This window comes from Dietzia sp. NPDC055340, assembly GCF_053645335.1.
The window spans coordinates 54,688-167,654 of the sequence record NZ_JBSHML010000007.1 but is presented as its reverse complement, the minus strand read 5'-3'; the positions used below and the strand labels follow the sequence as shown (position 1 = coordinate 167,654).

At 70.6% G+C, this 112,967-nt stretch carries 101 protein-coding genes, 4 pseudogenes and 1 riboswitch (2 of these 106 only partly in view); of the genes and pseudogenes, 56 read left to right on the top strand and 49 right to left on the bottom strand.

All coding sequences use genetic code 11. The features are described 5' to 3' along the window. On the bottom strand, window positions 1-509 hold the beginning of the coding sequence (locus ACWIFB_RS07360; RefSeq protein ID WP_454057813.1) for a penicillin-binding transpeptidase domain-containing protein. Its footprint begins 1,411 nt before the window's first position; the window shows 509 of its 1,920 coding nt (coding positions 1-509); it begins with the start codon at window positions 507-509; the stop codon falls past the left edge of the window. 138 nt (window positions 510-647) lie between these two features. Here ACWIFB_RS07360 and ACWIFB_RS07355 point away from each other — a divergent pair, with 138 nt between their 5' ends. The 4 genes from ACWIFB_RS07355 to ACWIFB_RS07340 are packed head-to-tail and all read left to right on the top strand — an operon-like array spanning window position 648 to window position 4,533. Beyond that, entirely contained in the window at window positions 648-1,673 is a 1,026-nt protein-coding gene (locus ACWIFB_RS07355) for a dioxygenase family protein (RefSeq protein WP_454057812.1), read from the top strand. A 32-nt stretch (window positions 1,674-1,705) separates the two neighbouring features. Beyond that, complete coding sequence (locus ACWIFB_RS07350) at window positions 1,706-2,425, top strand: response regulator transcription factor (RefSeq protein WP_344991690.1); 720 nt, start codon at window positions 1,706-1,708, stop codon at window positions 2,423-2,425. Next, window positions 2,422-3,909, top strand: a complete 1,488-nt coding sequence (locus ACWIFB_RS07345; RefSeq protein WP_454057811.1) for a sensor histidine kinase — start codon at window positions 2,422-2,424, stop codon at window positions 3,907-3,909. Before ACWIFB_RS07350 ends, ACWIFB_RS07345 begins: the two co-directional genes overlap by 4 nt. A 60-nt stretch (window positions 3,910-3,969) precedes the next feature. Then, complete coding sequence (locus ACWIFB_RS07340) at window positions 3,970-4,533, top strand: DUF4112 domain-containing protein (protein ID WP_452100793.1); 564 nt, start codon at window positions 3,970-3,972, stop codon at window positions 4,531-4,533. Window positions 4,534-4,543: 10 nt separating this feature from the next. On the opposite strand, the gene ACWIFB_RS07335 is transcribed toward ACWIFB_RS07340, so the two are convergent. Together ACWIFB_RS07335 and ACWIFB_RS07330 are read right to left on the bottom strand one after the other, a co-directional pair. Next, window positions 4,544-5,599, bottom strand: coding sequence for a CNNM domain-containing protein (locus ACWIFB_RS07335; protein WP_454057834.1), 1,056 nt, complete (start codon window positions 5,597-5,599; stop codon window positions 4,544-4,546). 47 nt (window positions 5,600-5,646) lie between these two features. Further along, complete coding sequence (locus ACWIFB_RS07330) at window positions 5,647-7,005, bottom strand: hemolysin family protein (RefSeq protein ID WP_454057810.1); 1,359 nt, start codon at window positions 7,003-7,005, stop codon at window positions 5,647-5,649. A gap of 227 nt (window positions 7,006-7,232) precedes the next feature. Between ACWIFB_RS07330 and ACWIFB_RS07325 the strand changes: the two genes are divergently transcribed. Next, window positions 7,233-8,708 carry a peptide MFS transporter gene (locus tag ACWIFB_RS07325; protein WP_454057809.1) on the top strand — a complete coding sequence of 492 codons (1,476 nt, stop codon included), beginning with the start codon at window positions 7,233-7,235 and terminating at the stop codon, window positions 8,706-8,708. 91 nt (window positions 8,709-8,799) lie between these two features. On the opposite strand, the gene ACWIFB_RS07320 is transcribed toward ACWIFB_RS07325, so the two are convergent. Continuing rightward, on the bottom strand, window positions 8,800-10,059 hold the full coding sequence (locus ACWIFB_RS07320) for an Ig-like domain-containing protein (RefSeq protein ID WP_454057808.1): 1,260 nt from the start codon (window positions 10,057-10,059) through the stop codon (window positions 8,800-8,802). A 219-nt stretch (window positions 10,060-10,278) separates the two neighbouring features. Here ACWIFB_RS07320 and ACWIFB_RS07315 point away from each other — a divergent pair, with 219 nt between their 5' ends. The 5 genes from ACWIFB_RS07315 (at window position 10,279) to ACWIFB_RS07295 (ending at window position 14,433) form a co-directional block, all read left to right on the top strand. Beyond that, window positions 10,279-10,941, top strand: a complete 663-nt coding sequence (locus ACWIFB_RS07315; protein ID WP_452100797.1) for an SDR family oxidoreductase — start codon at window positions 10,279-10,281, stop codon at window positions 10,939-10,941. A gap of 127 nt (window positions 10,942-11,068) precedes the next feature. Continuing rightward, window positions 11,069-12,058 (top strand): ATP-binding cassette domain-containing protein, encoded by a 990-nt coding sequence (locus ACWIFB_RS07310; RefSeq protein ID WP_452100798.1) that lies wholly within the window; start codon window positions 11,069-11,071, stop codon window positions 12,056-12,058. A gap of 38 nt (window positions 12,059-12,096) precedes the next feature. Continuing rightward, window positions 12,097-12,852, top strand: a complete 756-nt coding sequence (locus ACWIFB_RS07305; RefSeq protein WP_230929124.1) for an ABC transporter permease — start codon at window positions 12,097-12,099, stop codon at window positions 12,850-12,852. A gap of 102 nt (window positions 12,853-12,954) precedes the next feature. Continuing rightward, on the top strand, window positions 12,955-13,392 hold the full coding sequence (locus tag ACWIFB_RS07300; RefSeq protein ID WP_452100799.1) for a hypothetical protein: 438 nt from the start codon (window positions 12,955-12,957) through the stop codon (window positions 13,390-13,392). Window positions 13,393-13,461: 69 nt separating this feature from the next. Continuing rightward, window positions 13,462-14,433 (top strand): NADPH:quinone oxidoreductase family protein, encoded by a 972-nt coding sequence (locus tag ACWIFB_RS07295; protein ID WP_452100800.1) that lies wholly within the window; start codon window positions 13,462-13,464, stop codon window positions 14,431-14,433. Window positions 14,434-14,547: 114 nt separating this feature from the next. Here ACWIFB_RS07295 and ACWIFB_RS07290 read toward each other — a convergent pair whose 3' ends face one another. Next, a complete protein-coding gene (locus ACWIFB_RS07290; protein ID WP_454057807.1) occupies window positions 14,548-15,708 on the bottom strand; it encodes a pyridoxal phosphate-dependent aminotransferase in 1,161 nt (386 codons plus the stop codon). A 61-nt stretch (window positions 15,709-15,769) separates the two neighbouring features. On the opposite strand from ACWIFB_RS07290, the gene ACWIFB_RS07285 reads away from it, so the two are divergent. Then, on the top strand, window positions 15,770-16,234 hold the full coding sequence (locus ACWIFB_RS07285) for a Rieske (2Fe-2S) protein (protein ID WP_454057806.1): 465 nt from the start codon (window positions 15,770-15,772) through the stop codon (window positions 16,232-16,234). Between the two features lie 215 nt (window positions 16,235-16,449). Then, a riboswitch (FMN riboswitch) is annotated at window positions 16,450-16,605 on the top strand. A 99-nt stretch (window positions 16,606-16,704) separates the two neighbouring features. Next, the gene (locus ACWIFB_RS07280) at window positions 16,705-17,442 is read left to right on the top strand and encodes a nicotinamide mononucleotide transporter family protein (protein ID WP_454057805.1); all 738 of its coding nucleotides are present in this window, start codon (window positions 16,705-16,707) and stop codon (window positions 17,440-17,442) included. A gap of 171 nt (window positions 17,443-17,613) precedes the next feature. Here the strand turns inward: ACWIFB_RS07280 and ACWIFB_RS07275 are convergent, their stop codons facing one another. After that, complete coding sequence (locus ACWIFB_RS07275; protein ID WP_454057804.1) at window positions 17,614-19,104, bottom strand: MFS transporter; 1,491 nt, start codon at window positions 19,102-19,104, stop codon at window positions 17,614-17,616. Further along, window positions 19,101-19,712 (bottom strand): class I SAM-dependent methyltransferase, encoded by a 612-nt coding sequence (locus ACWIFB_RS07270; RefSeq protein WP_452100598.1) that lies wholly within the window; start codon window positions 19,710-19,712, stop codon window positions 19,101-19,103. Before ACWIFB_RS07270 ends, ACWIFB_RS07275 begins: the two co-directional genes overlap by 4 nt. Window positions 19,713-19,944: 232 nt before the next feature. Between ACWIFB_RS07270 and ACWIFB_RS07265 the strand changes: the two genes are divergently transcribed. Continuing rightward, window positions 19,945-20,661: a class I SAM-dependent methyltransferase gene (locus ACWIFB_RS07265; RefSeq protein WP_454057803.1), complete on the top strand. Its 717-nt coding sequence runs from the start codon at window positions 19,945-19,947 to the stop codon at window positions 20,659-20,661. Window positions 20,662-20,812: 151 nt separating this feature from the next. Here ACWIFB_RS07265 and ACWIFB_RS07260 read toward each other — a convergent pair whose 3' ends face one another. Further along, window positions 20,813-21,877 (bottom strand): glucosyl-3-phosphoglycerate synthase, encoded by a 1,065-nt coding sequence (locus tag ACWIFB_RS07260; RefSeq protein WP_454057802.1) that lies wholly within the window; start codon window positions 21,875-21,877, stop codon window positions 20,813-20,815. Between the two features lie 79 nt (window positions 21,878-21,956). Here ACWIFB_RS07260 and ACWIFB_RS07255 point away from each other — a divergent pair, with 79 nt between their 5' ends. The 7 genes from ACWIFB_RS07255 to ACWIFB_RS07225 all read left to right on the top strand — a co-directional run bounded on the left by ACWIFB_RS07255 (window position 21,957) and on the right by ACWIFB_RS07225 (window position 30,743). Then, entirely contained in the window at window positions 21,957-23,240 is a 1,284-nt protein-coding gene (locus tag ACWIFB_RS07255; RefSeq protein WP_454057801.1) for an acyl-CoA dehydrogenase family protein, read from the top strand. Then, a complete protein-coding gene (locus ACWIFB_RS07250) occupies window positions 23,237-24,559 on the top strand; it encodes a phosphotransferase family protein (protein WP_454057800.1) in 1,323 nt (440 codons plus the stop codon). The genes ACWIFB_RS07255 and ACWIFB_RS07250 overlap by 4 nt, the downstream gene beginning before the upstream one ends. After that, window positions 24,559-25,269, top strand: coding sequence for a histidine phosphatase family protein (locus tag ACWIFB_RS07245; protein ID WP_454057799.1), 711 nt, complete (start codon window positions 24,559-24,561; stop codon window positions 25,267-25,269). The genes ACWIFB_RS07250 and ACWIFB_RS07245 overlap by 1 nt, the downstream gene beginning before the upstream one ends. Before the next feature lie 128 nt (window positions 25,270-25,397). Continuing rightward, complete coding sequence (locus ACWIFB_RS07240; protein ID WP_454057798.1) at window positions 25,398-26,207, top strand: alpha/beta fold hydrolase; 810 nt, start codon at window positions 25,398-25,400, stop codon at window positions 26,205-26,207. 171 nt (window positions 26,208-26,378) lie between these two features. After that, a complete protein-coding gene (locus tag ACWIFB_RS07235; RefSeq protein WP_454057833.1) occupies window positions 26,379-28,571 on the top strand; it encodes an MMPL family transporter in 2,193 nt (730 codons plus the stop codon). After that, window positions 28,568-29,263, top strand: a complete 696-nt coding sequence (locus ACWIFB_RS07230; RefSeq protein ID WP_454057797.1) for a lipocalin family protein — start codon at window positions 28,568-28,570, stop codon at window positions 29,261-29,263. Before ACWIFB_RS07235 ends, ACWIFB_RS07230 begins: the two co-directional genes overlap by 4 nt. A 22-nt stretch (window positions 29,264-29,285) precedes the next feature. After that, on the top strand, window positions 29,286-30,743 hold the full coding sequence (locus tag ACWIFB_RS07225) for a TIGR01777 family oxidoreductase (protein ID WP_454057796.1): 1,458 nt from the start codon (window positions 29,286-29,288) through the stop codon (window positions 30,741-30,743). A 48-nt stretch (window positions 30,744-30,791) separates the two neighbouring features. Here the strand turns inward: ACWIFB_RS07225 and ACWIFB_RS07220 are convergent, their stop codons facing one another. The 3 genes from ACWIFB_RS07220 to ACWIFB_RS07210 all read right to left on the bottom strand — a co-directional run bounded on the left by ACWIFB_RS07220 (window position 30,792) and on the right by ACWIFB_RS07210 (window position 33,396). Continuing rightward, window positions 30,792-31,526, bottom strand: a complete 735-nt coding sequence (locus ACWIFB_RS07220; protein ID WP_454057795.1) for a helix-turn-helix domain-containing protein — start codon at window positions 31,524-31,526, stop codon at window positions 30,792-30,794. 65 nt (window positions 31,527-31,591) lie between these two features. Continuing rightward, a complete protein-coding gene (locus ACWIFB_RS07215; RefSeq protein ID WP_454057794.1) occupies window positions 31,592-32,893 on the bottom strand; it encodes an SPFH domain-containing protein in 1,302 nt (433 codons plus the stop codon). Between the two features lie 68 nt (window positions 32,894-32,961). Continuing rightward, a complete protein-coding gene (locus ACWIFB_RS07210; RefSeq protein ID WP_452100590.1) occupies window positions 32,962-33,396 on the bottom strand; it encodes an NfeD family protein in 435 nt (144 codons plus the stop codon). 109 nt (window positions 33,397-33,505) lie between these two features. On the opposite strand from ACWIFB_RS07210, the gene ACWIFB_RS07205 reads away from it, so the two are divergent. Together ACWIFB_RS07205 and ACWIFB_RS07200 are read left to right on the top strand one after the other, a co-directional pair. After that, entirely contained in the window at window positions 33,506-34,396 is an 891-nt protein-coding gene (locus ACWIFB_RS07205; protein WP_452100589.1) for a cation diffusion facilitator family transporter, read from the top strand. A 246-nt stretch (window positions 34,397-34,642) separates the two neighbouring features. After that, window positions 34,643-35,041: an MmcQ/YjbR family DNA-binding protein gene (locus ACWIFB_RS07200; RefSeq protein WP_344991776.1), complete on the top strand. Its 399-nt coding sequence runs from the start codon at window positions 34,643-34,645 to the stop codon at window positions 35,039-35,041. A 72-nt stretch (window positions 35,042-35,113) separates the two neighbouring features. Here the strand turns inward: ACWIFB_RS07200 and ACWIFB_RS07195 are convergent, their stop codons facing one another. The 3 genes and pseudogenes from ACWIFB_RS07195 to ACWIFB_RS07185 all read right to left on the bottom strand — a co-directional run bounded on the left by ACWIFB_RS07195 (window position 35,114) and on the right by ACWIFB_RS07185 (window position 38,755). Next, the gene (locus tag ACWIFB_RS07195; protein ID WP_454057793.1) at window positions 35,114-36,730 is read right to left on the bottom strand and encodes an MFS transporter; all 1,617 of its coding nucleotides are present in this window, start codon (window positions 36,728-36,730) and stop codon (window positions 35,114-35,116) included. Then, window positions 36,727-37,760: pseudogene (glsA, locus tag ACWIFB_RS07190) on the bottom strand (glutaminase A). Before glsA ends, ACWIFB_RS07195 begins: the two are co-directional and overlap by 4 nt. Continuing rightward, window positions 37,760-38,755: a carbon-nitrogen hydrolase family protein gene (locus tag ACWIFB_RS07185; protein WP_454057792.1), complete on the bottom strand. Its 996-nt coding sequence runs from the start codon at window positions 38,753-38,755 to the stop codon at window positions 37,760-37,762. Before ACWIFB_RS07185 ends, glsA begins: the two are co-directional and overlap by 1 nt. Window positions 38,756-38,889: 134 nt before the next feature. Here ACWIFB_RS07185 and ACWIFB_RS07180 point away from each other — a divergent pair, with 134 nt between their 5' ends. Next, window positions 38,890-39,318, top strand: coding sequence for a hypothetical protein (locus ACWIFB_RS07180; RefSeq protein ID WP_344991782.1), 429 nt, complete (start codon window positions 38,890-38,892; stop codon window positions 39,316-39,318). Here ACWIFB_RS07180 and ACWIFB_RS07175 read toward each other — a convergent pair. Next, window positions 39,315-39,869 (bottom strand): AAA family ATPase, encoded by a 555-nt coding sequence (locus ACWIFB_RS07175; protein WP_454057791.1) that lies wholly within the window; start codon window positions 39,867-39,869, stop codon window positions 39,315-39,317. The genes ACWIFB_RS07180 and ACWIFB_RS07175 overlap by 4 nt on opposite strands. 167 nt (window positions 39,870-40,036) lie before the next feature. Between ACWIFB_RS07175 and ACWIFB_RS07170 the strand changes: the two genes are divergently transcribed. After that, window positions 40,037-40,345: a hypothetical protein gene (locus ACWIFB_RS07170; RefSeq protein WP_454057790.1), complete on the top strand. Its 309-nt coding sequence runs from the start codon at window positions 40,037-40,039 to the stop codon at window positions 40,343-40,345. A gap of 120 nt (window positions 40,346-40,465) precedes the next feature. Here the strand turns inward: ACWIFB_RS07170 and ACWIFB_RS07165 are convergent, their stop codons facing one another. From ACWIFB_RS07165 to ACWIFB_RS07145, 5 genes are all read right to left on the bottom strand, one after another. After that, window positions 40,466-41,338: an alpha/beta fold hydrolase gene (locus tag ACWIFB_RS07165; RefSeq protein WP_452100584.1), complete on the bottom strand. Its 873-nt coding sequence runs from the start codon at window positions 41,336-41,338 to the stop codon at window positions 40,466-40,468. 86 nt (window positions 41,339-41,424) lie between these two features. After that, entirely contained in the window at window positions 41,425-42,411 is a 987-nt protein-coding gene (locus ACWIFB_RS07160; RefSeq protein WP_454057789.1) for a glycine betaine ABC transporter substrate-binding protein, read from the bottom strand. After that, on the bottom strand, window positions 42,408-43,169 hold the full coding sequence (locus ACWIFB_RS07155) for an ABC transporter permease (protein ID WP_454057788.1): 762 nt from the start codon (window positions 43,167-43,169) through the stop codon (window positions 42,408-42,410). The genes ACWIFB_RS07160 and ACWIFB_RS07155 overlap by 4 nt, the downstream gene beginning before the upstream one ends. Then, window positions 43,166-44,344 carry an ABC transporter ATP-binding protein gene (locus ACWIFB_RS07150; RefSeq protein ID WP_454057832.1) on the bottom strand — a complete coding sequence of 393 codons (1,179 nt, stop codon included), beginning with the start codon at window positions 44,342-44,344 and terminating at the stop codon, window positions 43,166-43,168. Before ACWIFB_RS07150 ends, ACWIFB_RS07155 begins: the two co-directional genes overlap by 4 nt. Window positions 44,345-44,430: 86 nt before the next feature. Further along, complete coding sequence (locus ACWIFB_RS07145) at window positions 44,431-45,075, bottom strand: ABC transporter permease (protein WP_230930502.1); 645 nt, start codon at window positions 45,073-45,075, stop codon at window positions 44,431-44,433. Window positions 45,076-45,194: 119 nt separating this feature from the next. On the opposite strand from ACWIFB_RS07145, the gene ACWIFB_RS07140 reads away from it, so the two are divergent. Continuing rightward, window positions 45,195-46,124 carry an inositol monophosphatase family protein gene (locus tag ACWIFB_RS07140; RefSeq protein ID WP_454057787.1) on the top strand — a complete coding sequence of 310 codons (930 nt, stop codon included), beginning with the start codon at window positions 45,195-45,197 and terminating at the stop codon, window positions 46,122-46,124. A 222-nt stretch (window positions 46,125-46,346) separates the two neighbouring features. On the opposite strand, the gene ACWIFB_RS07135 is transcribed toward ACWIFB_RS07140, so the two are convergent. After that, complete coding sequence (locus ACWIFB_RS07135; RefSeq protein ID WP_452100580.1) at window positions 46,347-46,961, bottom strand: GNAT family N-acetyltransferase; 615 nt, start codon at window positions 46,959-46,961, stop codon at window positions 46,347-46,349. A 186-nt stretch (window positions 46,962-47,147) separates the two neighbouring features. Here ACWIFB_RS07135 and ACWIFB_RS07130 point away from each other — a divergent pair, with 186 nt between their 5' ends. From ACWIFB_RS07130 to ACWIFB_RS07120, 3 genes are read left to right on the top strand one after another with little or no spacing between them, the layout of a single operon-like run. Next, complete coding sequence (locus ACWIFB_RS07130) at window positions 47,148-48,641, top strand: MFS transporter (RefSeq protein ID WP_454057831.1); 1,494 nt, start codon at window positions 47,148-47,150, stop codon at window positions 48,639-48,641. A 6-nt stretch (window positions 48,642-48,647) separates the two neighbouring features. After that, window positions 48,648-49,319 carry an alpha-ketoglutarate-dependent dioxygenase AlkB family protein gene (locus ACWIFB_RS07125; RefSeq protein WP_344991809.1) on the top strand — a complete coding sequence of 224 codons (672 nt, stop codon included), beginning with the start codon at window positions 48,648-48,650 and terminating at the stop codon, window positions 49,317-49,319. A gap of 43 nt (window positions 49,320-49,362) precedes the next feature. Then, window positions 49,363-50,040, top strand: coding sequence for a hypothetical protein (locus ACWIFB_RS07120; RefSeq protein WP_454057786.1), 678 nt, complete (start codon window positions 49,363-49,365; stop codon window positions 50,038-50,040). 124 nt (window positions 50,041-50,164) lie between these two features. Here ACWIFB_RS07120 and ACWIFB_RS07115 read toward each other — a convergent pair whose 3' ends face one another. Together ACWIFB_RS07115 and ACWIFB_RS07110 are read right to left on the bottom strand one after the other, a co-directional pair. Continuing rightward, complete coding sequence (locus ACWIFB_RS07115; protein ID WP_454057785.1) at window positions 50,165-50,779, bottom strand: malonic semialdehyde reductase; 615 nt, start codon at window positions 50,777-50,779, stop codon at window positions 50,165-50,167. A gap of 71 nt (window positions 50,780-50,850) precedes the next feature. Next, window positions 50,851-51,606: a PIG-L deacetylase family protein gene (locus ACWIFB_RS07110; RefSeq protein ID WP_454057784.1), complete on the bottom strand. Its 756-nt coding sequence runs from the start codon at window positions 51,604-51,606 to the stop codon at window positions 50,851-50,853. Between the two features lie 122 nt (window positions 51,607-51,728). Between ACWIFB_RS07110 and ACWIFB_RS07105 the strand changes: the two genes are divergently transcribed. Next, window positions 51,729-52,886, top strand: coding sequence for an acyl-CoA dehydrogenase family protein (locus tag ACWIFB_RS07105; protein WP_454057783.1), 1,158 nt, complete (start codon window positions 51,729-51,731; stop codon window positions 52,884-52,886). A 296-nt stretch (window positions 52,887-53,182) separates the two neighbouring features. Here ACWIFB_RS07105 and ACWIFB_RS07100 read toward each other — a convergent pair whose 3' ends face one another. Beyond that, window positions 53,183-53,590 carry a MerR family transcriptional regulator gene (locus tag ACWIFB_RS07100; RefSeq protein WP_454057830.1) on the bottom strand — a complete coding sequence of 136 codons (408 nt, stop codon included), beginning with the start codon at window positions 53,588-53,590 and terminating at the stop codon, window positions 53,183-53,185. A 100-nt stretch (window positions 53,591-53,690) separates the two neighbouring features. Here ACWIFB_RS07100 and ACWIFB_RS07095 point away from each other — a divergent pair, with 100 nt between their 5' ends. The 4 genes from ACWIFB_RS07095 (at window position 53,691) to ACWIFB_RS07080 (ending at window position 57,736) form a co-directional block, all read left to right on the top strand. Beyond that, the gene (locus ACWIFB_RS07095) at window positions 53,691-55,241 is read left to right on the top strand and encodes a SulP family inorganic anion transporter (protein ID WP_454057782.1); all 1,551 of its coding nucleotides are present in this window, start codon (window positions 53,691-53,693) and stop codon (window positions 55,239-55,241) included. Window positions 55,242-55,395: 154 nt separating this feature from the next. Further along, a complete protein-coding gene (ectA, locus tag ACWIFB_RS07090) occupies window positions 55,396-55,911 on the top strand; it encodes a diaminobutyrate acetyltransferase (protein WP_454057781.1) in 516 nt (171 codons plus the stop codon). A 69-nt stretch (window positions 55,912-55,980) separates the two neighbouring features. Further along, a complete protein-coding gene (gene ectB, locus ACWIFB_RS07085) occupies window positions 55,981-57,276 on the top strand; it encodes a diaminobutyrate--2-oxoglutarate transaminase (protein ID WP_454057780.1) in 1,296 nt (431 codons plus the stop codon). Window positions 57,277-57,313: 37 nt separating this feature from the next. After that, entirely contained in the window at window positions 57,314-57,736 is a 423-nt protein-coding gene (locus ACWIFB_RS07080; RefSeq protein ID WP_230930513.1) for an ectoine synthase, read from the top strand. A 45-nt stretch (window positions 57,737-57,781) separates the two neighbouring features. Here the strand turns inward: ACWIFB_RS07080 and ACWIFB_RS07075 are convergent, their stop codons facing one another. Together ACWIFB_RS07075 and ACWIFB_RS07070 are read right to left on the bottom strand one after the other, a co-directional pair. Next, entirely contained in the window at window positions 57,782-58,609 is an 828-nt protein-coding gene (locus tag ACWIFB_RS07075) for a PIG-L family deacetylase (RefSeq protein ID WP_454057779.1), read from the bottom strand. Between the two features lie 60 nt (window positions 58,610-58,669). Further along, window positions 58,670-59,704: a DUF2332 domain-containing protein gene (locus ACWIFB_RS07070; RefSeq protein WP_454057778.1), complete on the bottom strand. Its 1,035-nt coding sequence runs from the start codon at window positions 59,702-59,704 to the stop codon at window positions 58,670-58,672. 169 nt (window positions 59,705-59,873) lie between these two features. Between ACWIFB_RS07070 and ACWIFB_RS07065 the strand changes: the two genes are divergently transcribed. The 5 genes from ACWIFB_RS07065 to ACWIFB_RS07045 all read left to right on the top strand — a co-directional run bounded on the left by ACWIFB_RS07065 (window position 59,874) and on the right by ACWIFB_RS07045 (window position 63,803). After that, window positions 59,874-60,944: a glutathione S-transferase family protein gene (locus ACWIFB_RS07065; protein ID WP_454057777.1), complete on the top strand. Its 1,071-nt coding sequence runs from the start codon at window positions 59,874-59,876 to the stop codon at window positions 60,942-60,944. Between the two features lie 74 nt (window positions 60,945-61,018). Then, complete coding sequence (locus ACWIFB_RS07060; protein WP_454057829.1) at window positions 61,019-61,546, top strand: GtrA family protein; 528 nt, start codon at window positions 61,019-61,021, stop codon at window positions 61,544-61,546. 10 nt (window positions 61,547-61,556) lie between these two features. Next, on the top strand, window positions 61,557-62,372 hold the full coding sequence (locus ACWIFB_RS07055) for a trimeric intracellular cation channel family protein (RefSeq protein WP_454057776.1): 816 nt from the start codon (window positions 61,557-61,559) through the stop codon (window positions 62,370-62,372). Window positions 62,373-62,381: 9 nt separating this feature from the next. Beyond that, window positions 62,382-63,077 (top strand): hypothetical protein, encoded by a 696-nt coding sequence (locus ACWIFB_RS07050; RefSeq protein WP_454057775.1) that lies wholly within the window; start codon window positions 62,382-62,384, stop codon window positions 63,075-63,077. Window positions 63,078-63,137: 60 nt separating this feature from the next. Beyond that, window positions 63,138-63,803: a DNA-3-methyladenine glycosylase I gene (locus ACWIFB_RS07045; RefSeq protein ID WP_454057774.1), complete on the top strand. Its 666-nt coding sequence runs from the start codon at window positions 63,138-63,140 to the stop codon at window positions 63,801-63,803. Here the strand turns inward: ACWIFB_RS07045 and ACWIFB_RS07040 are convergent. Continuing rightward, window positions 63,792-65,084, bottom strand: coding sequence for a glycoside hydrolase family 3 N-terminal domain-containing protein (locus ACWIFB_RS07040; protein ID WP_454057773.1), 1,293 nt, complete (start codon window positions 65,082-65,084; stop codon window positions 63,792-63,794). The genes ACWIFB_RS07045 and ACWIFB_RS07040 overlap by 12 nt on opposite strands. A 138-nt stretch (window positions 65,085-65,222) precedes the next feature. Here ACWIFB_RS07040 and ACWIFB_RS07035 point away from each other — a divergent pair, with 138 nt between their 5' ends. Both ACWIFB_RS07035 and ACWIFB_RS07030 read left to right on the top strand, forming a co-directional pair. Next, entirely contained in the window at window positions 65,223-66,551 is a 1,329-nt protein-coding gene (locus ACWIFB_RS07035) for an APC family permease (RefSeq protein ID WP_454057828.1), read from the top strand. A gap of 10 nt (window positions 66,552-66,561) precedes the next feature. Further along, on the top strand, window positions 66,562-67,662 hold the full coding sequence (locus tag ACWIFB_RS07030) for an NAD(P)H-dependent flavin oxidoreductase (RefSeq protein WP_454057772.1): 1,101 nt from the start codon (window positions 66,562-66,564) through the stop codon (window positions 67,660-67,662). Between the two features lie 67 nt (window positions 67,663-67,729). Here ACWIFB_RS07030 and ACWIFB_RS07025 read toward each other — a convergent pair whose 3' ends face one another. The 6 genes from ACWIFB_RS07025 to ACWIFB_RS07000 all read right to left on the bottom strand — a co-directional run bounded on the left by ACWIFB_RS07025 (window position 67,730) and on the right by ACWIFB_RS07000 (window position 70,695). Further along, a complete protein-coding gene (locus ACWIFB_RS07025) occupies window positions 67,730-67,912 on the bottom strand; it encodes a hypothetical protein (RefSeq protein WP_454057771.1) in 183 nt (60 codons plus the stop codon). Window positions 67,913-67,979: 67 nt separating this feature from the next. Then, entirely contained in the window at window positions 67,980-68,120 is a 141-nt protein-coding gene (locus tag ACWIFB_RS07020) for a hypothetical protein (protein ID WP_454057770.1), read from the bottom strand. 449 nt (window positions 68,121-68,569) lie between these two features. Beyond that, entirely contained in the window at window positions 68,570-69,031 is a 462-nt protein-coding gene (locus ACWIFB_RS07015; RefSeq protein ID WP_454057769.1) for an SRPBCC family protein, read from the bottom strand. 152 nt (window positions 69,032-69,183) lie between these two features. Next, window positions 69,184-69,324 carry a hypothetical protein gene (locus ACWIFB_RS07010; protein ID WP_182633267.1) on the bottom strand — a complete coding sequence of 47 codons (141 nt, stop codon included), beginning with the start codon at window positions 69,322-69,324 and terminating at the stop codon, window positions 69,184-69,186. Window positions 69,325-70,021: 697 nt separating this feature from the next. Continuing rightward, the gene (locus tag ACWIFB_RS07005; protein WP_454057768.1) at window positions 70,022-70,177 is read right to left on the bottom strand and encodes a hypothetical protein; all 156 of its coding nucleotides are present in this window, start codon (window positions 70,175-70,177) and stop codon (window positions 70,022-70,024) included. A gap of 365 nt (window positions 70,178-70,542) precedes the next feature. Beyond that, window positions 70,543-70,695: a hypothetical protein gene (locus tag ACWIFB_RS07000; RefSeq protein ID WP_454057767.1), complete on the bottom strand. Its 153-nt coding sequence runs from the start codon at window positions 70,693-70,695 to the stop codon at window positions 70,543-70,545. A gap of 300 nt (window positions 70,696-70,995) precedes the next feature. Here ACWIFB_RS07000 and argJ point away from each other — a divergent pair, with 300 nt between their 5' ends. Then, entirely contained in the window at window positions 70,996-72,249 is a 1,254-nt protein-coding gene (gene argJ, locus ACWIFB_RS06995; protein ID WP_454057766.1) for a bifunctional glutamate N-acetyltransferase/amino-acid acetyltransferase ArgJ, read from the top strand. Between the two features lie 23 nt (window positions 72,250-72,272). Continuing rightward, window positions 72,273-72,764, top strand: a complete 492-nt coding sequence (locus ACWIFB_RS06990; RefSeq protein WP_454057827.1) for a nuclear transport factor 2 family protein — start codon at window positions 72,273-72,275, stop codon at window positions 72,762-72,764. A 244-nt stretch (window positions 72,765-73,008) separates the two neighbouring features. Here ACWIFB_RS06990 and ACWIFB_RS06985 read toward each other — a convergent pair whose 3' ends face one another. Together ACWIFB_RS06985 and ACWIFB_RS06980 are read right to left on the bottom strand one after the other, a co-directional pair. After that, window positions 73,009-74,826: a long-chain-acyl-CoA synthetase gene (locus tag ACWIFB_RS06985; RefSeq protein WP_454057826.1), complete on the bottom strand. Its 1,818-nt coding sequence runs from the start codon at window positions 74,824-74,826 to the stop codon at window positions 73,009-73,011. A 167-nt stretch (window positions 74,827-74,993) separates the two neighbouring features. Beyond that, window positions 74,994-75,593: pseudogene (locus ACWIFB_RS06980) on the bottom strand (TetR/AcrR family transcriptional regulator); the annotation flags it as partial. A gap of 180 nt (window positions 75,594-75,773) precedes the next feature. On the opposite strand from ACWIFB_RS06980, the gene ACWIFB_RS06975 reads away from it, so the two are divergent. Both ACWIFB_RS06975 and ACWIFB_RS06970 read left to right on the top strand, forming a co-directional pair. Further along, window positions 75,774-75,941 (top strand): DUF2613 domain-containing protein, encoded by a 168-nt coding sequence (locus ACWIFB_RS06975; RefSeq protein WP_230930530.1) that lies wholly within the window; start codon window positions 75,774-75,776, stop codon window positions 75,939-75,941. Between the two features lie 35 nt (window positions 75,942-75,976). Beyond that, window positions 75,977-79,474 (top strand): annotated as a pseudogene (locus ACWIFB_RS06970) (DUF3367 domain-containing protein); the annotation flags it as partial. Window positions 79,475-80,496: 1,022 nt separating this feature from the next. On the opposite strand, the gene ACWIFB_RS06965 reads toward ACWIFB_RS06970, so the two are convergent. Beyond that, the gene (locus ACWIFB_RS06965; protein WP_452100557.1) at window positions 80,497-81,828 is read right to left on the bottom strand and encodes an acyltransferase family protein; all 1,332 of its coding nucleotides are present in this window, start codon (window positions 81,826-81,828) and stop codon (window positions 80,497-80,499) included. Window positions 81,829-81,928: 100 nt separating this feature from the next. Here ACWIFB_RS06965 and ACWIFB_RS06960 point away from each other — a divergent pair, with 100 nt between their 5' ends. Then, window positions 81,929-83,428: a DUF3068 domain-containing protein gene (locus ACWIFB_RS06960; protein ID WP_454057765.1), complete on the top strand. Its 1,500-nt coding sequence runs from the start codon at window positions 81,929-81,931 to the stop codon at window positions 83,426-83,428. A gap of 314 nt (window positions 83,429-83,742) precedes the next feature. On the opposite strand, the gene ACWIFB_RS06955 is transcribed toward ACWIFB_RS06960, so the two are convergent. Then, a complete protein-coding gene (locus ACWIFB_RS06955; protein WP_454057764.1) occupies window positions 83,743-85,023 on the bottom strand; it encodes a lipopolysaccharide biosynthesis protein in 1,281 nt (426 codons plus the stop codon). Between the two features lie 104 nt (window positions 85,024-85,127). On the opposite strand from ACWIFB_RS06955, the gene ACWIFB_RS06950 reads away from it, so the two are divergent. Further along, on the top strand, window positions 85,128-87,263 hold the full coding sequence (locus tag ACWIFB_RS06950) for a hypothetical protein (RefSeq protein ID WP_454057763.1): 2,136 nt from the start codon (window positions 85,128-85,130) through the stop codon (window positions 87,261-87,263). A gap of 511 nt (window positions 87,264-87,774) precedes the next feature. On the opposite strand, the gene ACWIFB_RS06945 is transcribed toward ACWIFB_RS06950, so the two are convergent. Next, a complete protein-coding gene (locus ACWIFB_RS06945) occupies window positions 87,775-88,716 on the bottom strand; it encodes a GlxA family transcriptional regulator (RefSeq protein WP_454057762.1) in 942 nt (313 codons plus the stop codon). 107 nt (window positions 88,717-88,823) lie between these two features. Here ACWIFB_RS06945 and ACWIFB_RS06940 point away from each other — a divergent pair, with 107 nt between their 5' ends. Continuing rightward, on the top strand, window positions 88,824-89,135 hold the full coding sequence (locus ACWIFB_RS06940) for a putative quinol monooxygenase (RefSeq protein WP_454057761.1): 312 nt from the start codon (window positions 88,824-88,826) through the stop codon (window positions 89,133-89,135). A gap of 562 nt (window positions 89,136-89,697) precedes the next feature. Then, window positions 89,698-90,420: pseudogene (locus ACWIFB_RS06935) on the top strand (ISL3-like element ISPfr2 family transposase); the annotation flags it as partial. Window positions 90,421-90,436: 16 nt separating this feature from the next. On the opposite strand, the gene ACWIFB_RS06930 reads toward ACWIFB_RS06935, so the two are convergent. After that, window positions 90,437-91,681, bottom strand: coding sequence for a glycosyltransferase family 4 protein (locus ACWIFB_RS06930; protein ID WP_454057760.1), 1,245 nt, complete (start codon window positions 91,679-91,681; stop codon window positions 90,437-90,439). Window positions 91,682-91,906: 225 nt separating this feature from the next. Here ACWIFB_RS06930 and ACWIFB_RS06925 point away from each other — a divergent pair, with 225 nt between their 5' ends. The 3 genes from ACWIFB_RS06925 to ACWIFB_RS06915 all read left to right on the top strand — a co-directional run bounded on the left by ACWIFB_RS06925 (window position 91,907) and on the right by ACWIFB_RS06915 (window position 95,257). After that, on the top strand, window positions 91,907-92,758 hold the full coding sequence (locus tag ACWIFB_RS06925) for a methyltransferase domain-containing protein (protein ID WP_454057759.1): 852 nt from the start codon (window positions 91,907-91,909) through the stop codon (window positions 92,756-92,758). 143 nt (window positions 92,759-92,901) lie between these two features. Continuing rightward, window positions 92,902-94,374 carry an aldehyde dehydrogenase gene (locus tag ACWIFB_RS06920; protein ID WP_454057758.1) on the top strand — a complete coding sequence of 491 codons (1,473 nt, stop codon included), beginning with the start codon at window positions 92,902-92,904 and terminating at the stop codon, window positions 94,372-94,374. A gap of 28 nt (window positions 94,375-94,402) precedes the next feature. Beyond that, the gene (locus tag ACWIFB_RS06915; RefSeq protein WP_454057825.1) at window positions 94,403-95,257 is read left to right on the top strand and encodes an MFS transporter; all 855 of its coding nucleotides are present in this window, start codon (window positions 94,403-94,405) and stop codon (window positions 95,255-95,257) included. 54 nt (window positions 95,258-95,311) lie between these two features. On the opposite strand, the gene ACWIFB_RS06910 is transcribed toward ACWIFB_RS06915, so the two are convergent. The 9 genes from ACWIFB_RS06910 to ACWIFB_RS06870 form a co-directional block, all read right to left on the bottom strand. Next, complete coding sequence (locus tag ACWIFB_RS06910) at window positions 95,312-97,129, bottom strand: glycoside hydrolase family 15 protein (protein WP_454057757.1); 1,818 nt, start codon at window positions 97,127-97,129, stop codon at window positions 95,312-95,314. Beyond that, window positions 97,126-98,187 carry a glucose 1-dehydrogenase gene (locus ACWIFB_RS06905; protein ID WP_454057756.1) on the bottom strand — a complete coding sequence of 354 codons (1,062 nt, stop codon included), beginning with the start codon at window positions 98,185-98,187 and terminating at the stop codon, window positions 97,126-97,128. The genes ACWIFB_RS06910 and ACWIFB_RS06905 overlap by 4 nt, the downstream gene beginning before the upstream one ends. 54 nt (window positions 98,188-98,241) lie before the next feature. After that, window positions 98,242-98,904 carry a winged helix-turn-helix domain-containing protein gene (locus tag ACWIFB_RS06900; RefSeq protein ID WP_452100420.1) on the bottom strand — a complete coding sequence of 221 codons (663 nt, stop codon included), beginning with the start codon at window positions 98,902-98,904 and terminating at the stop codon, window positions 98,242-98,244. A 108-nt stretch (window positions 98,905-99,012) separates the two neighbouring features. Beyond that, complete coding sequence (locus ACWIFB_RS06895) at window positions 99,013-100,578, bottom strand: sensor histidine kinase (protein WP_452100421.1); 1,566 nt, start codon at window positions 100,576-100,578, stop codon at window positions 99,013-99,015. After that, on the bottom strand, window positions 100,575-101,375 hold the full coding sequence (locus ACWIFB_RS06890) for a hypothetical protein (RefSeq protein ID WP_454057755.1): 801 nt from the start codon (window positions 101,373-101,375) through the stop codon (window positions 100,575-100,577). Before ACWIFB_RS06890 ends, ACWIFB_RS06895 begins: the two co-directional genes overlap by 4 nt. Before the next feature lie 268 nt (window positions 101,376-101,643). Further along, window positions 101,644-103,470, bottom strand: coding sequence for a phosphoenolpyruvate carboxykinase (GTP) (locus ACWIFB_RS06885; protein ID WP_454057754.1), 1,827 nt, complete (start codon window positions 103,468-103,470; stop codon window positions 101,644-101,646). A 112-nt stretch (window positions 103,471-103,582) separates the two neighbouring features. Then, window positions 103,583-103,996, bottom strand: a complete 414-nt coding sequence (locus ACWIFB_RS06880; RefSeq protein WP_454057753.1) for a DUF6802 family protein — start codon at window positions 103,994-103,996, stop codon at window positions 103,583-103,585. Next, window positions 103,993-105,366, bottom strand: a complete 1,374-nt coding sequence (locus tag ACWIFB_RS06875; protein ID WP_454057752.1) for a hypothetical protein — start codon at window positions 105,364-105,366, stop codon at window positions 103,993-103,995. The genes ACWIFB_RS06880 and ACWIFB_RS06875 overlap by 4 nt, the downstream gene beginning before the upstream one ends. Beyond that, on the bottom strand, window positions 105,348-106,058 hold the full coding sequence (locus ACWIFB_RS06870; RefSeq protein ID WP_454057751.1) for a hypothetical protein: 711 nt from the start codon (window positions 106,056-106,058) through the stop codon (window positions 105,348-105,350). Before ACWIFB_RS06870 ends, ACWIFB_RS06875 begins: the two co-directional genes overlap by 19 nt. 146 nt (window positions 106,059-106,204) lie before the next feature. Between ACWIFB_RS06870 and trmB the strand changes: the two genes are divergently transcribed. The 5 genes from trmB (at window position 106,205) to ACWIFB_RS06845 (ending at window position 112,041) form a co-directional block, all read left to right on the top strand. Beyond that, window positions 106,205-106,963, top strand: a complete 759-nt coding sequence (gene trmB, locus ACWIFB_RS06865; protein ID WP_295654052.1) for a tRNA (guanosine(46)-N7)-methyltransferase TrmB — start codon at window positions 106,205-106,207, stop codon at window positions 106,961-106,963. A 59-nt stretch (window positions 106,964-107,022) separates the two neighbouring features. Then, window positions 107,023-107,697, top strand: coding sequence for an NYN domain-containing protein (locus ACWIFB_RS06860; protein ID WP_230930549.1), 675 nt, complete (start codon window positions 107,023-107,025; stop codon window positions 107,695-107,697). Between the two features lie 12 nt (window positions 107,698-107,709). Then, the gene (locus ACWIFB_RS06855) at window positions 107,710-110,247 is read left to right on the top strand and encodes an MMPL family transporter (RefSeq protein WP_454057750.1); all 2,538 of its coding nucleotides are present in this window, start codon (window positions 107,710-107,712) and stop codon (window positions 110,245-110,247) included. A 64-nt stretch (window positions 110,248-110,311) separates the two neighbouring features. Beyond that, entirely contained in the window at window positions 110,312-111,649 is a 1,338-nt protein-coding gene (locus tag ACWIFB_RS06850) for a lysylphosphatidylglycerol synthase transmembrane domain-containing protein (RefSeq protein ID WP_452100431.1), read from the top strand. Further along, window positions 111,646-112,041 (top strand): DUF3054 domain-containing protein, encoded by a 396-nt coding sequence (locus ACWIFB_RS06845; protein ID WP_454057749.1) that lies wholly within the window; start codon window positions 111,646-111,648, stop codon window positions 112,039-112,041. The genes ACWIFB_RS06850 and ACWIFB_RS06845 overlap by 4 nt, the downstream gene beginning before the upstream one ends. A gap of 48 nt (window positions 112,042-112,089) precedes the next feature. Here the strand turns inward: ACWIFB_RS06845 and ACWIFB_RS06840 are convergent, their stop codons facing one another. Next, window positions 112,090-112,967, bottom strand: partial view of a glycoside hydrolase family 25 protein gene (locus ACWIFB_RS06840; RefSeq protein ID WP_454057748.1) — the 3' portion only. It continues 103 nt past the right edge of the window; only the last 878 of its 981 coding nucleotides appear in the window; the start codon falls outside the window, past its right edge — the gene reads right to left on this strand; the stop codon is at window positions 112,090-112,092.

Sequence of the window (112,967 nt, the reverse complement as noted above, 5' to 3'; positions counted from 1 at the left end):
AGACGGGAATCCAGGATCGTGGGCTCCCACTGCACCTTCCACTGGTCGTCCACCTTGACGGTGCCCGCCTGTCCTGAGGTGGTCACCGAGCGAGATCCGGCCTCGCCGCCGGTGTCCGTGGGGCCGGGGGTGGCCTCGTCGTCGTCACCCTCGGCGCCGTCGTCGTCACCGTCCCCCAGGTCCCACGTGAAATCCACGGCCACGGGGTCGCGGTCGGGGCGCCGGTCGCCGTCGGGGGTGTCGGCCGACAGCGCGGGGTAGCCCATGCCGGCGACGCTCGCGGTGAGGGCCTCCTCCGCGGCCACCGGGTCGGTGGTGAGGGCGGCCGCCCCGGCGAGGTCGCCGCGCTCGAGGACGGAGAGGAACTCCTGCAGCTCGTCCGCGCCGGTGTCGCCGGTCAGCGCCGCGCAGCCGGAACCCGCCATGACGACGGCGAGGGCGGCAGCCGCGAGGCCGGCGGCGGGGCGGGTCCGGTGACGTGTGTGCGGACGGCGGGTCGAGATCGTCATCACTCCACGAAACCAGAATCTGTCCGCCACCGCTGCCGGGATCGCGGCCGCGGGCGTCCAGCAACTTCACAGGAGACCTCCAGTCGGCGTACGGGAAGCGGCTCTACCGTCAGGTCATCGCCGAAGAGAAGGACTGTGATGACAACCCACGACGACCACCCCGACCAGCATGAACACGACCTGGGCCTGCGCCACGACATGGCCGTCCTGTCGCGACGCAGCGCCCTGAGGGGACTGTTCGGCGCGGCCGGACTGGCGACGCTCGGGTTGGCGGGCTGCGCTGCCACGGACACCGGCTCGACCGGGACGACCGCGGCCGCGGGGAGTGCGGCGGCGACCACCGACGCCGCGACCGACGCCGCCGACTGCGTTGCCGCCGCCCCCGGCGAGACCGCCGGACCCTACCCGGGCGACGGGTCCAACGGCCCCAACGTCCTGGTCGAATCCGGGGTCCACCGCAGCGACATCACCACGAGTTTCGGCACCATGAGCGGCACCGCCGAGGGGGTGCCCATGACCTTGACCATGAACCTGCAGGACCTCACGCAGTCGTGCGCGCCCGGCGCCGGCATGGCCGTCTACCTGTGGCAGTGCGACCGGGAGGGCAGATACTCCCTCTACAGCGACGGTGTGACGGACCAGAACTACCTGCGCGGGGTCCAGACGGCCGACGCCGAGGGGCGCGTGACGTTCACCTCGATCGTCCCGGGTTGCTACGCGGGACGTTGGCCGCATCTGCACTTTGAGGTGTACGACACGCTCGCCGCGGCGGTGGCCGGGGAGAACGCCCGGCTGACCTCGCAGATCGCGCTGCCGCAGGACATGTCCGAGGCCGTGTACGCGGCGGACCCCGGGTATTCGGCCTCGGTCGCCAATCTCTCGCGGGTGAGCCTGGAGACCGACGGCATCTTCAGTGACAGCTGGGATGCGCAGCTGCCCACCGTCACCGGCGACCCGCGGGCCGGGTACTCGCTCACCATCACGATAGGCGTGGCGTCGGCGGAGGAGAACGCGGCGAGCGGTGGCGCAGGCGGTCCCGGCGGTGGTCCGGGCGGCGGTCCCGGCGGTGGCCCGGGCGGCGGCGGTCCGATGGGCGCCCCACCCGAGGGGATGGCCCCGCCCGAGGGCATGAGCCCGCCCGGCGGCCAGCGCACACCGGCCTGATCGGGCGAGAGGATTCGGGCACACTCATGATCATGACCACAGCCACGGACGCCCAGGGCGCCGCCGTCCGCGTGCTCGTCTGCGACGACGAACCGGGAATCGTCGAACTGCTCCAGGTCAGTCTGACGTTCCAGGGATTCGAGGTGGCCACCGCCGACACGGGTACGAGGGCGATCGACGTCGCCCGCACGTTCCGCCCCGACGTGGTGGTGCTCGACGTCATGATGCCGGGGATGGACGGGTTCGACGCCCTGGCCCGGCTCCGCGCGGACGGCTCCACGGCCCCCGTGCTCTTCCTCACGGCCAAAGACGAGGTCGCCGACCGCGTACGGGGGTTGACGATCGGCGGCGACGACTACGTGACCAAACCGTTCAGCCTCGAGGAGGTGATCGCCCGGATCCGGGTGCTCGCGCGCCGGGGCGCGGCACCCCGCGACGAGCCGGGTGCCGACCACCGGATCGCCTTCGCGGACATCGAACTCCACGACGATTCCCACGAGGTGTTCAAAGCCGGTGAGGCGGTCGCGCTCTCGCCCACGGAGTTCGCGCTGCTGCGCTACTTCATGGTCAACGCGGGCGTCGTGCTGTCCAAGGCGAAGATTCTCGACCACGTGTGGGATTACGACTTCGGAGGGGATGCAGGCGTCGTCGAGTCCTACGTGAGCTACCTGCGCCGCAAGGTCGACACCGGCCCGGTCAAGTACCTCCACACCCTGCGCGGGGTCGGATACGTGATGCGCGAGCCCCGATGACACGGGGTCGGTTCGAGCGCATCCCGCTGCGGGTCGTCCTCGTGGTGACGATGGTCCTGCTGGTGCTGGCGGGCCTGGTGGCATCGGGCGCGGCGGTGGCGGTGACCATGCGCGCGCAGCTGATCGACCGCGTCGACGCGCAGTTGATGGACGCGGCGGGCGGATGGGCGCACCGCCCGCCGGGCGCTCCCGGCGTGCTGCCCGGCCAGGCCGCTGGCCCGGGCTCCGACACCGACACCGGCACCGGCGCCAGCCCCGCACCCGGCACCAGCTCCGGCCCGCCGTCCCGGGGCGCGCCGCCGAGCCGCTTCTATGTGGAGGAGCGGTCCGCGTCCGGCTCGGTGGTGCTGTCCGTCGACGAGACGGGCGAGAGCCCCGAGGTCCCGGCGAGCCCCGCCACCGGCACGCCGACCACGGTCACCGGTACCGGCGACGGGGACTGGCGGGTGGTGGTCCTGCCGTCGTCGGAGGGGACCACGATCGTCGGACTGCCCATGGACCGCGAGGTCGACCAGACCGTCGCGCTCCTCATCACGGTCTCCGCCGTGGTGGGGGCCGCGGTCCTGCTCGTCGTGGGGGCGGCGGGGTGGTCGCTGGTCACCCGCGCGCTCCGGCCGCTGGACGAGGTCCGCTCGGCGGCCGGCCAGATCGCCGCCGGGGATCTCCAGCGGCGTCTGCCGCCCCGGCCCCGTGGCACCGAGGTCGGTGATCTCACGGCCAGTCTCGACGAGATGGTCGACTCGCTGCGCGGGGCCCTGGCCGCGAGCGGCGAGTCGGAGGCGGCGGCGCGCGCGGCGGAGTCGATCGCGCGCGCCTCGGAGGAACGCACCCGACGGTTCGCCGCCGACGCGAGCCACGAGCTGCGCACGCCGCTCACCTCGATCCGCGGGTTCGCGGAACTGCACCGGATGGGCGCCCTCCCGGACTCGGATGCCGCCCTGACGAAGATCGAGGCCGAATCACTCCGGATGTCACGGATCGTCGAGGACCTGCTGACCCTCGCGCACCTCGATGCCGAGCGGCCGCTCGACCGCGCGCCCGTCGACGTGGCCGGGCTCGTCTCCGATGTGGTTGATGCCGCCGGCGCCACCGACCCGTCGCGGGAGGTCGACCTGCAGGTCACGGGGGTTCCCGTGGTCACCGGTGATGCGGGCCGACTCCACCAGGTGGTGACCAACCTCGTCGTCAACGCCCTGCGTCACACCCCGCCCGAGGCCCGCGTGTGGGTGACCGTCGCCCACGAGCGGAGCGAGGCGGTGATCACGGTCCGCGACGACGGCCCCGGGATGGCGCCCGAGGACGCCGCGCGGGCGTTCGAGCGCTTCCACCGGGCCGACGACTCGCGCACACGCACGCGGGGCGGCGGCAGCGGGCTCGGACTGAGCATCGTCGACGAGCTGGTCCGCGCGCACGGCGGCACCGTCGAGCTCGACACCGCCCCCGGCGCCGGCGTCGTCGTCACCGTCCGGCTCCCCGCGGACTGAGGCGGGTCCGGTGGCGCATCGCGGTGGCGCGTCACGTCGCGGCCCGTACTCTCGGCCGATATGACCGGCGCCCGCCCCGACCGCACGCCCGCCGCGACCCCCGTCGCGCCGGCCCACGGCACGCCGACCCCGGGCACGCCCGCCGCACCGGTCCCCGTCGACCGCACCGGCGGGTCGCCCCTGACCGCCGGCCTGGCGCGCGTGCTCGACGACCTCGTCCGCATCCCCGGCACCCGCTACCGCGTGGGGGTCGACCCGGTGATCGGGTTCGTGCCCGGCGTCGGCGACGCGGTGGGCACGGTGGTGGCGGCGGTCGTGATGGTCGAGGCCGTGCGCAACCGGGTGCCGGTCCGCATCCTGTTCCGCATCGGCTGGAACTACCTGGTCGACGCGGTGTTGGGCACGGTCCCGTTCGTCGGCGACGTGGCCGATGTCGCGCACAAGGCCACCTCCAAGAACCTGCGCCTGGTCAACCAGACGATCGCCGACGGTCGGACGATAGACACCACCGCCCGCGGCTATCTGCTGCGGGCGGTGGGTGCGGTGGGGCTGATGCTGCTGGTGTTGATCGGCATGGCCGGGCTGGCGCTGTGGGGCCTGCTGAAGTTGATCGGGCTGTTCTGAGCTCCCGCGCCTAGCCGGAGGTCGCCGGGAGGAGGCGTCGGACCACGTCGTCGAGGGTGACGACGCCGCGCACCTCCGAGACGTGGGTGCCCGGGTGATCGCCGGACTGTTCGACGACGACGAGATGCGCCCGCGAATCACGCATCCGCCGGAACGCCTCCGCGACGGACAGATCGAACTCCAGGGACAGGCACGGACGCATGAGTTCACGGGCGGTGGCGGCCCCGGTGACATCGATCGAGTCCCGCGCGTGCACCACGCCGACGGCGGTGTCGTTCTCCAGCACCAGCAGGCGGAGGTGGCCCGTGCGGCGGGCGGTCTCCCGGATCTCCTCGGGGCTCGCGTCGACGGAGACCGACGACATCTCGGACTCCGTGGCCGGGGTGTCGGCATCGCGCTCGCCGAGCAGGTCCCCCATGGTCAGCTCCTGGAGTTCGAGGGCGCTGAGCAGCTGGCGCTGGCGGGACTCGTCGAGCGTCCCGGCCTCACCGGAGTGACGCACCAGCTCACGCAGTGAATCGGCGTCCTGCCCGGACGAGACCTCGTCCTTCGCGTCCACCCCGAGCTTGTGCAGGATCGCGTTGGCGGTGTTGTTGAGCAGGAGCAGCAGCGGGCGGGTGAGCCAGAGGAACCCGCGCATCGGCAGCGCCAGCAGGGTGGCCGAGTACTCCGGGTGCGCGATGGACCACGACTTGGGCGCCATCTCGCCCACGACCAGGTGCAGGAACGTGACGATGATCAGCGCGAGGATGAACGCGATGACGTCCGCCGTCCACAGCGGCAGGCCCCATCCGGAGAACACCGGCGTGAGCCAGTGGTGCACGGCCGGCTTGGTGATCGAACCCAGGGCCAGCGCACACAGTGTGATGCCGAGCTGCGCGCCCGCCAGCAACAGGGTCAGCTCGGAGGCGTTCCGCAGCGCCGCACGTGCGGCGATGCTAGTGGCGGCCGCGTCCTCGAGACGGTGGCGGCGCGCGGAGATCAACGAGAACTCCACGGCCACGAAGAACGCCGAGGCCACGATCAGCAGGGCGGTCGCGGCCAGCACGACCAGTGGGTTGTTCATGGCCCCCGACGGTGCCTCGGCGGCGAACAGGGTGACGGTCTCGGTGTTCATCGGGTGGCCTCCTCGACCGCCACGTACAGCTGGGAGGGCACTCGACGCTCGATCTGCCGGACCTCGGTGTGCAGGATCCGCGAGCGCGACAGCTCCTCGAACACGTCGGTGTCGGGCAGGTCCACGTCCACGCGGTCGCCGATCGTGGGCAGATCGCCGGAGGTCTCGATCACGAGGCCACCCAGGGTCTCGGCGTCGGTGTCGGGCAGCGTGATGTCGAGCAGGCGTTCCACCTCGTCGAGGTGCGTGTCGCCGCTGACCAGCCAGCCGTCACCCTCCCCGACGGGGATACCCGTCGCGGCCTGGGGGTCGTGCTCGTCGACGATCTCGCCGACGATCTCCTCGGCCATGTCCTCCATGGTGACGACCCCGGCGAAACCGCCGTACTCGTCCACCACGACGGCCATCTCCGAGCCCGCGTCACCGAGCCGGTTAGCGACCTCCGGAAGCGGCAGGGAGGTGGGCACGACGATCGGCGCCCGCATCAGCTCGGACACCTGGATCAGGGTGGTGTCCTTGTCGTCGGAGACGATGAGCAGGTCGTGCAGGTCGACGACGCCGATCACGTCGTCCGAGTCCTCGCCGACCACCGGGTAGCGGGTGTGGCCCTTCGCCATCTTCGACAGCACGTCGCAGACGGTGTCCTCCCCGCGCACCACGTCGGTGCGCGAGCGCGGGACCATCGCGTGCTCGGCGGGCTGGCCGGGGAAGTCGAGCATGCGGTCGAGCAGCCGACTGAGCTCGGGGGAGAGCTCGCCGGCCTCGCCGGACTCGGCGACGATGTGCTCGAGGTCGCGGGCGGTGGCCGAGTGCTCCTTGTCATGGACCGGCTCGATGCCGACCAGCCTGAGCAGGGCCTCGGAGGCCTTGTCGAACAGGCCGATCAGCCAGCCGAACAGCCCCAGATAGATGGTGGTGGACCGGGCCAGCCACCGGGAGACCGGCTCGGGCTTGGCGATGGCCAGGTTCTTGGGCACCAACTCGCCGAAGATCATCTGGACCACGGTCGAGAACAGCAGCGCCAGGACGGTACCCACCACCACGCCGACGGCCTGCGGCACGGAGGCGAGGCCGAGGAGCTCGCCGAGGGCCCGCCCGATGAGGGGCTCGGCCACATAACCCACGACCAGGGTGGTGACGGTGATGCCGAGCTGGGCGCCCGACAGCATGAACGAGGTGCGTCGGGTGACGCCGAGGACGCGTTCGGCGACAGGGTCGCCCTTCTCGACGGCGGCGCCCATGCGGGAGCGGTCTACCGCCATGAACGCGAATTCCTGGGCCACGAAGTAGCCCGTCAGCGCGGTGATCGCCAGGACCACGACGACGCCGATAAGTAGTGAGAGCGCGATGCTCATCCGGTGTGCCCCCTTCCGTGAAGGGGGCGGATAGATCGGGCCGGGGTGTCGGCTCGGGTCACTGGAGGTGCTCCTGCGCGTTCTGCTCGGGGTGCCCCGAGTGGGTGTACTCGGGCTGAGTAACCGATTGTCCCGCTCGCCGGTGGGAATGTCGACTCCCACCCCGTCGGGCGTGGTGAATAGCACGGGTTTGTCACATGCCGCTGTCAGGAGTATCACTATCTGACATGACAACTCGGAATCCCGAGGTGGCTCTCGCCGATTCGGACCGCAGGTTCTTCGGCCATCCACTCGGTCTGGCCAACCTCTCAGGCATCGAGCTGTGGGAGCGCTTCAGCTTCTACGGCATGCAGGGCCTGTTGGCGTACTACATCTACTACGCGGTCGGCGAGGGCGGTCTGGGCTTCTCCGAGCAGATCGCCACCTCCATCGTCGGTGCGTACGGCGGTCTCGTCTACGCCTCCGCGATCCTCGGCGGCTGGGTCTCCGACCGGCTCTTCGGCGCGGAACGCACCCTCTTCGGTTCGGCCGTGTTGATCATGCTGGGGCACATGTCCCTGGCATTGATCCCCGATGCCATCGGACTCGGCATCGGTCTGGTGTTCGTCGGCGTCGGCGCCGGCACGCTCAAGGCCACCACCTCGACCGTCGTCGGCGACATGTACCGCCGGACCGACGACCGCCGGGATGCCGCGTTCTCGATTTACTACATGGCCGTCAACATCGGTGGCCTGCTCGGCCCGCTGGTCACCGGCGCGCTGTGGAACACCCACGGGTTCCACTGGGGCTTCGGTGCGGCCGCGGTCGGTATGGCGATCGGACTGATCCAGTACGTCGCCATGCGTGGCTCCACCCTCAAGGGCATCGGTGTGGAGGTCCCGGATCCGCTGCCCCGCGCGCTGCGTGTCCGTTACCTGGGTGTCGGCCTTGTCGTCGTCGTCCTCATCGTGGCGGCCATCGCCACCGGCCTCGTCCCGCTCGAGTGGCTGGCCAACATCGTCACCGCGATCGCCGCGGTCGGCGCCGTGGTCCTGTTCGCGATCCTCATCGGCAGCTCCAAGACGCAGGCCGACGAGCGTCGCCGCGTGATCTCGTTCATCCCGATGTTCCTCGCCTCGGTGATGTTCTGGGCGCTGTTCCAGCAGCAGTTCACCGTGATCGCCATCTACTCGGACCAGCGGCTGGACCGCAACATCGGCGGCTGGGAGTTCCCCGCCAGCTGGGTGCAGTCCATCAACCCGCTGTTCATCATCATCTTCGCGGCCGTCTTCGCCGCGATGTGGGTCAAGCTCGGCAAGCGCCAGCCGTCCACGCCGATGAAGTTCGCGCTGGCCAACCTCATCATGGGTATCGCGGCTCTGATCTTCCTGCTGTTCGTGGGTCATCAGTCCACGCCACTGCTGGCCATCGTCGGCATCCTGTTCCTGTTCACGATGGCCGAGCTGCTGCTCTCGCCGGTCGGACAGTCGCTGGCCACCAAGCTCGCCCCCGAGGCGTTCAAGACGCAGATGGTGGCGCTGTTCTTCCTCACCGTGTCCATCGGCAGCGCGCTGTCCGGTGTGCTGGCCGGGTACTACGACCCCACGGACGCCAGCGCCGAACGCTCTTACTTCCTGTTCCTGGGCATCGCGTCGATCATCGTGGCGATCGTGATCGCGCTGCTGTCGCCGTGGATCAAGAAGAACATGATGGGCGTCCGCTGATCGGCTGAGCCCGACCGGGCCCGGCGGCCGATCCGCCGGGCCGAAGTGAGGCTGTGCCGTTCGGCGTGAAGCTGAGCGGATGCCCGGCCACTCAGTCGGCGGAGCCGGTCTGCCAGACGTCCCACGGCACGGACCAGTCGCCGTTCTTCCACTGCTCGAGCGCTGGCCCGCCGGTGCCCCTGACCTCCACCACGTCGCCCGTGGTGGCCTGGTCGAAGTACCACTCGGCGTCGGCCGACGACAGGTTGAGGCAGCCGTGCGAGGTGTTGGTGTTGCCCTGCGCCCACACGGTCGCGGGCATGGCGTGGAAGTAGATGCCGTTGTTGGAGATGCGGACACCGTGCGCGACCGTGGTGCGGTAGCCGGCCGACAGTGGCAGCCCGTAGGTGGTGGAGTCCATGAGCACCGAGCTGGCCTTGTCGAGCACCGTGTAGGTGCCGGGCTGGGTCCAGAAGTGCATGGTCACGTCGCCGTAGGTGGCCCAGCCGCCCTTGCCCATCGACGTGGGCATGGTCTTGATCAGCTCCTGGCCGTGGTACACCGAGACCGTCTTGGTGGCGTCGTCGGCGATCGTGACCCGTCGCTCGCCGATCGAGAAGTCCACCGCGGCGTCGTCCGCGCCCCACTGGCCGCCGCCGAGGTTGCGGCCCTCCAGATCGAGGTCCACCTCCACCTCGGTGCCGGTCGCGTAGTAGTCCTTCGGGCGCCAGTGCGCGGTCGAGTCGTCGAGCCAGAACCAGTTGCCCTCGACCTCGGGAGTGGTGCTGACGTGCATGTACTTCTCGGCCTCGTCGCGATCCGAGACGGGCTGGTCGAACGTGGCGGCCACGACGATGCCGACGCCGTACTCGCGCCCCGACTCCAGCGGGGCGCCGCCGGTCGTGACGAGGTCGACACCCACGGTCGACTGCGGGTTGGCCATGGTGAACGACCGCGTGTCCGTCCTGGGACTGCCGGTCTCGCCGTTGTAGGTGGTCTCGAGCGTGTAGGTGCGGCCGTACCCGAGCGGGATGTCGGGCTGCCACTCGGTGCCGTCCGCGGAGATCGTGCCGTCGATCCGGTTGCCGGAGTCGTTGGTGAGGACGACCTCGGTGATGGTGCCGTCCTCCACCGCTGCGGACACGCCGTCCCGGATGGCGACGTCCGTCGCGCCGTCCGCGGGGGTCACCGTGAGCTCGGCCGGCCGGGGCGCCTGCGAGGTCTCGGACGGGGTGGTCTCGCCCGCGGAACCGGTGGGCACGGGGACCGTGCACCCGGAGATGACGAGGACCAGAGCGGCCAGCCCGGCGAGAAGGGCGAGCGGAACCAGGGTCCCCGGGCGTGTGGGACTGCCTGACCGGGAGAGGGACATGCGTAACTCCGAATGCGACTGCGCGAGATCGGCCGGTGAGTACCGGCTTACGTTCCACATGATGCCTGCCGGGTACGACACGGGACGAGCTGGAAACGGGCCCGACGGCGTGTCGTTGCGCAGTTGTGACCGGAGGGAGTGAGAAGCGCTCACATAGTGTGACGTGAGTCTCTTTCATCTGCTGGTCGCGCCCGCGATCGGGCGGGTAGAACAGAGGCCATGGGTATCGAGCTTCCAGTGACCATCGTCGGCGGCCACGGCAAGGTGGCCCTGCGCGCCGCCCGGATCTTGTCGGAGGCGGGAGCCGAGGTGTATTCGGTGATCCGCAACCCCGATCACGCCGAGGACGTGCGTGCGACCGGCGCCACCCCGGTGGTGGCGGACGTCGAGAAGCTCGACGACGACGAGTTTCGTGAAGTCCTGCGCGGCAGCGGCTCGGTGGTCTGGTCCGCCGGCGCCGGCGGCGGCAACCCGGAGCGGACGTACGCGGTGGATCGCGACGCCGCCATCCGCTCGATGGACGCCTGCGTGGCCGAGGGGGTCGAGCGCTACGTGATGGTGTCCTACGACGGGGCGGGCCCCGACCACGGGGTGCCCGAGGACAGTTCCTTCTTCCCGTATGCCGAGGCCAAGGCGGCGGCGGACGCGCACCTGCGTGAGACGGATCTGAAGTGGACGATCCTCGGCCCGGGCGCGCTGACCGACGAGCCCGGCGGCGAGTCGATCGGCGTGGGGGACGACAAGAGCGAGGACCGCAAGACCAGCAGGGACGTCGTGGCGGACGTGATCGCGGCGGTGCTGCGCAGGCCGGACACCATCGGGCGGACGATCGACTTCTCCGACGGTGACACCCCGATCGGAGAGGCCCTCACCAGGGAGTGAGCCCGTGCCCGGGTCCGTGCTCACGGCGGCCGCCGGACCACGGTGCGCGTGAACGTATAGACCAGCGCGCCGCGGGGCTCTACTGTTTTCGTGGCCAGTAGCGCACACACGTGGGGAGCCGTCCGAGATGATCCGTGCCCGTGGACTCCGACAGACCTTCCACAGTCGCAGGGGTCGCGAGAAGGTGGAGGTGCACGCCGTCGCCGGGGTGGACATCGACGTCGCGGACGGCGAGGTCGTCGGGTTCCTCGGCCCGAACGGTGCGGGTAAGACCACCACCCTGCGCATGCTCACGACTCTGCTGCGGCCGACCGCCGGGGAGGCGACCGTCGCCGGGTATGACGTGGTGACCCAGTCAGCCGAGGTTCGCAGGCGGATCGGGTACGTCTCCCAGGTCGGCTCGACCGGTTCCGAGCCCCGCGCCGGCGAGGAGGTCGTGGACCACGCCATGCTCTACGGCTTGAGCCGGGCCGACGCGACGGTCCAGGCCCGGAAGCTGTTCGAGGAGCTCGAGCTGGACGGGCTGTGGGACCGGAAGTGCTCGAAGATGTCCGGCGGGCAGCGCAGACGGCTGGATGTGGTGATGGGCCTGGTGCACTCGCCGTCGCTGGTGTTCCTCGACGAGCCCACCACCGGACTGGATCCACAGGCGCGTGCCAATCTCTGGCAACACATCCGCGGGCTGCGGGAGCGCCGCGGCGCGACCGTCTTCCTCACCACCCATTATCTGGACGAGGCGGATGCGCTGAGCGACCGGATCGTGATCATCGACCACGGGGAGATCGTGGCCGAGGACACCGCCGAGAACCTCAAGCGCCAGGTCTCCGGAGACCTCGTGGAGGTGGAGGTGGCGGACCCCGCCCGCGCCGCCGACGCGGCGGGGGTGCTCGACCGCGCCGTGCGGAACCGCGCGAATGTCTCCGGTCGGGCGGTGAACGACGTCGTCGTCGCCTCCACCCGACTGACCGCGCGCATCGACCGCGCGGCGCTGGCGCTGCCCGACATCGTGCGCGAGATGGACTCCGCCGGCATCGCGCTGGTGTCCGTTGACGTCACCCGCCCCACGCTCGACGACGTGTTCCTCGACCTCACCGGCCGCTCGCTCCGCGACAGCTGACCGACAGGCCCCGTTCTCCGCCCGCCCAGGAGCCCCCAGTGTCCTTCTTCCGCGAATCGACCATCATTTTCCGTCGACAGCTGCGCATGAACCTGCGTAACCCGGCGTGGGTGCTCATCGGGATCATGCAGCCGGTTCTGTACCTCCTGCTGTTCGCGCCGCTGCTCACCCCGCTCACCGAGCAGTTCGGCGCCACCAACGCCTACACGTTCTTCGTCCCCGGCCTGCTGGTCCAGCTGGGGATCTTCGGCGCCCTGTTCGCCGGCTTCGGGCTCATCGCCGAGTGGCGTGAGGGCGTGGTCGAGGCCGAACGCGTGACGCCGGCCAGTCGCACCGCGCTGCTGTTCGGCCGGGTCATGCGCGACATCCTGCAGCTGCTCGTGCAGGCACTGATCCTGGTGGGGCTGGGCTATGCCATGGGGATGGAGGCGCCGATCCGGGGCGTCGTCCTGGGCATCGGGCTCACCGTGCTCACCGGCGCGGCCGGCGCCGCCGCCTCCAATGCGCTCGCGCTGACCTCCAAGAGCGAGCAGGTCATGGCGCCGCTGACCAACATGCTCATGATGCCCATCATGTTGCTGTCCGGGATCCTCCTGCCCATGACGCTCGGACCGGCCTGGCTCCAGCGGGTCTCGGACCTCATCCCCTTCCGCTACATCGTCGACACGGCGCGGTCCGCCTTCGCCGGGACCTTCGTCGCCTCCACGATGCTGTGGGGGATCGGGTGGGCCCTGGTGCTGTTCGCGGCAGCCATCTGGTGGGGCACCCGCGTGTTCCGGCGGGAGAACGCCTGACACCGGGTTCGCCGCCTGACGTCCCTCTCGCCGCTGCCTCGCGCGGTCCCGGCGGGCCGAGGCACGGTTTCCGTACGTCGCCGCCGGGGTTATCCTCCACGGGTGAAGATCCTGGTGGGCGGCTCGTGGACCACGGTGGTCTGCGCCCTCCTCACCGCCCTGTGGAGCGTCCCGCAGTTCCTGGTCTCGGGAACGGTGACGCTCAGCACCCACCCCTTGTTCCCGGTGCTATTTTTGTTCCCGGCCCAGATCGGTGTGCCGGTGAGTCTGCTCATCGCAATGAACTCTGTGCTGTTGGTCGGCCGCCGACGCCTCACCACTCTTCCGCGCGCACTCATGGGCGGCGGCCAGATCCTCACCGTGGCACTGCTGATCATCTGTGCACTGCTGTTGCTGATGCCCACGGCGTTCGGGCGGGAGTTCATCGTGATGGCGTTGGCGTTCCAGGTCGGTCAGGTGGTCGTGGCGTCGGGCCTGGTGATGTACCTGTGGCAGCGGCGGACGAGCACGCGTCGGCGCGCTGCAGAACAGGCGCGGTGAACGCGGTCCGCTGACCGGGGGCGCCCCGACTCCCTGACATGTGTCCAGGCGACTGACACTATGGACCGCATGCGTGCCATCCACATCTCCAGCCATGACGGACCCGCCGCCCTCGAGGTGGTCGACATCCCCGAACCCGACGCGGGGGAGGGGCAGGTCGTCATCGACGTCCACGCCTCGGGCGTGACCTTCCCGGAGGTCCTGCAGACCCGCGGCAAGTACCAGATGTCGCCGCCGCTGCCGTTCGTGCCGGGCTCGGAGATCGCGGGCGTGGTCCGTTCGGCGCCGGAGGGCTCGGGCCTGTCCGCCGGCGACCGCGTGTGCGCCTTCCCCGGACTCGGCGGCTTCGCCGAGGTGGTCGCCACCGACCCGTCGCAGGTGTTCCCGCTGCCCGACAGCCTCAGCTTCACGCAGGGCGCGTCGGTGCCGATGAACGTGCTGACCGTGCATTTCGCGCTCGCCCACCGCGGCCGACTGCAGGCCGGGGAGACGGTGCTCGTGCACGGGGCTGGTGGCGGGATCGGGATCGCCGCCACCCAGTTCGCCACCGCGATGGGTGCGCGCGTGATCGCCGTGGCCTCCACCGAGGAGAAGCGGGACCTGGCGCTGCAGGCCGGCGCGTCGGAGGCCATTGCGCCCGAGGGCTTCAAGGACGCGGTGAAGGAGCTCACCGGCGGGAAGGGCGTCGACGTCGTCGTCGACCCCGTGGGCGGTGACAGGTTCACCGACTCGATCCGCGCCCTCGGGCAGGAGGGCCGGATCCTCGTCATCGGGTTCACCGGCGGCGACATCCCCACCGTCAAGGTCAACCGCCTGCTGCTCGGCAACAAGAGCGCCGTGGGCGTGGGTTGGGGCGAGTACTGGATGAGTAACCCCGGCTACCTGCAGAAGCAGTGGGCCGAGGTGCAGCCGCTGCTGGCCGCTGGCAAGCTCGACCCACTCGTCGGAATGGAATTCCCGCTGGAGAAGGCCACCGACGCGCTCGAGCTCATGGACGGCCGCGGCGCCGTCGGCAAGATCGTCCTCACCCACGGTCGCTGAGGCGGCGCGCGACCGCTGCACCGCGCTGACCTGCGGTGCCCTGCTCGGGCCGGGCAGGGCACCCCAGGTCAGAGGGGGATACCGGTGACCGGTTCCCCGCGCGAGCCGGCCGCGTCAGCGCTTGAGCGCCTGCAGCCGGCGGCCGGCCTCGTCGAGCACCTCGGGCCGCTTGCAGAACGCGAACCGCACCAGGTGCGACCACTCGCTGGCGAAGCGGTCGGTGAACGGCGCGAACGGCACCGCCGCCACCCCGATCCGCCCCGGTAGTTCGAGGCACCAGGCCGCCGCGTCGGTCACCCCGAGCGGGCGGGGATCGGCGGTCAGGAAGTAGGTGCCCTGCCCGACGACGAGATCGAACCCGACGCCCGAGAGGACGTCCACGAGCTGATCGCGTCGTTCCTCCAAGCCGTCACGCAGCGAGTCGATCCACTGCTGCTCGTGCTGAAGCGCGTGGGCGACCCCCAGCTGCAGCGGCGTGGCTCCGGTGAAACTCATGTACTGCTTCGCGGCGCGCACCCCCGCCACCAGGTCAGCGGGTCCGGTGACCCAGCCGACCTTCCAGCCGGTGCAGTTGAGCATCTTGCCCGCGCTGGAGATGCGCAGCGTCCGCTCGGCCATCCCCGGCAGCGTCGAGATGGACACGTGCTCGATGCCGTCGAAGGTGAGGTGTTCGTACACCTCGTCCGAGATCGCGATCGCGTCGAACTCGTGGCACAGGGCCGCGATCTGCTCAAGGTCCTCGCGCGGCAGGACGGCCCCGGTGGGATTGTGCGGCGTGTTCACCAGTACGGCACGCGTCCGCGGGGAGAATGCGGCCCGCAGCGAGTCCACGTCCAGCCGAAAGCGGCCGTCCTTCAGGACCATCCGGGCCGGGCGACGGGTGGCGCCGGCCATCGCGATGGTCGCCGCGTAGGAGTCGTAATACGGCTCGATCACGACCACCTCGTCGTCGGACTCCACCAGGCCCACCACCGCACCGGCGATCGCTTCGGTCGCGCCGACCGTCACCAGTACCTCGATGTCGGGGTCGCGCACCAGCCCGGTACGGGCACGCTCCAGCTCGGCGATCACCTGTCGCAACTCCGTCACGCCCGCCTCCGGCGGGTACTGGTTGTGACCCTCGCGCATCGCCCGCGCCGCCGCCTCGATCATCGACGCGGGGCCGTCAGTGTCGGGAAAGCCCTGGCCGAGGTTGATCGCATCGTGCCTGGTGGCGAGCTGCGACACCTCGGCGAAGATGGTGGTGGAATGCGGGGCGAGTCTGCGGACCGTCATGGGGGCAGCCTAGGACTGTCGCCGGAGTTTCCTACCACGCGGGGACGGATACCATGGCCTCATGACCGATTCCCCCGCCGCTACGTCCGCCACCAGGGTCGGGCCGTGCACCCAGCGCCGCACGGTCCTCATGGCACTTCCCGGGATCGTGCTCCTGCCGGGCATCGCCTCCGCGTGTGGCATGACCCCCACGCCCGAACCGGCCTCGACGGTGCAGCAGACCACGACCGTCCCCTCCACGACCATCGACGCCGCCGAGATCCCGGTCGGCACAGCCAAGCAGTTCAAGGCCGGCGACGAGAACGTGATCGTCGCGCAGCCCGCCGAGGGCGAGTTCGTGGCCTACTCCTCGCGCTGCACCCACCAGGGTGGAAACGTGCAGGTCGTCAAGGGCATGACGCTGCGGTGCCCGCTGCACGGCGCCGAGTACGACGCCACCGACGGCCGCAACACCCTCGCGCCTGCGCCGCGGCCGCTGGACGCCATCCCGGTCGCGGTGTCGGGCGACAAGCTGACGCTGGGCTGACGCGCAGCCCCGCCAGCCCCGCGCTGGCGGCGCTGGCCCGCCGCGACCCGCCGCCGCCTGGCCCGTCGCGGCCCGCCGCCCCACGGCCCGTCGAGAAGAGTGTTTCGCACACATCGGTCGAGTGAAATCGCCCGAAACGCTCTTTTCGATGAGCCCGTTGCGGCCAGCGCCGCCGCCCGGGTTGCGGCGGCGCGCGTGCAGGGGTAGAGATGAGAACACGTTCTCAGGGCGGGGTGAGATTCCCCACCGGCGGTGATGTCACCGGTCCCACGACCGGAGGCGAGCCCGCGAGCGCCCCGCTTCGGCGGGGGTCAGCAGACCCGGTTGGATCCCGGGGCCGACGGTCATAGTCCGGATGGAAGAGAACATCGCGCCACCTGCGCGAACCCCGGCCCACCCGGCCGTGGCGAGAGGGGTGACGCGGCATAAGCCCTGGGCCGTCTGTGTTGAGCCCGCGAAAGGGGCACACGATGAGCCTTCTCGTCTCATTCCTCGACGCGCAGTTGTTGATCGGCGGAGTCCCGATCCTGTGGCGCGAGATCATCGGCAATCTCTTCGGATTGGCCGCCGCGATCGGCGGCATGCGCCGCGTGGTCTGGGCGTGGCCGGTCGGAATCGTCGGCAACCTCACCCTGCTCACCGTCTTCCTCGGCGGCGTCTTCCATACCCCGCAGGACGTGGATCTCTACGGGCAGGCGGGCCGCCAGGTCATGTTCCTGGCGGTAGGCGTCTACGGCTGGTGGCGCTGGTCGGGCGAGAAGCGGCGGAACGCCTCGGCGGCCGCGGGCCTCGGCGGCAGCGCGGAGGGCGTCCCGGCCGTCCGGCCCCATTGGGCGACGGGTCGCCAGCGTGCGGGCCTTGTCGTCGGCATGCTCGTCGGCACCCTGGTCTTCGGCTGGGTCTTCGCCGAGCTCGGCTCGTGGGGCCCGTGGGCGGACGCCTGGATCTTCACCGGCTCCGTCCTGGCCACGTACGGCATGGCCCGCGGCTGGACCGAGTTCTGGCTGCTGTGGATCGCGGTCGACATCGTGGGCGTGCCGCTGCTGCTCAAGGCCGGCTACTACCCGTCGGCGGTGCTCTACCTGGTGTACGCGGCGTTCGTCATCTGGGGCTTCGTGGTGTGGTGGCGCGTCGACCTGGCCGAGCGGGCGGCTGCCGGCAGTCTCCCGCGAGCCCCCCGAGCGCAGGAGACGGAAACGGTCGCCTGACGCGCGGCCGTCACCGGCTCCGGTTTCGCCGCGTGGTCAGACCCGCTCACGTTTTCCCAGGACGCGTCCGCGCCAGAGCTGCATTGCGATCACGCGACGAGCACACCCTTCGGCGCGCGACCATGACCTCGGCGCCGACCGCGCCGACCGCGCCGACCAGGTCTGCCGCGTTCAGCGCCGACGTCCCCGCACCGCCGCCACCACGATGAGCGACAGCGCCGCGAGCGCGAACCCGAGCCCACGGAAATCGATCCACGCGAACACCAGCCCGGACAGCAGCCCGCCCGCCGCGCCGGACAGGGCCACGGCCACGTCGGCCTGACCCTGCACCGTCGCGCGGACGTCGAGCGGCACGGACGTGGTGAGCACGGTGGTGCCGGCAACCAGCCCGAGGCTCCAGCCGACGCCCAGCAGGATCAGCGCGAGCGCGACCAGTGCCGTCGACTGCGGCGGCGCGATCGCGGCGATCACTCCGGACGACAGCAACACGACGCCCGCCGCGATAGCCACCGTCCGCGTGCCGTACTTGTCGACCAGCCACCCGGACAGCGGCGCGGGCAGGAACATCGCGGCGACGTGCAGCGAGATGATCAGCCCGACCACGGTTACGGCGTGGTCGTGGGCGCGCATGTGCACCGGCGTCATGGTCATCAGCCCGACCATCACGAATTGCGTCAGCGCCATCACCACCACGCCGGTGATCACGTCGGCGTTCCACACGCGCGGCCGCTCGGCGGGCTCACCGGGGGAGCGCGGAGAGAAGGAGGGAGAAGGCGAGAGAGAAGCCGAAGAAGTGGACGACGACGACAACAACGCCTCCACCGCGTCGCCACTCACCGGGCCGGGTGCCCCCGCGCCGGGGGCGCGGGGCGCGCTCGCGTCGGGCCCGGCGGCGTCGTCGGGCTCGGTCGCGTCGCCGAGCTCGGGGGCAGCAGCTCGTCCGGGGCCGTCCTCGACTGCGGCCACGGCCGCCCGGCGTCGCGCCTCGATCAGCGGGTCCGGGCGCAGGAGCAGGGAGATCACGATCGCGGCGCCGCCGTACGCTGCCGCGGCGAGCAGGAACGGGCCGGCCAACGTGGGCAAACCGAGCGAGTCGGCGACCGAGCCCATGGGTCCGACGAGATTGGGGCCGGCGACGGCTCCGAAGGTGGTCCCGAGCAGCACGTAGGACAGGGACCGGCCGCGGCTCTCGGGCGTGGCCAGGTCGGCGCCGGCGTAGCGGGCCTGCAGGTTGGTGGCGGTGCCGGAGCCGTAGACGACAAAGGCGAGGAACAGCAGGGGCAGGGACCCGAGCGCGGCGGCCACGACGATCCCGATCGCCCCGAGGGCACCGAACGCGAAGCCGGTCGCCAGGCCGGGCCGCCGACCGCGGGCCTGGGACAGCCGGCCGACCAGGATCGCCGCGAGGGCGGACCCGCCGGTGAACAGCGCCGACGGCAGCCCGGACAGTCCCGGCCCGCCGAGCAGGTCCTCGGCCAACAGCGCGCCCACGGTGACGCCTGCAGCGAGACCGGCCCCGGCGAGGAGCTGGCCAAGGACGAGGACCGTCAGAATCCGTTTCTGCGCCGGATTGGCCGCCGGGTCGGGCTCGGAGAGGGCAGGTGTGGCCCCAGCGGTGAATCCAGCGGCACCGCTGCCCTCGGCGGCCCGCGGACGGGTCATCTCTCGACCCAGCTTCGGGCATGGAGCAGCACGTCCACGGCGGTGGCCTTGCCGGCGGGCCGCAGGTCGTGGCGGAGCGAGACCACCTCGAGCGCCTCGGCGCCGCGGGCGAGTTCGGTGATGCCGGGCAGCACGGTCGGATCCTGCGGCCCGCCCACACCGCGGCGCAGGTTCTCGGCGGCGTGGCCGAGGTAGACGAGGTGTCCGCCGGGCCGCAGCCAGCCGCCGGCGGCGCGTAGCACGCCCACGAGGTCGTCCATTCCGAGGTGGAGGAAGCCGATCACCACGAGGTCGACCTTCTCGGTCGGCTCCCACGCGGTGGCGTCGCCGACCACCCAGTCCACGCTGCCGCTGCGCCCCTCGTCGGAGTCCTTGGCCCGGGCCTGCTCGATCGCGACCTCGGAGAAGTCCACGGCCTCGACCCGCCAGCCGTGCGCGGCGAGCCAGCGGGCGTGCCGACCGTCGCCGCAGGCCAGGTCGATCGCGGTGCCGACAGTCAAGCCCGCGTCCTCGGCGGCCGTGACCTCGGCGACGATACGGGCGGCCGGGGTGGTGCCCCAGGCGTCGGGCTGCGCGAGGTAGCGGGCGTTCCATTCGGCTGCGTCCACGTGGGCGTCCTTTCGGTGTGTGGGGTCGGGGCCGGCGGCGGTCTGGGCCGGCGAGCCACCGGGGTGTTCGGTGTCGTCGGTGGAGGTGCTCGGTATCGCCGTGGGGTTCCAGTCTCCTCTACAGGGCGCTGCCGGGCACGGCGCGGCGCTCACTCTGGTGCCAGTGATACCCGCAAGGGTATCCGCCAGTGCCCATCGACGTGAGATCGTGGGTGCCGAGCCGGAGGTGATCATGACCGAGAACGCAGTCCGCGACGATGCGTCGTTCTTCGCCCGCGGCTGGGTCGTGGCGAGCCCGATGCTGGAGCGGTTCGGGCTGGTCAGGGCTCGTCGGCGCCTTGTCGCGGGGCTGAGCGGCACGGTGGTGGAGGTGGGCGCCGGCAGCGGTGTGACCTTCGAGCACTACCCGCCGGAGGTGACCCGTGTCGTGGCGGTCGAGCCCGACCCGCACCTGCGCACGCACGCCCGGCGACGCGCGGCCCGCGTGGCGGGCGAGGGCGCGAGGATGTCCATCGAGGTCGTGGACGCGGTGGCCGAGGCGCTCCCGCTCGCGGACGGCGAGGCCGACGCCGTGGTCTTCGGGCTGGTCCTGTGCACGGTCCCGGACGTGCCGGCCGCGCTCGCCGAGGCCCGGCGGGTCCTTCGGCGCGGCACGCAAGATCGCCACGGCGCCCAGGAGCGCCCCGGCGCGGAGGATCGGCCCGGCGGCGAGATCCGCCTGCTCGAGCACGTGCGCGCGCCCGGCCGGCTGGGCCGGTTCGCCGACGGCATCGCGCCGGTGTGGGGCCACGTCGGCGGGGGCTGTCGGCCGAATCAGGACACCGAGGCGCTGCTCGCGGCAGCAGGCTTCGACGTCGCGGCCCTGCAGACGCGCCCGTTCCCGCCGGTGGTCCCGCTCATGCCGATGCTCAGCGGCGCCTCCCGGCCTCTCGGGACCTACGCGCCCTGAATGTCACTGTGACGCCCGGTTGCGCACCCGGATTGCTTCATTCCGGGCGCGCACGTCCCCGGCGTGAGCCAGGCGACAGGGCGCGCACGTCCCCGGCGTGAGCCAGGCGACAGGGCGCGCACGTCGCGGGCGCGGGGCATGCCGGCTCGGTTCAGCGCGCCCGCACCTCGCGCATGGGCGGCCGCTCGCCGGGCGCCACCCGGATCGACTCGGAGACGAACTCGCCGGTCTCGGCATCGCGCCGGTGGAGGGTGAGGGTGTCGCCGGGCTCGTCGTCGTCGCCAACACCGCCACCCACGCCAACACCGCCACCCACGCCAACACCGCTACCCAGGCCAACACCACCGCCGCCCCAGGCCACGCGCCCGTGCCGCCGCAGCCGCTCGAGCACGGCCAGGTGCTGGTGCATCGCCATCACGGACAGCGCTGAGTCGGGGGAGTTGCGGTGCACGCGCCGCCCGAGGTCGACCTGGGCGAGCGCGTCGAGCCCGTACTCCTCGTACAGGTCGATGAGGATCCCGATGTCCACCCCGTACGCGCCGGCGAACGGGATCGACTCCAGCGCCGCGCGGGTGCCCGCGTACTCGCCGCCGAGCGGCTGGATGAACCCGGTCAGCGCGGGCCAGTGGGTGGCCAGCAGCGGCCGCGCGACGAGCTCGGTGACGCGGCCCCCGCCGGCGGGCAGGACGGTGCGGCCGTCGTCGAGGGGCCGGTCGAAGGCGCCCTTGCAGAACACCACGCCCGGCTCGGTCAGCAGCGGTCCGAGCAGCCCCACGGCGAAGTCGGTGTCGAACTCGCGCAGGTCGGAGTCGAGGAACACGACGATGTCACCGTCGGTGGCGGCCAACGATTTCCACAACGCCTCGCCCTTGCCGGGCACGTCGCCGAGGGCGGGGAGGATCTCGCCCTGCGCCACCACGCGGGCCCCGGCGCCGGCGGCCACCGCCGCGGTCGAGTCGGTGGAATGTGAGTCGACGACGACGAGCTCGTCGATCAACGGCGCCCCGATCACGAGTTCGGTGCGCAGCGCCTCGACGATCAGTCCGACCGTCGTCTCCTCGTTCCGGGCCGGCAGCACGACCGAGACACGGCGCCCCGCCTTGGCCGCCACGAGCTCGTCCGGGCGGAAATCGGCGGCCCGGTAGGTCCGGCGCGTCGACCAGGCGCGAACCGGGTCGATCCGGTCCGCGAACGCCGTACGCGAGTTGTCGGTCACCTCCGCGATCCTGCCAGAGCGGGGGAGACCCGGCCGAGAGCGGGAGAACCCGTTCACCCCGGTGTGCCACGATGCAGTCATGGATTTCTCCCCGTCCCCCCGCGCCGCTGACCTCACCGCGGCGGTCCGGGAGTTCATCGCTACTCGGATCGCGCCGGTCGAGTCACAGATCCACGCGGACATCGCCCGTCGTCGCCTGGCGGGGGAGGACTCGTGGGCGGTCGACCCGCGCGTCACGGAGTTGCAGGCGGCGGCCCGTGCGGAGGGACTGTGGAACCTCTTCCTACCCGCCGGCCACGAGGGCCCCTACGCCGAGCGCTACGGCACCCGCGGCGGCGCCGGCCTGACGAACAGCGACTACGCCCCGGTCGCGGAGGAGATGGGCCGCTCGTTCCTGGCGCCGCTGGTGTTCAACTGCAACGCCCCCGACACCGGGAACATGGAGGTCCTGCTCAAGTACGGCTCGGCCGAGCAGAAGGACCGCTGGCTGGACCCGCTGCTGGCGGGCGAGATCCGCAGCGCGTTCCTCATGACCGAGCCCGAGGTCGCGTCCTCCGACGCCTCGACCATGGCCGCGACCGCCCGGATCTCCGGCGACGAGGTGGTCCTCGACGGCCACAAGTGGTGGTCCACCGGCGTCGGCCACCCGGACTGTCGGGTCGGGATCTTCATGGGCGTCACCGACCCCGACGCCCACCGCTACCTGCGACATTCCATGGTCCTGGTGCCCATGGACGCCCCCGGCGTGACCGTGGAGCGGATGCTCACGGCGCAGGGGATGTTCGACGAGCCGCTGGGCCACGGCGAGGTGCGACTGGAGGGCGTGCGGCTGCCGGTCGACAACATCATCGCCGGCCCCGGTCGCGCCGCCGAGATCGCGCAGGGCCGCCTCGGCCCGGGGCGCGTCCACCACTGCATGCGTCTCATCGGCCTGGCCGAGCTCGCGCTGGACCTGGCCTGCCGCCGGGCGTCGGAGCGGGTGGCGTTCGGCAAGCCGATCGTCAACCTGGGCGGCAACCGCGAGCGACTGGCCGAGGCGCGCATCGCGATCGACCAGGCGCGGCTGCTCGTCCACCACGCCGCCTGGAAGCTCGACACCGACGGACAGGCCGCGGTCGAGGTCAGCGCCATCAAGGCCGCCGTCCCGCGCATGGCGCAGCAGGTCATCGACATGGCGATGCAGCTCCACGGCGGCGCCGGGATGAGCGACGATTTCCCGCTGGCCGGCGCGTACGCCACGGCGCGGGCACTGCGGCTGGCGGACGGCCCGGACGAGGTCCACCTCGGCGTCGTCGCCCGTGCCCTGCTCGCCCCCTACCGCGACGCCGCCGCGGCGCGCACCACCGCCGAGGAGAGCCGATGAGCGCACGCGACCGCCAGACCTCACGCGACCACGACCCGGCGCTGCGCCGACGCGTCCCCGGCACGGGGGAGGTGCGCGGGGAGGACTCGTTCGACGTCGAGGCCGTGGCCGCGTGGTTACGGTCGATCACCCCCGATGACCCGTCGGTGCTGGCCGGCGTGGAACTGGGCGACGACGACAACCCGGTCCTGCCGGAGGTGCGGCAATACACCGGGGGCGCCTCGAACCTGACCTACCTGCTGCGATACCCCGGCGTCGACCTGGTCCTGCGTCGCCCGCCGATCGGCACCAAGGCCCGGGGCGCGCACGACATGCGCCGGGAGCACCAGGTGCAGTCGGGGCTGCGGCCGGTGTACCCGCTGGTGCCGCGCATGGTCGGATACTGCGACGACATGGCGGTCATCGGCTCCGAGTTCTACGTGATGGAGCGGATGGCGGGCACGATCCTGCGCAAGGATCTGCCACGTGAGCTGCGCATGGACCGCGTCACCACCCGTCGACTGTCCGAGGCGGCGGTGGACGCGCTCGTCGACCTGCACTCGGTGGACATCGCGGCGGCCGGGCTCGAGGAGCTCGACCGCGGCGAGGGCTACGTGCGGCGGCAGGTCGAGGGCTGGTCCGCCCGCTACCGGCGGGCGCGCACCGCCGACGTGCCCGATTTCGCGCCGGTGATGAAGTGGCTCGAGGCCAACCAGCCCGAGGATTCGGGACACTGCCTGATCCACAACGACTTCCGGTTCGACAACCTGGTGCTGGACCCCGACGACGTCACGACCGTCGTGGGCGTCCTGGACTGGGAGATGGCCACCGTGGGCGATCCGCTCATGGACCTGGGCGGCGCCCTGGCCTACTGGGTGCAGGACGACGACGGCCCGGTGTTCAAGGCCTTCCGCCGTCAGCCCACCAACGCCGCGGGCATGCTCACCCGCCAGCAGGTGGTGGACCGGTACGCGCGGCTCGCGGGGATCACGATCACCGAGGAGCAGTGGCGGTTCTACGAGGTGTTCGGCCTGTTCCGGCTCGCGGTGATCGCGCAGCAGATCAACCACCGCTACTTCCACCGGCAGACCACCAACCCGGCGTTCCGGGCATTCCGTCCGGCCGTGGGGCTGCTCGAGCAGCGCTGCCTGCGCATCATCCGTACCGGGCACGGTGATCTCACGCCGGGCCGGATCGGGGTGCGCGACGTGCTGCCCGAGCTGCTGGCCGTGCCGCGGGTCGCGATCCCGCTGGTCGCGGGCGGCGTGCACGACGTGCGCACCAGGGTGGGCGGGATCCTCGGCGCGATCACCGGCCACGACGGAAGGGAGAATCGCTGATGGGTGCCATTCATCTCGTCCGCCACGGGCAGGCCTCGTTCGGCTCCGGCGACTATGACCGGCTGTCGGAGACCGGGCATCTGCAGGCGCGCCTGGCCGGCGAGGACATGGCCGCCCGGGGACTCCGGCCGGACGTGATCATCCACGGCGGACTGCGTCGGCAACGCGAGACCGCCGAGGGCATCCTGGCGGCGCTGCGCGAGCACGCGGACTGGGACTGCCCGGTCGAGGTCGACGAGGGCTGGGCCGAGTACGACGCCGACGAGGTCCTCGAGGCCGCGCGGGTGGCTGGACTGTCGGCCGAGCACGGCACCCTCGACACCGCCGGCTCGTCCGCGGAGGCCAAGCAGGCCTTCCAGCGCAAGCTCGACGCGGCGCTCGGCCACTGGGCTGGGCTCGAGGCGTTCGCGCAGTACACGAGCACCACGACCGCCTCGCTCGCCGCTGCCGCGGAGCGCTCGGGAACGGGGAAGACGACGGTCGTGGTGTCGTCGGCGGGCACGATCTCGTTGGCGGCCGCCGGTCTGCTGGCGGACAGCGAAGGCGTGGTGGGGCTGTGGACCCGGCTGCAGCGCGTCACCGTCAACACGGGTATCGCGCGTGTCGTGGTGGGCCGCGAGGGCATGAACTGCATCTCGGTCAACGAGCACCAGCACCTCGAGCGCGCCGCCGGCCCCGAGGACCCGCGCAGGCTCGTCACCCTGCGGTGAGCGGGACGGCGAGCCGCTGGGTTGCGCGCGGCTGAGCCGCGCGGTCGCCGATGCGGTGGCCCGCGTCACCGTATCGTGGGCCCAGGCGGCCGCGACAGCGGCTGTGACAGCTCTGACGAGGAGTCCCGATGCCCACGTTCCACCGCGGCCACACCACGATCGCCTACACCGACACCGGCGTACCCGAGGGCCGCGAGGACGCCCCGGTGGTGTTCTTCGCCCACGGACTGTTGTTCTCGGGCTGGATGTTCCACCGCCAGATCGAACACCTCCGGGCGGACTACCGCTGCGTGACCATCGATTTCCGGGGCCAGGGCAACTCGCCGCGGGCGCGGGGCGGGTACGACATGGACACGCTCGCCGTGGACGTGGCCGAGTTGCTGCGCCACCTGCAGATCCCCGTGGTGAACTTCGTGGGCCTGTCGATGGGCGGTTTCGTGGGGATGCGCCTGGCGGCCCGGCAGCCGGAGTCGGTCCACACCCTGACCCTCATGGACACCGCCGCCACAGCCGAGGAGCCCGCCAATCGCAGTAAGTACAAGACGCTGTCGAAGGTGTACCGGCTCACCGGGGTCCGGCCACTGCGTGCCCGGGTCGCGCCCATCATGTTGGCCCCGGGGAACATCGACGCCCCGTGGGTGGAAGACTGGCTGGCGGCGCTCGATCGGACGGACCGTGCGGGCCTGGCCAAGGCGATCGAGTCCGTCGCGGACCGGGACCCGTGTGAGGACGAGGCCGTCCGGATCATCGCGCCGACCCTCATCATGGTCGGCGCCGAGGATGCCGCGACGCCCCCGGCCAAGTCGCGGCGGCTCGAGGAGCTCATCGACAACACGAGCTTCCACGAGATCCCCGGAGCAGGGCATTCGCCCAGTATGGAGCGCCCGGACGAGGTCAATGCCATCCTTTCGGCGTTCCTCTCCGAATACAACGCATAGCCATATAAAAGCGCCCCACTTCATGCGCGGACAAGGGAACTGATGACAGCGGATCAATCGTCACCGGACACACCACCGGCAGACCCGGCGGTGAAGGGGCCCGTCGCGCACGGACCCGCCCGCGACAGCGGCTGGGTCGGTGTCCTCACCGGCCGGGTGACCGCCTGGGTGATGCTGCTGGTCATGCTGGTGGCCGCCGGTGCGGTGTTCGCGTTCGCGTCGTCCGGGTCCGCGTCCGAGGCTCCCAACACGCTGCCCGACGACGCCGAGTCCGCCCTCGTGGCGCAGATCCAGTCGGAGTTCCCCGACTCCGGCTCGGTTCCGGCGGTCCTGGTCGTGAGCCGGACCGACGGCGGCGAGCTGGGGCCGCAGGGCATCGCCACCGCGGTCGGCGCGGGCGAGCGGATGTCCGAGGTCGTGGGCGTCCCGGCCCAGGGGCCCATCCCGTCCGAGGACGGTGCGGCCGCCCTGATGCTCGTGCCGGTCGACTCCGAGATCCTGTCGGGCAGCGAGGGGAATGAACTCGTCGCCGACATGCGCGCCGCCGTCTCGGACGGTCTCGACGACGGAGTGAGTGCGCAGCTCACCGGTGGTCCGGCCTTTGCCGCCGACACCGCCGCAGCGTTCGAGGGCGCCGATTTCCGGCTGTTGGCCGCCACCGCGCTGGTCGTGGCGGTGCTGCTCATCATCACCTACCGCTCCCCGGTGCTGTGGCTGGTCCCGCTGATCATCATCGGAGTCGCCGACCGGGTCGCCTCGCTCGTCGTCGCCGCGCTCGGGGAGGTCGTGGGCGTCACCGTCGACGGCTCGACGTCGGGCATCGTCTCCGTCCTCGTCTTCGGCGCCGGCACAAACTACGCGCTGCTCCTCGTCTCCCGCTACCGCGAGGAACTGCGCAAGAACGAGGACAGGCGCGGCGCCCTGCGCGCCGCGTACCGCGGTGCCGTGCCCGCGATCCTGGCCAGCAACATCACCGTCGTCCTGGCTCTGCTCACCCTGCTGCTGGCGACCCTGCCCAACTACCGCTCGCTCGGTATCTCCGCGGCAGTCGGGCTGATCATCGCCGTGATCTTCGCGCTGATCGCACTGCCCGCCGCGCTCGCCGTGTGCGGCCGGGGTCTGTTCTGGCCGTTCATCCCGCGCCCCGCCACTCCCGCCCCCACGGGCTCCGCGGTGGGCTCCGCGACGCGGGGCGAGCATGAGCAGCACGGCAAACACGAACTGCACACGTCGACGACCCCCGCCGGCTTCGACGACGAGGTCCCGCCCGGGATCTGGGGCCGGATCGCCTCGCGTGTGGTCCGGAGGCCCGTCACCGTTCTGGTGTCGTGCGTGTTGCTCCTGGTCGTGCTGGCGTGCGGGCTCCTCGGCACGCGCGTGGGACTGAGTCAGACCGAGCAGTTCCGCACCGCGTCCGAATCAGCCGCAGGTCTGGAGACGGCGGCCGAGCACTACCCGGCCGGCGTCACCGACCCCGTCACGATCGTCACCCGTACGGGAACCGAGGGGCAGGTCCTCGAGGCCGTCCAGGACGTCACGGGCGTGGTCTCCGCTACCCCGTCGGGAGAATCCGGCACCGGCTGGAGCCGGGTGAACGTCGTCTTGGACGCCGCTCCGGCCACCGAACGCTCGGAGGAGAGTGTGCTCGGCCTACGCGACGCCGTCGACACGGTCCCCGGCTCCGAGGCGCTCGTCGGTGGTTCGGTCGCCAAGGCGGTCGACACCTCCGAGGGCAACGTCCGCGACTTCACGCTGATCGCGCCGCTCATCCTGCTGGTGGTCTTCGTCGTCCTGATGCTCGTGCTGCGGTCCCTGATCGCCCCGTTGCTGGTGATGGCTGCCACGGTGTTGTCGTCGGTCGCCGCGCTCGGGCTCGGCACCTTCGTCACCACCCAGATCCTGGGCTTCCCCGGACTGGACGTCTCGGTGCCGCTGTACAGCTTCCTGTTCCTGGTGGCGCTGGGCGTGGACTATTCGATCTTCCTGACGATCCGCGCCCGGGAGGAGGCGGCCACCCACGCCACCCGCGAGGCCATGGTTCGTGCCGTCGCGCTGACCGGCGGCGTCATCACCTCCGCCGGCATCGTGCTGGCCTCGGTGTTCGTGGTGCTCGGCGTGCTGCCGCTCATCGTGCTCACCCAGGTCGGCGTGATCGTGGCGCTCGGCGTGCTGCTCGACACCTTCGTCGTTCGCACGCTCGTCGTCCCGGCACTGTTCACCCTGGTCGGTGACAAGGTCTGGTGGCCCGGTAATCCGCGGAGCGGCGCCGGCGCCCGTACCTCCCGGAATGCACACGACACCTCCGGTTCCGCTCACAGCACCAACGCCACCCCCGCCGATACCGCACAGGAGATCCACTCATGAATCCGCTCCGCGCTACCCGAATCCGCTCACTGGTCACCATCTCGGTGATCGCGCCACTGCTCGCCGCCGGTCTCGGGGCCGCCCCGACCGCAGGCGCCCAGGACCTCACCGACGGAGGACGCCTGGGGGGCGGTTCCTCGCAACTGCTGCCCGACGGCGTCGCGCTCGGCTCCGTGGGGGGACCCGAGCTCAGCCAGGTCGACTCCGTCGACCTGGAGAGATATGCGGGTCAGTGGCATCAGGTGGCCGCCATCCCGCAGCCGTACACGCTGCAGTGCACCAACGACACCAAGGGCGAGTACGAGATCACCTCCCCCGGCACGGTGTCGGTCCGCAACACTTGCGGTTCGGCCGTCAGCTCCGATTCCGTGATCGAGGGTGAGGCCACCGTCCGCGACACCGACACCAACGCCTCGCTCCGGGTGAACTTCCCGATGGTTCCGTTCCAGGACGAGAACGGGCCCGTCAACTACCGGATCACCTATCTGGCCGACGACTACTCGGTGGCCATCGTGGGTGATCCCACCCGGTCTTCGGGATTCGTGCTCAGTCGTGAACCGGTGCTCGCTCCCGAGCAGTGGTCGACGGTGCGACAGGTGATCGAAAACCGGGGTTGGTGGTCGTGCGCCTTCCTCACCGTTCCGATGGCAGAAGGCCGCGGCGATGTGACGCCGCTGTGCCTGCTGCCCTGACGAGAGTGATGGGTGCGGTCCGATGAGCATCGACGTCAGCTGCACGGTTCCCGTGCCCCCGGCCGAGGCGTGGCGCTACCTCGCCGCGCCGGGCGCGCTGCGGCGGCTGTCCCCACCGTTCATGTCCTTGCGCCCGGTGCACGAGGCGGGATCGCTGCGCAACGGCGAGGCCGTACTCGAACCCCGAACCGCCCTGCCGGGACCGCTGGCCGCACGGTTCGGCCCCCGGTGGGTCGCGCGGCACGACCCCCAGGGTTTCGTCGACGGCGAGCGCTTCGTCGACCGCTGCGTGTCCGAGCCCTACGCCACGGCGACCGGCTGGGTGCACGTGCATACCGTGACCGCCGGACCGACCGGCACCGCCATGCTCGGCGATCGCGTCGAGGCCCGCGTCCCCGAGCCGATGCTGACGCGTGTGTTCGCCTACCGGCACCGCCAGATGGCCGCCGATCTGGCGACGATCGCGCAGTTCGGCTCGGCAGCGGCGCCGGCGGCGACGCCCCTGACCGTCGCGGTGACGGGTGCGTCTGGCCTTATCGGCACGGCGGTGACCGCGCTCCTCGGCGTCGCGGGGCACCGCGTCATCCGGCTGACCCGCCCGGGCGGTGGCCTCAACGCCGGTAGAGACGACGCCGGGAGTTACGACGACGACAACGCCGTCGACCCCGCCCCCGCTCACCGGTCCGAGCGCATCTGGGACCCGGCCGCTCCTGCGACTGATCTGCTCGACGGCGTCGACGTCCTGGTCCACCTGGCCGGCGCGTCGATCGCCGGTCGTTTCACCTGCAGCCACCTGCGGAAGGTTCGCGACAGCCGGACCGACCCCACCCGCCGGCTGGCGGAACTCGTGGCCGCGCGCGACGGCGCTACCGCGATGGTGTGTGCGTCGGCCGTCGGCTTCTACGGCGCCGACCGCGGCGGGGAACCACTGTCCGAATCGGCGGCCAACGGGACCGGGTCGCTCGCCGCGATTGTCGCGGATTGGGAGCGCGCCTGCGAACCCGCCCGGCAGGCCGGTGCGCGCGTGGTGAACGTGCGGACCGGGCTCGTGCTCTCGGCGGCCGGCGGGATGCTGCCGCCGCTGGCGGCGATCACCCGGACCGGCCTGGGCGGTCGCCTCGGCTCCGGGCGGCAGTGGATGTCGTGGATCTCGCTCGACGACCTCACCGACATCTACCTGCGGGCGATCGTCGACCCGGCGCTCGCCGGTGTCGTCAACGGCACCGCGCCGGAGCCGGTCACCAACGCGGACTTCACGCGGGAACTCGGCGCTGTGCTGCATCGCCCGACGGTGGTCCCGGTGCCGGGGTGGGCACCTGGGCTGCTCCTCGGCACGCGGGGCGCCGACGAACTCGCGTTGGCGGATCAGCGGGTCCTGCCTCACGCGCTGACCGAGCTCGATCATCACTTCCGCTACCCGCGACTGCGTGAGGCGCTGGAACACGAACTCGGTGCGGAGAGCCTGCCCACCGCGCTGTAGCGGCGCTTGGCGTGACGAGCAGGGTTCCCCGGCGCTGTTGTCGGACGCTCAGCGCTGCAAGATCATCGGGACGAGCACGCGCCGCGCGAGGCCACGGATTTCGTCCTCGGACTGCACGAGCGGCGGGCCGTCGGGCATCACCACCAGCGAGTGGAGGAACCGGCCGACGGCGCTGCCGACCTCGCGCGACAGGTCCTCGACCTCCGTGTCGGTCATCGCGCGGGTGTGGACGTCGGCGTCCCACGTGTTGCGGACGAACTCCGCGACGATCTCGGTGATCGCGGCGAGCACCGAGTCGGACTGCCCGGCCAGCACGGCCATGGTCTCGATCTTGTCCACCTCGATGAGCCGGCGGACCAACTCGCTCTCGCGGATGTCGAACACCGTGCCCACGAGCAGATCCTCGACGTGCCGCACCGGGTCCCATTCCAGCGACTCGAACGACGTGAACCGGGCGTTGACGGACATCATCAACCGCTGTGCCTCGTGCGCGTAGATGGCGCGGAGCATCTGGTCGCGCGTCCCAAGTCGCCGGTAGAGGGTCACCCGGGTCACGCCGGCCGCTCGTGCGATGACGTCCGTGCTCGACGCCTTGATCCCGCGCTCGGCGAGGACCGAACACGCCACCTCGATGATGCGGATGTCCTCCGCGTCATGAACGACAGCGGCGCCGCCGTCCGCATCCTCCGCAGAAGGGCTGTCGGAGGATGCATCACCGGACGCTGTGCTGTCAGGCACTGCGTCGGCAGGACGGTCGGCGCCGCGGCGAGTGTTACGTGTCACTCTTTCATGTTACGACCTGTGGGTGGGCCGTGAGGCGTCACCGTGGAGCTGGTCGACGCAGATGGTCAGCGGGACTGCTCGCCCTCGACCGGGTAGGCACTGTAGCTGCTGGGCGAAGTCCCAGGCTGTGGGGCCTGCGGCCCGTCGATTGCGGCTGTGCCGGCCTGTCCGGGTGCAGCCTGGCCAGATGTAGAGGGGTCGGGCGCGGCCCCACCCTCGGATTCGGGAACCATGTCGAACACGCCGGGCCTCGGCTTGCTCGCGCGGGTCTCCTCCTCGTCGACCGAGGTGGTGCCCTTCGCCGCGGCCTCCGCCATGGCGACGGACCGCGCGATCTCGGGATCGGTGGAGGTGTCGAACCACGCGTCCGGCGCGGACGGCAGATCCGCATCCGTGTCGACCTCGGAGGGTTCGTAGCGGAACACCCCGTCGTCGTCCTTCTTCGCGACGGCCTTGACGAAATTCTCCAGCGAGTCGCCGAATTGCGACGGGATCATCCACATGGTGGCGGCGTCGCCCTTGGCCATCTCCGGCAGATTCTGCACGTACTGGTAGGCCAGCATCTCCGGCGTCGGCTTGGACGCCTTGACCGCCGCATTGACGCGGGCGATCGCCGCAGCCTGGCCCTCGGCGACGAGGTAGCGCGCCGCACGCTCACCCTGCGCGCGCAGCATGCGGGACTGGCGATCGGCCTCGGCCGAGAGGATGGCCGCCTGCTTGTTGCCCTCGGCGTCGAGGATCGCGGCCTGCTTGGCGCCCTGCGCCGTGGTGATCGCAGCCTCGCGCTGGCCCTCGGCGGTGAGGATGGTGGCGCGCTTCTCGCGGTCGGCGCGCATCTGCTTCTCCATCGAGTCCTGGATGGAGGGAGGCGGATCGATCGACCGCAGCTCGACGCGGGCCACACGCAGTCCCCAGCGACCCGTCTCGGAGTCGAGCACGCCACGCAGCTGCTTGTTGATCATGTCGCGGCTGGTGAGCGTCTGCTCGAGCGTCAGACCGCCGACGACGTTACGCAGTGTCGTGGTGGCGAGCTGCTCCACAGCGATGATGTAGTTGTTGATCTCGTAGACCGCCGACTTGGGGTCGGTGACCTGGAAATAGACGACCGTGTCGATGCTCAGCGTGAGGTTGTCCTCGGTGATCATCGACTGCGGCGGGAAGGTGACGACCCGCTCGCGCAGGTCGACCTTGGCACGCACCCTGTCGATGAACGGGATGATCAGCGTCAGCTGACCGCTGGCGGTTCGTTGGTAGCGACCGAGCCGCTCGATGACGGCGGCCTCCGCCTGGGGGATGAGCTTGACCGAGCTCACCACCACCGAGGCGATTAATATGACGATGACGGCAAGGAAGATCAATCCACCCATGGCATTCCTCTGGTTGTGTCGTGCGTGTCGGGTTTATTGGTCAGACCGATGCGGAGTCCGCGACGGTCCTAGAAGCCGCGCACGACGATGGCCGTGGCGCCCTCGATCTCATGCACGAGGATCTTCTCGCCCGCGGCGAACGTCTCGCCCTCGATGAGCGGCCGCGCCGTCCAGGTGTCCCCGGAAATCTCGATCAGCCCGCTCGAGGAGTCGATGGCCTCGACGACGGTTCCGTCCCGCCCGGTCAGCGCTGCGGTGTTGGTGTCGTGCTCCGGCAGTGCCGCGAGGAGACGACGTCGGACGACCGGGCGCACGGCGACGAGCATGATGACGGAGACGAGGGCGAACGCCAGAGCCTGCCCCCAGATCGGCACGCCGAGGAACGCCGCGCCCGCACCCCCGAGCGCCCCGGCGGCCAGCATGAGCAGAAACAGTTCGCCACCCGCCGCTTCTCCGGCGGCGAGCAGCACTGCTGCCCCGAGCCAGATCAGTCCTACGTGCATGTCACGAGACTACCGGCATCACGCTGCCCGGGAGGGCGGTCCCGAGGGTCGGATCGGGGCGGACGAGCGCCGGAGCGGGACCGCTGGTGGTCGGACTAGGCTCGTCCGCGTGTCGATACTCAAGAAGTTCGCGTGGCTCTCGGTGGCCACGGCGATCGTCACCATCGTGCTCAAGATGGCGGCCTGGTATGTCACCGGTTCGGTGGGCCTGCTCTCCGATGCCGCGGAGTCGGTGGTCAACCTGGTCGCCGCCCTCATCGCGGTCGGGGCGGTGACCGTCGCCGAGCGACCGGCCGACGACGACCACCAGTACGGACACTCCAAGGCCGAGTACTTCTCGGCGGGCGTCGAGGGCGCGATGATCTTCATAGCCGCCGCGTTCATCCTCGTGGTGAGTGTCGAGCGCATCATCAATCCGGCACCGCTGGAATCCATGGGCGTCGGCCTGGCGATCTCGGTGGTCGCCGCGGTGATCAACGGGATCGTCGGGGCGGCTCTCGTGCGAGCCGGCACCACACACCGCTCGCCGACCCTCAAGGCGGACGGCAAGCACCTCATCACCGACGTGATCACCTCCGTCGGCGTGGTGGTGGGCCTGACGCTCGCGTGGCTCACCGGGTGGGAGATCCTCGACCCGTTGGTGGCGATAGGAGTGGGGCTGAACATCCTGTTCATCGGCTACAAGCTGGTCAAGGAATCCGGGATGGGGCTGATGGACGCAACCCTCCCGGAAGAGGACAACCGGGCGATCGAGGAGGTGCTGGATCGCCATCGCGAGCCGGGGCGCGTCGACTTCCACGAGTTGCGCACCCGTGAGTCAGGCAAGTGGCGCTTCGTCGAGTTCCACGCCCTGGTGCCGGGGGACTGGAGCGTCGATCGCGGGCACGACCTGGTGGAGACGGTCGAGCAGGAGATCCACGCGGCCCTGCCGAACTCCCACATCGCCAGCCACCTCGAGCCGATCGAGGACGAGCGCGCCTACAACGACGTCCATCTCTGATCTGCCCGCGGGGTAGGTCGCGCGGGGCGCGGGCCGCAGAAAGCCGGCCGGGTGTGCCGCCCGCGCTGCCGGGCCGCGGGGTGCCGGCCGGGCCGGGTCTGCCGCTCGCGCTGTTGTCGCGTGGTCGCAAATCTTGCTGGCGCCAGGGCCTGTCCTGGGAGAATGTGAGCGGGTCAGACCACTCGGCGAAATTCGGTTCGCGCAAGTCGCGCAGTCCGGCCCGGCCCCGGTCGTATTCTTATCCGCGTGGCACACCCGATCATGTTCGACGCCGACGATCCGCTGCTCGCCCGGCTGCGGGGCATCTGCATGGAGTTCCCGGACGCCGCGGAGAAGATCTCCCACGGCCGGGTGGTCTGGTTCACGACCAAGGTGTTCGCGGTCTACGGCGGCAAGGTCAAGGGCGACCACGCCGATCCGTTGCTCGATCGGGCCCTGCTCGTCCTTCCGGATCCGGCCGAGCGTCTGGCGCTGGACCAGGACGAGAGGTTCCACGTGCCCGCCTATTACGGCCCGGCCGGGTGGCTGGCCCTGCCGCTGGACGCAGGCGACGTGGACTGGGATGAGGTGGCCGAGCTGGTCGAGTCCTCGTACCGCCAGACGGCGGGCGTCCGCCGGGTGGCGCGGCTGGACGAATCCCGCTGAAGGGCCCGGCCGCCGCCCGACCGGCCGACCGACCCTGCAGGCCGGGGCCGGCCGGTCAGCCGGGGAACCGCACTAACCGGCGGCGATCTCGTGCGGCCGATAGCGCGGCAGCCGCGACGCCGGCAGGATCGCCAGCGCGCTGATCCCGGCGAGGATCAGCAGCCCCATCTTGAGGGCCCGCAGGCGCTCCTCCTCGTTGAGCTGCACCGCGTAGTCGATCTGCTCGGCGGTGGCGTCGGTCCGGGCCAGCACCTCGTCGAGGTCGTCGTTGGACACGAAGTTCACGCTGTCCAGGTCCACCTGCGCGATGAGCTCAGGCGGCAGCGCCGGGTGCTCGACCACGGCCCTGCCGATGCCGACGCTGAGCAGCGCCACGAGTAGCGCGCCGACCACGGCCGTGCCGACCGCGGAGGCGAGGTTCTGGGTGCTGCCGCGGATCGAGCCCACGTCGCCGGCGAGCTCGGCCGGGGCGGAGGTGACGAGGACGTTGAACACGAGCGTCACGAGCGCGCCCTGGCCGATACCGAACGCCACCAGCCCGATGATCGTGGGCAGCGTCTCCCAGTTGTTGTTCACCACGAACGACAGCCACACCAGCGCGGCGGTGGCCAGCGTGAACGCGGCGACCCCGATCGTGCGCGGGCTGAACCGCTTGTAGAAGCGCACGATCAGCGTCGCGGTGATGAACACGGTGATGTTGAAGGGCATCATCGCCAGCGACGTCTCGAACGGGGTGCGTCCCTGCACCACCTGGATGTAGAGGGGCACGGTGAAGTTCAGGGCCGCCTCGAGCGCCACCACGATGAACATCGCGTACACGGCCGCACGTTCGCGCCCCGAACCGAGAACCGACAGGTCGACCAGCGGGACCTTGCCCTCGCGGATGCGGCGCCTCGTCCACAGGAAGAACGCCTGGCCCAGGACGATGCCCACCACGATGAGCATCGGGGCGGGCGAGATCCCCCCGAGGTCGAACGGCGCGCCGGGCCCGGCGAAGAACGCGCCCCACGCGTTGAGGTTGTTGAACCCCAGGGTGAGGACCATGATCGCGATGCCGATGAGGAACGCGGCCACCACGTCGATCGTGATCGACGAGTCGCCGCGGTCGGACCGCAGCGTGAAGCTCAGCGCGAACACGGCGACCGCGATCGCGAACACGATCCAGAAGACGGGCCGCCAGCCCACGAGGGTGCCGAGGGTGCCGCCGATGAGGAACGCGCTCACGCCGGCCAGCGCGCGGGCAGACCCCAGCGAGCCGATCGCGGTGGCCTGCTGGTCACCGCTGTAGTTCTCGGCGATCAGCGCCACCAGCGCGGGGACGATGATCGCCGCCGCGGCGCCGGCGAGGGCCTGCCCCGCGATCGCCCAGCCCACCGAGGGGGAGAAGATCATCATGAGGGAGGAACAGGCGAAGACGACGACGACGATACGGAAGATCCGCACCCACCCGAGGCGTTGACCGAGTTTGGCCCCGGTCATCACCAGGGCTGCCACCACCAGGCCGTAGATGACGATCGTCGACCCGGCGACCGTGGGAGGGACCCCGAAATCGGAGACCATCCCGCCGATCGAGATCGGTAGCGCGGAGACGTTGAACGACATGACGATCTGGCCGAGGAAGAGCCCGACCATCGGGAGCCAGGACCGGCGTTCCTCCTGCTCGTGGTGCATGGGCGTCGTGGTGGTCATGAACGTGTCCTTTCCGCTGCGACGGTCCCGCCGATCCGCGCGTCCGCATCGGAGGCGAAGAGGTTGAGCCCGAGGGCTCGCGAGAGGTAGGCGATCGCCCGCTGGCCGCGCACGCTGTTCCCGGCCGAGTTCAGGCGGGGCGAGAACGCGCCGATCGCGCCCTTGCCAGGGGCGATCGCGACGATCCCGCCGGCCACCCCGGACTTGGCGGGGATGCCGATCTCGAACAGCCACTCCCCGGATCTCTCGTACATGCCGCTCGCGGCGAGCATCGCCAGCGTGTCGCGGCAGACCTCGGGGGAGACCACCTGCTCGCCGGTCACCGGGTTCGCGCCGCCGTCGGCGAGGGTCGCGCCCATGACCGCCAGATCCTCCGCCGTCACCAGGAGGGCGCACTGCCGGGTGTAGACGTCGACGATCTCCAGCGGGTCGGCGTCGAGCCGGCCGTAGCTCTCCAGGAGTCGCGCGATCGCCTTGTTCCGGTGATTGCTGCCCATCTCCGAGGCGTACACCGTGCCGTCCATGGTCAGCTGACGGCCCGCGAACGCGGACAGGCCGGTCCGGATCAGCTCCCACTTCTCGGCCGGGGTGGCGCCGGGCATCAACGCGGTGGTGGCGATCGCGCCCGCGTTGACATCGGGTTCATGGGGTGGCCGTCGTTCAGTTCGATCGCCATCACCGAGTTGAAGGGCAGGCCGGTGTTGTTGACGCCCACCCGGTCCTTGACCACCTCGTGCCCGTACTCGCGGCAGACGAGGGCGTAGACGAATGCCTTGGACACCGACTGGACTGTGAAGGTGTGGGCGCTGTCGCCGACCCTGTGAACCGCACCGCTGACCTCGCTCACGGCGAGACCGAACAGGCCGGGGTCGGCCTCGGCGAGGACGGGGATGTAGTCCGCGACCGTGCCGTCGTGCAGGTCGCGGTAGCGCTCGTGGGCGGTGACGGTGAGCGATTCGACCTCGTCCCAGCCGGGGAGCCGGCCGGTCGACACGCGTTGCGGGACTCCCGCCGATTCCGATGTGATCATCAACCTCCCGTCGCGGCCCGCAGGCCTGCTGTCCGCCCTGACCGCCTGTAGTAACTCCGACCCGCCAGATTCTGTTGGTGCCAGTATCCGCGCACCAGTAGCGGCAGATCCGGAATCCAGAAATCTTCTCCCACCGGAATGACGCCACCGCGGGCCCCGAGCTCGACATCTGCAGAGACGACGCCGGGCCCCTCTGTGGTCCGCCGGGAGGCCAGGACGGTGCCGTCCGGGTCGACTATCTGCGTGGCTCCCACGAACTCGGTCTCGTAACTGACGGAGAGATCCGATCCCGGTGCCAGCAGGAAGTCCGATCGGATCGATCCGCAATGGGAGGCCTGCAGCACCGGCACCCCCAGCCGCCGGGCGAACTCCGCGGGCGCGTTCTCCGACAGCGCGCGGTTGCGCCGGGCGACCGGAGCCAGCGCCCGCGAGGCGAGCCCTCCCCAGTTGCTCGGCACGGTCCACCAGTGCGTGCCCGTCATCGCGATATCGATCCGACCCCGCAGCCTGTGCACGGTCTGGTTGCGGATGAGCTCCCAGCAGCTCGCGACCCCCACCCCGCCGAGCGCGGTGTCGAACGCGCCGTCGTCGTGGCCTCCGGTGTAGAAGCAGTTCTCCCACATCGTCGGCAGGTCCTTGTCATGAGTGTGGACGCGGCCATCGGGTTCGACCAGGTGATAGCGGTTGTAGACCTCGTCGTCGTCGGCGATCAACATCGAACCGCCGATCGTCGCGCCGTACCGCGCGGCCAACCGTCGGAACATCTCCACCGCCGCGTTATCGCGCGGCAGCACCGCCGCGTGGACCTCGGCGCGCATCGGCACCGGCGACGTGCAGAACTCGGGCACCGCGATGAGTTTCGCGCCCCGCTCGCCGGCCTCGACGATCATCGCCTCCAGGCGTTCCAGCGTGAGGTCGACCCGCCCGGGCACGCCCTCCAACTGGATCGCGGCGGCGTGCACGCGGCGGAGCGGGGAGTCGACGTGATCCGGCATGGATTCTCCTGGAGGGCGGTGAGCGAGATTGATGCTGCGCGGCCATCGGGCAGGCCACGTGACCTAGGATCGAAGTCTGCAAATCCCCACGGTTTGTCAGGTGGATTGTTCTCTAGCCTCCCTCGAAAGGACCCATGGAACTCGGAATCGACACCCGGCTCACGCTGCTCGCCGCCGGGCTGATCTTCCTGCTGGCACTTGTGCTCGGCGTGTGGAAGTACCGGCAGATGGCGACCAGCCCGGAGCACTTCGCGCACCCTTACGTCGACATCTCGCACCGGGCTTCGCTGCTGTATTCGTTCGCCACGCTGCTCATCGCGGTGTTCGTGGAGTTGAGCAGCTGGCCGACGTGGGTGAACCTCGCGGCCGCCTCCGTACTGGTGTTCTTCTTCCTCGTGGCCATCGGGGCCTACATCGTCCACGGCGCGAAGCAGGACACGACCAACCAGTTCGAGAACCCCACGGCGTCGCTGCACATCGGCATGTGGGCGCTCGTCGTGGGCGAGATCGGCGGATTCGCGGTGCTGCTGGCCGGGTTCATCGCCGGGCAGTTCTTCAGCTAACTTCTCGCCAGGGCGCGGACCCACCGTGAGGTCTGTGACGGATGCGTCAGATGGACGACGTGTAGCCCCGGAAACCGGCCCTCCAACGTCGGCATCACCGGCTTGAGCTTCTTCCGCGTGCGCCAACCCCATCGCAGAATGTGGTCCTCGTCGATGAGGGCTTTCCACAGTGGCGGCTCGTAGTTCCCGTTCCAGAGTTCCTCGCGCTGCAAGCGTCGGCGGACCGTCCGACGGATGAGGCGGGTCATCTGGATCCTGGTCGGGTAGTCCAGCCACAGGATGGTGTCGGCTCGGGAGACGATAAGGGGCCGCGCTTCGCGGTACTGCAATTCAACGACCCAGCACGGTGCTGAAATCAAGCCCTCTACGTCTTCGAGAAATGTCTCTCGTGGCGTCCAGTTCGGACCGTGGTAGAGGCTGTCCAACTCGACGCGCCCGCAACGCAGGACTTCTGCCAGCTCATCGCACAAGGTCGTCTTTCCCGAGCCAGAGACTCCAGCGACCGCGATGCGCTTGGGTCCCCAGGTGATCCTGTCATCTGCATCGAGCACTGTCCTATTATCCGGCCTTCGCAAGCAAGTCGGGAGCGAGCTCCCACACATCCACTTACTGGCCCAATCAAGTGGGGCACGGCTTAGCTATAGGAGACACGCCCTGGCCGGCCGGGTCGCGTGCGTCGTGGCATCGCGGGCGGGGCCCCGGCCGCTACGCTGGCGGTATGCCCATGCGCCCCCGCCCGCGCGGCTCGAAGCCCCGGAAGTCGACCTCCGAGGGTATGGATCTCGGCACCCGCGCCCTGGTACTGGGGATCGGGTCGCTGCTGTTCTCGTGGGTGCCGCTGCTCAACATCGTGGCGTTTCTCGCGGCGCTGATGGCGGTCGCCTTCGGACTGATCGCCCGCTGGCCGGCGGGCGGCATGATGGCCGGCGGTGAGCCGAACGAGCGTCGGGGCCTGTGGGGCGTGATCCTGGGCGCGATCGCGCTGGTCGTCTTTGTGGTGACCGCGGTGCGCTACTCGGTGATCTAGTACTCAGTGCTCCAGCGGCCGGGGGCCTGTTCCGGGACCTCGGGCAGGCGCTGGAGCGGATGCCGGGGGGTCGGGGTTCGCAGGGCGGCGCTCCGGTGAGGGGGTTTCGGTGGCGGGACGTCAGCGCCCGTTGGAGACCACCCAGCCGATCGCGGTGCGCATCCGGCTGGCGAACCGACCCGGCTGGGTGGCGCACACCGCGTGGCCGCCCTGGATCGGGAACACCGCGCTGTGCGGCAGCAGGTCGGCCATCTCGTCCTGGATCGACTGCGGGAACGCGATGTCCCGCATCGTCTTGACGATCGCCACCGGAAGGTCGAGTTCATGCAGCCACGACGTGGAGTTGAAGCGCGCGACCTGACTGATCACCGTGCGATGCGCGGCGAGGGAGACCGACGACAACTCCCGCAACGCCCACGCGGTAGGGCCGGGCACCTCCTCCTCGATCTCGCGGGCTACCTCCACCGGGACCGCGTTGAGGAGCGGGGCCGTCCGCGCGAACCCGCCGAGGGTCGCCTTCTCCAGGGCGTTGCGCTGCGCGCCGGTGCCGGTGGCGGCCAGCACGAGACCGCCGAGCCGGGAGGGATCAGGACGGGCGGCCAGCTGCGCCACGATCCCGCCCATCGAGTACCCGCCCACCGCGGGCTGCTCCAGTTCCAGGTGGTCGGCGACCCGCAGGACGTCCTCCGACAAGGTCTGGAAGTCGAAGTTCCCGGTGTGGCCCATGCCGTGATGGCGCTGGTCGTAGGCGATGAGCCGGTACTCGCCGTGCAGGCGCTGAAAGGTCTGATACCAGTTGAGCATGCCGGTGGCGGCCATGCCGTGCAGCAGGATCACCGGCTGGAGGTGCTCTTCGCCGGTGTCGTACAGCCTGGTCACCACGTCGTCGGCGAGGGTGACGATCCGGCCCGTCGGCAACAGCGACATGTCCGGGGCCATCCGGGGCAGCCGCCGCGCTGAGCGGGGCAGTGCGATGAGCGGGTTGGTGCGCATGGGAATCCTCCTCGCAGACGCCTGACCGGTAGTCGTGTCAGCGATTGTCCGCCACACGCACGATCGCCGCAGCACCCACCTCCGGCTCAGCCGGCCGTCACGAGCCCCTCGGCCACCAGGAAATCCCTCGCGACCAGCGCGGGGTCCTCGCCGTCCACGTCGACACGCATGTTGAGTTCCACCATCACCTCGTTGGTGAGCAGGTCGATCAGAGGGGCCAGCACCTGCTCGATCTGCGGATGAGCGTCCAGGTAGCTGCCCCGCACCACCGTGGCGAGGTTGTAGACGGGGAAGAACCGCTTGTCGTCCTCCAGTACCACCAGATCGAGGCCCTTTACCCGGCCGTCGGTGGTGTAGACCTCGCCGAACGCGCACTCGCGGCCCACGGAGGTGGCCTGGTAGATGATCCCCGGCTGCATGATCGGCGTCGGCACGGTCGCGGCGTCGAAGCCGTAGGCCTCCGCCAGGCCGGGCCAGCCGTCCCGACGCACCGAGAACTCGGTCTCCATGCAGCTCACGGCCGCCTGCGGATCGGATCGCACCAGGTCGGCGTACTCGGAGAACGTGGTCACCCCGGTGGCCTCGGCCGTGGCCCGGTTCATGGCGAACGAGTAGGTGTTGTCCACGGTGGTCGGCGGCAGCCAGCGGATGTCGTGCTCGGCCAGGTCGGCATCGCGCACGGCCTCCCACTGCTGCTGCGGGTCGCGCACCGGTTCGTCGTTGCCGAGGTAGCTCATCCACGCGGTGCCGGTGTACTCCATGCCGATGTCCACCTGCCCGGTGACCAGCGCCTGCCGGAAGCTGTTGGAGCCGGCCAGCGAGGACATGTCGGAGACGTCCATGCCGGCCGCGGCGAGCAGGAACTCCACCAGGTAGCTGGCGATCACGCCCTCGGTGAAGTCCTTGCCGCCGACAGTCACCTTCACGCCCTCGAGCTCGGGCACGACGCCCTGCGAGCCGGGGCCCACGGGAAGCGGCACCGAGCCGCCGTTGTTCAGGCCGCAGCCGGTCGCCACGAGCACCACGGCCAGCAGAGAGGCCAGCAGCCTCCGCACCCGCGCGACGCTTCTCATCGCAGCCCCTTTGGGTTGAACAGGACCTCGCCGACCGCGCCGAGCCAGTCCACGAGCAGCGCCAGCGCCACCGCGAGGACTGCACCCACGACCATCGTCTTGTAGTCCTGGAGCCGGTACCCGGTGTCGATGAAGATGCCCAGCCCGCCGGCGTCGACGAGAAAGCTCAGCGTGGCCGTGCCCACCGCCAGCACGAGTGTGGTGCGAAGGCCGGCGAGGATGAACGGCACCGCCAGTGGCAGCTCCACAGTGCGCAGGACTCGCGTCGGCGCCATGCCCTGGCCGCGCGCGGCGTCGATGAGCGCGGGGTCGACGTTGTGGATGCCGACGATCGTGTTCCGCAGCACCGGCAGCAGCGAGTAGAACGCCACCGGCAGCACACCGATCCAGAACCCGGTCCGGTTGGTGACCAGGAACAGCAGCACGAGCAGACCGATCGCCGGCGCCGCCTGCCCGATGTTGGCGATCCCGATCGCGACCGGCGCGAGGAACCGGGTGCGCCGCCGGGTCAGGATGATCCCCAGCGGCACGCCCACGGCCACCACGATCAGCGTCACCGTCACGGTGATCTGGACGTGCTGGAGGGTCCGCTCGGTGATGGACGCCGCGTTGAGCGACGCCGCCTGGGTCTCGGTCATCGGGCTCGCGAACGCCCACCACAGCACCCCGACCACCGCGATGATCACCGCCGCCGGCTGGATGGCCAGCCGGGCGGTGTCGCCGCGGGCCAGCGTCTCGGTGGCGGTGGGCGTGCTCATGACGGGTCGGCCGGGTTAGGGTGCCCGGCGCGGTCGGCGGGGGCGGCGGGCTTGTCGTCGTGGTGCCGGTGGTGGATGCGTCGCAACTCGTCGACCAGGTCGTCGATCCCGATCGTGCCCCGGTACACGCCGTCGCGGTCGACGACCACGGTGGTCGCACTAGCCGTCGACAGCAACCCGTCCAGTGCTTCCTGCAGCGTCGAATCGACCGTGACCGTGCCGCTCACGAGCTGGCCCCCCGAGCCCAGGTCCGGCATCTGCGCCACCCGGTCCCCACGGACCCAGCGCACCGGGCGGCCGGCCTCGTCCAGCACCACGGCCCACTCGTCATCGGATCGGCGCAGGCGGGCGGCGAACTCGGCCGGGTCGTCGGACACCCTCGCCGTCGTCGTCGTCCCCAGGTCCACGTCCCCCACGCGCCGGAGGGTGAGGGTCTTGAGCGCGGCGTCGTCCCCGATGAACCCGGCGACCGTCTCGTCGGCCGGATTGGCCAGGATCGCCTCGGGGGTGTCGAACTGCAGGACGGACGAGCCGGGGCCGAGCACCGCGATCCGGTCGCCCAACTTCACGGCCTCCGAGAAATCGTGGGTGACGAAGACGATCGTCTTGTGCAGCTCGGACTGCAGCCGCAGCAGCTCGTCCTGCAGCGACGCGCGCGTGATGGGGTCCACCGCGCCGAACGGCTCGTCCATGAGCAGCACCGGCGGATCCGCGGCCAGCGACCGGGCCACGCCGACGCGCTGCTGCTGCCCGCCGGACAGCTGCGCGGGATAGCGATCACGGTAGTCACCGGGGGCCAGGCCGACGAGCTCGAGCATCTCGTCCACGCGCTCGCGGGTGCGCTTCTTGTTCCACTTGAGCAGCCGCGGCACCGTGGCGACGTTCTGCGCGACCGTCATGTGCGGGAACAGCCCGGAGGCCTGGATGGCGTAGCCGATGCTGCGGCGCAGGGTGTCGGCGTCGAGGCGGCGGTTGTCCTCGCCGTCGATCGTGATGGTGCCGGAGGTGGGTTCGATGAGGCGGTTGATCATGCGCATCGTGGTGGTCTTGCCGCAGCCGGACGGCCCCACGAACACCGTCGTGTGACCGGCCGGCAGGTCGAGCGAGACGCGGTCGACGGCCGGCCGCTCCTGGCCGGGGTAGATCTTGGTGACGCCGTCCAGGACGATCGGCACGCCCGAGACAGCTGTATTGGGGCCGTCGGTGCGGGTTCTGTTGGTGCGGGGCCCGTCGGCGTGGGCCTCGCGGCCGGTGGAAGTGGTCACTGGTTCCCCCTGATGGTGAGGCGGCCGAGTAGGACGAGCAGGGCGTCCAGGACAAGAGCGAGGACGACGACGAGGACGGTCGCCGTGAGCGCCATCGGCAGGGCGGTGGGCGTTCCCACGCGGGACAGGGCGGCGAAGATGAGGTTCCCCAGGCCGGGCCCCTTGACGTAGGCGGCGATCGCGAGGATGCCCATCGACATCTGCGTGGACACCCGGATGCCGGCCAGGATCGAGGGCCACGCGAGCGGCAGCTCGACCCTGCTCAGCACGCCGAGTCGGCTCATCCCGACCCCCCGCGCGGCGTCCACGGTGGCGGCCGGCACCGCGTCCAGGCCGACGATCGTGTTGCGCAGGATCGGCAGTACGGCGTAGATGACCAGGGCGGTCATGGTGGGCAGCACGCCCAGCCCGAGCAGCGGGATGAGTAGGCCGAGCAGCGCGAACGACGGGATGGTCAGCGCGGTGGCGGCGAGTCCGGTGGCCACGGCCGAGCCGGTGCGGCTGCGGTACACGGCCACCCCGACCGCCACCGACAGCACGGTCGCGAGCAGCACGGCCTGCACGGTGGCGCTGACGTGCTGCCAGGAATCCGTGGCCAGCTGGACCCGGCGGGTCGAGAGGAAATCCATCAGGGCGGTCATCGCGCCTCGGCTCTGTTGGTGGGCGGTGTGAACACGTTAGCCGTTTCCGCACGTGTAGAGGGCCGAGTCGGGGGATCCGGTCGGCGGTGCAGCGGGGGCTGGGGCACGATGGTGTGATGATGCCACGGCCCTCCCGCCCTCTCGGACCGGATCAGATCGAGCGCCTCGACGAGTTGCTCGCCGCCAGCGGCCGGATCGCCCGCCGCCACTTCCACGGTGACCTCGCCGCGCTCGGTGCCGCCGACAAGAACGCGGCAGGCGCTGGTCACGGCGTTGGTGGCGGTGCCGATTCTGCTGCCAGCGTGGATTCCGGCGGCGCCGATTCCGCCGGCGGCCCCGGCGCCCACCGCGGCTACGACCCGGTCACCGAGGCCGACCGCGCGATCGAGGAACTGCTGCGCGCGGGGATCAATGCGATGTCGCCGGGCGATCGCGTGGTGGGGGAGGAGAACGGCCCCATGGGCCCCGCCGACGCCCCCCGCACCTGGTACCTGGATCCGATCGACGGCACGAAGGCCTTCCTCACGGGTATGGCGGGTTGGGGGACGCTCGTCGGCGTGGTCGAGGACGGGCGCGCGGTGGCGGGCTGGATGGATCAGCCGATCCTGGGCGAGACGTTCTCGGCGGTGGGCGGCCGCGCCGTGGTGCGTCGCCCGGCCGCGGACGGTGGTTCGGTGCAGATCACGGACCTGCGCACGTCGGACTGCACGGAGCTGTCCGAGGCGATCCTGTACACGACGCATCCGTCGATGTTCGGTGACAGCGGCTCGACCCGCGACCGCTACGACGAACTCGGCCGACGCGTTCGTCTCCAGCGCTTCGGCGGCGACTGCTACGCCTACTGCATGCTCGCCGCCGGCCGGGTCGACCTGGTCGTCGAGTCCGACCTCAACTCCTACGACATCGTGGCGCTGATCCCGATCATCGAGGCCGCGGGCGGGGTGATCACCGGCCCGGACGGGCGGCAGCCGCTGGAGGGCGGCACGGTGGTCGCGGCCGCGACGCCTGAGCTCGCCGAGCAGGCGTGGGCGGTGCTGGGCCGGGACTGATTCCGGCGCTGTGGCTGATCGACGGCCACTTCCGGGCCCACCGCGGCCCCGCCGGCACGGTCGGGGCCGGCCACGGCGCGCCCAACACGTCCGCGGCACCGCCTGGCCCCGCCCAGCCCGGCTGGTCTACACCTTTGCGATCCTTGTTGGCACCACTGCGGTGAAAGCTGCGAATCTTCGCAATGGTGTCGACATTTATCCGCGGCGCGAGTCTGCTGATGGTCACAGCGGGGCCGCGTCGCAGCGCATCACCCACACGGGAGGCCCGCCGGGTACCTCGGCGTGCGCGACGGTGGCGAAACCGAATCGCTCGTAGAGCCGCACGTTTCGCGGATCGGAGGTCTCCAGCGCGATTGCGTGTGCGGCGTGCGCGGCGTGTCGCGCTGCGGCCTCGAGCCCGAACCGCACCAGCGCACTGCCGAGCCCAGCACCCTGCCGGTCAGGGCGTACGCCGAGGGTCTCGAGTCGCCACGGTGCGGGCGCCGCGGTCTCGGATTCCGCAGCCGGTGGCGCGCTGTCGCCGGGCGCGAGCCGACCCGCTCGATCGCCGTGGAGCGCGATGATCTCCTGCACGGTCGCGGGGTCGGGCTCGGGGGCGTCCGGCGGGAGGAGCGCGATCACCCCGCCAGCCGGATCGGTGACGCCGACAATCCCGTGCTGGAGCGCATGACGCAGGTAGAGGAACTGGATCCTGCGCAGTCGCTCGGCGTAGCCGTCGTCGGGGATGACGAAGCGGGTCCAGGGATAGTCGGCGAACGCGGCCGCGAGGGTGTCGGCTGCGCCAGCCAGATCCGTCGGCGCGGCGGAGCGGACATGGGTACTCATCGGGTTGATCACCCGGCGCACGCTATCCGACCCGGTGGTGCCGCTACCCGCGTGCCCGCGCCACCGGATGCGACGCGCGTCAACACCGGATAGAACCACGTCATGGAGCGGCGATCCCGGGGTGATGCATCCCCCGACACCAGGTCAGGACCCGGCAAGCGCAAGCTGGGCACCATCTCCACGGCGATCCCCGCCCGGATGGACCGCCTGCCCTGGGCGGGCATCCACTGGAAGGTCATCCTGGGCCTGGGGACGGTGTGGATCCTCGACGGCCTGGAGGTCACGCTCATCGGCTCGCTGGCCGCGCGGCTGGTCGAGCCGGGCAGCGGCCTGCCCATCACGGAGGGGCAGATCGGTCTCGCGGCGTCAATCTACATTCTCGGCGCCTGTCTGGGCGCGCTGTTCTTCGGGCGGCTGACCGACCGGTGGGGCCGCAAGAAGCTCTTCATGCTCACGCTGGTCGTGTACTGCATCGCCACGTTCGCCACGGCGTTCTCGGTCGAGCCGTGGATGTTCTTCCTCTGCAGATTCGTCACCGGCGCCGGGATCGGTGGCGAGTACGCGGCGATCAACTCGGCGGTCGATGAGCTCATCCCCGCGAACTACCGCGGCCGCGTGGACATTCTCATCAACGGCACCTACTGGTTGGGTGCGACGTTCGGCTCCTTCTATTCGCTGTTCTTCCTCAACACCGCATGGTTCTCCGAGGGCCTGGGTTGGCGCTTCGCGCTCGGCGTGGGCGCATTGCTGGGCGTGGTCATCATCTTCGTCCGAAGGCACGTCCCGGAGAGTCCGAGATGGTTGTTCATCCACGGCCGCGAGGACGAGGCCGACGAGATCGTGGAGGACATCGAGGAGCAGGTCGAGGAGGAGAAAGACGAGCCGCTGGAGCGGGTCGGCCGCGACGAGCAGATCACCATCCATCAGCGGGCCAGTATCCCGTTCACCGAGATCGCCAAGACGGCGTTCGGCAAGTACCCCAAGCGGGCGCTCCTGTGCCTGGCCCTGTTCATCGGTCAGGCGTTCCTCTACAACGGCATCACCTTCAACCTGGGCACGCTGTACCAGAACTACTACGGCATCGACTCGGGCAGCGCGCCCCTGCTGCTGGCGCTGTTCGCGATCGTGAACTTCCTCGGCGCGCTCACCCTGGGCCCGCTGTTCGACAGGGTCGGTCGCAAGAAGATGATCGCCGGCACGTACATCGGGTCAGCGCTGGTGACGGTGCCGCTGTACTTCGTCTTCCTGGGCGAGGTCGGGGGCCTGTGGGGCTTCGTGGTGCTGTTGTCGTTGACGTTCTTCATCGCCACCGCGGGCGCCTCGGCCGCCTATCTAACGGTGTCGGAGATCTTCCCCATGGAGACCCGCGCCCTGGCGATCGCCTTCTTCTACGCGATCGGCACCGGCGTCGGCGGCATCATCGGCCCGCTGATGTTCGGTAACTTCATCGAGAGCGGCGATCGCGCGGTGGTGGGCATGGGCTTCCTCATCGCGGCCGGGGTGATGGCGGTCGGCGGCATCGCCGAGATCATCCTGGGCGTGGACGCCGAGGGCCAGTCGCTCGAGGACATCGCGGCCCCCATCACCGCCGCGGACCCGGATGCGGGTCACGGCTCGGACATGGACCAGAATTCCGGCACGGATCGGAAGCCGGACACGGACCGGGAGTCGGGCACGACGAAAGGGGGCTGATCAGGCGTGACAGAGCCGCTGTTCGGCGTCCGCCGCGAGCCGGCGATCCTCGGCCCCGGCGCGGTACACGTGCCCGACTGGCTGAGCCGCGAGCAGCAGGAATTTCTCCTGCGGGCCTGCGCGGACTGGGCCGCGGTGTGCGCGCCGCGCTCGATCGTGCTCCCGGGCGGGGGCCGCATGTCGGTGCGTACGTTCAGCCTGGGACGCCACTGGACGCCCTATAGATACGACGACGACAACGCCGACGTCCCGCCCATCCCCGAGTGGCTCGTGCGCGCCGCCCGGTCCGCGCTGTCCGCGGCGGCCGCGGTCGATCCGCGCGTGGCGGAGACCGACTCGGCCATCTATACGCCCGATGCCGCGCTGGTGAACCTCTACGGTCCCGGCGCGACGATGGGCCTGCACCAGGACCGCGACGAGGCCAGCGGCGACCCGGTGGTCTCGCTCAGCCTGGGCGATGCCTGCACGTTCCGGTTCGGCACTCCCGAGCACCGCGGCCGCCCGTACACGGACGTTCGTCTGGAGTCGGGGGACCTGGTGGTGTTCGGCGGGCCGTCTCGGATGGCGTTCCACGGGGTGCCGAAGGTCGTCGACGGTACGGCTCCCGCCTGGTGCCGCGACGTGCTTGGCGCGGCCCCCGGTCGGGTGAACATCACCCTTCGTCGTACGCGTCCGTAGGTCCGGCTGTCACTGGTGAGCCCGACCCGCCTACGCTGGGTCCATGAGCGCGAGTGTGAGCACGACTTCATCTTCTGGTCGTGGCAAGGCCATCCTGATGATCGTCCTGGTGGCGGTCGTGGCCGTGGTCGCGGCGGTGCTGACGGTGATCGTCTCGCAGAAGACCTACGACCCGAGCGAGCGCACGCTGAGCCCCAAGATCCAGGTGGCAGCGGGTTCGGACCATGTCGACGAGGCCGCAGGGCTCGCCATCCGCGTCCCCGAGGGGTGGCAGGCCGAGTCGGGCGACCTGCTGTTCGGGACCACGGCGCTGCTTCCCGAGAAGGTGTCGACGGACGGCGGCGCGGGCGGACTCGTCTTCATCGGTGCGCTGACCGAGGAGATGCTGGGCGGCCAGGAGGTCAACAACGAGCAGGCCGCCTACGCGCTGGCCTCCGCCATCGGCCAGACCGTCCTGCCGGTCCCGGGCCAGCCCACTGACGAGAGTTTGGAGCCGATCTCGAGCCGCGTCGGCGACGGCTCGGCGTTGTCCTTCCGGGTGATCCCCATGGCCCAGCAGGCGATGCTCGGCCCGGAGGGGGCGCTGATCTACACGGCAGTCGTGGGTGAGGGCGCCGACAGGTACTGGCTCACCTACATCGGCTCGCCGGCCGACGGCAGCATGGATTCGCCGCGTGCTGAGTGGGCGGACGAGATCGTCGAGCGCTTCCGCCCGGCCTGATCTCGCGCTCCTGACAAGGCTTCTTCCCCACCGACAGCAAGAACAGGCCGGACCCTTTCGGGGTCCGGCCTGTTCTCGTATCGCCGCGGGAGGCGCGGGATCAGACTGCTGCGGGAACGCAGGGTCAGAGGGTCGTGACGACCTCGTCGTAGTCCAGGCGCGGGAGGCGGTCGAACCAGGCGTTCTCGGCGGGCTTGCCGATGTTGACCGCGACGAGCACACGGTGGCGTCCGTCGGGGAAGAACTCCTTGGCGATCGCCTCGGCGTCGAGGCCGGTCATCGGGCCGGCGGCCAGGCCGGCCGCGCGGATGCCGAGGATCAGGTAGCCGATCTGCAGGCCGGCGTTGAGCTCGGCCGTGCCGATGCGCGCGTCCTCGTCGGCGAACAGGTCGCGGGCGCCGGGGAAGTGGGGGAAGACCTTCGGCAGCTCGTCGTGGAAGTCCACGTCGGCGGCCAGTAGAGCCACGGCCGGGGCGGCGGCGGTCTTGGCCTGGTTGCCCTCGGCCAGGAGGGGGATCAGACGGGCCTTGGCCTCCTCCGAACGCAGCACCACGACGCGCAGCGGCTGGTTGTTCATCGAGGTGGGGGCCCACTTGACCAGGTCGTAGATCGCCTCGAGCTGCTCGTCCGTCACCGGCTCGTCGGTGAAGGCGTTGGCGGTGCGGGCCTCGCGGAAGAGGAGGTCCTGGGCGGCCTCGTCAATCTGGATGGCCTGGGCGGTGTTCAAAGAAGTTGTCATGTCTAGTAGAACGGGCCGCCGGTCCGGAATGATTCCGGGACCGGCGGTGACGCTCCTCACGTGGCTCGTGATCAGGGGCGCTTGCGGGTGAAGCCCACCACCGGGTTGCCGTTGGCGAGGCCCTCGACGGGCGCCACCATGCGCTCGACCTGCGTCTGCGCCTGCTCGCGCACCGGCGTCTGCGGGTCGAGCACCGACATGTACTCCTTGTGCTCGGCCAGCGCGTCGATGGCCGGGTCGACGAATCCCGTGACGTCCACGTAGTGGCTCGGCCGGGGATCGGACTCGAACCACATCTGCGGGCGCCCCTCGCGCGAGTCCACGCCGACCGCGGCCACCAGATCGTCGTAGGCGGCGCCCACCGCGTCGCCGAACTCCATGTGGTCGGACTGGTTGGGCATACCCGGGCCGAACTCCGGGCCCGAGTACAGGGACACCACGATGTCCGGCCGGTGCTTGCGGATCGAGTCGGCGATCGCGTCCCGCAACTCACCGTTGTTGACGATCTGACTGTCCGGGAAGCCCAGGAACTCGACGGTGTCGACCCCGACGTGCGCCGCCGACCGCCGCTGCTCCTCCTCGCGGATCGGCCCGGCGATCTCCTGGGCCATGCCCTCGATCCCGGCCTCGCCACTGGACGCGAGAACGTAGACGACGCTGCGCCCCTCGGCCGTCCACCGGGCCACCGCGGCGGACATGCCGTACTCGGGATCATCAGGGTGCGCCACCAGGATGAGGCAGCGGGTCCAGTCGGTCGGGAAAGGTACGGGGAGGGCGCCCGTCTCGGGCTGGGAGTCCTGCTCTGGCCGGTCCGTGGAATCGCTCATGGCACGAGTATGGCCCCGCCCGCGCCCGCTGCATCCGGACTCGGCCAATACCGCGGTCGTAGACTGTCGCCGAACTCGAAGTAAATGCTGTTGTCGTCGTCGTACTTCCTTGGAGGCCCCTCGTGTCCGCACTCTTCCCCGACTACCGCCCCGCGTGGGAGACCGACGACCACCGGCTGCTGCGCGAGCACGCCCGCGCCTTCTTCGCCAAGGAGATGACCCCCAACCAGGAGAAGTGGGCCGCGCAGAAGCACGTCGACCGCGAGACCTGGGTACGCACCGGCGAGGCCGGCCTCATCTGCCTCGACGTGCCCGAGGAGTACGGCGGCCAGGGCGGCGACGCCGGCATGGAGTACCTCGTCACCGAGGAGCTCGTGTACTCCGGCGACACCGCGTTCGGCATGGGCGTCGGCTCCACCATCACCCCTCACTACGTGGCCAACTACGCCACCGAGGAGCAGAAGAAGGCGTGGCTGCCCAAGATCTGCTCCGGCGAGTGGATCTCCGCGATCGCCATGACCGAGCCCGGCGCCGGCTCCGACCTGCAGGGCGTGCGCACGACCGCCAAGCGCGACGGCGACGACTACATCATCAACGGCTCCAAGACCTTTATCTCCAACGGCGGCTCCGCCGACTTCGTTGTGGTCGTGGCCAAGACCGACCTCGACGCCGGCCACAAGGGCATGGCCCTGTTCGCGGTCGAGGCCGACACCCCCGGCTTCGAGCGCGGCCGCGTGCTCGAGAAGATGGGCCGCCACGGCGCCGACACCGCCGAGCTGTTCTTCAACGACATGCGCGTGCCCGCCGCCAACCTGCTCGGTGGCGAGGAGGGGCAGGGCTTCTACCAGCTGATGAACCAGCTGCCGCGCGAGCGTCTGGCCATCGCGGTCGACGCGCTGGCGATGGCCGAGGCCGCCGTCGTGGAGACGCTCGAGTACACCCGCGAGCGGCAGGCGTTCGGCAAGCCGGTGCTCGACTTCCAGAACACCCGCTTTGAACTGGCGCACTGCAAGACGCAGGCCATGGCGACCCGCACGTTCGTCGACTACTGCATCGAGCAGGAGCTGGCCGGCGAGCTCGACGCCGTGACCGCCTCCATGGCCAAGATGCAGGCCACCGACATGCTCGACGACGTGGTGGACCGCTGCCTCCAGCTCTTCGGCGGCTACGGCTACATGATGGAGTACCCGATCGCGCAGAAGTTCGCCGGCGCCCGCGTCATGCGGATCTACGGCGGCACGAACGAGATCATGAAGGAGGTCATCGGGCGGGCCCTCTGAGTTCGGTCTCTGCGGGCCCGGATCGGCCGCCCCGGGCCTGCCTTGGCAGCCCGCCCCGCCCTGGCCCGCCCCGGGCCCGCCTGTATGGCAGCCCGGCCCGCCCTGGGTCGGCCTGGCTCGGCCCGGCCCGGCCCGCCCGCCCGTTCCATTGAGAAGAGGGTTTCGCACGTATCGGCCGGGTGCCAACGTGCGAAACCCTCTTCGCGTTTACCGGTGGGGGCGCGGGACGGGCCGGCGGGGATGGAGAGGCCGGCGAGAGTGGCGCGGGAGGGGTCGGAGAGGGTCGGTTGCGGCGCTCAGCTGAGGCGGTCGATGATCTCGACGAACTCCTCGGCGTAGGCCAGGTGCTTGCGCAGGCGCTCGAGTCGCTCCGCCGCTTCAGCGCCGATCTCGGTGATCGTGGTGCGGGCGGCGGCATCGTCGTCGGCCCCCTCGCCCACGCCCCCGGCCTCCCCGTCCGCGCCATCGGCACTGGTCCCCGCCCCGCGCGCGTCGAGGGCGCGGCAGAAGTCCTTCATGCGGTCGAGGCTGAACCCGAGTGGCTTCATGCGCCGGATGAGCAGTAGGCGCTCGACGTCGGCCTCGGTGTAGAGGCGGAACCCGCCGGGGGAATGGGCGGACGGGCTGACCAGGCCGAGTTCGTCGTAGTGGCGCAGGCTGCGGATCGATAATGCCGTGCGCTCGGCGACCTCCCCGATCTTCATGGTCTGCTCGCCCTGAGTTTCCCCGGCCACAACTCTCCCGCTACGGTAGCTTTTTACTCTCTCGCCACGAGAGAGTCGGTACTACGACTGTAGGTGATCTGTGAGCAACGAGTTCCCGACCGGTGTGCTGCCCTCATTCCGGGCGGCGTTCTCCTCGCCGGCCAGACTGCGGACCGAGGTGTTGGCCGGCCTGGTGGTGGCCCTGGCGTTGATCCCGGAGGCGATCTCGTTCTCCATCCTCGCGGGCGTCGACCCGCGGGTCGGCCTGTTCGCCTCGGTGACGATGGCCGTGACGATCGCGTTCACCGGCGGCCGGCCCGCCATGATCTCGGCCGCCACCGGTGCAATCGCGCTGGTCATCGCCCCGGTTGCCGCCGAGTACGGGCTCGACTACCTCATCGCGACGGTCCTGCTGGGCGGCGCGCTGCAGATCGTCCTCTCGGTGCTGGGCGTGGCCAAGCTGATGCGGTTCATCCCGCGGTCGGTGATGATCGGCTTCGTCAACGCGCTGGCGATCCTCATCTTCATGGCGCAGATCCCGCATCTGATCGGCGTGCCGTGGCTGGTGTACCCGCTGGTGGCGGTGGGCATCGTGATCATGGTCGGCTTCCCGCGCCTGACGACGGTCGTGCCGGCCCCGCTGATCGCGATCGTGGCGATCACGGTCGTCGTGCTGGCCGTCGGCTGGAACGTGCCCGATGTGGCGGGTCAGGGTGAGCTTCCGACGTCGTTGCCGTCGTTGCTCCTCCCCGACGTGCCGCTGACCATGGAGACCCTTCAGATCATCGCGCCGTTCGCGCTGGCCATGGCGCTGGTCGGGCTCATGGAATCGCTCATGACCGCCAAGCTGGTCGACGACATCACCGAGACCCACTCCGACAAGACCCGCGAGGGCTGGGGCCAGGGCGTGGCCAACCTCGTCACCGGTCTCTTCGGCGGCATGGGCGGCTGCGCGATGATCGGCCAGACGATGATCAACGTCAAGGAATCCGGGGCGCGCACCCGGCTGTCGACGCTGCTCGCGGGCGTGTTCCTGCTCGTCCTGGTGGTGGTGCTCGGCGACATCGTGGGTCTCATCCCCATGGCGGCGCTGGTCGCGGTGATGATCATGGTGTCCGTGGGGACGTTCGACTGGCATTCGGTCCACCCGCGCACCCTTAGGGTCATGCCGCTGCCGGAGACCCTGGTCATGCTGGTCACGGTGGTGGCGACGGTGTGGACCGGCAACCTGGCGATCGGCGTGGTCCTGGGCGTGCTAACCGCGATGGTGATGTTCGCCCGCCGCGTCGCGCACATGACGACGGTGGAGAAGGTCCCCGGGCCCCGCGACGGCCACGACGACCGTGCCGACCGCGACGACGACAACGACGACGACACCGAGTTCACCACCCGCACCTACCGCGTCACCGGCGAGCTGTTCTGGGCGTCGAGCAACGATCTGGTCTATCAGTTCGACTACTCCGGCGACCCCGAGCACGTGGTCCTCGACCTCACCGACGCCGACATCTGGGATGCCTCGACCGTCGCAACGCTCGATGCCGTGCAGCAGAAGTACGCGGAGAAGGGCAAGACGCTGTCGGTGATCGGCCTGGACGGCGCGAGCCAGGAGCGGCTCAACAAGCTCTCCGGCCGCCTCGGCGGGGCGTTCTAGGCGCTCCGGCCCCGCGGTCGGGCGTTCGCGGAACCACCGGCGAGTGACCGACCTCACTCCCCGGCGATCACCTGCACACTCATCACTAATTCAGGAACGAATTGTGGAAGGTAGATGCAACTACGAGGTGGCCTCACTACGGTGGGAGTTGATTATGAGCCCAGGAGAACGAGAAGTACCCCGTACCCCTGATTCCTCGGACCCGGTTTTCCGTCCGCCCACCGCGGCAGACGGCATCCGGATGTGGGAGATCGCCCGCGACAGCCGGGTCCTCGATCTGAACTCGTCCTACGCCTACGTGCTGTGGGGTGCCGAGTTCGCCGGGAGTTCGGTGGTGGTCGAGGTCGAGGGCCGTGTGGTCGGCTTCGTCACCGGCTTCATCCGTGCCGACGAGCCGGACACCATCTTCGTCTGGCAGGTGGGCGTCGACGCCGATCAGCGCGGCAAGGGTCTCGCGGCCCGCCTGCTGCACAATCTCATGGACCGCACCGGCGAGCAGCAAGGCACCGTGCGCCTGCGCACCACGATCAGCCCGGACAACGAGGCTTCCAAGCGCACCTTCGGCGCCGTGGCCCGCGACCGCGGGATGTCGCTGACCAGCGAGGACTACCTGGGTGCCGATCTTCTCGGAGAGGGCCACGAGCAAGAAGACCTCTACACGATTTCCTAGGACTGGGCGCGGGCCGCCCGGCCCGCCGCCGCTGCCCGAACGCTTTTTCATTGGAGTGAGTCAAGACAAATGACCGAGAACACGCACGATTCGAGCACCGATACCTCGATTTTCACCGACCGCGAGTCGGAGGTTCGTAGTTACTCACGCAACTGGCCGGCGGTCTTCGACACCGCCAAGGGCACGACGCTGACGACCGTCGACGGCGAGGACTACCTCGACTTCTTCGGCGGCGCCGGCGCGCTGAACTACGGCCACAACGACGACGACATGAAGAACGCCCTGCTGGAGTACATCACCCGCGACGGCGTCACCCATTCGCTGGACAAGTACACGGTCGCCAAGCGCGCCTTCCTGGAGACCTTCTCCAGCACTATCCTCAAGCCGCGTGGCCTGGACTACAAGGTGATGTTCCCCGGGCCGACCGGTACGAACGCAGTCGAGTCCGCGCTGAAGCTGGCCCGCAAGGTCACCGGCCGCGAGGCCATCATCAACTTCACCAACTCGTTCCACGGCATGACCCTCGGGTCGCTGTCGGTGACCGGTAACTCGATGAAGCGCGCCGGCGCCGGCATCCCGCTGGTCCACGCCACCCCGATGCCGTACGACAACTACTTCGGCGGCGTGACCGAGGACTTCCAGTGGATGGAGCGCGTGCTCGTCGACTCCGGTTCGGGCATGAACCGCCCGGCTGCCGTGATCGTCGAGTGCGTCCAGGGCGAGGGCGGCATCAACGCCGCGCGCGCCGAGTGGCTGCAGGCCCTCGACGCGCTGTGCAAGCGCCACGAGATCCTGCTGATCGTCGACGACGTCCAGATGGGGTGCGGCCGCACCGGCGAGTTCTTCTCCTTCGAGTTCGCCGGCATCAAGCCGGACATCGTCTGCCTGTCCAAGTCGATCGGTGGCTACGGCCTCCCGCTGGCGGTCACCCTGTTCAACCGCGAGCTCGACGAGTGGACCCCGGGCGAGCACAACGGCACCTTCCGCGGCAACAACCTGGCGTTCATCACCGCCGATGTGGCGCTGCGCAAGTACTGGGCCGACGACGCGCTCCAGAACCGCACGCTGGAGAACGGCCGCATCCTGCGCGAGCGCTTCTCGCCGCTCGTCTACAAGTACGAGGGCAAGCTCGAGCTGCGTGGCCGCGGCATGGCCTTCGGCATCGCGTTCCTCGAGGACCCGGATCTGGCCGGCCAGGTCATGGCCCGCTGCTTCGACAACAAGATGCTGGTCGAGACCGCCGGCCCGAGCGACGAGGTCGTCAAGTTCCTGGCGCCGCTGACCCTCACCGACGAGGAGCGCGACCGCGGAATCGAGATCTGCTACGAGGCCGTCGACCACGTCCTCGCGCAGCAGTACGCCTGATCCAGTAGTACGGGACCACCCCTCAAGGAGGCACCATATGATCGTTCGCACCACCGCCGAGATCACCGATACCGATCGCCACATCAAGGGCAACAACGGCAACTGGGAGTCCAAGCGCATCGTTCTGGCCAATGACCGCGTGGGTTTCTCGTTCCACGAGACCACCATCGCAGCCGGCACGACCAACGATTTCCACTACGCCAACCACATCGAGGCCGTCTGGCTCACCCGCGGCAAGGGCACCTTGCGTGACCTCACCAACGACAAGGAGTACCCGCTCGCGGCGGGCTCGATGTACCTGCTCGACGGCAACGAGAAGCACCAGGTGATCGTGGAGGAGGAGATGCAGATGCTCTGCGTCTTCAACCCGCCGGTCGTGGGCGACGAGAACCACGACGAGAACGGCATCTACCCGCTCCTGCGCCTGCAGGACGACGGGTCGGTCGTCCGCGAGAAGTAAGACCCCGCACAGGGCAACCCCGCACAGGGCCTGGCCGCGTCGACGTCAGTCGAACGGCCAGGCCTTCTGCATGTCCTGATCCAGGCCCGGCTCGATGAGGTACTCGGTGCCGAACGCCAGCGCGTAGACGGCGGGCGGCATGCCCAGCATGAGGCCGATGTCGCTGGTCTGGCTGGCGTGGCACTCCATCGCGCGGCGCTTGAGGGCGAGCACGTCCTCGGGCAGGTCGACGGCCCAGGCGATCTCGGACTCGGGTACGCCGACGGGCTGTCCGTCGTCGCCGGTGAGGATCATCTCGCGGAGCTCGGCCACGTCCGAGCCGGCGGCGGCCAGTGCGTCGAAGAGCTCGGTGACCTCGGGCCGGTCGAGCATCTCGAGCTGCGCGGACTGGTTGGTGGTGGACTCCATCAACCGGGGTCGGCGTGCCGCGAGCTCGGCGGCCCGGCGGGTGAGCCGGTGCACCGCGATGTGGTCGGGGTGGCCGTAGTTGCCGTGGTGGTCGTAGCCGATCACCACGTCGGCGGTCTCGCGGTCGAGGATCCGGGCGAGTCGGCCGGCGGCCTCGTCGACGTCGGCCCGGTGCAGGCACAACGGGTCGTCGTTCTGGGCCCAGCCGGTCATGCCGGAGTCGCGGTATGCCAGCCAGTCGACGCGCGCGACGCCCAGGACGCGCGCGGCCGCGCGGGCTTCCCCGCGGCGATGTTCGACCACGTCGCCGTCGTCGTCCATTCCCTCGGGTCGTTGGCCGTGGTCGCCGTCGGTGGCGAACACCGTCACCACGCGGTGGCCGGCGCGGGCGGCGAGCGCCATCATCCCGGCGGTCTGGGACGATTCGTCGTCGGGGTGGGCGTGGACAAACACGATCGTGGACACCCCGACAGTCTGCCCTCCAGCGCGTGCGCACGGCGGGTGAGGCGCCGGGGCACGTCCGGTTCAGGGCATGTCGAGGGCGCGGACCCAGTCGCCGTGGCCGTGCGCCGTGGCGAGGGGCTGCCCGTTGACGGCGACGACGAAGATGCCCCTGTGTCGCCGGATCGATTCCGGGACCTGCGCCGCGATCTCGGGCAGGAGGGTCACCCCCTCGACGGAGATCCACACCGCGCCGGCGCTACGGCAGAGCTCGGTGACGCGTCGGACGAACTCGGCCCGCTCCGGGGGCTCGAGGTAGCCGAGCACCGCGGTGTGGAAGACGACGGGCGTGGAGCCGGCGGGGCAGGCGGCGACGGCGGACTCGACCTGCTCGACGAGGTCGCCGGTGATGATGTTCGGCGGGTCGGCGGCGGCGATGTCCAGGGCCGCGTCGAGGCGGGGCACGCGCTCGGCCTGCTGGCCGGGCCAGATGAGGCTGCGGAGCCAGGCGCGGGAGTCGGGGTCCGCGGGGTCGATGGGGGCCAGGTCGACCCCGCCCCGGTGGACGATCTCGGGCAGGGAGCGCGGGCGGGGGACGCCGTCGCGCAGGTCGCACTCCAGGACCGGGACCTCGGCCGGGGTGACGGAGGTGGCCAGCTCGGCGGGCTGCAGCTCGTAGGTGTGGCCGCCGCCGAGGTCGTAGCGGTAGGCGTAGCGGTCCGGGTACAGGCACAGTCCGGCGGCGGCGCCCACCTCGACCAGCGAGAGCGGGCCGGGCAGGAGCGAGAGGAACGGCAGCAGGACCGCGCAGCGCTTGGCCTCGTTGGTCTGGGTCGAGTGGGTGAGTGCGATCTGCTCGACCTCGGCCCAGTGGGCGTGCAGGAAGTCGCGGAAGGCGGCGTAGTCCTCGGTCTCGGCGGCGCTGGCGTGGCGGGCGGCGGCGAACACCAGGACGGGCTGCCGCTTGATGCGGGGTAGGCGCGCGATGAGTTCGCAGGTGGCGGGGTCGGCGGCGATCCCGCGGGCCCAGGAGAGGTAGACGGGGGTGCGGCCGCGGACCTCGTACTCGGCGAATTCGGCGTAGCGGGTCGAGACGTCGTCGACGTGCGCGGAGTCCATGGCCCCAGCGTGGCATATGTCGGCGGCCGTGACTCGCGACCCGGGTCGAAGGGCTGTCGAGGGGGCTAGCCTGAGGGCGTTCGCGCGGGTATGGTTGGTGACGTATCAACAGTTCGGCGTATTGCTAATACGACGACGACCTCACGCCCGCCGACCGTAGGAGAGCCTCATGTCAGACGAGACCGAGTTCATCGCGGCGAAGAACGCCTCCACCGACGGCGAGTTCGTCCGCGACGCCACCTACATCAACGACCGCGTGGTCAAGGGCCTGGAGCCGGGCAGCGACCCGGTGGGCGAGAAGATCGGCGAGATGCGCTGGCCCGTCGAGGCCGGCCGCTACCGACTCATGGCCGCCCGGGCCTGCCCGTGGGCGAGCCGCTCGATCATCGTGCGCCGGCTCATGGGCCTGGAGGACGCCATCTCGATGGGGCTCGCCGGCCCGACGCACGACATCAACTCGTGGGTCTTCGACCTCGACCCGGACGGACGCGATCCCGTCACCGGCCTGCACCGCCTGCAGGAGGCGTACTTCAACCGGATCCCCGACTACCCGCGCGGCATCACCGTGCCCGCCCTGGTCGACCTGCCCACGAACTCCGTGGTGACCAACGCGTACCAGAAGCTCAACTTCGACATGCTCTCCGAGTGGACCGACTTCCACCGTGACGGCGCCCCGGACCTCTATCCGGAGGCCCACCGCGACGAGATCGACGAGCTCGACTCCTGGATCTACCCGACCGTCAACAACGGCGTGTACCGCTGCGGCTTCGCCGCCGAGCAGGGCGCCTACGAGAAGGCCTACGACGAGCTGTGGGCCTCGCTCGACCGCCTCGAGGAGCGCCTGGCCACGCGCCGCTACCTGGTGGGCGAGACCATCACCGCCGCCGACATCCGTCTGTTCACCACCCTGGTGCGGTTCGACGCGGTCTACCACGGCCACTTCAAGGCCAACCGCAGCAAGATCGCCGAGATGCCCGCGCTGTGGGGCTACCTGCGCGACCTGTTCCAGACCCCCGGCTTCGGCGACACCTGCGACTTCCCGCAGATCAAGGAGCATTACTACAACGTCCACCGCGACGTGAACCCCACCGGGATCGTGCCCAAGGGACCGGACCTGGCGGGCCTGCTCACCCCGCACCACCGCGAGGAGCTGGGCGGCAGCCCGTTCGGCAGCGGCACCGCCCCGGGCCCCATCGCGGAGCCCTCCGAGCGAGTCCCCGCCGGTCACGGAGCGGAGTAGGCCTAGACTGGCACGCTGTGACCCCGGCGCCCCCCGCGATCGGCCGCTATCGCCGTAGCCTCCGACAGTTCATCATGTTCGGGATCGTCGGCGGCTCCGGCATGGTCGTCAACATGATCGTCACGGTCTTGATGAACAAGGCTAACGGCGGCACCCAGAACGCGCAGGACGTCCTGTTCCCCATCTCCGGCACGGAGTTCAACTTCCGCTTCACCACGCTGGTGTGGATCGTCGCGTTCCTGGTGGCGAACTTCTACAACTTCATGCTCAACCGGAACTGGACCTTCGGCGCGGGCGCCAAGGCCCCGTTCTGGCAGGAGTTCTGGCCGTTCCTCGTGGTCGGCTCGGTGGCGGCGATCGCGGGCATCTTCATCAAGCTCGCGTTCACCAACCCCACCTCGCCGCTGTACCTGCCGGAGCCGTTCTGGCATGAGGACGCGGGCATCCACTCCCGTGAGTACTGGAGCCAACTGCTGACGATCGTCATCACGATGCCGATCAACTTCATCGTCAACAAGCTCTGGACGTTCCGCGCGGTGCGCAACCGCCATCAGGCGCGCACGGCGGGTGTGGCCGAGCCCGCGCCGGACGCCGTGACCTAGGGGGCGCCTCGTGGAGTCCTCGCCGCTGCTGTTGTGGTTCGACCTGACGGGCGTGTTCTTCTTCGCGCTGTCCGGCAACCTACTGGCGGCGCGGAAGGACATCGACATCACCGGCGGCCTCGTGCTGGGCCTGCTGGCCGGCCTGGGCGGCGGCATCATCCGCGACGTCCTGCTGGGGGTCACGCCGCTCGCGCTGGCCAAGCCGGTCTATCTCATCCCGCCGGTCGTGGCGGCGGTGGCGGTGTATCTGATCGGCCCGATGGTGCACCGGGTGTCCACGCTCATCGTGATGTTCGACGCGGCGGGCCTGGGCCTGTTCTGCACGTTCGGTGCGGCCCGCGCGCTCGATCACGGCATGCCGGTGGCCTCGGCGATCGGGCTGGGCGTGGTGACGGCGGTCGGCGGCGGCCTGATGCGCGACGTGGTGGCCAACGAGATGCCGGCGGTGTTCAGCGGGTCGAACCTGTACGTCGTCCCGGCCGCGACGGGCGCGGGCCTGACGGTGGTGGCCGTGGAGACGGGCACGTGGGGCCCGGTCACCGCGACCGCCCTGGCCGCGTTCGTCGTCGCGTTCCGCCTGATCGCCTGGTGGCAGCAGTGGCGCGTGCCGCTGCAGATGCGCGGCTGGACCGTGCGTGACCTCGAGGTGCTCCGCCGTCGGGAGAGGTCGGTGTACGGGCGCCCCGCGCGGGGCGGTGGCGGTGCGGCGGGTCCGGCGCACGACCCCGAGGGCGACGACGACAACGCCCCCACCCACGGCCCCGACACCCGCGACGGTGACGGTGACGACGCCGGAGGGGCGCCCGGGCCGGGTGGCCGCCGGTAGGGTGTGCCGGTGCAGTATTACCTCAGCCTGCTGGGTTTCGCGGCGATAGATTCGCTCAACCTCCTGGCGTTCGCCGTCATCGCCGGGCTGTGGCTGACCGCAGCCGGGAGTGGGCAGCCGTTCGCGCCCAAGGCGGCGCGGTTCACGGGCGGTGCGTTCTGCGGCATCGTGCTGTTGTCCCTGGTGTCGGTCTGGGTGATCGGCAACAACCAGGAGTTCGTCCGAAGCCTGTTCCACAACGTCTGGGCGATGGTCGTGTTGGCGGTGATCGGCCTGGTCATCACGGTGATGGGGATGCGCAGGCCCGCGGAGGCCGCGGAGGAGAACGTCGAGGCCCCGCTCGCGCAGACGGTGTTGCAGAAGTTCGGCATCCTGGCCACGGGTGTCTCTCTCGGGGTGATCCAGTCGGGCACGTCGGCGCCGTTCGCGGCCGGCATGGTGCTCATCTCGTTCGCCGAGGAACCGTGGTGGGCCCAGCTCCTGCAGATCTTTTTCTTCGCGGTGATCGCGATCCTGCCGAGCGTCGCCCTGATCGTCACGCTCGCGCGCGTCAGCTCCTCCAGGGTGGCCACCGCGACGCACAAGATCGGCCGCTTCCTCTCCTTCGGCCGGGTGGCCGGGCGGATCCTCACACTCGTGGTGGGCATCGCGCTGCTCGTGGTGGCGGCGGTGCGGATCGTGCAGCTCACCGGGGTGTTGTCGTAGACCGCGCCTAGTCTGCCGGCCACCACCGCACGGGTGGGACGACCAACAGACGGAGATCTCATGCAGAACGACACGCAGGACCGGGCCACCGCCGACGCGGCCACTACCGCGCTCACCACCGGGAGCGGCTCGGTGCTGTGCGAGGACGGGCTGCGGCGGCCACCGTGGGCGGCCCGCGATCCGCTACTACGGGAGTATTACGACACCGAATGGGGTATGCCGGTCCACGACGAGACCGGGCTGTACGAACGGCTCGTGCTGGAGGGGTTCCAGTCCGGGCTGAGCTGGGTGACGATCCTGCGTAAGCGCCCGGCGTTCCGGGAGGCGTTCGCGGGGTTCTCGCCCGATGCGGTGGCGGCCTTCGGCGCCGATGACGTCGAGCGGCTCATGGCCGATCAGCGCATCGTGCGCAACGGCCGCAAGATCGATGCCGCGATCAGCAACGCCCGCGCGGTGGTCGAGCTCCGTTCGGACGGCGGGCTGGCGCAGCTCATCTGGTCGTATCGGCCCGAGGCCACGCCCGAGCCGCGGGTGATGGAGGAGGTGCCCACGCAGTCGCCCGAATCGGTCGCGTTGGCCAAGGATCTCAAGCGGCGCGGCTTTCGCTTCGTCGGGCCGGTGACGGTGTTCGCGCTGATGGAAGCCATCGGCGTGGTGGACACCCACCTCATGGATTCGCACCGCCGGGGCACGTCCGGCATCTGGGCCGCCGGCTCAGCGGGGTAGCGGGGCCAGAGCCGCGGCCGGTGGTGAGGTGTCCGGCGGGGCGCCCGGGCCGGGAGCGGCGGGTTGGACCGGGGCGGCCAGCGATCCTGCCCCGGATATTCGGCCGGTGACCGGGCCGTTCGCGCATTCCGGGATTCCACGCACCTCGGCCATCCGCTCCAGCGACCGGTCGAGGGCGTCGGTGGACAGTGCCCCGTTCGCCAGTGCGCCCTCGACCGAGTCGAGCGCCTCGCCGATGCCGGCGGTGGTGATCCACAGCGGGGAGTCGGCGCCGGCGATCAGGGCTTCGGTCACCGACCGGGGCAGCGGGAAGGCGTCGGAGACGGCCTTCATCCCGGAGAGGTCATCGGTGAATATCGGCCCCTCGAACGCGGGGGCGCCGTAGCCGTGGCCCTCCCGCAGTAGCCGGTACGCGGCGGGGGAGAGGGACGCCGGCCGGTCCGCGCCCGTCAGGCCGGGGACCAGCTGGTGGCCGAGCATCATCCCGGCTCCGGGGGTGGCGGCCAGCTCGGCGAATGGCCGCAGGTCGTGGGCCGCGAGTTGGTCGAGCGGAGGCACCGTCACGGTCGTGAAGTGGCTGTCGCCGGAGGAGCGGCCGTGCCCGGGGAAGTGCTTGAACACCGGGGTGATCCCGGCGTCCTGCAGCCCGGCAGCGAACGCGCGGGCGTACTCGGTCACACGGGCCGGGTCGGGGGAGAAGGAGCGGTCGCCGATCACGGCCCGGTCGGGTTGGTCCGACACGTCGAGGGAGGGGGCGAAGTCCACCGTCACGCCCATGCGGTTCAGGAACTCGCCGCGCGCGCGGGCGGTCGCCCGGACCTGCTCGGGACTCATCGTGGAGGCCATGACCCGTGCCGAGGGCATCGGCCCCGCGTACGGCGAGATGCGGGAGACGCGGCCACCCTCCTCGTCGATCGCGACAAGCAGCGGCAGCGGGGCGGTCCTCTGGAGCTCGGCCAGGCCACTGCCGGAGACCGCCTCGCCGACGACGCCCGAGCCGATGAACACACCGCCGATGTTGTGCTGCTCCACGGCCTGTCGGGCGTCGGCCATCGAGCTCACGCCCACGGTGAACAGCTGCGCGATCCGCTCGCGCTGGCTGAGCGTCGCGAACGGCGAGTCACACGGCGCGGTGGGCGGCGCCGTGGCGACAGCGGCTGGGCTGGTGTCGGCCGCGGGCGTGGGCGCCTGATCCGCGGGCTCGCCGGTACCGCAACTGACCAGCGCCACAGCGGTGATCGAAGCGGCAGCCGTCAGGCGGAGCCGGCGGAGAAGAAACACGATCTCCAATGTATCGGCCGTTCGCTCATCCTTCGCATCGCCTGACTGTCTTGCCGGAGCCGGAGGCTGCTACCTCCTACCCGGGCAGCGGTTCATCTACGCGTCACCCGGGAATGTCAGAGTGCTCGGGTGAACCAGATGCTTGATCGACGGCTCGGTCTGACCGATGCGGTGGTGGTGGGGCTTGGTGCCATGATCGGCGCCGGCGTGTTCGTGGCGTTCGCCCCCGCCGCGGCCCGGGCCGGCTCGCTCGTGTGGGTCTCGCTCGCGATCGCCGCAGTGGTGGCGGTGTGCAACGCCCTGTCCTCGGCCCGGCTGGCCGCCCAGTTCCCCGCCGCCGGCGGAACCTACGTCTACGGCCGCGAACTGCTGGGTCCGTTGCCCGGGTTCCTCGCAGGCTGGGGATTCATCGTGGGCAAGACCGCCTCGTGCGCGGCCATGGCCCTCACCGTGGGGCTGTACATCTGGCCGGGGCACGCGAACCTCGTCGCGGCGGCAGCCGTTCTCCTCCTCACCGTGCTCTCGGTGTTGGGGGTGCAGCGCACGGCGACCGTGGCCAAGGTGCTGGTGGCGATCGTGCTGGTCGTGCTCGCGGTCTTTCTCGTGATGGCGTGGGTGGTGCCATCCGGCGGTGGGGCGGAGGCCGTGGTGGCCGGGTCGGGCGCCACTGGGTTGGCTGCGGCCGAGGCGGAGCTTGCCCCGGTGCCCGCGATCGACGGCGAGGCGTGGCCCGCCCGGATCCTCGGCGTCCTCGGCGGCGCCGGCTTCTGCTTCTTCGCTTTTGCCGGCTACGCCCGCATCGCCACGCTCGGCGAGGAGGTGCGCGACCCGGCCCGCACGATTCCGAAGGCCGTGATGCTGGCGATCTCGCTGGTCATCGTCGTCTATGCGCTGGTGCTCGCCGCGATCGTCCACGTCCTCGGGGTCGGCGGCGTCGCGGCCGGGGCCGCGCCGGTGCTCGAGGCGGCGGAACGCATCGGCGGCGGCGAGCTCGCCCCGGTCGTGCGGATCGCCGCCGGGATCGCCGCGCTCGGTGCCCTACTCGGCGGCATCCTGGGCGTCTCGCGTACGACGCTCGCGATGGCCCGCGACCGGCATCTGCCCGCCCCGCTAGCCGCGGTCCACGCCACGCGGCGGACGCCGTACGTCGCCGAGATCTGCGTGGGCGTGCTCGTCGCGGTGATCGTCCTTCTCGCCGATGTGCGTCAGGCGATCGGATTCTCGTCGTTCGCCGTGCTGGTCTACTACCTGGTGGCCAACACCGCGGCCCTGCGCCTGGACCGCCGGCGCCGGCGGTTGCCGGCCTGGGTGCCGGTGCTCGGGGCGCTCGGCTGTGTGACGGTCGCCGGGAGTCTGCCGTGGGAGTCGGTGGTCGGCGGTGTCGTCGTCTTCGTCGTCGGCGGAGCGGTGTACGCGGTGACCCGGCGCGGCATGGTCCAGCCCGCCGCGCGATCCCACCAGGCGTAACGTCGGGAACATGACCGACGCCGAACCACACGCCCGCCTACTCCCGTCGCACCTGCGCCGTCCCGTGATCGGGGCGCCCATGGCCGGCGGGCCCACCACCGGAGAGCTCATCGCGGCGGTCGGCGAGGCCGGTGGGCTCGGGCTGATCGGCTCCGGATACCTGGATGCGGAGGCCACCCGCGCCGAGATCGCGCGCGTCCGCGAGCTCACCGACGCACCGTTCGGCGTTAACGTCTTTCTGCTCGACCGGGCCGACTCCGAGGCGGCGCTCAACGCGGCGGGCGGCATGGCCGGGCTCGAGAAATACGCGGAGGGCTTGCGGCCTGTCGCCGAGCGGCTGGGTATCGCGCTGGCCGAGGACCCGCAGTTCACCGACTTCGACCAGGACGCCACCATCGACGCGCTGGTCGAGGAGGCGGTGCCGGTCGTCTCGTTCACGTTCGGGATCCCGGGCTCCGGGGTGGTGCAGCGGTTGCAGGCAGCGGGGTCGGCGGTGGTCGTGACCGTCGCCGGCGTCGAGGATGCGCGGCGCGCCGTGGAGGTGGGGGCGGACTGGTTGTCCGTGCAGAGCGCCGACGCCGGCGGGCACCGATCCACCACGGCGGTGGGGGAGGAGCCCGACGACATCACGACCGTCGAGTTGGTGCGGGCCGTCCGCGCGGCGCTGCCGGACGTGGAGTTCGTGGCCGCTGGCGGGATCTCCAGCCCGGAGGACGTGGCCGCTGCGCTCGCCGCCGGTGCGACCGGCGTGCAACTGGGGACCGTGCTGCTGCGCACCCCCGAGGCGGGCACGAGCGTACTGCACCGGGCGGCGCTGGCCGATCCTCGGTTCACCGAGACGCGGCCCACCCGCTGCTACACGGGACGCTACGCCCGCGCGCTGGTCAACGGCTTCGTGGCCGAGCACCACGACGCAGCCCCGGCCGCATATCCCCACCTGCACATCCTCACCGGGCCGATGCGTAAAGCAGCCGCCCAGGCGGGCGACATCGACGTGCCGCCGCTGTGGGCCGGGTCGCGGTGGCGGGCTGCTGATGCCTACGCCGATCGGCCGGCGGCCGAGGTGGTTGCCGAGCTCTGGGAGGGCGCGCGGCCCGGAATCGTCCACTGAATCATTTAACGTGCGCGCGACTGGGCCCCTCAGGCGAATCGCCTGAGGGGCCCAGCGAGGTCAAGTCTCAGCCAAGCACAAGCGGCGGGATCTCCTGGCCACTTCCTGCGTAGATGGCTTCGATGCCATTGGCGAGCAGGCCCGCGATGCTACCGCCGCCGGTGCCGAAGAGGGTCCCGAGCGAGCCTCCGAAAGCCTCGACGCTGCCCTGGACAGCGCCGAAAATGTTGTCGATCGAACCGAAGAGCATGGTGTTCCCTTTGCTGTGTGTGATGGTTGGGCTGTGCCACGGCCTGCTGGCCGAAAGTAGGGTTTGGTCAGTCGCCAGCCCCGACCCCGATCAGGTCACCAATGGACCCGAACAGCGCACCGACGAGGCCGTCGGTTCCAGTCATAACGGTCAGTAGATCCACAAGTCCCATGCCCATCGCTTCCGATGATGCGGCCAATGAACCCATGTCAACTCCTTGGGGTAGCGAGCGCCTGGCGGTCAGACGCCATAGAACGAAGCAGTGAGAAACCTATCACTATGTGAGTGGCGTCACAATAGGGTGGAGTGCAACTGTGACGCGTGGGGCGCAATCACACAGCGGGGTTTGGGGGCCTTTTTCTCTTGGCGCGTTCGGTTCGAAGGGTACTGAAGGGACGGGTGGTCCACCCCGGACTCGTGCCGTCTCGCCTTTGACTTGCGAAGTTAATGCCGGGAACCACTGTGCCGGTACGGGTTAGGCGAAGCGAGGGTGTCGAACTTGCTGGCGCACATCCACTGCGGGCGGGTGGTCTAAAGTCTGTCGAACGACGGGCGGGCGAGCGGCGCAAGGCTCAGTAAACACTCAGGACGCAGTAGGGGGCCATTCCCAAAAAAGGGGGGTGCGTAGGCCGAAGCGACGGTGAGTTGCCGGGTAGGTCAGGCGGCGCGGCGCTCGGCTTCGCTCCCGATGTCGGCCAGATCCTGCTCCATGGTCTTGCGGGTCGAGTTCAGCGCGACCTTGCCCATCACGCCCATGACCACCCGGGAGATGGCCGGGGCGTGCGCGGTTTCCGCGCTGAAGTGCATGAACAGAGTCGTGCCGCCGCCGGCCTCAGCCGTCAGGGTGAACACCGTCTTGTACTCGGTCCCGCCGTTCTCGGCGACGATCGTCGTGGAGTGCGGTGCGTCCGCGGTCTGCACCATCATCTCCTCGGTCGATTTCATGCCGAACATCTTGCGGGTCTCGCGCCAGCGAAAGCCTGGCTCGTAGTCACCGGCGGTCAGGATCTCCACCGAGAGCACACCGGAGAGAGTGCGGTGGGCATTGGGGATGTCGGTGAGGACGGCCCACACGGTGTCGGGGTCGGCGTCAATGTGGCGGGACAGGTCAAGCTGCATGGGCTCGAGTGTAGTGCCGGTCGGCGTATCAATCGGGGCAGCGGAGAACGCAGCGTCGTGAAATGCACGGCGCCGGCATCCCTTCCCCATGAGTGGATGCCGGCGCGATGCCGACCGGTTCGCGGGCCAGCCCGCTGGTGGTCGCTCTTGGGTCAGGACCCCCAGTTGGCGAGGTTACCGCCGAGGACCCAGAGGATATTGCCGAGGAAGCCGGTGCTGACATCGAGGATGCCGGACCCGGTGTTGAACATGACTGAACCCCAGCCGAGCTGGTTGAGAATATCGGAGAACATAGTGGTGGTCCCTTCGACGGAGGTGCGGCGTGGACACGTCGCGTTGAACTGAGTTCGCCGCTGGGTCTCAAGGGCCCCGTGGTGGACTCGCCCCACATATCAGTGATCCGCATCACAGTGTTACGGCAAGTCTTCGGGACGTTGCTCTGGTAGCCGAGGTTCTCCGCGCAGTCGGACATCTGAGATTTACAGATGCCCTGTTCGCCAACGGATGTGGCCACCTTCGCCGCGATTGTTTCGATCGAGACACAATGGTCGGATCGGTGTTACGCGACGGCGGGTCGGCCACTTTGGGGGATTCGGCGGCATCGCTGGCGTAGCGACCAGGATTGTGGCTCAAGGCCAAGGACGACCTTTTGGTGTGCGGTCGGCAGTTCACGGTGTCGAGCGTGGTGCGACGGGCTGGGCAGAGATGTGTCGATCGACGCGCGGTGGAGTTTGCCGATCAGGAGCCCCGGCGAATAGGCCGTCCGGGATGGCGAGGGGGGCTTTGCGGGAGGAGTCGTTAATTCCGCTCGGTATGGCGCGGGTAATGGGGCGTCGGCGAAGGCGCGCCAGCTTGCGGGACCGGGGCATCGGGTGCGACAGATTGAGCTGTGCAGGCTCGAGGCTGCGAAATGCCCAACGCTGGCATCGTCCGGAGACGATGCCAGCGTCGGGGCTGCCTAGGCCGGGCGCTAGCCCAACTTTGGCTAGATCACTCCAGCGAGCCGGTGGCCTGGGTGATGAAGCCGCCAATGGTGGTGAGGATCTGGGCGAAGATGTCGGCACCGCCGTCGACGACGTCGGAGCCGGTGTTAACGGCGGCGGAGCCGCTGGCGAGGCCGGGGAGGAACTGTGCGATGGAACCCATGGGGTGGTCCTTTCGTCGTGGGCGGCGCGAGGGTGCACCGCTCCCTGTGCGGTCGAGTTCTTGTGAGCCCTGAGGCTCACCAATAACTCACGAGAGGACGTTACGTACGGGGCGCGGCGCCGTCATCCGTAGGGCGGGAATGAGAATGAGGAAACGTCGGTGCGTTCTTTATAAGGCCAGCTAGGTCGGCCCACGGATCTTCATGTGTAATTTGGCTCACAATATCCGCGGTGCCTGCCCGGTTCGCAGCGCAGGCCGCGAGTTGTGCGGTTGAAAAAATGCACAACGCCGGCACCCGTCCGAAGACGACTGCCGGCGTTGCGTTGACCGGTCAGCGGGCTAGGCCGCTAGTTGGTCGGAATCAATCAGGCCTCCGGGGCAACCGGGCCGACGTCGGGCAGGCCGATGGAGCCGGTGACGATGTCGGCAACGTTGCCGGCGGTGACCGAGCCGAACTCGGCGACGGCCGAGCCGGTGCCAAGGAGCTGGTTGAAGAAGTTGAAGATGGCGTCGATCATGGTGATGACCCTTTCGTTGTGAGCGGCACCGTGCTGCGCCGCTGCTGTCGTATTGCGGTCCGTGATGGACTCGTGAAGTACATCCCGAACTCGCTACGAAACGTTACGTCGGAACTCCGACATCTCCATCTTGAGGGGTTGTCGCACAGGGGTTCTCGGATTTGGGGAGACTTATCGACGCTGGTTAGCGCCCCAAACTTGGACGTCTGTAATGTGCGTCACAAACCAGAAAATCTGTGTAATCGGCGTACGCATAACCCTTCGCCACCGCCCGCCGGGCCCGCGGGGGACAATGGCCGCATGACTGCGCACCCGCCCACCTCGCCCGCGACCGTCCCCCTGCCGGACGGCTTCCGAGCCCATGCCGGCTCCGCGGGTCTGCGCGAGGAGGGGGATGACGTTGTCGTCGTCGTCAACGAGGGGCCCGCCCCCGCCTCGTCGGCCGTCTTCACCCGGTCCCTCTTCGCCGGCCCCTCGGTCGTCCTCAGTCGCGCCAACGCGGCCTCCGGCCGCGCGCGGGGACTGGTGGTGGTGGCCAAGAACGCCAACGTGGCCACCGGCGAACAGGGCATGGCCAACGCGCGCGAGGTCCTCGACCGCGCCGCGGCGTCCGTCGGCGTGCCGCCGGAGGACCTGCTCATCGCTTCCACCGGCGTGATCGGCCGCCAGTACCCCATGGACCTGTTGCGCACCCACCTCGACGGGCTCGCCGGCGCCGAGTTCGGCTCCGACGCCCTGGCCGTGGCCGCCGCCATGATGACCACCGACACCCACCCCAAGACCGCCGTGCGGGAGATAGCGACGACGACGGGGTCCACCGCCCAGGTCGTGGGCGTCGCTAAAGGTGTCGGAATGGTCGAACCCGACATGGCCACGATGATCGCCGTGATCTTCACCGACGCCGCCGTGGAACCGGGCGTGCTAGATGCCGCGTTCAGGGCCGCGGTGGACGACACCTTCAACTGCCTATCCGTCGACACGGACACCTCCACCTCCGACACTGCGATCGCGTTCGCCAGCGGCACAGCGGGTGAGGTGGCCGAGGACGAGCTCCGCGAGGCACTCACGGCCGTGTGCCTGGACCTGACCCGGCAGCTCGCCCGCGACGGCGAGGGCGCCACCAAGCTGCTCACCGTCGAGGTGACCGGAGCGCGCGACCGCGACCAGGCCAAGCGAGTGGCCAAGGCGATCCTCAACTCGCCGCTCGTCAAGACCGCCGTGCACGGGGCCGACCCCAACTGGGGCCGCGTCGCGATGGCAATCGGCAAATGCAGCGACGACACCGACATCGACCCGGAGCGCGTGACGATCGTCTTTGGCGACCTCGAGACCTACCCCGCCTTCCCCGGCGAGGCCGAGCTCGAGCGGCTCACCGAGATCATGCGGGCCGAGGAGGTCACCATCGCCGTGGACCTGGGCGTAACGGGCGGTGCCGCGTGTGGTGCTGACGGTGGTGGTGGGGCCGCGGATGGGTCGGCGGGCGGCTCCTGCACCGTCTACGGCTGCGACCTCACCCGCGAGTACATCGCCATCAACGCGGACTACACGACGTGACGGGGGAGGCCGGGGTAGCTGGGATCGGTGAGCCCGAGGCCGGCGAGGGGTCTGCACTCTCCGCCGCCGACCTCGAGGCGATCCGTGCCGTGTTCGCCCGCCGCCTCTACGTCATGGACGCCAAGCAGTGGGACGGCTACGGGCCGTGCCACACCGAGGACGTGGTGAGCGAGTCCTGGGCGACCGGCGGCGGCGAGGCGCAGGTGCGGGGGCGGCAGGCGCTCACCGCGAAGATCCGCGACACCCTCGACGGGGCCTCGCCGGTCACGAGCGTCCACCACGGGCACACTCCGCTGATCGAATACGCCGGGCCCCACCCGGAGACGGGCGAGCCGACCGCCACCGGCATCTGGGCCATGGAGGACCGGCTGTGGTGGCAGGTCGACGGCCGCGAGCGCTGGCTGCACGGCTGGGGTCACTACCACGAGCGCTACCGCCGGGTGGACGGCCAGTGGCTCATCTCGTACCGGCGGCTCGAGCGGATCCGCGTGGACACCGGCTGGTCGCAGGCCTGAGAAGCCCCGCCCCGGCACGCGTTACTCCGCACTCGGCCCCGTAGTTGCCGGACGTCGCCCGGCGCACCTCCGAAGTTGCAAGACATCGACCTACGATTGCACGACTTCTCGTTCGAAGATCGGGCAGATTTCGCCACTCTTGTCGTGCAACCGGGGCGGTGTGTGTTGCAACCGCGGAGGTGGGCGACGTCCGCCAGTCGCGGAGGTGGGACGGGGTGTCTTGCAACTGCGTAGCTGCGGCGGGTCAGGCGGTGCCGTCGACCAGGTCGCGCTCGGCGCCCTCGTAGAGAGGGACGTATCCGTTCTTCTTGGTCAGCACATACACCGGCTCGTCGAAGATGCTGGTGTCGAAGGCCTGCTCGCGCAGTTCGGTCTTGCGGCTCTTGAACGTCGACGTGTGCTCGAGCTCGGCGGAGAGCCGGATGAACGCCGGTACCGCGTACGCCGGCAGGGACTTGCGTAACGCGTCGGCCATGGCCTGCCCGTCGAACTCGGCGCCGTCGTGCAGGCGGATCGCGGCCATGCCGGCCTTGCCGTCGGCGCCGGTGACCGGCACGCCGTAGACCACGGCCTGGTCCACACCGGGCTGGGTGCCGACCGCGGCCTCGACCTCGGTGGTGGCCACGTTCTCGCCCTTCCATCGGAACGTGTCGCCGAGCCGGTCGACGAACGAGGCGTGCTTGAGGCCCTGGTTCATCATGAGGTCGCCCGAGATGAACCAGGCGTCGCCGTCGGAAAACGCGTCGCGGACGATCTTCTTCTCGGTGGCCTCCGGGTCGGTGTAGCCGTCGAAGGGCTGCGACACCGAGATGCCACTGAGTAGCAGTCCGACACCGCCCTTGCCGACCTTCGACAGCCGGCCGTCGGCACCGCGGCGGGGCTCGCCGGTCTCCGGGTCGTAGTCCACGATCGCGAAGTCCATCGGGCAGTAGCCGGTGGACCGCGGCACGTTGAACGCATTGACAAACGCGATGTTGCACTCGCTGGCCGCGTAGAACTCGCAGATTCGGTCGATGCCGAACCGCTCGGTGAACTGGTCCCAGATCTCGGGGCGCAGGCCGTTGCCGGTCATCACGCGGATCGAGTGGTCGCGGTCGCCGGGGCCGGGCTCCTGGTTGAGCAGGTAACGGCAGATCTCGCCGATGTAGATCGCAGCCGTGGCCCCGGAGGCGCGCGCCTGATCCCAGAACTTGGAGGCGGAGAAGTGCTCCTCGATCGCCATACAGGCGCCCGCGGCCAAGACGCAGCCGAGCCCCACCGTCAGGGCGTTGTTGTGGTACATCGGCAACGGGCAGAGCAGGACGTCGTCCTTCTTCAACCGCACCCCGGACAGGCCGAAGCCGGCCAGGGCCCGGTTCCACCGGTAGTGCGACATCGTCGACGCCTTGGGCAGGCCCGTCGTGCCGGAGGTGAAGATGTAGTAGGCGGTCTCGGTACCGACGGTCTGGGCGGCGTCCGGGAAATCGGTTTCGCCCACCGAGTCCTCGAGCGCGGCGAGCTCGTCCTCGAGCCACGTCAGATCGGACATCGACTCCGGCCGGTCACCCGCGATGAGGCCGCGCTGCGGCAGGTCGACGGGCGAGCTGACCGCGATGAGCGTGCCGCTCCAGTCCTCGCGCGGAATGGAGTTGACGGTCTCAGCGCACTCGGCGCCCGCCAGCACCACCTTCGGCTCGATGATCTTCTGAGAGTGGTCGAGCACGTCGCCGCGCTGATGGTGGTTGAGCAGGCCCACCGACGCGCCGGCCTTGGCCGCGCCCAGGATCGCGAGCATCACCTCGGTGCGGTTGGTCATGCACACGCCCACCGTGTCGCCGCGGGTGACGCCGTGATTCTTGAGGATCGCCGCGACGCGGTTGGCGCGCAGGTTGGCCTCGCCGTAGGAGACCTCCGTGCCGAGGAAGCGCAGGAACGGGGCGTCGGGCTGCGAGGCCGCCAGGGACTCGAACCGCTTGCCGATCGACACGTGGTCACTCGGGCGGGAGGTCCGCACGATCCGCAGCCCGTTCAGCACCGACGGCAGGTCCGCGATGATCGACGGCAGCCCCTTGGCCAGGTCCATCGGGCTGAGCGTGCGGGCGCCTTCGACACCGCTGGTGGTCGCTGAGGTCTTGTCTGTCACGGCTGCTCCTCGGTGGCGGCGGGGCGGTGGGTGGACGTACCGATGGTGTCCGCATTGTCGTCGTCATCGACGGTCTTGTGGGGGTCTTTCGCACCGACCGCTCCGGACAGGTCCCTGACGGGGTCGCCGGCGAGGCCGCGCCAGGCCAGGTCCACGACGACCCGGGCGGCCACCGACGTGGGCATGGCCCCGCGGGCGACGCGGTCGCCCACGGCCTCACCCGCGCCGACCAGCGCGGTGGCCACCACCTCGAGGTTCTCGCGGCTGCGCTCGTCACCCCAGTGCTGCTGCAGGACGTCCGTGGTGAGATCGACCAGGTCCGAGCGGATCTTCTCGACCTGGCCCCGGAAGGCCGGCTCGGCGAAGGCCTGGCGGTAGACGACGTTCCACGAGTCGGGGTGCTCGTCGACGTACTCGAGGAACGACTGCACCACGCTCTCGAGGCGGCCGCGCGGACCGGAGCCGGCGAGCGCCGCGGCGGTGAGCTGGTCGATCAGCCGCCCGGACTCGCGGACCACGCAGGCCGTGAACAGCTCCTCCTTGGAGCCGTAATAGAGGTAGAGCATCGGCTTGGAGATCTTCGCGTCGCGCGCGATGGTGTCCATGGAGGCGGAGCGGTAGCCGAGATCGGCGAACACGCGGATCGCGGAGTCGAGCATCTGCTGCTCTCGGATAGCGCGTGGGATGCGCTTGGTCCCGGTCGACACAGGGCTCCTCCCGGCGGGTCGTGGGTGTGTTCTGCCACACTAACTTACCCGCCAGTAAGGACTCGTGGTCAGCGCTACCTACGAAATGGCGCGAAGCGGGGTGCTAGTCTTTCGGCGTCGGGGTGCCCCTGAGGTGCCCGCGGAACCGCATCTTTTTTCGTGAATCGCAGGGAGAACTCGATGAGCTTCGGCACCGGAGCGCTCGCCAGCGCAGTAGGCGGAATCGTCCTCGGCGGCATCGTTGCGTTCGGTCTGAACACCTCGATGGCCGAGAACACGATCCCCGAGGTGCCGCAGCCGCCCGCCGACCAGGCGCTGCTCGGCCAGGTTGAGTACGGCGCGCGCTAGCCGCCCGCCCCCTGTCGATCCTTCCTCCGGCCTAGGTGATCCGCGGGATCCGTCTCGGCGCCGGTGCGCGCGACGGCGTCGTCGCATTTCTCGCCTTCCTTCTCCTCGCCTGCCTCCAGGCCCCGGGGCAGATCGTCCCCGACACCAAGTACGACCTGGTCGCTGACCCGGTTCGTTTCCTCACCGGCGCCACCCACCTGTGGACCGGCATGTCCTTCGGCGGCCAGGTCCAGAACCAGGCGTACGGCTACCTGTTCCCGCAGGGGCCGTTCTTCGCGCTCTTCGACCTGGTGGGGATGCCCGCCTGGCTGACCCAACGCCTGTGGTGGGCGGTGCTGCTCACCGTGGCCTACGTGGGCGTGGTGCGCGTGGCGGCGGCGCTGCGGATCGGCACCCGCCAGACCCGCGCGGCCGCCGGGATCCTCTACGCGCTCGCCCCGCGCATGCTCGGCGACCTGGGCTCCATCTCCTCCGAGATCTGGCCCGTCGCGCTCGCGCCGTGGGTGCTGCTGCCGGTCATCCGGGTGCTGCAGGGCCGCATGTCGCCGCGCCGGGGCGGGGCGGGGGCGGCGCTCGCGCTGGCGTTGATGGGCGCGGTCAACGCCGTGGCCACCGCTGCCGCGTGCCTGCCGGCGATCCTGTGGTGGGTCATGCACCGCCCCGACCGCACGTGGGCGCGCCTGGCCGCGTGGTGGCTGCCGCTGTCCGCGGCGGTGTGCGTGTGGTGGGCGGTGCCGTTGGTGCTGCTCGGCCGCGTCTCGCCGCCGTTCCTCGACCACATCGAGTCCGCCGCGGTGACCACCCGCTGGTCCTCGGTGACGGAGGTGCTGCGCGGCGCTTCGACGTGGGTACCGTTCGTCTCCACCGACCGCATCGCGGGCGCCGCCCTCACCAGCGAGCCCGTGTACGTGCTGGCCACCGGCGTGATCGCGGCCGTCGGCGTGGTGGGTCTGCTGCGCCGGGGCATGCCCGCCCGCGGCCGGCTGCTGGTGATCGCCGCCGTGGGACTGGTCGCGATGGCCGCGCCGTGGGTGGGGCCCGCCGGCGGCGGCCTCGCCGAGACGGTGCGCGCGTTCCTCGACGGCTCCGGCGCCCCGCTGCGCAACGTCCACAAGTTCGAGCCGCTGCTGCGCCTGCCGATCGTGCTGGGCGTGGCGCATCTGCTCGCGCACCTGCTCGCCCGGGTCGGCGGGGACCGCCGCCAGGTGGCCGACACGCTGGCGCACCCCGAGCGCGACCGCTCCGTCGCGCTGGCGATGGTCGTGGTGCTGGCGGCGTCCGTCGCGGTGGCCCCGGCGTGGCTGGGCAAGCTCGCCCCGGTCGGCGCGCACGAGCAGGTGCCCGACTACTGGCCCGAGGCCGCCGCGTGGCTGTCGGAGAACGCGTCGGTGGCGGGGCCCGACGGTACCGATGACCCCGCCGGCACCACGCGCGCCCTCGTCGTGCCCGGCGCCTCCTTCGCGCGCCAGGTGTGGGGCGTGACCCGCGACGAGCCGCTCCAGCCGCTCGCCGACACCCCCTGGGCCGTCCGCGATTCGGTGCCGCTGCAGCCCGCCCCCGCGATCCGCGCCCTCGACGCCGTCCAGCGCCGCCTCGCCGACGGCCGCCCCGCGCCGGGCATGGCGGCCACGCTCGCCTCGCTGGGCATCGGGTACCTGGTGGTGCGCAACGACCTCGAGGGCACCGACGCCTCCGCCTCCGCCGCCCCGTGGCCCGCCCTGGTCCACCAGACGCTCGAGGGTTCGCCCGGCCTGGTGCGGGTCGCCGACTTCGGTGCGCCGGTCGGCGGCGCCCGCGCGCCCGAGGGGGACGACGACGCCGACGGAGACAGCGCCGACGGAGACAGCGCCGACGGAGACAATGCCGACGACGACAACGCCGAGGGCGCCGAGCCCGTCGTCGTCCCGGATTCCGGGCTCCGGCCCGCGTATCCCGCGATCGAGATCTACCGCGTCGACTCCAGGCTGGGCTCCGACGCGACCGCCCCGGGCCCGCCGCGCTCGGCCACGGCGCCGTACACCGTGGAGGTCCGCGACCTGCCGGTGGTCGCGGGCGGCCCGGAGTCGCTCGCCGCGCTGGACGACCTCGGGGTCGGGAGCGACACGACCGGCTCCCCGGCCCGGGTGACGCGCCTGCTCGAGGCCGACGCGCTCGCCGCCGACGTGGGGCCCGGATCGGACCCGTTCCCGCGGCCGCGGCCGGTGAACTCGATCGGGCCGGTGCTCACCGATTCGCCGATGGACCGCGAGACCGACTTCGGTCGCCTCGACCACCACTCGTCCGCCGTGCGGGCCGAGGGCGATCCCCGCCGCAGCCGCGGCACGATCCCCGACTACGCGGCCAGCGTCGCGGACGAGCAGCCACCGCTGGCCCGGGCGCGCTGGTGGGATGCGCGGGTGACGGTGTCGTCGTCGGCGGCGGACTCCGCGCAGACCGGCCCGGTGCGCCCGTCGCATTCGGTGGCCGCGGCGGTCGACGGCGACCCGGACAGCACGTGGCGCTCCGGAGGCCTCGGCTCGGCGTTCGGCGAGTGGATGGAGATCGAGCTGCCCGAGCCCGTCGACCGCGCCGTGCTCGGGCTGACCGTGCCCGAGCCGACCGCCGGCGCCGCGCTGACGAGTCTGCAGGTGCGCACCGACACCGGCACCACCACCGTGTTCCCGTCACTCGGCGAGGAGACGACCATCGCGCTGCCGCCGGGCGAGACCGAGCGGGTCCGCGTCACGGCCACCGGCTTCGCCGACGGCGGTCGCGGCACCTACTTCGAGATCGCCGACATCGGGCTGACCACCGGCGGCGAGAACGTCCCCCTGCTGCGCACGATCACGCTGCCGGAGCGGCCCGGTCCTGCCAGCGGCGGGTCTGCCGCCGGTGATTCCGCGACCGATGACCCCGCGGCGGCCCCCTCCGGGTGGCTGCTGCGCCAGGAGCTGCCCGGCCGCTCGGACTGCGTCCACGGCGGCTCCCCGGTGGACGGGCTCGCCGGTGCCGAGGAAGAGACCGGCGCCGTCCGCTGCGCGCCCGAACTCTGGATCGAGGCCGAGGAACCCGGCCGGTTCGCCCGCCTCCTCGACGTCCCCGCCGACACCGCGGTCGTCCCGCAGCTGCTGGTCCGCCCCCGCTCCGGCCCGGCGCTCGACGACGTCCTGCGTGGCACGCCCGCCAGCCGCTTCCGGCAGGTCCGCGCCTTCGGGGACTCGGAGGTCACCGACCCCGCCGGCGGACCGAACGCGGCCGTCGACGGCGACCGCGCCACCAGCTGGCACGCCCCCGACGGGCCCTCGCCCACCCTCGAACTGCGCCTTCCCGGCCGGCACCTCGTCGGCTCGCTGCGCCTGTGGGCACCCCGAGCCGCGGCCCCCGCCGCTCCTGCGGTCGTGACGATCGACACCGGCGTGCAGCGCACGAGCATCGACCTGACCGAACTCGCCACAGAGGAGGACGGCTCCGTCGTCGTCGACCTTCCCCCCGACTACACCGACCGCGTCACGCTCCGCCTCGACACCACCGCCGACGTGCGCGACCCCAGTGGGGCGCCCGTGCCCGGCGGACTGGCCGAGGTCTGGGTGCAGGACGACACCGGCGCCCGCATCGGCGCGCTGCCCGCGGCAGACAGCGAGCCCGTGACCCTGACCTGCCAGGACGGGCCCCGGATCCACATCGGCGACCGGATCGTCGGCACGCGCATCAGCGCCTCGCGTCGCGACCTGCTCTCCGGCGCCGCCGTTCCGGCCGAGCTGTGCGACAGCCGCCCGGTCGAGCTCGCGGCGGGCGCGCAGGAGGTCTCGGTCGACCCCGGGGAGGCATTCACGGTGGACGCGGTGGGGCTCCGCGTCGCCCCCGGCAGCGAAGGCGGACCCACCGGCTCGGACGGCCCCGGTGGCGAGGGCGGACGCGGCGGCGAGGGCGCGGCTCGCGGCGCCGCGCCGCTCGGCGGCGGCCTCCAGGCCACGCGCGCCGTCGGCACGGTGGCCTGGGAGGACTCCCGCCGCGAGCTGTACGTGCCCGGCTCGGCGCGCGAGCGGGTGCTGGTCATCCCCGAATCGGTCACCCCGGCGTGGCAGGCGCGACTCGTGGCCGACGACGGCACCGAGCTCGCCGACCCGCGGCCCGTGACGATCGACGGCTGGAAGCAGGGCTGGGTCCTGCCCGCCGCCGACACCGGGATGACGCTCGTCCTCACCGTGCCGCTCGACCGCCCGTACCGGGCCGCGCTGCTGACCGGGCCCATCGCGCTGCTGCTGGTGCTCGTACTGTTCCTCGTGCGCGGGCAGCACGACCGTGCCGGGACACGGACGACCCCGCGGCGGGCCGGCGGCGCCGTGATCGTGGCCTCAACGGCGGTCTTCGGGTTCGTCGTGGCCGGGCCGGTGGGGCTCGCCCTGACCGCCGGTCTCACCGGTGCGGCACTGGTGGCCAGCAGATACCTGGGTGCGGGACGGGCGCGGCGATGGCTCGTCGTCGGCAGCGGGATCGGGATCGTCGCCGGCGCGGCGCTACTGGCGCGTGCCCCGTGGCCGGACCCACTCGGCTACGCCGGTGACGGCTGGGCGCCTCAGGTGGCGACGGTGTTCGGGCTGGTCTGCGCCGGGTTGGCGGCGGGCTGGCCGTCTGTGGGCGTGCCGTCGGTGGGGGCGTTGTCGTCGGACCAGTCTTCGGCTCCGTCGTCCCGGTCGTCGGCCCCGTCGTCGGACAGGCCGTCTGGCGCCGGCAGCGCGCCCGGGTCGCGGCGCGGCGACAACCAGCGGCGCGACGGCTCCTCCACCAGCGAGTAACTCACCGCGGCGATCACCGTCGACACCGCCGCGGTGAGCAACCAGATCTCGAGCATCCGCCCGGAGAACATCGGCACGAACGCGATCTGGAACGCGAAATGCAGCACCAGCACGTGCCACAGGAACACCCCGTACGACCAGCGGCCGAGCATCGTGACCGGCCCCGAACCCAGGACCGCGAAACGCTGACCCTCCGGCGCGAGCACGACCGGGGCGAGCAGGAAGAACGCCACCGCCGCGCCGAGCGCGGTGCGGGCCGCGAACTCCGGGCCGGACGGGTGGACGAACCCCTCGGTGAACCACTGCGGCACCGTCGAGGCGAGGAACGCGGCCGCCGCGAGCGCCCACCAGCCCCAGCGCGCGTGGCGGTGCCGGGCCAGGGCGGCCATACGGCCCTGTGGGGCGGCGACCAGCTCGGCGAGAATCATGCCCGCCGCGAACCAGGAGGCGAAGGCCGGCGGCAGGATCTGGTCGTTGAGCCGCTCGGGCAACCCCAGCTCATACCAGGGCACGAGCGCCCACCCGAGGCTGAGCACCCCCACCCCGGCGATCACCGGGATCCGCCACCGCGCCGCCGCATCCCGCAGCCGGGCCAGCGCCCACCACAACAGCGGCAGCACTATATAGAAGGTCATCTCCACCGACAGGGACCACGCGTGCGTCAGCCCCTCGGCCAACGAGTCCGGGACGAACACCTGCGTGAGCGTCAGGTTGGCCGTCCAGGTCGTCAGCGGGCTGGAGGCGTTCTGCGGCAGGAGTAGGAATGCCGCCGCCACCAACAGGAGGTAGGCGGGCATGATCCGCACCAGACGCGAGCGCAGGTAGGTGCGGGCCGGGCGGGCGGTGCCGGGGGCGCCGGAGCGGGCGTGCAGGGCGTGGACGCGCCACAGCAAAAAGCCCGAGAGCGCGAAGAACACGGCCACCGACAGGTCCATGCGACCCCAGACCCGGTGGATCGCCGACCCGGTCGAGGAGGCGGTCTGGAAAGCGACATGGGTGGTGAGAACGGCGAAGGCGGCCATCGCGCGCAATCCCTCGAGCGCCGGGACGAACCCGCGGGCGGCCGGGAGAGTGCCGACTCGGTGGTCGGGGGTGCCGTTTGCGTTCTTCATCACTGTTAATCTTCTCCTGATGATGGTCCGGCCCGGGCGATCGCCCCGGTGAACCCCGGGCGGTGGGCGGACCGACGGCGATACTCCAGGAGGACAACCGATGGCACGTCAGAGCAGTTCCGCGGGACGGAGGTCGACTGTTCCCGCGCTGGTCCTGGTGGGGCTCGGGACCTTCCTGATCACTATCGCACTCGCGCTGGTGTTCTTCGTGGTGCCGGCGCAGAAGAAGACCCCGCTGGACATCAACTCCACGACGGTCACCGAGGTCTCGCCCGGTGCGGTGCTCGTGGGCCTGTCGCTGGCGACCAACACTCCGACCGAGCTCAACGCCGATCGCGAGGAGTGCCGCGTGCCGGACGCGGGCGGGGACGACGCGGCCGCCGAGGGCGCCGCCGGTGAGGGCGCTGCCGAGGGCGAGGACGTCGAGGCGGTCGGCGACGACGAGGCCGACGACTCCGAGGTCCAGCTCGCCGTGAGCTGCTTCATCGACAACGACGTCCCGCTGTACTCGCAGCGTCGCGTCACGGCCGTCGAGCCCTCGGACTCCGACGTGATCACCATGCAGGCCGCGCAGTCGCTGCTGCGTGAGGACCTGGCCGATGGTGGCGACAACGCCGCGCTGATCAACGCGACCGTCGACCGCATCACCCTCGACCGCGTCACGGCCATGCCGATCGACGAGGCCACCAGCACCATGCAGATCGTAGCCGCCGGTGGCGAGGAGTCCGCCCCCGTCGGCTTCGTCCGGGATGGCCTGCAGTACAAGTTCCCGTTCGACACCGAGCAGAAGTCGTACCCGTACTTCGACGCCAGCACCTTCACCACCAACCCGATCGAGTTCGTCGGCGAGACCACCGTCGGCGGTGTCGAGGCGTACGAGTTCCGTCAGAACCTGGGCCCCATCGACATGTGGTCCTCGATCCGCGACCACTTCGCCTCGATCTCCGAGGGCTACGATCCGGCCGTCGAGTCCGTCCTGGCCAGCTACCGCCGCGACGGCATGACCGCCGGCCAGTGGGGCCTCGAGGGTGACCCGGAGCGCGAGGTCGACATGCGTCGCTTCTACACCAACACCCGCACCATCTGGGTGAACCCGTCCACCGGCCAGATCGTCAACGGCTCCGAGGACATCTTCCAGTTCTTCGCCGAGGACCAGGCCGAGGCCGACGCCTTCTTCAATGACAAGACCGCCGTGGAAGAGGAGAAGGCCGAGCCGAGCCGCACGGCCGTCCGTTTCCAGTCCGGCTGGAACGAGGAGACCCAGGAGATCACGCTGGCGGGTGCGCAGGACAGCGCCGACACCCTCAACACCTTCGGCCGCGTCGTGCCGATCATCCTGGGCATCCTGGGCGTGCTGTCTCTGATCGGCGGCATCGTGCTCGGTGCCCGCGGCGGTAGCGCCGGAAGTTCGCGCACCGCGGGCCGCAGGCCGGGCGGCTCGGGTCCCGCCGGGCGTGGCGGTTCTGCTGGTAATGCTGGCCCCGCCGGTACTGCTCCGGGTGGGTACGGCTCCGCCGGGCCTGCGGGTCCCGCTGCGGGCGGCTCCGGATCTGCCGGGCCCGCTGGTCCTGCCGGGCCCGGTCCGGACGCCCGCGCCTGATCTCGCGTTCGGGGCCGGGGCTGTAGTCGCCCGCAGCCCGGTCCGCCCGCCTGCCGCGGTCCGTTCGCCTGGCCCGCCCGCCGGGCACATCGACAAGAGCGTTCCGCACACAACGTCCGAGAGGACAGTGTGCGGGACGCTCTTCTCGTTGACGCCAACTCCGCCCCGCCGCCCCTGCATCGATTCGTTGGCCAGCCCACCGGGGCGCAGACAGAAATCCGCCGGTCGAACTGCGCTCTGTCGCCGGAGCTCCTGCGGCAGATCGCGATTCGAGCGGCAGATCTGAGGGGCGCGACCTCAGGCGGGGTGATCGCTCAGGCCGGGCGGGCCCGGAGTGCGCGCCAGCCGGCGACGACCGTGGTGACCACCACGACGACAAGCGTCGCCCCCAGAACCCCGGTGACGTCGCGGGGCGCGAACCACACGACGACCGCCGTGAGCACCAGCCCGCACCAGGCGATGCCGGCCTCGACGGTCCGATTAGTGGCAATGGTGGCCAGCAGGAACGCCTGCAGCACACTGAGTACCACGCCGAGCGCGGCGAAGGCCCAGAGCAGCCCGGCGACCGGCTGGTAGTCGGCGCCGACGAGAACCGGCACGAGCGGGGCGGCCACTGCGGCACCGAGCACCACCACCGCGCCGATCCCCAGCAGCACACCGACGGCGGAGCGGACAGCACCTCGGTGCCCTGCGGGGTCGGCCATGCGCGGGTAGAGCACGGTACCGACGGCCTGGGGAAGCCAGAAGGCGGCCTTCGCGGCAACGGCTCCGAGCGCATATCGACCCGCGTCCTCGGGGGAGAGGAGGGCTCGGGCCAGAAGCAGGTCAACCGAGGTCAGCGCCATCATCACCAGCTGGACCTGCCCGGCCGCGAGGACGGCGGCCACCCCGGGCGACAACGGCCCAGGTGACCTCGGCCCAGGCGACCCCGGCCCGGTCTCGTGACCGAGGAAGCCGTGGGAGTCGGACGAGCCGACGGAGCTTGTGAAGCGGGAGCCGACCGCCACGATCCGGCCCGCCACCAGCCAGGCCGCCGCCACACCGACCGCCCCGGCCGCCAACGCCGGCCCGACTCCGCCGCCGGCCGCGAGCACGCCGACCGCCGGCACGACCTTCCCTGCGCCGGCCAGTGCCAACACCACGCCCAATGCGCGGAACCGTTCGGAGCCCTGGAGCAGGCCCTGCTCGGTCGCCAGAAGACACAGCACCGGGCCCGGCACCAGGGCTGCGGCGGTGGCGAGCACGGGCGTGTCCAACAGAAGCGACACCGGCACCACGGCCAGCGCCGCGACGAGCGTGACCAGCATCGCGACCCGCCGGCCGAGCGACCGCAACGCCTCGCTCGACACCCCGCGCACGAGCTCGCGCGCCACGACCGCCTGCAGCGCGAGCGACGGCACCGCCACCAGCAACTGCACTGACAGAAGCGCGGCAAAGGCGCCGTAGCCCTCCGGCCCCAGCCAACGCGAGGCGGGCAGATGTAGCAGGTAGGCGGCGATGTTGGCGAGCATCGAGCCCGCCGTCACCGCTCCCGCGCCGGTCAGGAAGCGCCTGGTGGCGGAGTCGGGTGCCGCCGTGCGCTCCTGATATTCCACACGGGTGATCGTAGGCGGCTTCGAGGGACGAGCCCATCCGGTGGTGCGGCGGCCGGGCAGGCGCGAGCGCGGATGCCGCCCTGGCGACGTGATGGAATGTCCGCATGTCAGCCAGCGCCGGGGTCCGCAGTCGGGTCGGCGCGGCCGCGCTGACGGACGCCGGCATCGGACTGGTCGTGACGTCCCTACTGCTGGCGGGGCTCGCGCGCCCGGGCTTCCCGCTGCTTCGGGACTGGGTGGCCACCCCGAGCCCGCCACTGTCCGATGCGGCTCTCGGGCTGGGAGAGTCGGCCGCGCGGGCGGTGCCACAGGACGTCGCGATGGTGTGGGCGAGCCGGGCTCTGGGCGCGGTCGGGCTGCCGGTCTGGCCGCTGACGGGCCTGCTCACGGCGATCTTCTGCGTGTGGCTCGCGGTCGCGGCGGGCGCCCTGGTCCGTCAGGTCGTGCCGGCGTGCGGCGGGGCAACCGGCGCGGACGCCGCAGGTTCGGCGGACGCTGCAGGTTCGGCGCGTGCAAAGGGTTCGGCGCGTGCCGCAGGCTCGGCGGTCTGGATCCGGCTGCCGGCGGTGGTGGGCGCGGTCTGGAATCCGTTCGTGGTGGAGCGGCTACTGCAGGGGCATTGGTCGCTGCTGGCAGGCGTCGCGGCCGTGATGACGATGCCGGTGCTCCTCGCTCGTGCGGACCCCCGAGCCTTACGCGCCCCGAATGGTGCAATCCGCGCGCGCAAGTCGGCGAAAAATGAGCATTCCGGGTGCGCACGTCGGGCGGGCCGCGGGGCCGGGGGAGGGCACGGTGGGCTGCGCGTCGCCGGGGCCTGCGCCGCGCTGGCGATCGCCGGTCTCACGCCCACCGGGTGGGTGCTTGCCGTCATCGCTGCGGCAGTGGCGTTGACCTGCGCGGACGTGTCGCCCGGCCGTCGGGCGTGGACCGGTGCGCGAGCCCGTGCGGCCGTGGCGCTCACGGTGACGGCAGTGGTCACCGCCCTGCCCTGGTTGCTGGCGACGGCCCTGGTCAGCAGCGTGGGACCGGCAGGCGGCGCCGGACCCGCAGGTGGCGGGGGGCCGGCCGGCGCCGCGGCGACAGGGGTGGCCGCGTTCGCCGCCCGCGCCGAGCCCGGCATCGGCACGCTCGGCTCGGTCGTCGCGCTGGGCGGAATCTGGAACTCGCAGGCGGTGCCGCCGTCGCGCGCGACGTGGTGGTCGGCGGTGGCGCTGGCGCTGCTCCTACTGGTCTGGGTGTTGGCGGCGCGCGGCCTGTGGCGCTCCCGGCACCTGCCGGCGGTGCGGGCGACGATCCCGACCGCGATCCTCACCTGGCTCCTGGTGGCGATCGCCGCGACCGGGCCGGGCATCGCCGTGCTGGAGGCGCTGGTCGGGGCGGTGCCGGCCGCGGGCCTGCTGCGGGACACGCAGAAAGTCGTGGCACTCGCGCTGCCGGCGACGGTCCTCGCGCTGGCGTTCGCAACCCGCGCCCTCGCCGCGCGCCTGCGTCCGATCGGCGCGGCCATTGCGGTGACGGCCATCGCGATCGCCGCGGTCCCGGACGCTCCCCGCGCTCTGTGGGACCAGCTGCGGCCGGTCACCTTCGGCCCCGGCTGGGCGGAGGTGGCCGCGATCGTCGACGGCCAGCCTGGCGACCTGCTGGTCCTGCCGGCCGGCTCGTTCCGTTCGACGCCACTGTGGGTGGACGGCCGTGCGGTCCTTGACCCGGCGCCGCGCTTGCTCGACACTCGCGTGCTGGTTCCGGGCGACCTCGTGGTCGGCGGCGCGGGTCAGGCAGCGGTATCTGGTGAGGGAGATCGCGCGCGCCGGGCCACCGAGGCGCTCATGCGTGGCGAGGACGCACAGGTCCTGGCATCGATGGGCATCCGTTGGGTGCTCGACGAGCGCACGTCCGCCGGCCCCCGTGGCGAGTCGGCGCAGACCCTCACCGCGGAGGATGCTCCCCGAGAAACCACGACGACGACAACCTTCTCCAACCCCGAACTCATCCTCTACGAGCTGCCGCCACCGGCTGGGGCGACTCTGCCAGACTCAGCGGGCCTGCCAACGGAGGCGAGTGCCGGCGAGATCGCATCGACCTGGGAAAACACCCTGTCCGAGGCGTCCGCAAACCCGGTCTCGGGGGCCGCCCGCGGGGCGGTGCTCGCGGCGCACGCACTGTGGCTGATCGTCCTGGCCGCCTCGCTCGCGCTGGCGACGGGTCGCGCCCAGGCGGGTCGGGTCGTCCGCAACAGCTGACGCCGCAATGGGTGCCTACACGGCGGCGGCAAACCACGGTGGGGGCTGCTCGGATCCCGCACATGCAGCATTCGACGTCGACCGCGATCGCTCAATGTCGACGCGGGCCGCGTTACCGGCTCTTCCCAGATGAGGGCGTAGGTCGGCCGGGCGCGTCGGTCCGCAGATAGACGTCGAGATCTCCCGACGATGGAGGTTCTTACGCCATCCATCCGAAAGACCTCGACGTGTCCGACGCTACCCCGCCGGCCGGCTTCGGCCGCCCTGACCTGACAGCCTTCGCGTCTTATCCCAATCGACTCTGATCGGGTCTGCTGATCCTCTCGACGAGAACGCAGCGACATCACAGCCACCCAACCCCGACCGTCCGGGAAGCCGGGACACGTCACAGGGCCTGTGCTGCGGGCGTGTCGAGTGGGTCGTCCAGGGGCGACGCAGGAGCGTCGACGCGACGTGCTGAGAGGTGGTTCCAGTCGAGCACTAGCACACCGGCTACAGGCATGGCGATAGGTCAGGAACGGCGTCGCTCCCTACGCAGGAGGGAGCGCAGAGTCTCGGCGTTCGCGTAGCCGACCCGTAGCGCGATCTCGGCGGAGGTGAGGTCCGTGGTTGCTGAGAGGTGCCGAGCTCGTTCGATGCGAAGCCGTTGGACGAAGCCGAGCGGAGTGAGGTTGAGCGCCGCACGGACTCGTCGTTCGAGGGTGCGCCGGCTGGTGCCGAGCGACTGCGCGACGAAGGCGACGTTGAACGGTTCGTCCAGGCGGGCGCGCACGAAGCGTTCGAACTCGACGACGATCGGGTCCTCGTGCCGGAGATGTTCGTAGGCGACGAAGGCCGCCTGCGACGGGCGCTCGTCGATGATGAGGAGCTTGGCGACATGTTGGGCCAGGTCGGGGCTGATCGATCGCACGAGTGAGAGCGCGAGGTCGATGTGGGCGAACGCGGCGCCGGCGGTGACGAGGTTCCCGTCGACCACGACCATGGTGTCGAGATCGAGGGCGACGGTCGGATAGCGCTTCAGGAACTCCGGCCCCAGGAACCAGCTGGTCGTCGCCCGCCGATGATGCATCCGTCCGGTCTCGGCGACAGCGAACACGCCGGTGCACGCCGCGGCGATCCGGGTGGTCGCCTCGTCGAGGCGCCCGAGCGAGGCGATGACCGAACGAGCATCTCGGCTCTGGAGGGCGTCGTTGGTAGCGGCGGCCGTAAGGGTTCCAAGCGCAGGGACGACGACCACGTCGAACTCTGCGGACTCCGACAGTGGGTGGTCCACCGACAGGGTCATCGATGCCGTCGTGGTCACTCGCCGTTTCGGTCCGAGGATGGCGAGATTGATCGGGTCGATCCGCGGGTCGACATCGCGGCGGGCTCCGTCGGCCACCCGCACGATGTCGATGATCGACGCGATAGCCGAACCGAAGCAGCCGTCGATCGCGATCAGTCCGATACGCATGACGTAAACAATAGCAATACTGCCGTATACGCCACTTCCCACCGGCCCTCGCTCGTCATACGCTGAACTCGTCCCACGAAGAACCCCGATTTCAAGGAGAGTCCCTCATGGCCACACCCGCATCACTTCCGTATGCCTTCGTCGCCAAGATCGTCGCGGCCGATGGACAGCACGACGCGCTCGCCGATCTGCTCGCCGGCGCTGTCGCACTCGCCAACGAAGAAGAAGGAACGATTGTCTGGTTCGCGGTCAGGACCCACGCCGACACCTTCTGGATCTTCGATGCATTCCCCGACGAGGCCGCTCGCGACGCCCACGCCAACGGCGCCATCGTCGCAGCCCTGATGGCCAACCAGAACCTCCTCGCCGCAGCACCCGAGATCCTGGCGGCAGACGTCCTCGCGTCCAAGCTCCCGTAGTCCGCCAACGCACGAGACGATCGCGCCCCGCCGAGCCGTCGCCAGGTCGCGACGCAACGCCATGCTGCGTTGCCGAGCGGTGCGAGGCCTATCGGCACACGGACAGGATGCCGGCCGCGAGCGCTCAGCCGGCGAGGGGTCCGTCGCAGAGGAGAGCGACGTCGGTGTCGGGCAGAGCCGTGAGGCCAGCGCATCGCGCGACCACCAGAACCGAACCGCCCCTGCCCTGCGTTTCCGCAGGTCAGGGGCTGTTCGCCGGAGCCGCCTGTCGGAATCGAACCGACGACCTAATCACGTCGGCTTTGCGTCTATCGCTTGATGCGCCCACTGGGCGAACGAGCCGCTGAACTGCGCAAACGCCGAGCGTGGGGGACGCCGCCATCCGGTGGTGACCGACGACGACCGACCAGTACCGACCGTTTCACCGGAGCTTGCGGCGGCGTCGAAGCCGAGCAAGCTCCATTCCTTTAGCTCACCGCGCCCTCCTCCTCGCCGGTCCCGTCGTCGTCGAAGACGTTTCAGGGGTCTTCTCAGATGACGGTGTAGGTCGGCCGGGCGCGTCGGTCCGCTGGACATGGTCGAGGGCCGGTCGAAGGCGGCGTTCAAGACCTGGCTCGCCGACCGCGACGACGCCTTCCGTGACGCGGTCGAGGTGGTCGCGATGGACGGCTTCACCGGGTTCAAGACCGCCGTTGCAGAGGAGATCCCGGACGCGGTCACGGTGATGGATCACTTCCACGTCGTGCGCCTGGCCGGTGACGCCCTCGACAGGTGCCGGCGCCGGGTCCAACTCGCGATCCACGGGCACCGTGGGTTCAGGGACGACCCGCTCTACAAGTCGCGGCGCACGCTGCACACCGGCGCGGACCTGCTCACCGACAAGCAGAGCGACAGGCTACGAGCGCTGTTCGTTGATGACGCTCACGTCGAGTTCGAGGCGGCCTGGGGTGTCTACCAGCGCATGATCGCCGCCTATCGCCACGAGGACCGGCAACGTGGCCGCGAGCTCATGGAGAAGCTGATCACCGACCTCAGCGCCGGCGTCCCCAAGGTGCTCACAGAGCTCACCACCCTGGGCCGGACCCTGAAGAAGCGAGCCGCTGACGTGCTCGCCTACTTCGAACGACCCGGCACCAGCAACGGGCCGACCGAGGCGCTCAACGGACGGCTCGAACACCTGCGCGGCTCCGCACTCGGGTTCCGCAACCTGACCAACTACATCGCCCGAAGCCTGCTCGAGACCGGCGGCTTCAGACCCCAACTCCTACACCCCCGATTGGGATGAGCCGCGTTACCCGGCGCTAACCGCCTCTGGCCTCGCCACTGATCACACCACTGACGCGCCGACCCTCGCCGACCGCCCGGAGGACCAGCTCCATCGCCGACGCCGTGGCGGGCCACGACATCCCCGCGGCCTTCCGGCGAGCCGCCTCACCCATCCGATCACGAATCCCGGGATCACCCAGGAGACGGTCCGCGGCGACTGTCATAGCGGTGACGTCGTCGACGAGGAGGCCGGTCTCGTCGTCGTCGATCGAGTCCCGTAGCCCCGCGGCGTGGTGGTACCCCACGGTCGGCACCCCGTGCTGCGCGGCCTCGGAGACGGCGAGCCCCCACCCCTCCTTGCGCGACGGCATGAGGTGCACGGCCGCGCCGGCGAGGAGCCGGTGCTTGGTGGGCTCGTCGACATGGCCGTGGAACACGACCGCGCCCGCGGTTGCGGCGGGTCCGTCGGCTCCGAGGCCGCGTTCGGCGGCGTAGTCGTGCAGCTTCTCGGCCCACCAGCCGCTGCCGATCACGTCCAGAACCAACCCGGGATGGCGCGGACGCAGCGCCGCGACCACGTCTAGCGCGTCCTCGACATGCTTGTGCGGCACCAGACGCGACAGCACCACCAGGCGCGGCGAGGCGGGCGCGGGGCCGGGGTCACCAGCAGGCGCGGCATCGGGTGCATCGGCCGGCGCGTCACCCCCCGCGAGCCCCACCGGCAGCGGGTCGAGGCCATTGCGCACCACCGCTATCCTCGCGGGATCCACACCCAGCTCGGCGAGCTCCTCGGCCGACGGCAGCGAGACGGTCACGTACTGACTGCGCGCGTGCACCCTCGGCGCCAGCCACGACTCGATCCACCAGCCGACCGGCGCCACGAGCCGCCCCGCGACCGGCCACTGCTCGCGGTGGATGTGGTGGACGAGCAGGACGACGGGGGAGCGGGTGACCAGGCGGGAGAAGAAGGGGACGCCGTTCTGGGTGTCGACGACGACGTCGGGCCGTCGCAGAACCCCGAGCGGTCCCAGACCGGCACGTCCCAGGAGCATCGCCGCCAGGGCCCGTGGGTAGACGGAGAAGCGGCCGCCGGCCCGGCTGAACCGAACCCCGGTGGGGCTGGTCTCGGAGCGGGCCGCGCCCCGGGACCGGGAGGTGCGGAAGACCACGGTGTGGCCGGCGGCGGCCAGGCCGTCGGCGACGTGTTCGAGATACCGCTCGCTTCCGCCGCCCTGCGGGTGCGTGCTGTCTCGCCAGCACAGGAGCAGGATTCGGGACACGCGGACACTGTACGCAGCGGCCCGTCCGTGCTCCCCGCCCGCCCGCACCCGCCCCGCCCGCCCAATCCGCAGCCGCCCCGCCCGCCCAATCCGCAGCCGCCCCCGCCTCCCCACATCCCCACATCGAGAAGCGGGTTCGGCGCAGGTGGTTCTCGGGCTTTGTGGGCGAAAGGCTCTTGGCGAGTGGGGGGTGGAGGGGAGGGCGCCAGCGGTATCGTCACCGCCGTGATCACAGACGCCGTCCACCGCTCGGACGCCCTGCGCTCGGTGGCCCGCCGCGCAACCCTCGGCCGGTCGCTCGGGCTGCTGCGGTCGTTCCCGCAGGAGCAGTCCGCCCCCGACGTCTTCTACTCCGGCCTGGCCCGCGACACGGTCGAGCTGGTGGCCGATCTGTGGGAGCAGGCCGGCGACGGGGCTGCCGGTGCGGACGCCGCGGTGACCGCTGGTGCGCCGGGCACCGCTGCGGCGGATGCGGCCGGGCGGCTTCCCGGGCTGACCGTCCTCGACGTGGGCGGCGGGCCCGGCTACTTCTCCGAGGCCTACGCCGCCGAGGGCGCCCGGTACGTCTCGGTGGAACCCGACGTCGGAGAGATGGCCGCCGCCGGCATCACTCAGACGGGCTCGGTCCGGGGGAGCGGCATGGCGTTGCCGATCAGATCGGACAGCGTCGACATCTGCATCTCCTCCAATGTGGCCGAGCACGTCCCCGAGCCCTGGACGATGGCCGAGGAGATGTGCCGGGTGACGCGGCCGGGCGGCCTCGTCGTCGTCTCCTACACCCTCTGGTACGGCCCCTTCGGCGGCCACGAGATGGGCCTGACCCACTACCTCGGAGGCGAGCGCGCGCGGCGCATGTACGAACGACGGCACGGCCATCCGCCCAAGAACTACTACGGCGAATCGCTGTTCGAGGTGGGCTGCGCCGAGGGTTTGGCGTGGGCGCGCGACACCCGCTCGGCCGAGCTCCTGGCGGCGTTCCCGCGCTACCACCCGCGGTGGGCGTGGTGGCTCGTGCGCGTGCCGGGCCTGCGCGAGGTGCTGGTCTCCAACCTTGTGCTGGTGCTCCGCGCGCGGTAGCCGAGGTGAGGCGGCGCGGTGGCGACGTGGCGGTGAGGCTGTGGTGATCGGTGCCGAGGCCGTGATGGAGACACCCTCCCACTGCCGGACACTCGTCTACAGTGTGTGGAACACGTTCCTGTTTTCCATCTACGGAGGTCCTCGTGGTCGTTGTCCATGACAAGCTTTTCTCCGGCACACGGTGGGCAGATCCCATCACCACCGGAGTCCTGGAGGTCCACTCCCCGGCCACGGGCTCCGTGGTCGGACGGGTCGCCGAGACCACGGTCGAAGACCTCGACGAGATGATCAACCAGGCGCGCGACTCGTTCGAGTCCGGCATCTGGCGCAAGACCCCGCCCGCCGAGCGCGGCGCCCTCATCGGCCGCGTGGCCGACATGATCGAGGAGCGCCAGGCCGAGGTCTGCCGGATCCTGTCCGACGAGATGGGCACGCCCGCCTCGACCGCCGCGATGATCCAGGTGACGCCCACTCTCGGCGTGCTGCGCTACTACTCGAAGCTGGCCGCCGACTTCCCGTGGAGCGAGGTCCGCAACGGCGACTTCGGCGCGTCCGTGGTCACCCGGCAGCCGGTCGGTGTCGTCGCCGCCATCACCGCCTGGAACGTGCCGCTGTACCTCAACGCCGCCAAGCTCGGCCCCGCGCTGCTGTCCGGCAGCTCGGTGGTGCTCAAGCCGTCGTCCGCCACCCCGCTGTCCGCGCTGTGGCTGGCCGACCTGTTCCGCGAGGCCGGCCTGCCCGAGGGCGTGCTGTCCGTCGTGACCGGCCCCAGCTCGGTGGGCGACCACCTCGTGTCCAGCCCGGAGATCGACAAGATCTCGTTCACCGGCTCGACCGGCGTCGGCAAGCACATCGCGAAGATCGCCGCCGAGAACCTCACCCGCTGCTCGCTCGAGCTGGGCGGCAAGAGCGCCGCGATCGTGCTCGAGGACGCCGACCTGGCCTCCGCCGGCGGCACCATGGTGTTCTCGGCCCTGATGAACTCGGGCCAGGCCTGCGTGTCCCAGAACCGCATCCTCGCGCCGCGCTCGCGCTACGACGAGGTGGTGAACGCGCTGGTCGAGAACGTCTCGCTCATGCCCGTCGGCGACCCGGCCGACGAGGGCACCATGTTCGGTCCGCTCGCCAACCACAAGCAGCAGGCCAGCGTCGAGGGCTACATCCGCAAGGGCGTCGAGGAGGGTGCGACCGTCGCGTACGGCGGCGGCAAGGTCGAGGGTCTGCCTGCCGAGGTGGCCGACGGCGCGTTCGTGCAGCCGACCGTCTTCCGCGACGTCGACAACTCCATGACCATCGCCCAGGAGGAGATCTTCGGGCCGGTCATCCAGGTGATCCCCTACGACTCGGTCGACGAGGCCGTGCAGATCGCCAACGACTCCGAGTTCGGCCTCGCCGGCGCCGTCTACTCGCAGGACCCGGACGCCGCGCTCGCCGTGGCCCAGCGGGTGCGCACCGGAACCATGGGCATCAACTGGTACGCCTTCGACCCGACCGCCCCGTTCGGCGGGTTCAAGAACTCCGGTATCGGCCGCGAGAACGGGCCCGAGGGTCTGGACGCGTACTGCGAGCTGCAGAGCGTGCTCATGCCGTTCGGCTGGGAGCCCTCCGAGGGCTGAGTCGAGCCCCGGCTGGGTCGTTCCCCGGCTGGATGGCGGCGCCGGACCCGTCCGCGGGCCGGCGCCCGGGGATCACGCTCCGGGCAGCAAGCCGCCCAGCTCGCGGACCGTCTGGTCGAACAGCGCCAGCGGGTCGGGGTCCAGCCCCAGCCCCGCGCTCCCGCTCGTCAGCGCCGCGATCGGCCTGGCCGCCCTGGCCCTGTTCGTCGACCGTCAGATCCGGCTAGCGCGGACCGGGAAAGAGCTGCTGAACCTGCGGCCGTTCACCAACCGCACCTTCTCGCTCAGCGTCGCGATGATCATGATCGCCATGGGCACCCTGATCGGCACCGTGGTCATCCTGCCGATCTTCCTGCAGAACGGCAGCGGCCTGAGCACCCTGACCATCGGGATGATGCTGCTGCCCGGCGGTCTGATCCAGGTCGTGATCGGCCCGATCTTCGGCCGCGTCTTCGACCGCCACGGCCCGCGCCCGGTGCTGATCCCCGGCGCGCTCCTGCTGGCGGCGGGGCAGTGGCTGTTCACCACCATCGACCCGGACACCGCGCTCGGCCTGATCATCGCGTTCCACACGATCTTCTCCGTCGGCCTGGCCATGCTGATGACCGGACTGCTCTCCGCGGCCCTGAGCGAGGTCCCGCTCAAGCTCTACAGCCACGGCTCGGCCATCTTCAACACCGGCCAGCAGCTCGGCGGCGCGATCGGCACCACGATCTTCGTCACCGTCATGAGCGCGATCGCGGCCGGCGAGATCGAGGCCGGGTCGGCGCTCGTCGACGGGCTGTTCGACGGCGCGCACGTGGCGTTCCTCATCGGCGGGATCCTCGCGTCCCTCGGAGTCGTCTTCGCGCTGTTCATCAAGGCCGCCCCGAAGCGCCCCTGATCAGCCGTCCGCCCAGCCGTCGAGCCGTCAGCCGCCCGCCCAGCCGTCCAGCCGTTAGCCGTGCAGCCGCTGTTGCCGGCGGCTGGCCGAGGTGGCGGTGTGAGTACCGGTCAGCTGGCGGGCCGTGTTGATCAGCCCCACCATGCTGAAGGCCTGCGGCGTGTTGCCGAGCTGACAGCGGAGTCGGGTGTCGTATTCCTCGGACAGCAGCCCGACGTCGTTGCGCAGGGCGAGCAGCCGCTCGAACATCGCCTGCGCGCGCTCGGTCTGCCCCGTCCCTGCGAGCGCATCGGCGTACCAGAAGCTGCACGCCAGGAACGCCCCCTCCGAGCCGGGGAGGCCGTCGACGCCGCCGTCGGCCTCCGGGTCGTAACGCATGACGAAGCCGCCGTCGAGCAGCGTCCGCTCGACGGCGGTGACCGTCCCGCGGATGCGCTCGTCGGACCACGGGAGGAACCCCACGCGCGGGAGCAGCAACAGCGACGCGTCCAGTCCCTGCGACCCGTAGAACTGGGTGAACGTGCCGCGGTCCGAATCGAACCCGTTGCGGCAGATCTCCGTGTGCATGCGCTCGCGCAGTCGCCGCCACTGATCGACCGGTCCGTCGAGGCCGTGCGCCTCGACGGTGTGCACGGCCCGGTCCACACCGGCCCAGGCCATCACCTTGGAGTGCACGAAGTGCCTGCGCGGCCCGCGCATCTCCCACAGCCCGTTGTCCGGTTCGGCCCAGTTCCCCTCGAGGAAGTCCAGTAGGGCCCGCTGCACATCCCAGGCCGTGTCGCTGGACTCCATGCCCGCTTCCCGGGCCAGGTGCAGTCCGTCGAGCACCTCGCCCCACACGTCGAGCTGCAGTTGGTCGGCGGCGGCGTTGCCGACCCTGACGGGGTTGCTGTCCCGATACCCGGGCAGCCACGGTATCTCGGTCTCGGGGATGCGTCGCCGACCGTCGAGTCCGTACATGATCTGCAGCTTGTCGGGGTCGCCGGCGATCGCGCGGACCAGCCACTCGCGCCAGGCGCGCGCCTCCTGCACGTATCCCGTCCCCAGCAGCGCCTGCAGGGTGAACGTCGCGTCGCGCAGCCAACAGAAGCGGTAGTCCCAGTTGCGGGAGCCGCCGAGTTCCTCCGGGAGTGAGGTGGTGGCCGCGGCGAGGATCCCGCCCGTGGGGGCGTACGTCAGCGCCTTGAGGGTGATGAGCGATCGCCGGACCGCCTCCGACCACCGGCCGTCGTAGCGACAGTCACCGATCCACCCCGTCCAGAAGTCCTCGGTCCGGCGCACGGCCTCCGCCGCGTCGATCCGGTCGGGGCGGGGCAGGTGCGAGAGCTGGTAGGTGAGCACGAACGGCACCTGTTCGCCGGCCGCGACATCGAAGTCGGCGACGGTCGTCATATCGCGGCCGTGCAGCTCCACGGGGGTGTCCAGCCATGCGGCGTCGGGCCCGGCGACGGCCTCTATCCCGCCGTTGGTGCGACGCACCCAGGGGACGATGTGCCCGTAGTCCATGCGCAAGCGCAACGTCGAGCGCATCCGCACCCGCCCGCTCAGCCCCTCGACCACGCGGACCACGTCCGCCGCGTCCCCGCGTGGCGGCATGCAGTCCGATACGCGGACAGTCCCGTCGGGCGTCCGCCACTCCGATTCCAGGACGAGTGTGTCCCCGCGGTACCGCCGACTGGTCGCCTGGCCACCACTGACCGGGGCGACGGTCCAGTGACCGGCCGACTCGTCCGAGAGCAACGCCGCGAAGCAGGCCGGGGAGTCGAAGCGGGGCAGGCACAGCCAGTCGATGCTCCCGGCCCGGTGGACGAGCGCGGCGGAGTGCAGGTCGCCCAGGAGTGCGTAGTCCTCGATCATGGTGGACCCCGTCATCCCTGACTGTCGTCGAGCGCGATGACCACCTTCACGTCGTGGTCCTCCGCGGTGAACGCCCGCCCGAAGTCCGCCAGCGGGACACGCCGGGTGATGAGTCCGTCCAGCCACTCGGTGTCGGCGGCGGCCAACGCGTCGGCGGCGGCGCGGTAGTGGCGCTGGTTGGCGTTCACCGAGCCCACCACCACGTCGTTCTCCAGGACGATCTCCCGGTTGAGCGCGCCGACGTCGACCTCCAGGCTCCGACCGGGCGACGACACCCCGGTGAGGCAGACGATGCCGTACCCGCTGTTTCCGGACATGACGTCGAGGACCACCCGGCCGGCGCCCGTGGCCTCGATGACCACGTCGGGCTCGAGCCGGCGCATGACATCGGCGGCGTCGGCGTGGTGATAGGTGGCGCCCAGCCGGGCCACGAGCTCGGGTTTGGGCCCACTGTCGACACGATCGAGAACGTGGACGTCGAGCCCCTTCTGCGTACCGATCATCGCGGCCAGCAGCCCGATCGGACCAGCACCGGTGACCAGGACGGTCTGCGGTTCGAACCAGCTGCGCCGGCCGATCTCCTCCACCTGCTCCCAGGCCTTGGCCACGACGCTCGTCGGCTCGACCAGGACGCCGACGCGCTCGAGGGCAGGGTCGAGCCGGATCGCGTACTCCGGCTCGACGGTCCAGCGCTCGCTCCCGAAGCCGTCGCGCTGTTTGATCCCGCGTTCGGTGTACTCGCCGTTGCGACACATATCGAACTCGCCACGGGCGCAGGCGCCGCACGGTACCGGATCCGGTCGTCGGACCACGCCGGCAACCAGGTCACCCTCCGTGAAGCCGGACCCCTCGGGCGCACGCTCGACACGCCCCAGCGACTCGTGGCCGAGGACCAGCCGCTCCCGTCCCTCGGGCGGCCACCCGTACCGTCCGGCGACGATCTCCTTGTCGGTCCCGCAGACACCGAGTGCCAGGCCGTGGACGAGAAGCTCGCCGTCACCGGGCTCCGGGTCCAGTTCGTCGGTCAGTGTTACCGAGTCAGCCTGTCCGGGGATGAGGGTCAACGCACGCATACCTCCGTGGTACTCCTGCGTGCACCCGGACGCACCCGGTCACTTCGTGGTCATTCACTCGACCCTGTAGCCGACTCCTCGGACCGTCTGCACCTTGTTCTCGCCGATCTTGCGGCGCAGGGACCGGATGTAGACGTTGACGATGTTCGAGCCGGGGTCGAAGTCCATGCCCCAGACACTCTCGAGGAGCTGCTCGCGGCTGATGGTCTCGCCCTTGTTGCGCAATAGCATCTCCAGCAGCGAGTACTCGCGGTTGGTGAGCTCCTGGATGCGGCCGTCGACCTCGACGCGACGGGTGCGGATGTCCAGCCGCATGCCACCGTGCTCGAGGATCCCCGGGTCATCGGACGCCTCGTGCTCGCGCAGACGGAGGCGGATGCGGGCCAGCAGTTCGGGGACGCGGAACGGCTTGACCATGTAGTCGTTCGCGCCGGAGTCCAGGCCCTCGACTGTGTTGGACACGCTGTCGCGAGCCGTCAGGATGATCACCGGGGCGCTGAAGCCGCGCGACCGGGCTTCACGGAGCAGGGTCAGACCGTCGGTGTCCGGGAGACCGATGTCCAGCAGCATGAGGTCGATATCGGAAATCGTCGACAAAATGGCGCGAGCGCTCTCCCCATCGACAGCCTCGAGCGCCGTGTACTCCGCACCGCCGAGCGCCTTGACCAAGACCGAACGGATGAGGTCATCATCCTCGACGACGAGAATATTCGTCATGCAACCCTCCTTCTTCGACTACGGAGTATCGCATGTGTGCGGCCCAGTAGGTCATTCCCCTGCAATCGTGTCCCCAGGTCAGTGGGAAAGGTGGCGAATCCGGGAAACCTAGTCGTCGTCCGGGTCGTCGAAGTCGACCGATCCTCGGGCACTTCCCCTCTCGCTCTCAGCGCGGACGAAGGGGATGACGAGACAGAACGCGGCACCGCCCCCGCTGGCGTTGAAGGCAAAGGCACGACCCCCGTGGGCGCGGGCGATCGTCGACACGATCGCCAGGCCCAGCCCGGTGCCGCCGCGGCCGTCGCGGAGTTGGCCGCGTGCGGTGTGGAACCGCTCGAAGATGCTCTCCTCCTCACCGGGCGGAATGCCGGCACCGCGGTCGCGTACCCACCACAGCAGCCGACGACGGTCGCGCTCGCCCGCGCTCTCCGTCGGCGGCGTGCCCTCCACGATCGACTCGCGGAGGGTGGGCTCGCCGGGCTCGATGATGCGGCAGCCGATCTCGATGCGATCGCCGTCGCGGGTGAACCGGACCGCGTTGGAGCAGAACTGCATCAGCGCCTGCGTGATCCGGTGCGGGTCCAGCCGGGCGACCCCCTCGGCGTACGGGTGCACGCTCCAATCGCGGTCCGCGAGGACGTCGACCTTCGCCTCGATGTCCAGGATGAGTTCGGAGACCTCCGTCGGGGAGGTGAGCAGGAAGTCGGGACGGTCGGCGCGGGCGAGTGTCAGCAAGTCCTCCACGATCCGGGTCATCCGGGAGAGTTCGTCCTGCATCACGCGGGCCGCCTCGGCCCGGCCTTCCGGGTCCTCGGGCATGAGGTCGAGATTGCCCTGCACCACGGTTAGTGGCGTGCGCAGCTCGTGGCCCGCGTCGTCGAGGAACTCCCGCTGGGTGCGGTAGGCATCCTCGACCCGCTCCAGCATCTCGTTGACCGTATCGGCGAGGGAGACGATCTCATCCGGCCCCTCGACCGGAACCCGCCGGGAGAGGTCGGCGGCGGAGATGGTCTCGGCGGCCTCGCGGATCCGCCGGACCGGGACGATCATCCGGCCGGCGATCCACCAGGCGAGGAACGCACTGAGGATCATGCCTCCGGCGCTCGCCCAGAGCAGGGACTCGGTGACCCGCCAGGTCTCCGACGAGGATCCGCGGTCGTTGACCGCCACCACCAGGCTGGCCGGCCCGGCCGGGCTCTCCACTGTCGTCTTGCGCCAGCTGACCGAGCCGTCGATCTCGCCGGAGTCGTCGCCGGCGATCAGTCCGACCCGCTGGATACGCGACCGCACCGCCGGGGGGAAGAGCTGATCTTCGCTGGGGCCGTACCGGGAGAGCGTGAACTGGGTGCCCGACTGGTCGGCGGTGCCGACGAGCAGTAGCTCGGCCGAGGGGTACTGCTGGGCCAGGTAGGCACGCAGTAGTTGCTCGACCGTGGGCTCCTCGGACTCGAACGACGGGAGAATCCCCGCCGTCATGAAGGTGGTGAAGTCCGCGGTCTCGCGATTCAGCCGGGTGTCGGTGACCCGCTCGGCACTGAGGATGAGCAGCTGACCCGTGAAGACGACCATGGCCGCGAACACCGCGGCGGTGATGAAGGTGATGCCCGCGGTGATCCGCAGGCGCGCCGAGTTCCACCAGCGGATCGGGGTCGGCGACGTGGAGCGTGCGTTCACCTCGGACCTGAGCGCCCGTTATCGGACTCCGGGCCGCCGCCCGCAGCGTGATCCGGGCGTCCGTTGGTGGCGGCGTGGGCGGGTCGATTGTTGTCGGAGGCGTGGGGCGGCGGGCCGGAGGTGTTCGCATGCGGCGGTCGGCCGGAGGTGTCGGCATGCGGCGGGCGCCCGGGCTTCCCGGCGTGCGGGGGAATGGCGTTGTTCAGCCTTTCGCCGGCCCGGCTGGCCAGCGTGTCGAGGTCGAAGCGCGGTCCGCCGATCTGGCCGGGATCGTCGTTCCCGGGGGTCTGTGGCGGCTCCGGCGGCCGGGCACGCGGGGCGGCCGGGGGCGTGTGGGCGGCGGGCGGCTGTACGGCCGCGGGAGAGACGGGGGTGGCGCCGGCGCTCGGGTCGGGCGCGGTGCTCGACCCGGACTGTGCGCCGGCGCCGGGAGAGGTCTGCGAGGCCGGGCCCGCCTCGCCGGGGCCGGCCGGTGTGTCGTCAGCTCCGGACCCGGGGAGCGGCGCCAGGTCGACGGCGGGGATCGGCAGCAGGGAGAGGATGGCGGGCATGGGCGCGGGGAGGAAGAGATTCACGTGGCCGTCGATCACACTCAGGTGGGGGCGCCGCCCGTCGATCACCGTTCCGTTCGCCTGGGACGCGGCCGTCGCTCTGGATTCTGTGTCCTGGCTGATCTGGGTCTCCTCGGAGGCGGGGGTCGGCGCGATGAAGGGGTCGAATGCGCCGACGACGGCGGCGAGGCCGAGGCCTCCGAAGACCACCGGGATCGCGGCGAGAGCTACGGTGACGGCTCGCATGTCCCCCCTCCCGGTGAGCGTTTGGTGATTCGTCAATCCCCAACTGTGGCACCTGCCGCACCCATTTTGGTGACCGGTGAGTACATTCTCATCGCAGGAGCTCCGGTCCGGTTGTCACCTGGCCCCACTTCCGCTATGCGCGGCGCAGGAGAGATCCGGCAGGGAGAGCAAGCGGAGTAGGGCTCGGCACATGCGACGGCGGGCCACACCGGATCGGTGTGGCCCGCCCTCGTCAGCGCCGGCCGCGTCAATGACGCAGCCGAAGCTCTCAGCCCAGGCGCTCCTTGAGCGCGGCGAACTCCTCGTGGACCTCGGCCGGGACCTTGGGTCCACAGAACTCGAGCCATTCGGTGATGAGCGGCAGCTCGCGACGCCACTCCTCCGGGTTGACGGCCAGCGCGGCCTCGACGTCCTCGATCGGCGTGTCCAGGCCGGTCATGTCGATGTCGGCGGCACGCGCGGTGATGCCGGCGGCGGTCTCCTCGCCCTCGACGCGACCCTCGATGCGGTCGACGATCCACTTGAGCACGCGGCTGTTCTCGCCGAAGCCGGGCCACACGAAGCGGCCGTCGTCGCCCTTACGGAACCAGTTGACCAGGAAGATCTTGGGCATCTTGTCGCCGCCACGGGCGCCCATGTCGACCCAGTGCTGGAAGTAGTCACCGACGTTGTAGCCGAGGAACGGCAGCATGGCCATAGGGTCGCGGCGCACGGCACCGACCTGGCCCTCCGCGGCGGCGGTCTGCCCGGAGGACAGGGTCGCACCGATGTAGACGCCGTGGTTCCACGAGTAGGCCTCGCTCACCAGCGGGACGGTGTCGGCGCGGCGGCCGCCGAAGAGGATCGCCGAGATCGGCACGCCCTCGGGCGAGTTGAACTCTGGCGCGGCGACGGGGCACTGGTCGATCGGCACGCAGTAGCGCGAGTTGGGGTGCGCGGCGTTGCCGGCCTTGCCGTCGCCCTCCGGGGTCCACTCGTTGCCGAGCCAGTCGATGAGGTGGTCCGGGGTGCCCTCGAGGCCCTCCCACCACACGTCACCCTCGTCCGTCAGGGCCACATTGGTGTAGATCGCGTTGCCCGGCTCCAGCGTCTTCATGGCGTTGGGGTTGGACGAGTAGTTGGTGCCGGGGGCCACGCCGAAGAAGCCGAACTCGGGGTTGACCGCGTACAGGCGGCCGTCGGCGCCGAAGCGCATCCACGCGATGTCGTCACCCACGACCTCGGCGCGCCAGCCCTCGATGGTGGGCTGGATCATCGCCAGGTTGGTCTTGCCGCACGCCGAGGGGAACGCTCCGGCGATGTAGTACGCCTTGTCCTCGGGCGAGGTGAGCTTGAGGATGAGCATGTGCTCGGCCATCCAGCCCTCGTCGTGGGCCATGGCGGAGGCTATGCGCAGGGCGAAGCACTTCTTGCCGAGCAGGGCGTTGCCGCCGTAGCCGGAGCCGAACGACCAGATCTCCCGGCTCTCCGGGAAGTGGGTGATGTACTTCTCCTCGTTGCACGGCCAGGCGACGTCCTCCTCGCCCTCGGCGAGCGGCGCACCCACGGTGTGCAGGCCCTTGACGTACGCGCCGTTCGAGCCGATCTTGTCCATCGCGGCCTGGCCCATGCGCGTCATGATCCTCATGGAGACCACGACGTAGGCCGAGTCGGTGAGCTCGATGCCGAGCTTGGGGTCCTCGGCGTCCAGCGGGCCCATGCAGTAGGGCACGACGTACATGGTGCGTCCGCGCATGCTGCCGCGGAACAGGTCGGTCATGTGGGCGCGCATCTCGGACTGGTCGCGCCAGTTGTTGGTCGGGCCGGCGTCCTCTTCCTTCTCCGAGCAGATGAACGTCCGCGACTCGACGCGGGCGACGTCCTTCGGGTCGGACTGCGCGAGGAACGAGTTCGGCTTCTTCGACTCGTTGAGCTTGACGAAGGTGCCCCCGTCCACGAGCACGGAAGTGAGACGATCCCACTCTTCCTCGGAGCCGTCTGCGAAGACGACCCGGTCCGGCTGGGTGAGCTCGGCGACCTCCGTGATCCACGCGAGCATCTCCGCGTGATCTGTTGGTGCCTGACCCTCGAGGCCGGGAATGGTGGTGCTGGTCATCACTGCTCCTCGCGCGTGGTGCATGGTCTTCCTCACACAGTATCGTCAACCTGCTTGATCCGCGTCGCGCGAGCCCCTCCCCACACCCAAATGTGAGGGATCCCTCAGGTGGTCAGATGTGACCGTGGTCGATCCGCTCCCACCGGGCGGGCACGGGAGACGCCCCGGGGGCGCCGTCGTGGTACTCGTTGGTGAACCCGCCGAACGGCACGCCCTCGGTGGGGTTGGCCAGCCGCCACGAGTCGTAACTGCCGTCGAACCGCACGGTCGAGACGTGGTCCACGGTGCCGTCGCCGTCCGCGTCCGTATATACGGTCAGGCCCCGATCATCGCCGAGGGTGACCGCCTCCATGAAGCCGTCCCCGTCGAGGTCCGCCTCCGGCGCGCCGAGGTCGAGGACGCTGTCACCCACCGGGACGTGCAACCCCAGCGACGACGCCTCGGCCAGCGGGGCACCCTCGAGTCCGCAGACGTCGGGGGCGGGACGCTGGTCGAAGGCGTCCGATCCGAACAGTGGGTCGGTCATGCGGAGGGGCTCCCTGCAGGGACGGGCGGCGCGGGGGCCGCGCCGATGGGTTCCGCAACTGTACTAGCGACCGTCGTCGCCGGGGTGGTCCCTCCTGAGCGGAGGCGCCGGATCCGCCGCTCGAGGTCGGCGACCCGTGGCCCGGGGTCGTGGGCGAAGCCGTCGGTGATGATCGCCTCGGCCGCGAGGATCCGCGAACCCAGGGCCTGCTCGGCCTCGCCGCGTAGCGCCGCGAGGCGGTCGCCGACAGCGGCAACGGTGTGGGTGCGCAGCGCCTGGGTGCGGCGAACGGTCACCGTGGTCCAGCCGAGCGCGAGCCCGCACAGCAGCGCCAGCGGCACGATCATCGCCGACATCCCGGGCACCTCGGCCAACGGCGACAGCAGCATCCGCCCCACTCCGGTCCCGCCGGCGGCGCCCATCAGCATCACGAGCAGCTCCTCGCCGGTACTGCGCGGCGGTCGGCTCGGCTCGACGCCGCTGGTGGGCGCGGGGATCCGGGGCGCGGTCGGTGCGTTCACGCCGAGGTGCCGCACGACGAGGGTGTCGCACCGCCGGTCGGCGCGGTCGACGGCCCCTGCCACCGCGGCGTCGGCGTCGGCCGCGAGCCCCTCTACCAGCGTGTCGACGCGCGACCGCGGGGCGGCCGCCAGGTCCTCTCGGGCCCGGCCGCCCAGATCGCGCAGCGAGCGCTGCAGGTCCTGGAGGATCTCCATCCGCAGCGCCTGGACGTCCTGCCGCAGCGCCTGGGATCGGGTCGTTATGGTCTCGGTGCGCCGGGCGAGCAGCCAGTCGACGGTGGCGGTGGGAGACGTGGTGGTGGAAGACGCGGCGACGGGGGACGTGGCAGTGGGGGACGCGGTTCCGGCTCCGGGCCCGGCCTCGCGGGATCGCACCGCCTCCAGCAGTGCGGCGAGGAGGGCGGCCGGCGCCGCGGTCGGGCCGTCGTCGACAACGTGCACCGGGGCGTGGACCCCGGCGTCGGCGAGCCGGCGCGTGGTCACGTCGACGGTCTCGGACAGCGCCTCGGCCGTGCACGTGTCGGCGCGGCCGGCGAGCGCCACCGCCAGGGGCAGGCGTGAGGCCACGCCGCGGGCGACCTCGACGTCGTCGGGGCGGACCGGGCAGACGGCGTCGACGACGACGACGGCGGCGTCCGGCCTGTCGGACGGGGAGGCGTCCACGAGTACGCGAATCGCGCGTCCACCCGGGGCCCCGTCACCGGGCGGGCCCGCGGTTCCTGCGGTGTCTGCGGTTCCCGCGGCGCTCGTGGTGGCCTGCAGCGCCGCGGTCCGGAGCGCGGCGGCGACGGTGGGAGCCGCGGAGTCGCGGGCTCCGAGAACCGCGATCGTCAGATCTCGAGTGCGCACAGGGCGGCCTCCGCGAGTTCGCCGACCTCGGCGTGGACCGCGAGTCGTTCCAGTTCGGCCTCGAGCCGGGCCACGCGGGAGCCGGCCAGGGAGTCCATGGCCCGCTCGACGAACGCGATGACGGCGTCGACCGACCGGTGCTCGGGCTCGCGGGCGTCCACGGTGGGCAGTCCGCGGGCCCACCGGGGTGGGGCTGCGCTGTGGTGGGTGTCGACTGAGTGGGCGGCGTTGTCGTCGTCGTCCTCATATAGACCCGTCGCCACCACCAACAGCGGATGGCGGCGGGGGCGCCGTACCCACGCCTCCTCGTGGCGGCAGGGGGCGGTGCGGAGGCACAGGATCTCGATGTCCGGAGCTGCGGCGGGCCGCGCGGTGGGCGCGGCGAGCACGTCGAGGTCGTCGACCGACACGCGCCAACCCCCGCGGGCGCGCAGGGCGGCGGCCAGGGTGCGCCTGCCCGAACCGAGGCCGCCGCGGACCCGGAGGTCGACCGGGGCGTCGAACCGCGCGAGCGCCGCGGCGAGCAGGCCGGTGGGGTCCGGCGGGGCGGTGGTGGCGGCTGTGGCGGGGACGGCGGCCGGGGTCGCGACGTCCGGCGAGGCGGTGAGCAGGCGGCGGATACGCGCGGCCGGATCCGGGGCGGCGGGGCGATCCGCGCCGTCGACGGCGGTGTCCTGGGTCACGGTCGGCACGCCCACATGGTGGCCCGGCAGGCCCCACCCGACAAGACCTTCCCCCAGGCAGGATCGGCTCCGCGACCCCGGATCCGGACGGGCCGGGCCGCGCGTTCGCCGTGGGGGATTCGTAACCCGACCGCGCATTACGGGATGATGGCCGGGTGAACCAGAGCGAGAACCCCGTGCCGGAGTCCGACGAGACACCGGACGGGGAGACGACGGCGGACGACAGCTCCCGGTTGTTCCCCCGCGTGACGGCCTACCGATTCCGGCGCGGCACCATGCGCCCGGGGCAGCAGCGCAACTGGGACGAGCACTGGCCGACCTACGGTCAGAACGTCTCCGACACGCTCGTCGACCCGCAGGAACTGTTCGGTCGCACGGCGCCGCTCGTGGTGGAGATCGGCTCCGGAACCGGCACCTCGACGGCGGCGATGGCGGCGGTCGAGCCGGACGTCGACGTGATCGCGGTCGAGGTCTACCAGCCCGGCCTGGCCCAGCTGCTCGGCATGATCCTGCGCGAGGACCTGCAGAACGTCCGCATGATCCGCGGCGACGGCGTGGACGTGCTCACCAACATGATCGCGCCCGACAGCCTGACCGGCGTGCGCGTCTTCTTCCCGGATCCGTGGCCCAAGGCCCGCCACCACAAGCGGCGGCTGCTGCAGTCCGGCACGTTCGGGCTCATCGCCTCGCGGCTGCGGCCCGGCGGCGTGCTGCACGTGGCCACCGACCACGTCGACTACGCCGAATGGATCGGCCCGACCGGAGACGCGGAGCCGGCGCTTGAGCGGCTTGACACCGCGACGGACGTCGGCCACGTACCGTTCAGTCTGGACAGACCCGTGACGAAGTTCGAGGGCAAGGGACTGCAGGAGGAGCGAGTGATCAACGAGTTCCTCTGGCGCCGCAGAGGCTGACCCGGCTGCGGCCGGCGACCCGACCCGAGACCCCGACGACGAAAAACCGAGGCGGACCCATGACCCCATCAGACGAGACGCGGAACCCCGACACGGCGGCCGCGACCGCTCCCGACGAGTCGGGGGTGGTGCTCCTGGTGTGGGACGCCCCGAACGTCGACATGGGGCTCGGCTCGATCCTCGGCGGACGGCCCACCGCCGTGTTCCGACCGCGTTTCGACGCGCTGGGCCGCTGGCTGCTCGGCCACACCGCCGACCTGTCGGCGCGCACCGAGGACACCCTCGAGGCCGAGGCGACGGTCTTCACCAACATCGTCTCCGGCACCTCCGACAACGTCCGGCCGTGGGTCGAGGCGCTGCGCAACGTGGGCTTCGCGGTGTTCGCCAAGCCCAAGACGAGCGAAGACTCGGATGTCGACGAGGACATGCTCGAGCACATCGACAAGCGGGCCGAGTCCGGGCGCCTCGCCGGTGTGGTGGTGGCCTCCGCCGACGGGCAGGCCTTCCGCGAGCCGCTCGAGGACCTCGCCCACGACATCCCGGTCACGGTGATCGGGTTCCGCGAACACGCGACCTGGGCCGTCCAGCACGAGACCATCAGCTTCCTCGACCTGGAGGACATCCCCGGCGTGTTCCGGGAGCCCCTGCCCCGGGTCAGCCTTGACAACCTGCCCGACGAAGGCGCTTGGCTGCAGCCGCTCCGGCCGCTCACCGCCCTGCTCGCCTCGCGTTAGGAGTACTGCCGCGTGTTCAACTCACTCGGGCGGTTCGTCGCCCGCCGCCGCATCCTGGTCCTGGTCTGCTCCGTGCTGGTCATGGCGTTCCTCAGCATCGCCGGCAGCGCGTTCGGCAACCCGTTCGGTCAGGGCGGGTTCGAAGACCCCGAGAGCGGCTGGGCCACGGCGGAGCAGCTCGAGCAGGAGGCGTACGGGCGCGACGCGCTGGGCGACGTGGTGGTCACCTACCACGCCCCCGAGGGCGTCTCCGTGGACGATCCGGCATTCCAGGACCCCATCCGGTCCTCGCTGGAGTCGATCCGCACCGAGTTCCCCGACCAGGTCACCGGCGTGACCAGCTTCGTGTTCAACCAGTCCCCGGCACTGGTCAACCGGGACGCCGGGATCGCGGTGGCGTCCATCCAGATCGCCGGTGAGGAAGAGGAGATCCTCGAGAACTTCCGGGTGATCGAGGACTCGATCCCCGTCGAGGGCATCGAAGCGGACATCGCAGGCCTGCAGCCGGTGGCCGGGGCGCTCCAGGACGGCATGGACGCCGACCTCGTGCGCGCCGAACTCATCGCGCTGCCGCTGGTGTTCATCCTGCTCATCGTGGTGTTCGGCGGGGTGGTGGCCGCGTTCCTGCCGGTGGCCGTGGGCGTGTTGACGATCCTCGGCTCCCTCGGGTCCCTGCACCTGCTCTCGCTGGTCACCCCGGTCAACTCGTTCGCCCAGAACGTGGTGACGCTCATCGGCCTGGGCCTGGCGATCGACTACGGCCTGTTCGTGGTGAGCCGGTTCCGGGAGGAGATGGCCGAGGGCTATCCGCCCGAAGTCGCGGTGCGCCGGTCGGTGGCGACAGCCGGGCGCACGGTCGTGTTCTCCGCCGTCATGGTGGGCGTGACCCTGTCCGGTCTGCTGGTGTTCCCGCAGGCCTTCCTCAAGTCGGTGGCCTACGGCGCGATCGCCGCGGTGATCCTGGCGGCCGTGCTCTCGGTGACTCTGCTGCCGGCGGTGCTGGTGCTGCTGGGCCGCCACGTCGACGCGCTGGGCATCAAGCGTTTCCAGCGTCACCGCACCCGCGAGCAGGTCGAGAACGGCCTGTTCGGCCGCGTCGCCGACTTCTCGATGAAGCACCCCGTCGCCGTGGCCGTGCCGGTCGTGGTGGTGCTCGTCGCGCTGATCATCCCGTTCTCCGGGGTCAAGTTCGGCGGCATCAACGAGACCTACCTGCCGCCGGACAACACCACCCGCGTGGCGCAGGAGAGCTACGACCAGAACTTCCCCGGCACCCGCACCGACCCGGTGAAGCTGGTGGTGATCGGTTCCGACGGCAACTCCCTGTCGCAGATCCGCTCCGCCGCCAACGAGGCACCCGGCCTGACCGGGCCCTTCCAGTTCGCCCGCTCGGGTGAGCAGGACGCGCAGGGCCGCGAGGTTGTGGTGCTCCAGACAGGCCTGGTCGACCGGAACGCGCCCGCCGAGACGGTCGAATTCCTGCAGACGTTCCCGATCCCCGCCGGCACCGAGGTGTTCGTGGGCGGTAACCCGGCCATGGAGTCCGACTCGGTCGACGCCCTGGTCAAGGGACTGCCGTGGTTCGTGCTCTACGTGCTGCTCGCCACGACGATCCTCATGTTCCTGGCGTTCGGGTCCCTGGTGCTGCCGATCAAGGCCGCCCTCATGAACATGCTGGGGCTGGGCGCGACGCTCGGCATCCTCACCTGGATCTTCGTCGACGGCCACGGCGCGAGCCTGCTCGGCTTCACACCCGGGCCGCTCACCTCGCCGGTCGTGGTGCTGTTGATGGCGATCATCTACGGACTGTCCACCGACTACGAGGTCTTCCTGGTCTCCCGGATGGTCGAGGCCCGCGCCCGCGGCGCCAAGACCGCCGAGGCCATCCGGAGCGGCGTGGCCAACACCGGCCGCATCATCACCTCGGCCGCACTGATCCTCATCGTGGTGACCGGGGCGTTCGCGTTCTCCGAGATCGTGATGATGAAGTACATCGCGTTCGGCATGATCGCCGCGCTGATCCTCGACGCCACCGTCATCCGCATGCTGCTAGTCCCGGCGGTGATGCAGATGCTCGGCCCCGACTGCTGGTGGGCGCCGAAGTGGATGAAGCGCATCCAGGAGCGGATCGGCCTGGGTGAGGCGGAACTCGAGGACGAGCCCGAGTATCTCCACGGCGGCCCCGCCCCGGCCGGCGCGGTCACGGCTGATCCTGTGACCGCCGGGGCAGCGACGGCGCGCGCCGGTGTCGCCGCCGGAGCGGGCGTGGCGACGGGAGCGCCGGTGGCGCTGCTCGAGCGCGATGAAGAGTACGACGACGAGCCCGTCGCCCACGAGCACGCTCACCACGACGAGCCTGCCGTCTACGAGCACGCCCCCGCACCCGCGCCCGAGGCCGTCGCCGAGCCCGAGTCCGAGTTCGAGCCGGTCATCGATGCGGAGTACGACGACGAGCCCGTCGCCGCCGTCGACAGCGACGGGGAGAAGATCCCCGCAGCGGACCTGATCGCCCGACTCATGCGGGAACGCCAGCAGAGGTACGACGGGTGACGCCCGGCTCGGTGCCCGGTGTGGGCTCCGGAGCCGGGTCCGAAACTGTGGTTATGGTGGCGGGATGACGGGTACGGCAGGCGAGGTGTGGCGCCGTGTCCGGGCGGTCCTGTCCAACCCGTGGTTCAAGACCATCGCGACGCTCACCATCCTGGGGTTGATCCTCTACTGGCTGCGCGGCCAGATGCCGTTCTTCGCCCGGGGATTCGAGGCCGTGGCCAGCCCACACTGGGGTTGGATCGCGGTCGCTCTCGTGTTCTCCTACCTGTCGATGTCGAGCTACGGCTCGGTGCAGAAACTGCTGTTGCAGTCGGCGGGCGTCAAGGTGGGCTACTGGGCCAGCGTCGGCCTGGTCTTCTCGTCCAACGCGTTCTCGACCTGCATCCCGGGCGGGCAGGTCTTCGGCACCACCCTGACCTACCGCAAGACCCGGCAGTGGGGGGCCACCCGGGTGGTCGCGTCGTGGCAGCTCGTCATCTCGGGCGTGCTGTCGACCGTCGGCATCGTGCTCCTGGCGCTGGTCGGCTTCTTCCTGGTCGGCTCGGTGTCCAACCCGTTCCTGCTGGTGCTCTCGGCGTTCGGACTCGCGGCGATCTTCGTGGGCGTCCAGTGGGCCGCCCGTAACCCGGACAAGATCGAGGGCGTCCTGCTGACGGCCCTGGCCTGGATCAACGAGCGGCGCAACAAGCCCGCCGACCACGGGGCCGGCGGGGTGCGCCGGGTCGTCAGTCAGGCCGAGGCCGTCGATCTGAGCAAGACCCAACTGTCGAAGGCCTTCGCGTTCTCGCTGCTGAACTGGGTCGCGGACATCGGCTGCCTGTGGGCGGCCGCGAATGCGGTGGGCGCCCAGCACAGCATCGGCGGCCTGTGCATCGCGTACGTGACCGGCAAGATCGTCGCCACCGCGCCGATCACACCCGGCGGGCTCGGGACCGTGGAGTTCGCGCTCATCACGGCCCTGACCGCCGGTGGGCTCGGCGCGCACGAGGCGTTCGCGACCGTGTTCGTCTACCGCATCGTCAGCTTCGTCCTGGTCGCGCTGGCCGGCTGGGTGGTGTTCTTCCTCTTCTACCGCGGCGTCACCGACGTGGATCCGGACATCGAGTCCGAGGACAAGGGCAGCCCGTCGCCGGAGCGATCCACATCGGTGGATGCGGCGTCGGAGGTGGCTTCGTCGTCGTCGGATCCGGGGGCCGCGCGAGGCACCGAGGCCGCTGCGCCGACGACCGCGGCCGCCTCGATGTGGCCACACAAGGGACGGCTGTGGCGACCCTCGTCAGCGCACGACTCCGGCCCGATCCGGCTGCGGCCCACGAGGAGCGCCCCGGATGACCGCGGAGAGGCGCACACGGATGTGCGACCGCGCGATGAGTACGCGAACAACGACGAGAAGGATCGGTGAGCGGTGTGGTTCCGCTGGGGATGGTCGCGCTGGACGCGGTGCTGGTCGTGGTGTTCTCCACGTTCGGCCGCGGAGCGCACTCGGAGGGGCTCGGCGCGGCGCAGGTGTGGGGGACCGCGTGGCCGTTCCTCGTGGGGCTCGCGGTGGGCTGGCTGATCCTGCTGGTCACGCGGCGCGCGCCCGGCTCGGTCGGCTCCGGCGTGCTCGTGTGGGTGGCGACGGTCGTGGTGGGCATGGTCATCCGAGGCATCGGTGACGCTCGGGTGCCGCACTGGAGCTTCATCATCGTGGCCGCCACCGTCACCGCGGTGTTCCTCATCGGGTGGCGTGCGATCCGCGCGGCGGTGAGGCGGCGGGGCCGGCGGTCATCGGCGGGCGTGCCGAACAGGTAGGCGGTCGGCTGCCGCTGTGGCACGAGTGGGCTCGCACCGTGGATCGGCTTATGCGCTCGGGGCACTCGGCGCTTCCGGGACGGGCGCGGGTTCGGGAGCTGACGCGGGCGCGGGTGCGGGTGTGGAAGCGGCCACCGGCGCTGGTGCGGGCTCGGCGGCGGGGGCAGGAGCGGCCACCGGCTCGGGAGCAGGCGCAGGCGCCGGCTCGGTCGGGGGCGGCGGAACCGGCGCCACGGGCCCCACCCAAGCGTCCAGATCGGCGCGCGTGCCGGCGAAGACGTTGAGGTCCACGTGGTCGACGAAACCGGACACGCGGCCCGTTTCTGCGCGCTGCCAGAACAGCCACTCGCTCCAGCCGCCGATCATGGGCCGGGTCGGCTGCGACACCTCGTACTCGGCGAGCCACAGCGGGTACTCGGCGAAGCGCGTCGTGTTGGCCATCTTGTCGATCCAGAAGGACCGGTACGTGTAGAGGATCGGGGTGCGCCCGGTCCGCTCGCGGAGCGTATCGAGGAAGACCCGGGTCCACTCGGCGAGCTCGGCGGGATCCAGGTCCTCCGCGTTCTCGAGATCCAGCACGGGCGGCAGCTGCGGACCGCCCACCGACTGCAGCCGGTCGGCGAACGCGTGGGCCTGCTGCGCGGGCTCCATCCCGGGCCGGGCCATGTGGTAGCTACCGACCAACATCCCTGCTGAGCGGGCGTTCTGGACGTCGGACTCGTAGTAGCGGTTGGCGGGCCCGGTGCCCTCGGTGGCCTTGATGAACGCGAAGGTCTGCCCCGCCGCGGCGGCCTGGTGCCAGCCCACGGGGGCGCCGTGCGGGTGCTGCCAGCTGGACGAGTCGAGACCCTCCGCGAGGCCGTGGAACACGGGGTCCAGGGGTTCCGCCGCGTCGGCGCGGGGATTGTTGATGACGACGACGAGAA

Bases quoted from the DNA above. Each gene is read 5' to 3' on its own strand.
- ACWIFB_RS07355 (WP_454057812.1), top strand. From the start codon at position 648: ATGACAACCCACGACGACCACCCCGACCAGCATGAACACGACCTGGGC.
- ACWIFB_RS07350 (WP_344991690.1), top strand. From the start codon at position 1,706: ATGACCACAGCCACGGACGCCCAGGGCGCCGCCGTCCGCGTGCTCGTC.
- ACWIFB_RS07345 (WP_454057811.1), top strand. From the start codon at position 2,422: ATGACACGGGGTCGGTTCGAGCGCATCCCGCTGCGGGTCGTCCTCGTG.
- ACWIFB_RS07340 (WP_452100793.1), top strand. From the start codon at position 3,970: ATGACCGGCGCCCGCCCCGACCGCACGCCCGCCGCGACCCCCGTCGCG.
- ACWIFB_RS07335 (WP_454057834.1), bottom strand. From the start codon at position 5,599: ATGAACAACCCACTGGTCGTGCTGGCCGCGACCGCCCTGCTGATCGTG.
- ACWIFB_RS07330 (WP_454057810.1), bottom strand. From the start codon at position 7,005: ATGAGCATCGCGCTCTCACTACTTATCGGCGTCGTCGTGGTCCTGGCG.
- ACWIFB_RS07325 (WP_454057809.1), top strand. From the start codon at position 7,233: ATGACAACTCGGAATCCCGAGGTGGCTCTCGCCGATTCGGACCGCAGG.
- ACWIFB_RS07320 (WP_454057808.1), bottom strand. From the start codon at position 10,059: ATGTCCCTCTCCCGGTCAGGCAGTCCCACACGCCCGGGGACCCTGGTT.
- ACWIFB_RS07315 (WP_452100797.1), top strand. From the start codon at position 10,279: ATGGGTATCGAGCTTCCAGTGACCATCGTCGGCGGCCACGGCAAGGTG.
- ACWIFB_RS07310 (WP_452100798.1), top strand. From the start codon at position 11,069: ATGATCCGTGCCCGTGGACTCCGACAGACCTTCCACAGTCGCAGGGGT.
- ACWIFB_RS07295 (WP_452100800.1), top strand. From the start codon at position 13,462: ATGCGTGCCATCCACATCTCCAGCCATGACGGACCCGCCGCCCTCGAG.
- ACWIFB_RS07290 (WP_454057807.1), bottom strand. From the start codon at position 15,708: ATGACGGTCCGCAGACTCGCCCCGCATTCCACCACCATCTTCGCCGAG.
- ACWIFB_RS07285 (WP_454057806.1), top strand. From the start codon at position 15,770: ATGACCGATTCCCCCGCCGCTACGTCCGCCACCAGGGTCGGGCCGTGC.
- ACWIFB_RS07280 (WP_454057805.1), top strand. From the start codon at position 16,705: ATGAGCCTTCTCGTCTCATTCCTCGACGCGCAGTTGTTGATCGGCGGA.
- ACWIFB_RS07275 (WP_454057804.1), bottom strand. From the start codon at position 19,104: ATGACCCGTCCGCGGGCCGCCGAGGGCAGCGGTGCCGCTGGATTCACC.
- ACWIFB_RS07265 (WP_454057803.1), top strand. From the start codon at position 19,945: ATGACCGAGAACGCAGTCCGCGACGATGCGTCGTTCTTCGCCCGCGGC.
- ACWIFB_RS07255 (WP_454057801.1), top strand. From the start codon at position 21,957: ATGGATTTCTCCCCGTCCCCCCGCGCCGCTGACCTCACCGCGGCGGTC.
- ACWIFB_RS07250 (WP_454057800.1), top strand. From the start codon at position 23,237: ATGAGCGCACGCGACCGCCAGACCTCACGCGACCACGACCCGGCGCTG.
- ACWIFB_RS07245 (WP_454057799.1), top strand. From the start codon at position 24,559: ATGGGTGCCATTCATCTCGTCCGCCACGGGCAGGCCTCGTTCGGCTCC.
- ACWIFB_RS07240 (WP_454057798.1), top strand. From the start codon at position 25,398: ATGCCCACGTTCCACCGCGGCCACACCACGATCGCCTACACCGACACC.
- ACWIFB_RS07235 (WP_454057833.1), top strand. From the start codon at position 26,379: ATGCTGCTGGTCATGCTGGTGGCCGCCGGTGCGGTGTTCGCGTTCGCG.
- ACWIFB_RS07230 (WP_454057797.1), top strand. From the start codon at position 28,568: ATGAATCCGCTCCGCGCTACCCGAATCCGCTCACTGGTCACCATCTCG.
- ACWIFB_RS07225 (WP_454057796.1), top strand. From the start codon at position 29,286: ATGAGCATCGACGTCAGCTGCACGGTTCCCGTGCCCCCGGCCGAGGCG.
- ACWIFB_RS07215 (WP_454057794.1), bottom strand. From the start codon at position 32,893: ATGGGTGGATTGATCTTCCTTGCCGTCATCGTCATATTAATCGCCTCG.
- ACWIFB_RS07210 (WP_452100590.1), bottom strand. From the start codon at position 33,396: ATGCACGTAGGACTGATCTGGCTCGGGGCAGCAGTGCTGCTCGCCGCC.
- ACWIFB_RS07195 (WP_454057793.1), bottom strand. From the start codon at position 36,730: ATGACCACCACGACGCCCATGCACCACGAGCAGGAGGAACGCCGGTCC.
- ACWIFB_RS07185 (WP_454057792.1), bottom strand. From the start codon at position 38,755: ATGCCGGATCACGTCGACTCCCCGCTCCGCCGCGTGCACGCCGCCGCG.
- ACWIFB_RS07180 (WP_344991782.1), top strand. From the start codon at position 38,890: ATGGAACTCGGAATCGACACCCGGCTCACGCTGCTCGCCGCCGGGCTG.
- ACWIFB_RS07170 (WP_454057790.1), top strand. From the start codon at position 40,037: ATGCCCATGCGCCCCCGCCCGCGCGGCTCGAAGCCCCGGAAGTCGACC.
- ACWIFB_RS07165 (WP_452100584.1), bottom strand. From the start codon at position 41,338: ATGCGCACCAACCCGCTCATCGCACTGCCCCGCTCAGCGCGGCGGCTG.
- ACWIFB_RS07160 (WP_454057789.1), bottom strand. From the start codon at position 42,411: ATGAGAAGCGTCGCGCGGGTGCGGAGGCTGCTGGCCTCTCTGCTGGCC.
- ACWIFB_RS07155 (WP_454057788.1), bottom strand. From the start codon at position 43,169: ATGAGCACGCCCACCGCCACCGAGACGCTGGCCCGCGGCGACACCGCC.
- ACWIFB_RS07145 (WP_230930502.1), bottom strand. From the start codon at position 45,075: ATGACCGCCCTGATGGATTTCCTCTCGACCCGCCGGGTCCAGCTGGCC.
- ACWIFB_RS07140 (WP_454057787.1), top strand. From the start codon at position 45,195: ATGCCACGGCCCTCCCGCCCTCTCGGACCGGATCAGATCGAGCGCCTC.
- ACWIFB_RS07130 (WP_454057831.1), top strand. From the start codon at position 47,148: ATGGACCGCCTGCCCTGGGCGGGCATCCACTGGAAGGTCATCCTGGGC.
- ACWIFB_RS07120 (WP_454057786.1), top strand. From the start codon at position 49,363: ATGAGCGCGAGTGTGAGCACGACTTCATCTTCTGGTCGTGGCAAGGCC.
- ACWIFB_RS07115 (WP_454057785.1), bottom strand. From the start codon at position 50,779: ATGACAACTTCTTTGAACACCGCCCAGGCCATCCAGATTGACGAGGCC.
- ACWIFB_RS07110 (WP_454057784.1), bottom strand. From the start codon at position 51,606: ATGAGCGATTCCACGGACCGGCCAGAGCAGGACTCCCAGCCCGAGACG.
- ACWIFB_RS07100 (WP_454057830.1), bottom strand. From the start codon at position 53,590: ATGAAGATCGGGGAGGTCGCCGAGCGCACGGCATTATCGATCCGCAGC.
- ectA (WP_454057781.1), top strand. From the start codon at position 55,396: ATGAGCCCAGGAGAACGAGAAGTACCCCGTACCCCTGATTCCTCGGAC.
- ectB (WP_454057780.1), top strand. From the start codon at position 55,981: ATGACCGAGAACACGCACGATTCGAGCACCGATACCTCGATTTTCACC.
- ACWIFB_RS07080 (WP_230930513.1), top strand. From the start codon at position 57,314: ATGATCGTTCGCACCACCGCCGAGATCACCGATACCGATCGCCACATC.
- ACWIFB_RS07070 (WP_454057778.1), bottom strand. From the start codon at position 59,704: ATGGACTCCGCGCACGTCGACGACGTCTCGACCCGCTACGCCGAATTC.
- ACWIFB_RS07065 (WP_454057777.1), top strand. From the start codon at position 59,874: ATGTCAGACGAGACCGAGTTCATCGCGGCGAAGAACGCCTCCACCGAC.
- ACWIFB_RS07060 (WP_454057829.1), top strand. From the start codon at position 61,019: ATGTTCGGGATCGTCGGCGGCTCCGGCATGGTCGTCAACATGATCGTC.
- ACWIFB_RS07045 (WP_454057774.1), top strand. From the start codon at position 63,138: ATGCAGAACGACACGCAGGACCGGGCCACCGCCGACGCGGCCACTACC.
- ACWIFB_RS07035 (WP_454057828.1), top strand. From the start codon at position 65,223: ATGCTTGATCGACGGCTCGGTCTGACCGATGCGGTGGTGGTGGGGCTT.
- ACWIFB_RS07030 (WP_454057772.1), top strand. From the start codon at position 66,562: ATGACCGACGCCGAACCACACGCCCGCCTACTCCCGTCGCACCTGCGC.
- ACWIFB_RS07025 (WP_454057771.1), bottom strand. From the start codon at position 67,912: ATGCTCTTCGGTTCGATCGACAACATTTTCGGCGCTGTCCAGGGCAGC.
- ACWIFB_RS07020 (WP_454057770.1), bottom strand. From the start codon at position 68,120: ATGGGTTCATTGGCCGCATCATCGGAAGCGATGGGCATGGGACTTGTG.
- ACWIFB_RS07015 (WP_454057769.1), bottom strand. From the start codon at position 69,031: ATGCAGCTTGACCTGTCCCGCCACATTGACGCCGACCCCGACACCGTG.
- ACWIFB_RS07010 (WP_182633267.1), bottom strand. From the start codon at position 69,324: ATGTTCTCCGATATTCTCAACCAGCTCGGCTGGGGTTCAGTCATGTTC.
- ACWIFB_RS07005 (WP_454057768.1), bottom strand. From the start codon at position 70,177: ATGGGTTCCATCGCACAGTTCCTCCCCGGCCTCGCCAGCGGCTCCGCC.
- ACWIFB_RS07000 (WP_454057767.1), bottom strand. From the start codon at position 70,695: ATGATCGACGCCATCTTCAACTTCTTCAACCAGCTCCTTGGCACCGGC.
- argJ (WP_454057766.1), top strand. From the start codon at position 70,996: ATGACTGCGCACCCGCCCACCTCGCCCGCGACCGTCCCCCTGCCGGAC.
- ACWIFB_RS06985 (WP_454057826.1), bottom strand. From the start codon at position 74,826: ATGGACCTGGCCAAGGGGCTGCCGTCGATCATCGCGGACCTGCCGTCG.
- ACWIFB_RS06975 (WP_230930530.1), top strand. From the start codon at position 75,774: ATGAGCTTCGGCACCGGAGCGCTCGCCAGCGCAGTAGGCGGAATCGTC.
- ACWIFB_RS06965 (WP_452100557.1), bottom strand. From the start codon at position 81,828: ATGAAGAACGCAAACGGCACCCCCGACCACCGAGTCGGCACTCTCCCG.
- ACWIFB_RS06960 (WP_454057765.1), top strand. From the start codon at position 81,929: ATGGCACGTCAGAGCAGTTCCGCGGGACGGAGGTCGACTGTTCCCGCG.
- ACWIFB_RS06950 (WP_454057763.1), top strand. From the start codon at position 85,128: ATGTCAGCCAGCGCCGGGGTCCGCAGTCGGGTCGGCGCGGCCGCGCTG.
- ACWIFB_RS06945 (WP_454057762.1), bottom strand. From the start codon at position 88,716: ATGCGTATCGGACTGATCGCGATCGACGGCTGCTTCGGTTCGGCTATC.
- ACWIFB_RS06940 (WP_454057761.1), top strand. From the start codon at position 88,824: ATGGCCACACCCGCATCACTTCCGTATGCCTTCGTCGCCAAGATCGTC.
- ACWIFB_RS06910 (WP_454057757.1), bottom strand. From the start codon at position 97,129: ATGACGGGGTCCACCATGATCGAGGACTACGCACTCCTGGGCGACCTG.
- ACWIFB_RS06905 (WP_454057756.1), bottom strand. From the start codon at position 98,187: ATGCGTGCGTTGACCCTCATCCCCGGACAGGCTGACTCGGTAACACTG.
- ACWIFB_RS06900 (WP_452100420.1), bottom strand. From the start codon at position 98,904: ATGACGAATATTCTCGTCGTCGAGGATGATGACCTCATCCGTTCGGTC.
- ACWIFB_RS06890 (WP_454057755.1), bottom strand. From the start codon at position 101,375: ATGCGAGCCGTCACCGTAGCTCTCGCCGCGATCCCGGTGGTCTTCGGA.
- ACWIFB_RS06885 (WP_454057754.1), bottom strand. From the start codon at position 103,470: ATGACCAGCACCACCATTCCCGGCCTCGAGGGTCAGGCACCAACAGAT.
- ACWIFB_RS06880 (WP_454057753.1), bottom strand. From the start codon at position 103,996: ATGACCGACCCACTGTTCGGATCGGACGCCTTCGACCAGCGTCCCGCC.
- ACWIFB_RS06860 (WP_230930549.1), top strand. From the start codon at position 107,023: ATGACCCCATCAGACGAGACGCGGAACCCCGACACGGCGGCCGCGACC.
- ACWIFB_RS06850 (WP_452100431.1), top strand. From the start codon at position 110,312: ATGACGGGTACGGCAGGCGAGGTGTGGCGCCGTGTCCGGGCGGTCCTG.